We start from the raw sequence: 104386 nt of genomic DNA on the forward strand, positions 1-104386 counted from the left end.
ACGAAATGGAAGAAAAGTACTTTAATCATCTGTAAGTATCTGCTCTTTTCGTGTCTACTTTATTGACATCTATCCAATTGAAATCTCTAGATTGAATTGTGAGTGTACATAGATTTTTATTTTCTGCACAGCTTTAAATGATTCCGGATACAACTGACAAACTTGTTTATATAACTCTATAGTTTCTGATCCATCATTGAAAATTTCACCATCGATAATTCGTTGAACAAAATACTGTAAATGCGTCGTAAAACGCATATAATTCGTTGATTCTTCATCTAAAATTATATTAAAATGCCGCTCAACGATTGATACTAGATCTGCTAATGTTTGCATTTCTAAAATATGACTTTTACGGCTCTCGCGTCCTTCTTCCATATTGACAAAATGTAAACATATCGAAACAGCTTCATCTTCCGGAAGCTGGAGACCCTTTTGCTCTTCAATCATTTTTAATGCCTTAAGTCCTACTTTGAAATAATCAGGATAAAATCGCTTAGTATCCCAGATCAATGGACTCTTAATAAATTGTTGCTTTTCTACTCGTTTCAATAAAAACTCCAAGTGATCAAGAAGAGCCAAACTTAAATAATCACTTGCTTTGATACCTAACTGTTCCTCTCCATAGGAAATAATATTGTTAATTAAAAAAATATCGTTAGGATCTGAATGAGATAATAGATAGCTAAAATGGTCCAGCATATCGAAAGAATCAAGAATGTACATTTTTTCAATTTCCTTTTCCTCAATTTGCTGCCCTTTTTTCTTTTTAAAACCAATTCCTTTTGAAACGATAAAGACCTCGTTTCCCCCTCGCTTTACCAATGCAACATTATTATTTAAGATTTGGCTGATCTTCATTTTTTCCTCCTTTCCAGAAAAAAAACCCAAGAAAATATACAGTGAGACATAGGTCCCCTGATATACTTTCTTGAGTTCTGCCTGATTATTTTCAGTAACATACTCACAACTATGACTCCAACGTCACAATCGGTCTTTTCTCTTATTTATTTTATAGATTCATTCTAAGACATGAAAATATAAATGTCAACGTTTACTAAAAATGTTACTACTTCTATTTTAGTGTTAGTATTGGTTCTACTTTTATTTTTAGATAAAAAGCTAGAAACCTCATGCATCAAGGTTTCTAGCTCTAAAATAGGTATTACCCCACAGACCCTTCTAATGACTCTTTTGGAATTCAGGATAAAAGAATAGGCTTTATAGGAGTATTTGTCTAGAAAACTATTAATAAGTGATGGCGTTACTGTTAACTCAGACGTAGCCAATATCGTACCCAAAAACAGCAGGTAGAGAAGTTATTTGAGGAACCAAATTGATATTCTTCAGACACCAAGTCAAGTTCCTATACACTAATTGAGAATAGTTGATAGTTCAATATTATTTGGAAGTAAATTTCAAAGGTATACAATATTTTGTGTAAGTTACAAGATATTGTGCACCCACTTCACTGATCTTATAAGTGGCCTTTCCATTTCCATCATCGTCTACTTTTTCCGAGCCATCTTCAAAGAAAATGATTTTTCCTCCATCTGCTTTAGTGATGAACTGCCTGTATGCTAATACAGTGAACATATTTTTTGCTATACTTCTAAATTAACTAGAACAATTTTTGAAAAGACTGTTCTCATGGTAGACAAACATAAATTTGATGAAGAATTAAAAAAATCAATCGTTAAACTTTACGAACGTGACAAATCTCAAAACGCTCTTGTTAGTGAATAGTGATAAGCTTTTGTCATCATTCAACATAGAAAAACTCCTTTCGATGCAATGAGCGGTTGGTGTCCACTAATTAGCCTATCGAAAAGAGTTTTTATCATTAAAGCCATTTCATCCATGTTTTACGAACGAAACTGATCAAATTCATTAATTAAAAATTGTTTCTCCTAAAATGACTAAGTAGTTTTTTATCTGCCTTTAACCAATGGTTCTGCTTGTTGGTTTTTCTTTCGTTGGATATAAACGAGATCCAACAATAGTCCCACAACAGCTAGTACAATTGCTGTGTAGAAAGCTTGGGTAAAGTCACCATTATGATTTGCTGCCATACCAGTGGCAACTTTTGGTCCAAAAAATGCTGCTGTTGAATACCCGATAAAAACGATACCATAGTTGACACCTTGATTGACGGGACCGTAGTTTTCCATAACCATCGATGGAAAAACACCCATTACGCCACCAAAACATAGACCCAAGCCAATAATACCTATAGCAAAAGCAGCTGTTCCTGAAAGCAAAGCTAGTACTAATAATGAACAAGCCACCACGGTATAGATAATCAGCAACGTTTTAGTCCGTCCAAGACGATCAGAAACGGTTCCCCAAAGAACCCGACCTAAGCAATTGCTTAGAGAATAAAGACTTACGTAAAACGCAGCAGCTGCTGCAGTTAAACCAAACATTTCTTGTCCAATGACTGCAGCGTTTGATGCAATCATCAATCCAGAGAATGCACCGACGCCCAGCATAAAAATAATTAAATAAAATTCTGGTGTCTGCAACATTTTTTTCCAATTTTTATTAATTGGACCATTGCCACTTTTTACAATCGGAGCTGTCCATCCCGCTGGTTTGAAGTCATTCGGTGCATTTTTAATAAAGAAATTGGCAACGACAACAACCAGTATATAAGCGATTCCTAACATCCGAAAAGCGTATAACGCATCCTGTGATTCGATCAGGCTATTGGCAATTGGTGCAGCAATAATCGCAGCCCCACCCATTCCTGCTGTGATCAATCCGGATGCTAAGCCCCGTTTGTCTGGAAACAAGCGTAAGGTATTGCTTAGGCAAGCAGAATAGGCAAATCCTTGTCCCAATCCGGCTAAAATACCATAAGTAAGGTAAAGCATACCTGGTGAATTTACTAGTCCAGTCAAGAAAAATCCTACGCCGAAAAGAAGCCCACCAAAGAAAATCGTCCATTTGGCTAATCCTCTATCTGTTAGAAATCCACCAAGAATCATAGTGATTGGGCCAACAGCGGCATTAATAGTAAACGCCAACATAATTTCTGACATGCTCCAACCCTTTAATTGACTTAATGGACCTGCAAAAACGCTAAACGCATACACTGCGCCAGTACACAATAATACTGCCGTTGAAGCAATTAAAACTGGCCAGCGATTCAATGATTTATTTTCCATTTTCTTCCTCCATTACTATTATTGTTACAAAATTCACATGAATTTTTAAAACCGACAAATGAACAATTTATTAATTTACCAAATCAATGAGCAGTTTTCCTACTCACTGATTTAGCAAATTTTTCTTGTACTATGAATGAATCACTTATTCAAAGAAATCTTCAATCGCTGTTTTCCCAGCAATCCGTCCAAAGGTAAAGATATCTGTTAAAGAATTTCCTCCTAAACGATTTCCTGCGTGAATTCCACCGGCAACTTCCCCAGCAGCGTATAATCCAGAAATTTGTTTTCCATTTTTGTCTAAAACATGTGTCTGGGTATCAATCTTCAATCCACCCATAGTGTGGTGAACGGCTGGTTTTCTTGGCGTCGCATAGAATGGTGCTTTCGTAACTTTTAGATCGAAAACATCTTTGCCAAACTCAGGATCATTCCCTGCATCTACATAAGAATTATATTTTTCAATCGTGTCTTTTAGAATTGCCGGGTCCATTCCAAGTTGTTCTGCTAACCCTTCAATCGTTTCTGATCGGAATAAGGTTCCTGCAGCGACTTGTTTGTCTAATTTTTCTTGATTTGTATTGTAAGCTGTTTTTTTGATTTCATCATCGGCAATTAAGTAAAACAGGCTGCCGTTATCAATCGCCGCTTGGGTCAAAACATCCCGACTTTCATACTCATTAACGAACCGTTTACCTTTTTGATTGACCATAACAAAGTTTGCTGGCGGTACTTGTAGCCCACTGAATAGTGCTCCGGTGTTTGGATCAGAAACAGGCATCATTTGTGAAAAGCCCATACCTACTAAACCTGCTCCCGCGCTCTCACCTAGTTCGATTCCGTCGCCGGTAATCGCAGGTGAATTTGATGTTTTAATATCGTCATCAATTTGTGTCCAATAAGTATTGTATTGTTTCAACATTTTCGTGTTAGCACCAAACCCACCTGAAGCCAGAACCACTGCTTTTGCATGAATTGTGACTTTTTGATTATTAATGCCCCGACCAACAAGGCCTACTACATTGCCATCTTCAATCAGTAATTCTTTGACTGGTGTATCAGTCAGAATCGTACCATCATTTTTCTCAACAAATTCCTTTAATGCAGAGATAAAAGCAAAGCCTTCACTTTTAAGAGGTTTGTGTCCCCGACGCCATTTTGCACCAACTGGCATATCCACGTGATTTTTATCAAACGCTACGCCAACTTCTTCCAACCATTCAACTGATTCCAATGCATGATCCGTTAAAATTTTTACAAGATCGTATTGGCCATAAATGACATTTCCTTTTAAGTCTGTCCGTTTCCCACCAAGATAGGTTTGGATTCGATGCCAAATTGAGGAATCAAAAAGATATTCTTTCGTGTCTGTAGTTTCTTTCAAATAAGCACTTATTTGTTGTTTCAATGTTTTAAAATCGGCTAAATATTCTGGATCGATCGTACTTTCATCTAAATGTAGCATTTCTTCCAATGTTGTACTTTCACCTGGTAAAGCATCGAAGCCATTTTGCCAAGCGGGATCTGCTGCATTCATTGGTCCTCCAGCTCGAACTGTATTGCCGCCAAGCGCAGGGAATTTTTCAACGAGAATCACTTTTTTCCCGGCCTGCAAAACACTGGCTGCAGCACTTAGACCTGCGCCACCACCGCCGACAACGACAACATCTGTTGTGTATTCTACCGCTTTTGTTTGAGGGCTGAAGCCAGTTTTGGGACGTTTTCTTAAAGCATCAGGATTTGCTCCGGCAAGTTGTACTGCCTTTGCCACTCCATCAACTACCCCATGACTGGTAACTGAAGCCCCAGAAACAGCATCGACATTCAAGGTTTGCCCATCAATGATTTCTTGGGGAATTCTAGTGAAGACAATATCTGCAATTCCTTCTGATTCACCTGATGTATCAATATCGATTGTTTCGATTCGATCATCGCTTAAAGTGACAGTCATTGGTAGATTTCCGTTATGTCCCACCGCAGTCACTTCATATTTTCCTGGTTCAAAGGTGATGTTTTCTGGGACGTTCAACAAATTGGCAATTTCTGTAAAACGGACAAATTTCCGGAAACAGCTTTCTAAAAATTCAATCGTTCTAGCATCCTTCAAGTTTCCTTCTTCATCAAAGGCTTGTTGCGCACGACCTAATAAAAATTCACTTCCTGGCATAACCGAAGCATTTACTCCCGGTGCGTCCAAAATTTGGCGCAAATGCAATTGTGCGCGGGATGATCCTTGAACATCATAAGAAGCTCCAACAATCATGACTGGTTTGCCATCTAAAGGATGGATATTGAAAGACAACCATTCCAAAACGCTCTTTAATGCAGACGGGATGGAGTGATTGTGTTCAGGTGTCGCAATGATGACCCCATCGGCTTCGCTGATTTTTTGGTTGAGGGTTTGAATAACTGTGCTTTCTGTTTGATCATTTGTTTCATTAAACATTGGTACATCTTTAATTTCTAAAATTTCAATTTCAGCAGAATCTACGAAATGTTTTTTCATGAATTGTACAAGTGTTCGATTATACGAATGATTGGCATTCGTTCCAATAAGTGCTACATATTTCATTTTTCTTCCTCCTCACTATACTTCCCATGAAAATGGTTTGGTTTGTTTTTTGCTGCGATCCTTTAATAATTGATTGGTCAACGTCACAAAATGCAGAAACTCATCAAAATCTTCTTCCAGTTCCGCAACCTTCTCTTGATCCTTCAGGTTTCCTTCTTCATCAAAGGCTTGTTCTGAATGGCCTAATAAAAATTCAGCACTTGGCATAAGACGGGCTTTTAATTCTGGCGCATCTAAAATTTGGCGTAAGTGTGCCTGTGCCCGAGAAGATCCTAACGAACCTAATGAAGCCCCTGTTACCATTACTGGTTTATCGATCAATGGTTGCGTCGTATAAGATAGCCATTCCAAAACACTTTTCAAAGCAGCAGGAATTGTGTGATCATATTCTGGTGTACTGATAACCACACCATCTGCTTCGGTAATCTTATCTGATAGTGTTTGGACTGCTACCGGTGGTGTTTTATCTTCCGGTTCATCAAAAGCTGGGATATCTTTGATTTCACAAAGTTCGATGGTTGCTTGATCAGAAAAATGACTTTGGATAAACTGTAATAATTTTCGATTGGTGGAACGATCTGAGTTTGTTCCAACGATTCCAATAAGTTTCATTTAAAAACTTCCTTTCAAAATTAAATGTGATGTATTTAACAATGTTGGAGAAAAAAATTTATGCTACTCAAAAAATGCGTAAATAGCTTTTTTATTCTTCCTTTTTTTGTAGTAAATATCGTTTCCATTTACATAAGGTCAGTCTAATCCTTACGCAACTATTTGTGAAATATTTATTTAATTATCATACTATAAGTATTTTGTTATAATTGAAAAAAATTGGAGGGATACTCATGGCTCTAAAAGACTCACCCACGATGCTGCATTATTTAGATATTCTTCTAAAGCATGGGAATTACACCAAAGCAGCCAAAGATTTATTTATTTCGCAGCCTTATTTAACCCAAGCGATTCAAAAAGTAGAACAAGAATTAGGAGCTGAGATTATTAATCGTCATACCGGTCACCTGCAATTGACAGAAGCTGGCAAGGTTTACTATCAATATTTAGAAACCCTCGAAATAGAGGCCTCTCAACTTCAAAAGAAATTGGAGCTATACACAGATCCCGACCAAACAAAAATTCGAGTGGGCATCTTGTCTAGCTTGGGAATTTTTCTCCTACCGCTTTTTCTACCGGAATACCTGCAAAATAATCCAACAGTGAAATTGTTGTTGGATGAGAAGTTACCCAAAACCAATGAAAGTAAGGTGCTCAACGGTGAAACGGATTTTTACATCGGTCAAAATCCCGAGACCGTTTCCCCAAATCTAAAGGTTTACGAGTGTTCAAAAGAAAATTACTATGGTGTCTTTCCCGACTCTTCTCGTTTTTATCAACCGGGTATTCGATTGTTAGACTTAAAATCGATTGCAATAAAGGACTTGCTGCAAGAAAAATTTGTGCTGACATCCAGTGGATCAGCTATTCGTCGTCAAATGGATCAGCTCTTTCAAAAATATAAAATCGAACCCGCAATTTCTCTAGAAAGCGAGAATATCTATACTGTGGTGGAACTTGCTAAAAACGGTCTTGGGTTGGCCATTGCTCCGGAAAGTGTGATTTATTCTCTTAAATCCGGAAATTATAATTTGTTTCCGGTTACCGAATTATCTCTAAGCTATTTCATTGCTCATCGAATGGATAAGACACTCTCAAAAGCCGAAGAAAATTTTGTCACCGCTTTTTTAAAAGGTGTTCGACAACAAGATTTCTCTACTTTATTTCATGAATAACAACCAACTAAAAAACTCACGAAGGTTGAAGTGAACCTAAAAAGTTATACTTTTATGGAGTGGAGAATTTTGAAATTAGTATAATAAACTAGACAAGAGAATGTGAGAATCTAGATTATATCAAGAAGCTTTATTGTTAAAGCTTTTCAAGAAAATATATTTAGACTTGAGAGGAAAAATCGTCAAAAAACTGCAGAAGACAGGGGCGAATTGGCTCATTGAGAAGCTGATACTGTGGCTGATAAATCTGGAGATGCTTGTCTAGTGACTTAATCACGATTTCTTCAGCAGGAAAAACATCAGAAAATAAGCGGTTTGTGTGAGCGAGAAAATGATAGAACTTTTAGGTCGTATCACTAACGGTGTAGTAAAAACGATCACTACTGATATAGCCGAATCGTTGATTGATGAAATATCAAAATATTCAGAAACTCTTATTGATTTGTTTATAGGAATGGCTGGCTCTATCACATACTCGAAAAATATGAACTGCCGAAGATCACATTACATGGTTTTCGTCATATTCATGCTAGTTTGTTGTTTGAATCCGGTGAAAGTATAAAAGCGGTTCAGGAACGTTTAGGGCACAAAGATGTCAAAACTACTATGAATATTTACCTTCATGTTACTCCTGAAAAGATTAAGAGGAGACTGGCGAGCGATCTGCAAAATATGTTAATTTTTGACGAATGGCATTCACTAATCTATGAATACAAAACAAAAAGCCCCAAAACGTTATCCTATCAACGTTTCGGGAACTCACAAAATTTCTAACCCACACTGCCTTCCATCTCATATTGGATCAGACGGTTTAGTTCTACAGCGTATTCCATTGGTAGTTCTTTGGTGAATGGTTCTACAAAGCCCATTACGATCATTTCGGTCGCTTCTTGTTCAGAAATACCGCGACTCATTAAATAATAGAGTTGTTCTTCGGAAATTTTTGAAACTTTGGCTTCATGTTCTAAGGAGACATTGCCGTTTAAGATCTCATTGTATGGGATCGTATCGGAAGTAGATCGATCATCCATGATGATCGTGTCACACTCGATGTGGCTGAACGATCCAGCACTGTCGCGACCAAAGCGAACGGTTCCGCGGTAATCAACTGCACCGCCGTCTTTAGCGATTGATTTTGAAACGATCGTGCTAGAGGTATTTGGCGCATTGTGGATCATCCGAGCACCATTGTCCAATACGATATTTTTGCCGGCTACAGCGATCGATAACATTGTGCCGCGCGCGCCTTTGCCTTCCATATAGACACTTGGATATTTCATCGTTACTTTTGATCCTAAGTTGCCGTCGATCCATTCCATTGTCGCATTTTCTTGTGCTTGGCCCCGCTTAGTTTCTAAACTATAGACATTGTTAGACCAGTTTTGGATCGTCGTATAACGGCAATAGCCGTCTTTTTTTACAAAGACTTCAACGACTGCGGCATGCAGACTGCTTGAAGAGTAAGTTGGTGCGGTACAACCTTCTACGTAGTTGATACTTGCTCCTTCGTCCACAATGATCATCGTCCGTTCAAATTGTCCGGTGTTTGCCGAATTGATTCGGAAATATGATTGGATTGGAATATCCGTTTTTACACCTTTTGGTACATAGATAAAACTTCCGCCAGACCAAGCGGCTGAGTTTAAGGCAGCTAATTTATTGTCTGAAGGAGGAACTAAAGTCCCAAAGTATTCCTTGAATAGTTCAGGATATTCTTTCAGCGCTGTATCCGTATCAGTGAAGACGATTCCTAATTTCGTGAATTCTTCTTTCATATTGTGATAGACCACTTCTGATTCATACTGAGCGGAAGCACCAGCTAAATAAGCTCGTTCTGCTTCAGGGATCCCGATACGTTCAAAGGTTGTTTTAATTTCTTCTGGTACATCTTCCCAGTCGCGGGCTGGTTTGTCGCTTGAACGAATGAAATAATTAATTTTATCAAAATCCAATTCGGACAAGTCCGGTCCATATTCGGGCATGTCTAATTTTCTGAATGTTTCTAAGGATTTCAAACGGAAATCCAACATCCATTCTGGTTCTTCCTTTGCGCGGGAGATTTCGCGAATGACTTCTTCCGATAGGCCATCGCCAGTCGTAAAGACAGGTTCGACATCATCATGAAAGCCAAATTGATATTCTTCGATTTCAGGTACACTCATGTATTCCCGCTCCTTTTTTTCTCTTGATTTTTTTAATTTTTCTTTTTAAAAATAGAAATTTGATGTTCAGGTCATACGCCTGGTCTGTACTTCGGTATTTTTTTCTTTAAAGATCTCAAGCGTCAAATTTGATACCCTATTCTTTATGGTATTGTCCTTCACGGGCTTTGCCTTGTTCATCCGTCAAGGCTTTACCTAATGCTTTCCAAGCTAGTGTTGAGCATTTGATTCGTGCTGGGAATTTTGCGACACCACTGAGCATCGCCGCATCTCCTAAGGCTTCTTCATCTTTTTCAGGTATCTCGTTGCCTTGGACCATTTGTGCAAAGATTACGGCTAAATGTTCTGCTTCCGAGACTGGTTTGCCGATCACAGCTTCTGTCATCATCGATGCACTCGCTGTTGAAATCGAACAGCCGCTGCCAGAAAACGCGATGTCCTCGATCACACCGCCTTTGATGATCAGTTCTAGTTCGATCACATCGCCGCATGTCGGATTGTTCAGCTCGATTGTTTGTGTGGAATCATTTAGTTTTCCATGATGATGCGGATGAGCAGAATGATCCAAGATCACTTGCCGATACAAATTATCTAATTTAGATAGCGCCATCTTTGAAAAACTCCTTCGTTGCCTGAATTGCTTCAACCAAACGGTCTGCGTCTTCTTTCGTATTATAGAAATAGAAGCTGGCCCGCGCTGTCGCTGGCAGATTCAAATAGTTCATTAACGGCTGTGCACAATGATGACCTGCACGTACCGCAATACCTTCCATGTCCAAAGCAGTCGCTACATCATGGGGATGAAGTCCTGCTAAATTAAAGGCGATCACACCGGTATGATGTTCCGGATCTTGCGGTCCATAAATAGTGAGGCCTTCGATTTCTTGTAATTTAGGTAAAACATAAGCCACTAATTCTTGTTCGTAGCGATGGATGTTTTCCATTCCAAGTTCGTTCAAGTAATCGATCGCTCCACCTAGTGCGATTGCTCCTGCAATGTTTGGTGTGCCGGCTTCAAATTTCCATGGCAATTCTTTCCATGTACTATCGTAAAGATTTACAAAATCGATCATTTCTCCGCCAAATTCCACAGGTTCCATTTGTTCTAACCATTGGCGTTTGCCGTATAATACACCGATCCCGGTTGGTCCGCACATCTTATGTCCGCTAAAGGCAAAGAAGTCGGCATCTAACGCTTGGACATCAACAGTCATATGCGGTGCCGCTTGTGCGCCGTCAACGATCATGACCGCTTGCTGAGCATGGGCAAGTTTTGCTAATTCTTCGATTGGATTAATCACACCTAAGACATTGGAAACGTAAGCTAATGAAACGATCGCAGTTTTTTCGTTGATAATTTCTTGTGCTGCGGTCATATCGATAAAACCTTCATCCGTTAATGGCAAGTAACGCAGTGTTGCGCCTTTGCGTTGTGCTAGTTGCTGCCATGGAATAATATTGGAATGATGTTCCATATAAGAAATGACGATCTCATCGCCTTCTTTGATAAACGCATCGCCATAGCTGCGTGCTAACCAGTTTAGTCCTGTAGTTGTTCCCCGCGTGAACAAAACTTCAGCAGTTTCTTTTGCATTGATAAAAGCGCGAACTTTTTCGCGGCTGTTTTCGTAATCTTTGGTCGCCCGTTCAGCTAGCGTATGTACGCCGCGGTGAACATTGGCATTATCTGTTTCATAGTAATGACGCAACACATCTAAGACTTGCGTCGGTTTTTGTGTAGTCGCCGCATTGTCTAAGTAAACTAGCGGTTCATCATTTACTTCTTGAAAAAGAATTGGAAAATCTTTTCTAATAGTAGAAAAATCCCTCATTATTTACTCAACTTCCCTTCAATCGTATCGATCAATTGCTCTTGAGTAGCTTTAGTTGGAATAGCTGTAATAACAGGTCCTAAGAATCCGCGAATAACTAAGCGTTCAGCTGCTGATTTTTCCAAGCCGCGACTCATCAAGTAGAATAATTCATCCGGATCCACTCGACCAACACTAGCCGCATGTCCAGCAGTCACTTCGTTTTCATCGATCAAAAGAATTGGATTAGCGTCTCCGCGAGATTTTTCAGACAACATCAATATCCGACTTTCTTGTTGTGCGTCGGCACCTTTTGCGCCTTTTAAAATATGACCGATTCCATTAAACGTCAACGTTGATTTCTCTAAAATGACCCCATGTTGTAAAATATGGCCGATCGTATGAGGCGCTTTGTTCGTTACGCGAGTATCGATTCCTTGGATTTGTTTGCCGGTGCTGATCGCGACGATTTTCACTTCTGAATGGGCTCCTTCGCCAACTAGATCAGAATCAAAGTCTGCGATCACATTGCCATCATTCATAATCCCGATCGCCCAATCAATCATCGAATCGCGCATCAAGTAACCGCGGCGATTCATATATGTCGCGATATTTACGCCTAATGAATCAACAGCAGAGAATTTCACATGCGCTCCTGGTTTCGCGATCACTTCGACCACGACATTGCCTGATAATTTCTTCGCCGCATCGCCATGTGATTCGAACCGTTCCAAGTAAGAAAATTCACTGTTGGTTTCGGCTACGATCAGCACGTGTTTGAAGAAATGAGCCTCGTCATCTCCGTTATGCAAAAATAAACTTTCGATTGGTTCTTCGATCACGACGTTTTTTGGTACGTATAAAAAGACCCCATTGTTCATAAACGCCGCGTGCAAAGCCGTCATTGAATTTTCTTCAACTGGAACTGCTTTTTGCATGTAATATTCTTTGACCAATTCAGGATGTTCTTGCAGTGCCGTGACTAAATCTGTAAAAATTACACCTTGATCTGCAAGTTTAGCCGGGATTTGTTCAAAAACAGTTGTTTCGCCTGTTTGTACGATCAGCGGATTGTCTTTCATTTCATCAAAGCTTGGAATCGTTCCAACTGCTTGTTGGTGTTCCGGTTTTACGTTATAAAGATTCCAACGCGCAAATTTCACTTTCTCGATTACGGGCAGTGGCAGTTCATCGATTTTATTTAGTGCGTCGACCCGTAAATCCGTCATCCATTGAGGTTCGGCCCATTCAGCTGAGTAAGCTTTGACGGCCTCAAGATATTCTGTCCATTTTTTCATCTATCTTGTCCTCCTAAACTTCTTCTTTGTAATCGATACCTAATTCAGCAGAGATCCCTGCGTAACCTTCAGCTTCTAAACGTTTCGCTAATTCTGCGTCACCAGTCATGACTACTTTGCCGTCCATCATGATATGCACCACATCAGGCACGATATAGTTCAATAATCGTTGGTAATGGGTAATGATCAACGCACCAAATTCTTTGCCGCGCATTTCGTTGATCCCTTTAGAAACAACTTTTAATGCATCGATATCTAAACCTGAGTCGATTTCATCTAAGATCGCAAATGTTGGTTCGATCATCAATAATTGTAAAATTTCATTTCGTTTCTTTTCTCCGCCTGAAAAACCTTCATTTAAATAGCGTTCTGCCATTTCTTCCGGCATATTCAACAAGTCCATTTTTTTGTCTAATTTTTTCAAGAATTGCATCACAGAGATTTTTTCATTTTCTCCACGGCGCGCATTAATCGCTGCCCGCATGAATTCAGCATTGCTGATTCCTGGGATCTCACTTGGATATTGCATCGCTAGGAATAAACCTAAACGTGCTCGTTCATCGACTTCCAAGTCTAAAATGTTTTTGCCATCGAAAAGGATCTCGCCTTTAGTGACTTTATAATTCGGGTTGCCCATGACCGCTGCTGATAAAGTGGATTTACCAGTCCCATTTGGTCCCATGATGGCGTGGATCTCTCCCGTTTTCATCACAAGGTTTACACCTTTTAAAATTTCTTTATCATCAATGGCAACGTGCAAGTCTTTGATTTCTAAAACTGACATGAAAGTACCTCCAAAATTTTTTTCTCGTTCTCACATATTTTAGACTAAATGAGAATGGAATACAAACTGATTCACTCATTTTATTCTAATAAATCGTTTTTTTATTTAGAATTATTATAAAATTGCTTTTCTTGATTTTATTCTGAACCAGTATTTTTTGATTAAATAGACTGATTGCCTCTCTTTTTTTAAATTTTTAGACGCTGTTCGTTAGTAAACTAAAAAATAGCGCTGAAAGAGTCATCTCTTTCAGCGCTAAGTCGACTTTATTCAGTGACAGGTTTTACAGAACCGTCCCATTTTTCTAAAATCCAGTCTTGAACGTCTTTTTCATGTAAGACTTCTACTAATTTTTTAACGCTGGCATCATCTTTGTCTTCAGTCCGAACTGCTAAGATATTTGCGTATGGTGATTTGTCTTTTTCAAGTAATAATGCATCTTTGACTGGGTTTAAACCAGCTCCATAAGCAAAGTTGGCATTGATCGCTACTAGATCGCCTTCGTCATTTTCGTAAGTTGTTGCAAGTAATGCAGGATCGATTGAATGTTCAAATTTCAATTTTTTTGGATTTTCAGCAATATCATCAAATGTTGCTGTTTCTAAATCGACTCCGTCTTTGACTGTTACTAAGTCAGCATCTTGTAAAATCGTGATGATCCGACCCCAGTCAGATTCAGAGTTTGAAGTAATGATCGTTGCGCCATCTTTCAAATCTTTGATGTCGCTGATCTTTTTAGAATAAAAACCCATTGGCTCGATGTGAACAGAGCCAACATCAGAGAATTTATAGTCATTTTCTTTTACGGCTTTGTTGAAGAATGGTTTGTGTTGGAAATAGTTGACGTCAATGTCTCCATCTGCTAACGCTTTGTTAGGTAATACATAGTCATCAAATTTTTTGATTTCCAGCTTCACGCCTTCTTTTTCAAGCAATGGTTTTACATGTTCCAAGATTTCTGCGTGAGGTGTTGGTGATGCCCCGACAACTAATGTTTTTTCTTCTTTACTGCTGCTGTCAGCTGAATCTGATCCGCTGTTTCCACAAGCCGCCAATCCTACTGTTAATAATGCTACTGCTGCAAATCCCAAAATTTTCTTTTTCATTACTAATTCCCCCTAAATAATTTTAATAGATTTAAATGTTCTAACTATCAGCGTTTATCTGTTTTCTTCGTCAAGAAATCGCCGATACCTTGAACGATGAAGACGATAATCAAAATGATCACTGTCGCTACTAAAGTAACGGTATAGTTGCCTCGTTGATACCCTTCTTGCCAAGCTAACGCCCCAAGACCTCCTGCACCGATTGCACCAGCCATTGCGGTGAAACCGATCATTGAAACGGCGGTAACGGTCAACCCAGAGATCAAAGCCGGCAAACTTTCTGGGATCAAAACTTTATAGATTGTTTGGAAATAGCTGGCACCCATCGAGTCCGCTGCTTCTAAAACACCAGAGTCGACTTCCCGAAAAGCGATTTCGACTAACCGTGCGTAAAATGGTGCTGCCGATAAAACTAAGGCGGGTATTGCGGCTTTAGCTCCTAACATCGTTCCTACTAATGTTTTAGTAAACGGAATGATCAAGACCATTAAGATCATAAATGGTGTCGAACGGAAAATATTGCTAAAAATCGAAACCAATCCGTATAATACGCTGCGTGTCTTAGAGTGTTTGCGGCCTAACGAATACAGTAGCAAGCCTAGCAACAAGCCTAAAATAAACACAATCAGCATTGAAATGATCGTCATGAACAACGTATCATTGATCGCTTCTTTTAATGTATCCCAAGAAACTTGTTGGAAATTTAAATACGTCTCTGTAAAACTCTTATCCACGATGCAGCACCTCCACTCCGACTTGTTGGCTCTCGATAAAATCAATCGCCAAATCAATTTCTTTCGGCTCTCCGGTCAGCTGAACCGTCAGTATCCCAAAAGAACTGCTGGATGCCCGTTCGATATTCCCATAAACGATACTGATATTGATTGGGAATTTTCGGATCGCTTGCGAGACGACCGGCTCATTGGCATTATTTTCTAAAAAGTGCAATGTCGCTAAAGTCCCAGTCGGATTCTCTTTGATAAATTCTGCCAACAAATCTGAAGGATCTGCTTTTGGTTCGAGATCTTGCTGTACGAAAATCTTGGTCACTTCCTGTTGTGGATGGCGGAAGACTTCGCGGACAGAACCTTCTTCGACGATTTTTCCTAATTCCATCACAGCGACCTTATTACAGATTTTGCGGATCACATTCATCTCATGCGTGATCAGCACGATCGTTAAACCTAATTTCTGATTAATGTCTGCTAATAATTCTAAAACTTCTTCTGTCGTCTGCGGGTCCAGCGCGCTGGTCGCTTCGTCGCAAAGCAGAATGTCTGGATCGTTGGCTAATGCCCGAGCGATCCCGACCCGTTGCTTTTGCCCACCAGATAATTGAGAAGGATACGCATCTCCTCGACCTTGGAGCCCAACTAAATTCAATAACTCTTCTGCTTTTTTCTGTCGCTGACCTTTTTCCACACCTGCTAATTCTAGTGGAAGCTGGATATTTTCGATCACTGTACGCGACCACAATAGATTAAAATGTTGAAAGATCATTCCAACTTTTTTACGGAAAGTTCTTAACGCCGCACCTTGCAGCTTAGCAACATCTTCACCATTGACTAAAACTTGTCCGCTTGTCGGCGTTTCTAATCCGTTTAACAAACGAACCAATGTACTCTTACCCGCTCCTGAATAACCAACGATGCCATAGACATCTTTTTCCTCGATCGCTAGGTTGATTCCATCGACTGCGTGGATCGGTCCTGTTTTACCGGCGAAACTTTTTCCCACTTGATTTAACTCAATCAACGCCATCTTTTTCTTACACCCTTTCTCAATCACTTACAGCTGACTTGCTGTAAAGAAATTATTTTCAAAAACGAAAAATAATCCTGTTGTCATTTCGTCTATCTTTTTTTACCTGTTGAAGCAGGAAAAATAAAAAAAGCTTTCATCCTAAAATGTACAACTGTACACTTAGGACGAAAGCTATGACTTCCGTGTTACCACCTAAAATTCGTTCTGACCTTACGATCACAACCTCTTCCAGTACTTGCAAAATCCGCATACTGAGGTGCTGTAACGGGCACTCCCGTGATAGACTCGGCAATTATTTCCTCATCCATCCTGCTCAAAGACCATTTTCCATCTAACTGCCATAACTCCTTTTCAGCGTACCGGAGCTCTCTTTGTACTTTAATCAGATGTACTTTTCTTTTCATCGCTTTCTCATGTATATGAGAGGATTATATCAGGCGGTTTTCATCCTGTCAAACACCAATTGAAATTTTTTACAAGTTTTCAAATTCGTTTACGTCAACTTCACGTAAAGACAAGATCCACGCATCTAATTCATCTTTTGTATTCAACGCTTTAGGATCAGCAGAAACTTTTTCATTGATCGAAGAAACGACACCCGTCAATGGACTTTTAAATTCTTGAACCGCTTTTTCTGCTTCAAGTTCTAACAACGGTTCGCCAGCTTTCACTGTTTGACCGATTTTTGGTAATGAGGCAAAAGTCACTTCGCCCAGTGTATCTGCCTGCTCTGAAGTCAACCCCATGCAGTAATCTTTATCGTTATGTAAAACCCATAGACCTTCATTTTTTTTCAAGTAACTCATTTGTTTAAACACTCCTTTTTTCATACTAAAAAGATCATTTTTCATAGGAAAATCTATTCCTATTTTTAACCCTTGTCAATCAAAGTGTTTGCTATTTCCATAAAACTTTAAAACTTTGGTTGATATGTTTTAACTTCTCTTATTGCTACGCAAAGTTTGCACGATTTTCTTCGTAAACTGCTTCTTTGAACCCATTTAATAAAAATTGCTCATTTTTGATCACAAGCGGACGCTTTACTAACATCCCGTCGCTGGCTAACAATTCGCTGGCTTCACATACTGATAGGTCTGCTAGTTTATCTTTTAAACCTAGTTCGCGATACTTCATCCCGCTCGTATTAAAAAATTTTCGCACCGGCAACTCGCTAGCTGTCAGCCATTTTTCAAATGTATCAGCCGAAGGTGTCGCCTGGATCAAATCAACTGTCTCATAGTCGATCCCCGCTTGATCTAACCAAGCTTTTGCTTTGCGGCAAGTAGAACATTTAGGATACCAATAAAATTTAACCACGGCGTGTCCTCCTTATAGGCTGTTTATTTGCACTTTGATAACGCATCGATAAAATCAAACCGATTCCGATCATATTTCCTAAGATCGATGAGCCCCCTTGACTGATAAATGGCAATGGAATCCCCGTCAATGGCAGCAAGCCAATGTTTGCTCCAATATTTTCAAAAACATGGAACAGCATCATCATAACGATCCCCGAAGCAATATACGCATAAAATTCATTGTTCATGTCAAAGCATAATCGAATCATTCGATAAATCAACATGAAATAAAGCAAAATCACAAATGCTCCGCCAACAAAACCAAAGTTCTCACCGATCACAGTAAAGATCATATCAGACTCTCGTACCGGAACATAAACATTGCTGACGTTATAACCTGTCCTGAACATCCCGCCAGAACCAATCGCCATCAATGCGTGGGCCAGCTGAAAACTTTTTCCTTGCGGATCGTGGAACGGTTCCAACCATGAATCAATCCGGGCAAATTGATAATTTTTAAAACCGATATGAGTCAGCAATTCCCGACCCGTATCTGTCATAACTAAAAATATCAATGTCCCCCCTAAAACAACGGCTAGAGCCATCGCAGGAACTAGGATCAGCCAAGAGATTCCTGACATCAAAAACATTCCCGCAAAAATAGCGAGAAAGACTAACATCGTCCCAAAATCTTTTTGCGCTAATACTAGACCTAAAACCGGCAGCGTGACTAACAGCATCTTGCCGATCAGCTGTGCATCTGTTTTCAAACTGTGGAGTTTATTCGTCACATTGTGTTTGGTGATGATCAATGCCATCATCAAAATATAGGCGATTTTCATCAACTCAGAAGGCTGGAAAGTCAATGTTCCAAACTTAAACCAGTTTTTTGAACCTGTCGAGGCAGCCAAAGCTGGATCGTAAAATTTTAATAGCGCCAACATGACCGCTAAACCGACCACATACAAAAACGGCGTCAAGCGCCATAAGAGCTTCGCATCTAAATGAATGATAATTACAACTGCTAACGCCCCGACCACATACCAAATAGACTGCATAGCAAGCCCGCGAAAAACATTGGGATTTCTTGGATCTTGGGTCAATGCCACGTATAAGGAAAGCAACCCGATCAAACATAATATAAAAACAGGTAAAATAACGCCGTAATCAATCCGGCTATCGTTATTATTCTTTAGTCTATCCATTATTCATCTCTTTTCCACCAGTATACTCGTATCATTATAGACGCTTCTTTGTCCAAAGAAAAGTCACCGCCGCTGACTTTGCAAAATCTTTATTCTTCTTGGCTGTCTCGCCGTAAAAAATAAATCAATCCCCAGATCCCCAGCTGTAAAATACTGAATAGCAAAACAAATTGAACTTTAGCTACGTTCCAATCAATCACCAATAATTTCAAAACAGTCAATGGATGGATCAACAATTCGATCGAATGGATCCGCTCAAATCGTCCGATATAAATTGCAACACTGGCTAGAAACGCAAGGATCACAAAACTTGCGATTTTGTGTCTGACTGACAACTTACTTGCCGATAACAATTTGAATACTTGCGCCATACCAATAAAAACCATCACTACTATTGGCAGTACTAACGTCAGATATGCCCACCAATCACTAGTGGCATTCAAAAAGTGCCCACCGGATTGATAGATCCCTAGACTTGCCAAATGAAACAAATCGGTCAGTAAATAAGGAATATTAGGAAAAAATAGTAGCCATAATGGTATGAACAAAAAACGCCATTTGTTTTCCACTCTCAAAAAAAGCCGCCCAAAAATAAGCGGCAGCCATGCCAAAAAGACATTCAATCCCATAAAAGAAAACGTTTCTTGCGTAAAATACATAAATAAAATATAAATCAGCACACTTATATGAAATACAGCTACTTTCTTCATTCTTCTCCTTCAAAAAACCACATACTTGTGATGATATAAGAAAAAGCCGTCATCATCAAAGAATAGTCCTTGATTCGACGGCTTTGTCGTAGTGCCAGCTGCAGGATTTGAACCTGTGACCTACGCGTTACGAGTGCGTTGCTCTACCAACTGAGCTAAGCTGGCAATTGGTACAAGAGAAATTATAGAAAACTTTTTAGAAAAAGTAAAGTAAGATTCTTCTTAAAAAGCGATTACATGAAAAAAAATTGAAAATATGTTAAAATAAAGCATGTGATAAAAGGAGGCGTTCGAAATAGATGGCTACATTTGGCAAAATAGAGGCACACGTTGATCCTTCCGAAGCTGGGAAAGAATTCCCCGTAAAGACACACGTTATGTTCACTATTCGGGGCGAGTCCCAAACCGGGTTCGTTACTAAACAATTGAGAAACGCAGCAGTTATTGAAATTGATGAGAAACAAGACAACGGAGACTTGATCAATCAATCCAATGGTGTTGTCGTCATCAACTATAAACAAATGAAAAAAATCTAGTTTTAAAAAAAGGCGAACCGTTCAAACGGCTCGCTTTTTTTATTTTGTTCCGAATAAACGGTCCCCTGCATCGCCCAAACCAGGAACGATGTAGCCATGTTCATTTAATCTATCATCTAATGCGGCTGTGTAAATATCTACATCCGGATGTGCTTCTTGCAGCAATTTTACGCCTTCAGGTGCGGCAACTAAACAAACAAATTTCATGTTTGATGCTCCGCGTTTTTTCAATGAGTCGATCGCCATAATTGCGGAACCGCCAGTAGCTAACATAGGGTCAACGATGAACAATTGACGGCTGTCGATGTCTTCCGGCATTTTGAAGAAATATTCATGCGGTTCAAACGTTTCTTCATCACGGAACATTCCGATGTGTCCAACTTTAGCAGCTGGGATCAATTCTAAAATACCGTCTACCATGCCGATACCAGCACGCAAGATCGGTACGATCGCAACTTTTTTCCCTGATAATGTCTTTTGCTTAGATACTGTGATCGGTGTTTCGATCTCAACTTCTTCTAACGGCATATCACGAGAAACTTCGTACGCCATCAACATTGCGATTTCATTGACTACTTCACGAAAAACTTTCGTTCCGCAGTTTTTATCACGAATAATCGTTAATTTATGTTGGATCAATGGATGATCGATTACTTGAAACTTGCCCATATTAAATTGCTCCTTTATTCTGCATTTCTCCTAATTATAAGACAACTGCCGCCAGAAAACTAGTCTAATGTGAATGAATTGGATGAGATTTTGTTAATCCTAAGACTGCTTTGCGAAGCTCTGCTAATTTTTCTGCATCACCTTTTGAACGCAAGGTTTCAACAATCAATTCAGCTACTTGTTTTGCATCTTCTGCTTTGAATCCGCGACTGGTAATCGCGGCAGTACCGATCCGGACACCGCTAGTTTCTTTGAAGCTTTTTGATTCAAAAGGAATTGAATTTTTATTGACAGTAATTTGGACACTGTCTAATAATTCTTCTGCTTCGCGCCCTGTGATGTCAAAACCAGTTACTTCAAGCAAGAGCAAATGATTGTCGCTGCCGCCAGAAATCACCCGCGTCTCTGGTGTTTGATTGAAAACTTTTACCATTGCTTGGATATTTTCTAAAACTTGTTCACTGTATGTTTTAAATTCCGGTGCTAAAGCTTCTTTAAAAGCAACCGCTTTGGCTGCGATCACGTGTTCTAACGGACCGCCTTGCAAACCGGGGAAAACGGCGCTGTTGATTTTTTTCGCTAAGTCTGCGTCATTCGTCAAGATCAAACCACCGCGAGGTCCGCGTAATGTTTTATGTGTCGTTGAAGTAACAACATCTGCATAAGGCACTGGGTTAGGATGCAAACCAGTTGCGACTAAGCCGGCGATATGAGCCATATCTACCATCAATTTTGCATCAACTTCATCAGCGATCTCACGGAAGCGGGCAAAATCAATCGTCCGACTATACGCACTCGCACCTGCTACGATCAATTTAGGCTGATGTTTCCGCGCCAAAATACGAACAACTTCATAGTCGATCGTTTCGGTATGTGGATCTACGCCATAGCTGACAAAGTTGTACAACTTGCCGCTGACATTCACCGGAGATCCATGCGTTAAGTGACCGCCGGCTGATAGATCCATTCCTAAAACTGTGTCTCCTGGTTGGATCAGTGAAAAATAAGCCGCTTGGTTGGCTTGCGAGCCAGAATGGGCTTGGACATTTGCAAATTTTGCATCAAATAATTCTTTTGCGCGATCGATTGCTAGATTTTCTACGACATCGATGAATTCACAGCCGCCATAATAACGACGTCCGGGATATCCTTCCGCATATTTATTTGTTAAGACACTCCCTTGCGCCATTTGTACAGCTTCTGATACGATATTTTCTGAAGCGATCAATTCAATATTCTGTTCTTGACGCTCCGCCTCATTTTCAATTGCTCCCCATAGTTCGGGATCTAGTGTTTTATAATCCATCCCAACGCCACCTTTCATTTTTGTGATTTAAGTATACGAAAGATTTTACAGATAATCGAATTTTTTGTTTACTTTTCTGCGAAATAGTTTTGTGCCGCAGCTTTCTTCAAACGATTCATATATGCTAACCCTAAGTGATCCTCAGGAAAAATTTCTGCAAAGATCACATCAACTTTATGACCTTCATCCAAAGCCCGCAATCCGCTGAACAACCCGCGAGTTGCCGCTTCGATTGTATTCTCATCAAATACAAACCGATCCGTCGATCCGTATTGTTCTGCGATTTTTGGTGTCGCTAATAAACCAACTTTTTTCTCGTTGTTTTTTGCCCAGGCTAATGCTTTATCCCAGTCAGTTGGCCGAATCATCAAGACCGGCGTGTCTGGCGAATAATGTTTGTATTTCATCCCAGGTGCTTTTGGTGTTTCGCTTTCTTTGACTAAATGTTTATCCAGAGGAATCTCGATTCCTAATACTTCTTCTAATTTTTCTTTTGTGACCGCACCTGGCCGCAAAATCGTCGGCACTTCACCGCTCAAATCTAAGACGGTCGATTCTACGCCGATTTGGGTCGCACCATCATCTAAGATACCCGCAATTTTACCTTTTAGATCATGATAAACATGCGACGCTGTAGTCGGACTAGGTTTTCCCGATGTATTCGCGCTTGGTCCAACCAGCGGAGCTCCCGTTTTTTCAATTAAAGCCAGTGTCATTTCATTATCAGGCATTCGAAATGCGGCTGTGGATAAACCACCGGTAACGAATGGACTCAAGCTGCCTGGTTTGATTGAAAAGATCAACGTTAACGGTCCAGGCCAAAAATTTTTAACGATTTTTTCAGTCAACGGGTGATAGCTTCCCACAAATTTTTTGGTCATCGAAAAGTCGACTACATGAACGATCAAAGGATTGTCGCTCGGACGTCCTTTGACTGCAAAAACTTGCTCGACTGATTTCGGTAAAAGCGCATCAGCTCCTAATCCGTAGACGGTCTCAGTCGGAAAAGCTATCAGTTCTCCTTGTCGTAATAATACTGCTGCTTGATTTATTTGATCCGATTTAAAAATTTTCGTTTCCACAGTTTCTCCACAGCTCCTTTTTTTATTCTTCCTAATTTATAACCATCGGCTAGCGAGTTATCCCCGTGTTGTGGATAATCAACTTGTCAAGTGTGTATAACCATGTTGATAACTTTTTATCTTTTGAAACATTGTTGGATCGTTGTTTTTTTATTATCTCTCCCGTTAAAAATAATTTTCTTAGCAAACAACGATCATTCGATCATTGCCGGACATATCTTGATGGATCGTCACTTTTTTTTCAGGAAAAGCCGTTTGGAAAATCGACTGAACAGCGGCTCCTTGGCGAAACCCGATCTCTAAGAAAATCATCCCTTGCGGATTCAATAATTTTTGTCCCTCGATAGCGATTTTTTGATAGATTGCCAGCCCATTATTTTCAGCAAATAATGCGGTTTTTGGTTCATATGTCCGAACACTTTCGTCCATCAAGTCCCATTCGTCTTTACTGATATAAGGCGGATTACTGATGATGATGTCTTGTTTTTCAGAAATCGCTGACAAGACATCACTTTGCCTAAAATCGATCGTTGCTTGTAAATTTTTCGCATTCTCTTCAGCTACTTGCAAAGCGCCTTCAGAAATATCAACAGCCATCACTTGCCAAGCCGAACGTTCCAGTTTCAGACTGATCGCGATAGCCCCTGTGCCGGTCCCGATATCGACAACTTTCTTAGGTGAAGCCTCATTCATCGCTAAACAAAGAGCAACCAATTCTTCTGTTTCTGGTCGCGGGATCAACGTATCTGCGGTGACTTTGAAACGACGATCAAAAAAATATTCAAAGCCTAATAAATATTGCGGCGGAATATTTTCCATTAAACTGGCTAAATCTTTTTCGATCATTGCCTCATCTGCAGTTGGAATCTCTTCTCGCATGCGCAATAGCCATTGGGTTTTATCCCAATTTTTACGAGCTAAAAAAAGATATTCGATCGCATAACCTTCTTTATTGGCTGCCTCTAAAAAAGAAGAAGCCCCCGACAGGACTTCTACATAAGTTTTAGCCATTTTGCATATCTTCCAATTTCTTGGTTTGATCATACATAATCAAGGCGTCGATAATCTCATCCAGCTTGCCTGCTAGGATCTGATCTAATTTTTGAATCGTTAAACCAATCCGGTGATCGGTCACACGATTTTGCGGGAAGTTATACGTCCGAATTCGTTCAGAACGATCGCCAGTACCAACAGCAGATTTACGGCTGGCATCGTATTCGCTTTGCGCTTCTTGTTGGATCTTGTCATAAACCCGCGCACGTAAGATCTTCATCGCTTTTTCGCGGTTTTTGATTTGAGAACGTTCATCTTGCATCGCTACTACGATCCCTGTTGGAATATGAGTCAAACGAACCGCTGAAGCCGTCTTATTGACGTGCTGTCCGCCGGCACCGGACGCGTGATAAATATCCGTCCGAATATCTTTGTCCGCCATATCAATCTCTACTTCTTCTGCTTCAGGCATCACGACGACTGTCGCAGTAGATGTATGGATCCGTCCTTGCGATTCCGTTGAAGGTACCCTCTGAACACGATGCGCACCGCTTTCGTATTTCAATTTAGAATACACATTATCCCCTGTAATCATCATGATCACTTCTTTGTAACCGCCGATTCCAGTCACATTGGCTTCCATGACTTCCGTTTTCCAGCCTTGATTTTCTGCGTATTTTTGGTACATATTGAATAGATCGCCGGCGAATAGTGCCGCTTCGTCTCCGCCCGCAGCCCCGCGGATTTCCATGATAATATTCTTATCATCATTTGGATCTTTCGGTAATAGTAAAATTTTGATTTCATCTTCTAGAACTTCTTTTTCTTTTTTCAAGTCAGAAAGTTCTTCTTTGGCCATTTCAGCCATTTCAGCATCTAGATTTTCACCTAATAATTCTTCTGCGTCACTGATACCTTCCACTACTTTTTTATAGCGGCGATACGTGTCGACCGTTTCTCTAGTCCCGGCTTCTTCTTTTGAAAGCTGCATAAAGCGCTGCGTATCATTGATAACTTCCGGATCGCTCAGCAATTCGCCAAGCTCTTCATAACGATCTTCGATTGCTTGCAGTTGATCATACATGGATAAAATTCCTCCTAATTCATTTTAATGTAATTATTTTTTTCAAAAATAAAGCTGATCTTCATCACGTATATCATTCCGCTATACACTTGGACCTTTGAATCCTGCCAAAAGCGGAACTGACATCCTAATTCATTTTAATGTAATTATTTTTTTCAAAAATAAAGCTGATTTTCATCACGTATATCATTCCGCTATACACTTGGACCTTTGAATCCTGCCAAAAGCGGAACTGACATCCTAATTCGTTTCATTTAATGTACTTATTTGCGTTTACGCAAAAAGTTCTGCTAAAAAAACTCTAATCAGCTTCGTGAATTGTTTCTGGATGTAAATAGTGTTTGCGGCAAACAGGGTAATAAGCTTCATTGCCGCCGATTTGGACTTGCGTTCCTTCATAAACGGGGTGTCCGTCAATATAATGCAAGTTCATCGTAGCCTTTTTGTGGCAGAACCAGCAAATCGTCTTTAGCTCTTCCAATTTATCCGCATACAGCAGTAAATATTTTGAACCTTCAAACATCTCATTGCGAAAATCATTTTTCAAACCGAAAGCCATCACCGGAATATCTAATTCATCCACGACCTGTGCCAACTGTATGACATGTTCCTTTGTTAAAAATTGTGATTCATCGATCAGTATACAATAAGGTTTATAATCGAGCTTTTTGATAAATTCAAAAATATTGGTCTCAGAAAAAATGGGTACTGCGGGTCGGCTCAAGCCGATCCGGCTAGAGATCGTGCCGATCCCATCACGTGTATCTATTCCGCTAGTCATCAACACTACCGGTTTATGTTGTTCCTCATAATTATGGGCAACTTTTAAAATTTCGATTGTCTTACCGCTGTTCATTGCACCATATTTAAAAAAAAGCTGGGCCATTTCATGTCACCTTTCCCTTTTGTTCCTATCGTATTATAGCGGAAAAGACCGATGATTTACAGTAATAATTTTCAGCAACTGACGGTCTTAATAGAATCATCTACTATTTTCATTGCTGTTGTCGATTATCTTTTAAAAATTTCAATGAACATTTTAGCCAATCTCACAAAAATCAATCATCCGCTTCAAGGGAATTGCACACAAATTGCCTAGGACAACGGGTTTATCCCTTTACATCTCCCTGTTTGGCGGAAGTTTTTTTCAAAAAACCATGCTATACTGAATTTATTGTTAAAAAATTTTGCTGTTCGTGTTTTGAACAGATCATGTAAGGAGTCTTCCATGAATTTTGATCGACGGATTAATTTTTTCAAAAAAAGCTGGCAAAAATTGAACAATCGCTTTTCTTCGATTCAAATCATCGTCTTCTATTATTTAGCTATGACGATTCTTTCGTTAATTTTATTTTATTTACCGGTTTTTCGCGAACCGGGTTCGCACGTCCCATTTCTCGACATGGTCTTTATGGCGATCTCAACGATTTCGGTGACAGGTCTGACGACTTTTGATATCAATTCTGTCTTTAATGATGCCGGCGTCTTAGTACTGGAAGTTTTGTTCCACATCGGCGGTCTGGGGATCATGATGATCACTACTTTCTTTTTTATTGTGTCTAAGCGGCGGATCACTTTAAAACAGCGGCAACTGATCATGACGGATATGAACCAGCCGCGGCTCAGCGGGATCGTAAACTTGATTCGGATCACTTTTACGATCTTATTGGCAATCGAGGTGCTTTTCGGAACAGTCTTTTCGATTTATTTTTATCTCGCTGGTTATTATCATAAAATTTCTGAAGCAATCTTTTTTGGTTTCTATCAATCTATTTCTGCATTGACCAATTCAGGCTTTGATGTGACGGGGGAATCGATTATTCCTTTTTCCCACGATGTCTTTTTTATCGTCACAATCATGATCTTGATTTTTATCGGCGGAATCGGTTTTCCTGTCTTGATGGATTTCCACGGCTGGATCTACCACAAACGTTCCAAATCAAAATTGCCGTTTCGATTCAGTCTCTTTTCAAAAATCGCCTTGCTGGCATTCTTCATCCTTTTTATCGGAGGTGCGGTCGCGATTTGGTTATTGGAAAAAGATCATAGTTTTGCCAACATGAATCTATTCGATCAATGGCTGAATTCATCCTTTTATTCTATGACAGCACGCAATGCCGGTTTGCAGATCCATGATTTGAATATTTTTCAAAATACAACCTTGATCATTTTTTCTTTATTGATGTTCATCGGCTGTTCGCCAAGTTCAGTCGGTGGCGGGATCCGAACCACGACGATTGCGATCATTGGTTTGTATCTATATTCATTTTTGAAAAACGAGAACGACATCAATATTTTTGGACGTAAGATTGCTCAAGAAGACGTTCGAAAATCCGTCGTAGTCTTTATGCTTTCTGCTGGAATGTGTTTATTCAGTATCCTCTTTTTGACAGCGACTGAAGATCATTCCTTGATTGCAATCATTGTTGAAGTCACCTCTGCTTTTGGAACGACTGGACTTTCATTAGGGATTACCGCGGATCTTTCCAATACTGGGAAAATCATGATCGCTATTTTGATGTTTATCGGCCGGGTCGGAATGCTCTATACGTTGATGCTCTTTGTACCAAAAGAAACACAAGACTTGGGCTATGAATTTCCAGAAGAAAAGATTATTATTGGCTAGGGGCAAAATCTTGTCCCCCGGCTTTTTTTATGAGCTCGACTGGACCGCGCAACTAAGCAGGCGACAGTCAGAACCTTAAGAAAAAGGAAAGCTGTTTAAATTTTTTTTTTAAATATGATAAGATAAATTAAATTCGTTACAGTTATGGAGGATGTGTAATGGGGTTACGAAGTCAACTGGCGATCACTGCCGGCAGAACCGCCCAATGGGTATTAAAAACCTTCTTTAAAGGCGGGTCCAGCTACCCAGGTCAACTTGCTTTAAAGATGGATCCAAAAATTTTAGATACTTTAGTGAAAGATTATAAAGTAGTCGTTGTGACCGGAACGAACGGAAAAACATTGACGACAGCTTTAACTGTTAATATTTTGAAACAAGAATTTGATTACGTTTTGACGAATCCGACCGGCGCCAATATGGTGCAAGGGATCGTCTCAACTTTTTTGAATGCTAAAAATCAAAAAGGTGCCAAAAAAATTGCGGTTCTAGAGATCGATGAAGCCAGCTTGAGTAAAGTGACAGAATATATCAAACCAGAATTATTCTTGTTCACAAATATTTTCCGCGACCAAATGGATCGCTATGGCGAGATTTATACGACTTATAAACTGATCGTCGACGGCGCGGCAAAATCACCGAAGGCACCGATCTTATGTAACGGCGACTCGCCGATCTTTAATTCTTTAGAAACAATCAATCCGAGAAAATATTACGGCTTCGATCATTTACCTGATGAAGATCAAGATGCACATTACAACACAGACGGACTGCTTTGTCCGAAATGTCAGCATATCTTGAAATATAAAATGATCACTTATGCCAACCTCGGCAAATATTATTGTCCAAACTGCGGCTTCCATCGGCCAGAATTAGATTATAAGTTAACTGAGATGAAAGCGATGGATAATAAATCTTCGGAATTTGTGATCGACGGTCAAGACTATAAGATCGAAGTTGGCGGGATGTACAATGTCTATAACGCATTGGCAGCAACTGCCGTCGCCGAATACTACGGCGTTTCTAAAGAAAAGATCAAACGTGGTCTAGGTTACGACGAAAAAGTCTTTGGACGACAAGAAGAGTTTGAGATTGATGGAAAAAAATGTACATTAGTCTTAGTCAAAAATCCCGTCGGTTTGAATCAAGTCATCGATATGATTGGTCTAGCACCTTACCCCTTTTCATTGGTCTCCTTGTTGAATGCAAATTACGCAGACGGCATCGATATCAGCTGGATTTGGGATGGCAATCATGAAGCCTTTGCTGAAATGGATATTCCAGCAGTGATTGCAGGCGGTGATTGGCATCAAGATATGGCACTGCGTTTGCAAGTTGCCGGTATTCCTGCTGAAAAACTAACTGAAACCGCAAATTTAACGGATGTCATTGAAAAAATCAAACAATTGCCGACAGAGCACGTGTATATCTTGGCAACTTACACAGCTGTTTTGCAATTACGTAAAGAACTAGCCCAAAAAGGCTACATCAATGGGGGTATGGATCGTGGCTAACTATGAATTGAATTTAGCACATTTGTACGGAAATTTATTAAACACTTACGGCGATAATGGGAACCTCTTAACTTTGAATTATTATGCCAAACAAATGGGAATTGAGATTCACTCAGAAATCATCAGCATTTATCAAGACTTCCAACCTGACAAATATGATTTCGTCTTTATCGGCGGTGGTCAAGATTATGAACAAGTTATCGTCTCAAAAGATATTCAAACAAAAAAAGAAGCATTGACGCAATACATCGAAAACAACGGCGTTTTGCTGTCGATCTGCGGCGGCTACCAATTATTAGGCCATTACTACATTGGCGCAAATGGTGAAAAGATCGAAGGTATCGGTGCGTTGGATCACTATACTTTGAGCCAAGACAATCATCGCTTTATCGGCGACATTGAGATCCATAATGAAGAATTTGGCGAAACGTATTATGGCTTTGAAAATCATAATGGTCGAACTTTTTTAGGCGCAGGCGAACGGCCGCTTGGTACGATCGTCAAAGGCAATGGGAATAACGGCGAGGATCAAGGCGAAGGCGTTATTTACAAAAATGTCTACGGCTCTTACTTCCACGGCCCAATCTTAGCTCGCAATAAATCCTTAGCCGTTCGGCTGCTGCATACCGCTTTAAAAAATAAATACGGCGAAGATGTCAAATTGCCGGAATTACCATAAAACAAAAAAATGACCTTCAGCTTTTGGCTGAGGTCATTTTTTTGCATCTAGAAAAAGTGTTTCGTTTTTTTTGTAACGATCACAAAAGCTAGATTTCTTCGTCTAACTTTTGTGGGTCACTGTATTTCAAAGCTAAACACTTTTTTGGTTTATTTTTTTCCTGGAGTTGAAGCGATGATCTTCATTTCGCCGGCTACTTTCCATTCTGTGATTTGCGCTGGCAAGATACAGCTGGTCCCAGGTTTCATTTCGTAACTTTGACCATCGACCATCAGCTTGCCGTAGCCTTCAACAACTGTCACCAACGTGTAGTCGCCGTCTTTTTTAAGTGAAAGTTCGCCAACGACATCCCATTCATAGACATTGAAGAAATCTGTCTTTAAATAAGTAATCACTGAAGACGAGCCTTTTTTATTTTCTGTGACTTCTAATTCTGGACTGATGGCTGGCACGGTCGTTACGTCGATGGATTGTTGGATATGCAGCTCACGAGTATTGCCTTGATCGTCTTTGCGATCATAATCATACACACGGTATGTCGTATCTGAACTTTGCTGCGTTTCTAAAATCATGATTCCTTTGCCGATCGCATGGATCGTGCCGCTTGGAACATAGAAGAAATCTCCTTTTTTAACTGGAACGCGGCGCAATAGATCATCCCATTGTTCTGCTTCGATCATTGCTGCTAGTTCTTCCCGTGTTTTGGCATTGTGACCATAAACGATCTCTGAACCTGGTTTGGCATTGATGATGTACCAACATTCCGTTTTTCCTAGTTCGCCTTCATGTTTTAAACCATAGCTGTCATCTGGATGCACTTGAACAGATAAATCATCTTCTGCATCTAAAATTTTAGTCAATAATGGAAACACATCGCCTTTGGCATTACCGAATAATTCACGGTGTTCTGCCCAAAGATCACTGACTTTCCAACCTTTGTAAGGCCCATTTTCTACGATACTGACGCCATGAGGATGCCCGCTGATCGCCCAGTCCTCACCGATTTTTTCATTAGGAATATCAAAGCCAAAAACAGTATGCAGCTGATCGCCGCCCCAAATTTTTTCTTGAAAAACTGGTTGTAAGAATAATGGTTCCATGATTTTTGCCCCTTTTTGATTTTAATGTATTTTTTTACTTGTTGCCTGTAAATTTATGCACTTTCTTTTTTGCCGAGTTAGACCAAGCGCTATTTTTGATAAATTTTTGCTCGTTCAGCTAAGTAACAAGCTAAAATTTTATCCCGCTGTGTCACATAATAACTGCGTCGATCTGTTGGATGAACTCGATTCGACAGAAAAATGAACGCTGATTGTTTTACGACATCCAGCATGAGAAAAGTCCCCGTGTAACCTGTATGAAAAAGTAGCGGTGTTTGATCGAATGGACTAAATCTCAAATCCCAGCCAATCGAACGGTTGCCTCTTCCCGATGGTGTCTGATTCTCAAGCAATTTTCGAATCGTCTCTTCCTGTAAATAAATCATATCGTTAACCCAGCCAAGATTCAAACACATTTTCGCAAATTTACTTAGATCTTTCATATTCGTAAATAATCCCGCATTACCGGCGTGTTCTGCTAAGACTCGAGCTTTCGGATCGTGGGTGATTCCCTTTAAAATCGTGCCATCAGCCAGTTTTTGGGTCGGTACGATCTGATTATAGGGCGGTTGCGGTAAAAAAACGCTGTCCGTCATCCCTAAAGGTTGCAGCACTTCTTCTTTGAAAACTTCGATTAGGTCTTTTTGATAATACTTTTCAATAAAAAATCCTAATAAAATCGTGCCCACATCAGTATATTGCACGCGAGCTCCAAGATCCTCGCCTGATTGCAACGTTAAATACGCCGCCCGCAGCTCCTTGGCATTTAACTGGTCACGATTGGGAATATACGTTTGAATATCTGACGTATGGGTCAGCAGATGACGCAGCGTGATTGTTTTATTTTGAAATTCCGGCAACAACTCATGCAAGGTCTGATCCCAAGAAAACTGACCTGCCTCTTTTAATTTCAACATAATTGTCGTTGTACAAACGACTTTGGTCAAAGAAGCCACATCAAACAGAAAGTCTGCCTGCATTGCTATTGGTACCGGTTCAATTTGTGCGTTGCCTAAAACGTGCGTTTCAGTTTTTTGATCTTCAATAAAATGGAAGACGGTACCGGGAAAAACGCCTTCCTCCATTTTTTCTTTTATTAATTGAGCTGTTTTAGGATACATGAGCGCCCTCCTTAGAATATATTTCCTAAAAAGTATAGCACAAATCAGCAAAAGACTTCCTCACAGTTAGAAAAAGGATTCCTCTCTATCGATAAATTTTTCAAGTCGAACAGGCAAAAAAAAGACGCGACATCGATATGCCGCGTCCGTCTTATTCTTTATTTCAATACGAACCACCATTCGATCCCAGCCGCATCATAAAGTGTAATCAAAGAGTTCTTTTTATCACAGAAACAATCCCTTTTTTCTTTCGTTAACAGGTCGCGTAATTCTGACAACTTTTCTTTTGAGACTCTGAATTGTAGAAAATCCAGACCAAGCACTTTATCTGTCGGCAAATCGATCGTGCCGCCAGTCGCAGTCGTTAAGCCTACATTGAATTCACCGCGGTTCAGTACAAGTTCTTCTTCGCTTTCATCATACACTGTCAATCCTAAAATATCTGCGAGAAACGCTTTTTGCTTATTCACGTTGCTGACATTCAAATGAATTTTGTCAAAATAAGCTTCGTGGATTTTTTCACGCTTCGTTGTTTTTTTCAGTAATTCGGTAAAATCTAACTTGACCGGTTCGGCTAACGACCGTTCTTTGCTCGGCGCATAGAAGATCTCGATCTCATTTCCTTCAGGATCTTCAAAAAGTAATCCTTTCTCTTCATCTGCTTGTAAAGCGGATTTGACTGGATACTCTTCTTTTTCTGCCCGATAATAGACGTTTGCCAATTCCTCAATGTTCGGTACAACTAATGAAACTCGCTGCATTTTTTTAATTTCGCCACGGTGCTCATCTGCGCGTGGGCTCTCTTCCAGCCAAAGCAATTCACTCGCTGGGTCTTTGTATCCTAAAATCGCTAACTCATTTTCTTCTCGCAATAAGTGAAGTCCAATGATATCTCGATAGAAATGAATCATTCCATCACGGTCTCGCACACGAATAGCGATCGTTTTTAAATTAAGTTCTCCTAAATGAAAGTTTCCCATTGTTTTCTTCCCTCCGTCATTACTATTTTAACGATGCCTTCTAATTCACGCAAGCGATATCCTTTCCGTGACTCGAAAACGCTATTTATTCCCTCGAAGCAGCAAAAAAATCAGTAACGATTCAAGTTTTGAAAATTTTTTGAATGTTTTCTTTACTTTTCGTCAAATTCATTTAAACTACCTATGATGAAACTTGTAATCACACAATAAATAGATTAGAGTGAGAATCAATCTTAAAAAGAGAAGGCTGTTGAAAAAAATGAATTATTCAGTAACAACAAAAGAATTTATGTTGCTTGCGGCAAAAGAACCCGTAAATATTTTAGATTTAAGAGATCCTGAGTTTATCGATTCCTTTGATTTATTAAACGAATCGAATGTCACTCGTATTTCATTGACCCAGTTGCCGAATCGTTTGCACCAACTTGATAAAGGTAAAACGTATTACCTATTCACTCAATTTGGTGGGCGCTCAAAAACGATGGCGCAATTCTTACGCAACGAAGGATACCAAGTAACCAATGTGATTGGCGGTACGACTGCTTATGAACATTATCTTGCAAGCTAAAAAAACTATTTAAGCAAATAGATTGTCGAAAGTTGCTATTTTGTGTACGATTTACTTAGACTAAATCTTAAGGAGTGTTAATTTTGGCCAACGTTCTAGTAGTGAATGCTCACCCATTAACCGCAAAAGATTCACAAACAGTAACTATTCTAGAGACTTTTATTGAAGCACACCAAGCAAGCCATCCAGAAGATGTTTTTACCATGCTGGATTTGTACCAAATGGATCTGCCTGAGATTGACGGTAATCTGCTCTTAGCTTGGCAGGCACTGCAAAAGGGAACAGATTTTACTGAACTAAGTGAGACACAGCAAGAAAAAGTTCGGGTTTTCAATGAATTTACGGATCAATTTTTAGGTAGTCAAAAAATCGTGATCGCCAATGCTTTATGGAACTTGAATATTCCAACAAGATTAAAAGCTTGGTTCGATACGATCAATGTTGCCGGTAAAACCTTCAAATATACAGCAGAAGGCCCAACTGGCTTGGTCACTGACAAAAAGGCGCTCCATATCCAATCAAGCGGCGGCACGTATCAAGGGCAAGACTTTTCAGCTCAATATGTTAAAGGGATCTTGAATTTTATCGGGATCACCGAGTTTGACTCCATTTACATCGAAGGCGCGGATTATGATCCAGAGAATGCTCCTGAGATCATGGCTGCGGCAAAAGAAAAAGCCAAAGCATTGGCTGCACAATTTTAGCCGACGTTGTCTTTTAAAAAACTATACAAAAAACCTGTCGATTATTCATAGGCAGGTTTTTTTTCTTCCTCTTCGTAAAGGTTTGAGACGCCTTTATACCATTCAAAAATATGGATCACAATAACTTTCATTACCGCATAAAAAGGAATTCCCAAAATGATTCCCGTGATTCCAAAGATCTTTCCGGCAGTCAATAAGACGAACATGATTGTGATCGGATGGATCTTCAATTGATTTCCCAAAACTAACGGTGAAACGATCCTTCCTTCGATCGTTTGTTCAATTGTAAAGACAATGATTACCTTGGCTAGCATGACCGGACCTGTGACGAGTGCAATGAAAATCACCGGTACCATCGCTAAAAATGAACCCAAGTATGGAATCAAATTTAAAAAACCTGCCAAGATCCCTAACGTAATCGCATAATTCATCCCAACTAATGAAAAACCAATAATAAACATCACTGCCACTGAAAATGCTACGGTCAGCTGGCCACGGATATATGAAGCCAATTGCGAATTTATTTCCGACATCACTCGATAGGTTGGTTTCCGCATTTTAGTTGGCAAGAATTTGAGAATATACGTCGCTAAGCGATTGCCATCTTTCAATAAGAAAAATAAAATGATCGGTGCAGTAATCAAAGCAATCATTACCGTCGCTAAGGTGGAGACCACACTGCCCAGCCCTTGTAAAGTCACCCGTGAGATGTTTTGTGCAGTCTCTGTCAGTGACTCTAAAATTTTCTGCAAACTATTATCGAGGTGTTCTTGAAAAGGTTTGAAGGTTGGATCTTTAAAAATCTCATTCGCCTTATCGCCGATCGTATCAAAATAACTTGGCAAACTTTTCATCATGGATCCGATCTGTTCACGAATCTGAGGAATGATGACCACAATGCCCCAAATGAGCAATGCGACAACTATTATGAACAGCAAGATGATCGCAAAAGTTCGATTCATTCCTTTTCTTTCTAGAAAATTGATCACCGGATTCATCAAATAATAAAGGATCCCAGCAATCACCACTGGCAAACCGACAATTGCAAAAAATTGACCGACTGGTTCAAACAGATAGGACACTTTTGTGAAGACCAGCGTAATCAGCAGCAGCAGCAATACAATGATCAATGCCACAACAACTTGGCTGTTTAAAAACCAGCGCCAAAACCAAGAAGTTTTTTGAGCTATTCTTTTTTTGTCCACTCACTCACGCTCCTACCGAAATAAAATTTTCATCCCAACTTCCAATTTTGGAAGTTTTTTTGGGGTAACATAGATCGCATTGGGGATTTCCCCAACTTCTTCTTGAAAGAAGACAGTCGCATGTCCGATCTCATTTAAGTTTTGATTCGCTAACGGTCCTACACCGTGTACTTGATACGCTTGATCGCCAAAAATCAGTTGTCCGCCTTCTTTTAAAGCGATCAATTCATCATTCAGTGTTTTTTGTACAATCGAAACATCCAGCAAATCTGGTGCAATCGTCTGACCAAAAAGAACCAAAATATTTTCGTCATCAATCGCATTTTTTCCAATTTGAGTAATTTCTGTCGCTGTCATCTGTCACACTCTTTTCTCATTTATTTTTCAATTATAGCACAAAGTTAGCGCTATCCAAGCGGGAATAAACTTGCTAAAATGTAGATACAATGAAGGAGGTCTTTTCATGATCTACAAAATACTTTTAGGAACTTACACACGCAGGCTCAGCCAAGGGATTTATCAAATCGAACTGGATACTGCAGCTGAAACATTAAATAATCTTACCTTAGTAACTGAAGAAAACAGCCCTACTTACCTTGCCCAAAGCAAAGAAGATTTTCTTTACTCAGTGACTAGCCGTGATGGTCAAGGCGGCCTCTCCAGTTATGATCCGCAAAATAAATTTTTGAATGCGGTGACTGAAGATGGAGCATCGCCTTGTTATGTAGCAGTCGATGAAGCACGGCAATTAGTTTATGGAGCAAATTATCATAAAGGAGAACTTGCTACTTACAAGATCCAGCCGGACGGTTCGCTTAAAGCCGCTGCAACAGTTTTTCATGATGAACCGACAGGCCCGCATAAAAATCAAGACAAAGCACATACTCATTACACAGATCTTTCACCTGATCAACGCCTAGTTGTTTGCGATCTTGGAACTGATCGTGTATACACCTATGATGTTGCAGAAACCGGTGCTGTTGAAGAAGTCGCCGTCTATTTAGCAGAACCAGGAACGGGGCCTCGCCATCTAGTCTTCCACCCGGCTAAAAAAATCGCTTATCTTTTTGGTGAATTAGACAGCACTGTCAGTGTCTTAGCTTATGATGAAGCAGACGGCAGTTTTACTCAAAAACAAAAAGTTTCAACTTTACCAAAAGACTTCGATGGTGAAAATGGCGGTGCTGCCATTCGAGTATCAAATGATGGTCGTTATCTTTATGCATCGAATCGCGGACATAATTCGATTGCTGTATTTGCAATTTCAGAAGACGGCTCAACGATCGAACTGATTCAATCTATTTCTACAGAAGGAGATTTCCCACGTGATTTCGCCTTAAGTCCAGATAATGCGTATGTTGTTGCTGCCAACCAAAACAGCGACAATCTGACCCTTTATCGCCGCGATAGCCAAAACGGCTTATTGACTATGATCCAAAACGATATCTTTGCCCCAGAAGCCGTTTGCGTTTATTTCTGCTAATGCAGATTGAACTCGCAGCGACAAACGCTAGCAGAAAGGAGTATTCCTGATGGATAAAGAAGCAGTGATCGAACGATTAAAAAAAGAATTGGACTTGCCTAACTTTAAAGGCCGACTAGAAGAAAAAGACTACACTGAAGAAGACTATCAAAAAATCAAAAAAGATTTGGACGACTATTTCGAAAACTATGTGAGAAATGTCGAGAATTAATTCCAGAAAAGGGCTGTGACAAATGTCACAGCCCTTTTTCTCGAATAAACGGTATTTCAATTTAGTCAGCTAAATAAAAAAAGCACCGATCGGCAAATCGGTGCAAAAGGAGTATTGCCTAAATGCAATGAAAATGAAAAAGAAAAGGTTGTTACTGGTTATGAATCAATCATACCTGATTCATTCTTAAACGTACTTAAAATAACGTTATAATATAATTAGAAAACTTTTGTTCTCTTTTATTCAGGATTGTTCATTATTTCAATAACAAATTTGTGATTTTCTGGATTGTTTTGTAAATCGTATCTGTCGCAGCATCTTGTTTTTTTTCAGCAGCGTTGAAAGTTTCTTCATCGACCGTTGGCAATAAACTAGCAGTCATTTCTTGGCAGCCAGCTACATATTGAACATAGGCTTTTTCAAAGCTTCGGTGATTCCCCATCACTTTTGCCGGAGCTTTAAGCAGACCGATTTTTTCTAAATTTAATTGATAAAATTGTGTTCCTTCTTTAAATAATTCATGGATCTCAGATAATTTTTCTTGATCAAATTCTGCGATTTTCTTTTCATCGATTGCTTGGCGGATCTCTTCATAACTTGGATGCAAACGTTCACCCATTTTTTCTGTATTTTGAACGATCTCATTGATCTCTCGTGCGTAAAATCCTGTGTTCGGTCGCATTTATTTATTCCTACTTTCTATCTTTTGATACTTTCATTTTACCGATTTTTGGTCGATATGCAAAGTCACGTAGAAAATATTAACGATTGCTTCATGTTTACCTACATAACTCATAAAAAATTTGTCGGATTTTCAGCTAAGCTGTCAGAAAACAATCGGCTAAATCGTTTAGCTGCTTCAACAAAAAAACTTCGTATGATTCCTAAAAGCAGGATTCATACGAAGTTTGATTTTTAGCTTAGTTTTCTTTTTGAGTACTGCGTTGGAAGAATTTTACGATCTCAACGATTGGGATGATCGCAAATGATGCTCCAATAACGATTCCCCATTGATATAGATCAAGATGAGCTACTCGGAAGACATCATTCAGTCCAGGCACTACGATGATTACCATCATCAAGACAAAGGATAGCAAGATCGCCCAGTTGAAACTCTTATTGCGGAACGCGCCAACTTTGAACAATGATTGATGGACAGACTTCACATTGAAGGCATGGAACAATTGCATCAAGCCTAATGTTGCAAATGCCATTGTCAATGCATCCGAATGAATCTCAACATAAGTTGCGTGGACTGGCCATTGAATCGCAGACCAGTAAACAAATAATACGGTAGCCGCTTCTAAGATCCCTTGGTAAATGATACTTGAGAAGACGCCGCCAGAAAATAGATTTGAGCTGCGGCCGCGAGGTTTGTGCTGCATCAAGTCTTTTTCTGCTGGTTCCATTCCTAAAGCGATTGCTGGGAATGTATCAGTTACTAAGTTGATCCATAACAAATGAATTGGCAATAACGTATCCCAGCCAAGTAATGTTGCGATAAATAGCGTCAATACTTCACCCAAGTTAGCAGCTAACAAATATTGAACTGCTTTTTGGATATTTGAGAAGACTTTACGTCCTTCTTCAACAGCAACAACGATCGTTGCGAAGTTGTCATCAGCAAGCACCATATCAGAAGCCCCTTTAGAAACTTCTGTTCCGGTGATCCCCATTCCGATACCGATATCGGCTTGTTTCAAAGCAGGTGCATCATTAACGCCGTCACCAGTCATGGCAACCACTTTGCCTTCTTTTTGCCATGCTTTCACGATGCGAACTTTATGTTCTGGCGAAACGCGGGCATAAACGGAATAATGTTCCACTTTTTGGGCAAATTCTTCATCAGACATTTCATTTAATTGTGCCCCGGTCATAACAGCAGCATCATTGCCTTTTTCGATGATACCTAAACGAACGGCAATCGCTTCAGCAGTATCTTTATGGTCACCAGTAATCATGATTGGACGAACGCCCGCTTCTTTAGCTACGCGAACTGCTTCGGCAGCTTCCGCCCGTTCAGGGTCGATCATACCGACTAAACCGGCAAAGATCAAATCATTTTCGACTACTTCAGATTCTAATTCTGCTGGAATTTGGTCAACATATTTATAAGCCATGCCTAAAACACGCAATGCTTGTTGAGCCATGTCTTTGTTATTAGCTAAAATAGCTTGTTTTTCTTTATCAGTCATTGGTACGACTTGACCATTTAGTAAAATTTGTGATGCACGATTTAGTAAGACGTCTGGTGCCCCTTTAACAGCAACTAAAATCTTGCCGTCTTTTTCTTTGTGCAACGTACTCATCAACTTACGATCTGAGTCGAATGGCAATTCGCCTACACGAGGTTCTTCAGCTACTTTTTCTTGTACATCAAAATTATTATTCAAACCAAATTGAACTAACGCTGTTTCCGTTGGATCACCAATCAAACTGCCATCTTGAGCAAATTTTGTATCATTGGCGTAGTTCATTACTTTCATCGCCATGCTGTCGACCGGTACTTCGCCATTCGCATCATATTGATGATCGTCTACATATAATTTTTCAACTGTCATTTGGTTCAATGTCAATGTCCCAGTTTTATCTGAGGCGATGATATCTGTCGAACCTAATGTTTCAACTGCTGGTAATTTACGAATAACAGAATTTCGTTTTGCCATCACTTGTGTACCTAAAGCAAGGATGATCGTAACGATCGCAGGCAATCCTTCTGGAATCGCGGCAACAGCCAATGAAATCGAAGTCAATAACATATCGATCCAAGAAGTATCGTTGAAGAAAATACCAACGAAAAACATAACGATCGCGATAATAATGATCGCAAAGGTCAAGAATTTACTCAATTGATTCAAGTTCGATTTCAACGGTGTTTCCGTTTCATCCGCTTGAGCTAGCATGTTCGCAATTTTTCCGACTTCGGTATTCATTCCAGTATTAACAACGACACCTTTACCGCGGCCGTAAGTTACATTACTGTTTGAGTAAGCCATATTGACACGGTCGCCGATACCGACTTCCCCTTCGTCGATCACGATCAATTCTTTTTCAACGGGAACTGATTCACCAGTCAAGGCTGCTTCTTCAATCTTTAATGAAGCAACTTCGATCAGACGTAGATCCGCTGGTACCACATCGCCTGCTTCTAACATAACGATATCGCCAGGAACAAGCTCCGTTGATTTTACAGAACTTATGTGACCATCACGTAAAACATTGGCATTTGGCGTGGACATTTCACGTAATGCTTCGATTGCTTGTTCGGCCTTAGATTCTTGTACAACCCCCATCACCGCATTGATGATAACAACGGCTAGAATGATGATCGAATCTACCACTTCGTGAGAAACTACTGCCGAGATCACTGCCGCAAATAACAAAACAATGATCATCAAGTCTTTGAATTGCTCTAAGAAGCGGACGAGCATACTTTTCTTTTCGCCCTCGTCTAATTCATTTTGACCATACTCGCTTAAGCGTTTTTCCGCCTCAGCAGAGGTCAATCCCTCTTCGGTCGTTTGAACTTCCGCTAAAACCTGCTCTTTTTCCTCTGAGTAAAAAGGCTTTAGTAGTTGTTGCTTTTTCTCCTCTGACATTATTTTCCTCCTTAAATTGGTGTTCCTTTTGGAAGTAAAAAAATAGACTTGTGTATGCGAAAAGACACATACATAAGTCTCACTATTTAAGACAACACCAGAAAAATTTCTTTTCTTGCTGGTGGCGTTGTCACAGCTTGCGCTGCTAGTTACTCCCTCATGAATACAAAACGAATTATAGCATGAGCAAAGGCTGGAATACAATCACTACTTTCAGATAAATGAGTTGTAAGAGTTTCCACTAGAGACTTTTGTCCAAAAATCTTCAGTTGTACCTCGTTCTATCCCCATTATAAACTTTTCCCGGATATCTGGATAGTTTTTAGCAACGCTAGTCACCAAGTTTTTGATTTCTTCTCGCTTTGTCTTTTTATCTACCGGACAAGGATTAAAAACGACTGGGAGTTCTTCTCGTTTCACCAGCTGGATGATTTGCTGTTCTTCCAAGTAGATCATTGGACGAATCAAAGTCACGTTAGTCTTTGATAAATAGCTCTTCGGTTCAAAACTACTCAACCGTCCGTGAAATAAAAAATTCATAAAATAGGTCTCGATCGCATCATCTACATGATGACCCAAAGCAACTTTTTGACAACCAAGTTCACTCGCACGATTGTATAAAATTCCCCGCCTTAATTTAGCACACAACGAGCACGGCGACTTTTCTGCGCGAATATCAAAAACGACCTTCGCAATCGTCGTTGGAACGATTTCAAGTTGGTAGCCCAAACTTGCTACAAACTGCTGCATCGGTGTGCTGTCGCAATCGTCAAATCCCATATCAAGAAAAATCGGAACAAGTTCAAAATCAAAGCCCAAACGTCGCTGCCGTCGAATTCGATTCAATAAATACAACAAGGTAGTACTATCTTTCCCACCGCTCATACCGATTGCTACTTTGTCGCCAGGCTCGATCATTTGATACGTTAAAATCGCACGGCGCAGCGGATTATAGTAATTCTGATTGTCTTTCTTTTTAAATCCCATCTCGCTCGTTCCTTTCATTTAGCTATTCAAAAAAATTTTCTTGCAAACTATATTGCTCTCCCGCTGTAACATCATATTGGATCAGTTGATATGCTTGATAAATTTTTTCTTGTGCTTTGTTCAAGCGGGCTTCTTTGCCCCATTGTCCACTTTGATAATACATTCCTTTTTCAAAAGCGGGCAGCTCTTTTTGCAGAGCGACTAATAAATTTTGGAAGCCGGTCATCTGCAGCTGTCCTTGTTGAAATAGATCCGCCGCAAAATAAAACGGACTGGTCGTCACTTGTTGAGCAGTCAATTCATGGCGATTGTCATACATCAAAAATTCTGTTTCATGTAATCGATAGCCTTGATTGGCTGATTGGATCGTATCAGAATAAATTCCCGGCAAATGATCACCCCAAAAAACGACTAGCGTTCGTTCAGGCAATTTATCTAATTTTTCCAAGAAATTTTTTAGTGCTTCACTGCTGTAGGCAATATCTTGCAAATAACTGCGGTCTGCAGAGCTGTTATCTCCTTTAGCGATATAAGGCAGGTCTGCATATTTATCTTCGTAAGGCATATGTGTCTGCATCGTCACAAGATGCAAAAATTGCGGCGTCTTGTCTTTCAATTGAGCCAAGATTTCTTTATATGCCGACTCATCAGAAATGTAGGGATTGTTTTCGAGCTTAGCTGTGTACTTCATTGTCTTTTCATCTAAAAATTGATCAAAACCAAATGTTTGATAGACATCTTTCCTTTTATACATCGAAGTATTGTACGGATGGATCGCCGTTGTCTCATAGCCGCGTTTTTTTAACGTCCCTACCAACGACGGAAAGGAATCGAACTCTGGGACTAACATTGTATACGGCGTGGTCATCTGGGCATTAAAAAGCGCCATCGAAAAACCAGTCAATGCTTCAAATTCAATATTTGCTGTCCCGCCACCATAATTTTGCGACAACATTTGCCCGCTGTATGTTTGTTCAGCTACTGAACGGTAGTCCTGCAACGGATCCCCGCCTAAAATTTCCAATCCCTTCAGACGTTGCGGATCAGAAAAACTTTCGCTCATGACATAAACAATGTTTGGTTTTTCAGCGGCAGACTCCTTTTCTGCTTGATACTCATCAACTACTTCTTTTACCTTGGCTTTAGAATAATTTTTCGGTTTTTCCATCGCGTCTACCGGCAAGTTGTACAAGAAGCCGCCGATAAAACCGGTATTGTAATAGTTCATCTTCTGACTATAAGGAATCCACAAAGCAGTCTTGTTATACGCTTTACGCAATAAATTAGCTTGCTGATTGAAACTTCCGACATAGAGCAATAAACTGCTGGTCAAAACAAAACCGACGATGCGGATCCATTGCTGTTTCTTGCCTAATTTTAGACTTTTCTTCCAACTAAAAAAGACGACACACGCGCCGGCTGCTATAAGCAATAAAAACAAAAGAAAAAGCGGGAGCCCGACTATATCGCGGATCATGCCAAATTCGATAATCATTTTTAAGTCATCTGGATAAATTGGTTCCATTCGATAATTCATTTTTAAAGAATTGGCACTGCCGATTCCGATCGTTGCTAAAAGATATACGATACTCCCCAGCTTCAGCGAGCCTAAAAAACTGCTGAGCCAGCCATAAAGAATAAGCAGCACTAAACAGCCTAAAAAGAATTTTTCCGTATGCCAAGAAAAAGCAAATTTAAATGCCAGATCAAATGAAAATTCGTTTTGCGTCAGTTGAAAAAAAAGATTTGAAACAATGATTAAACTTAGCACGCCACCAATTTTCAGCAGCTGCTGCCAAGGAAGATTTCGAAATTTTTGCATAGTTCTCTCCTATCCATGAGTTCTTAATTAGTTTAGCGAGAAAACTAGCTAAAGTAAAGAACACGGAAAGCTTGATCAACTTCTTTTCTAACTATTGGCTATAAAAAAAAGTTCAGCGAAGACAACTCTTCGCTAAACCGTTTATTTCCAAAAATCATCAAAAATCGTAATTGGCAGATGCCGTTTATGCTGCGTTTTAGTCCACCAAGCTTCAAGCGTTTTCTGAGCCTCGGTATCAATCGCTTTACCTTCTAAATAATCATCGATATCATCATATGTTACACCTAAAGCAACTTCATCGGCGACTAATGGCTTGCCGTCTTCCAGATCAGCCGTTGGAACTTTCAAGTACAAGGCTTCTTCTGCACCTAATTCTTTCAGCAGCAATTTTCCTTGCCGTTTATTCAAACGGAATAATGGCACAATATCCGCGCCGCCGTCACCGAATTTGGTAAAGAAGCCGGTGATATTTTCAGCGGCATGATCGGTGCCGATGACTGCGCCCTGATTGTCGCCGGCGATACCGTATTGTGTGATCATTCGCTGACGCGCTTTGATATTTCCTTTGTTGAAATCACTGATGGCGACACCCGCTTCTGCTAAAGCCGCAACTTGCGCATCCACTGCAGGTTTGATATTCACACTTAAACTAATATCGGGTTTGATAAATTCGAGTGCTTTCTTAGCATCAGCTTCATCAGCTTGCGTACCATAAGGCAAGCGAACAGCGATAAATTTATAGTCCGCATCGCCCGTTTCTTGCCGCATTTCTTCCATTGCAAGTTGTGCTAAACGACCGGCTAATGAAGAATCTTGTCCCCCGCTGATCCCTAAAACAAACGTTTTTAAAAACGGATACTTCTTAAGATACGACTTTAAAAAGGTTATACTTTTACGAATCTCTTCTTGTGGGTCAATGGTTGGTTTGGTCCCTAATTGTTTGATGATCTCTGCTTGCAACGTCATGAAAAATCTACTCCTTTAATTGCCTTGTTCTGTTTTCATCACAGATTTACGTACTTGTTCCATAATATTATTCTTATGGTTCCAGCATTCTGTAGAAAGATCGACTGGATATTTTTGCGGATTAAGACCGCGTTTGTATTCTTCCCATAATGAATCCAGTCTGTCTTTAGCAAACTGCTTGACTGTTTCTAAGTTCGGCAGTTCATAAATTCGTTTTCCGTCCACAAAAATATCTTGCAAGATTGGCCGTGCTTCAAAATCTTTCACGGTTTTATTGATGTATGGATAGACTGGGTGGAACATGTAAATTTCATCTTGTTTACGCGGATCCTCATTCCACAACGTCACGTAATCTCCTTCTGACTTGCCATCAGAATTGCGGGTGATTCGCCAAACTTGTTTTTTGCCGGGAGTCGTGACTTTTTCTGCATTGCTGGAAAGTTTGATCGTATCCACCATTTCACCTTGCTCATTTTCAATCGATACTAATTTAAAGACTGCCCCGAGCGCTGGCTGATCATAAGCGGTAATCAATTTCGTACCCACGCCCCAAACATCAATTTTGGCATGCTGCATTTTTAAGTTTTGGATCGTGCTTTCGTCTAAATCATTTGAAGCATAGATTTTTGCATCCGGGAAACCGGCTTCATCTAATTGTTGACGCACCCGTTTAGAAATATAAGCCATGTCGCCGCTGTCGATCCGTACACCTAAGAAATTGATCTTATCGCCCATTTCTTTCGCTACTTTGATCGCATTTGGCACACCCGATTTGATCGTGTCATACGTATCAACTAAAAAGACACAGTCGCGATGTGTTTGAGCGTACGCTTTGAATCCGTCGTAGTCATTGCCATACGATTGGATCAGTGAATGCGCGTGAGTTCCGCTGTCTGGGATTCCAAAAATTTTTCCTGCGCGGACATTGCTTGTCGCATCCGCTCCGCCAATATAGGCTGCGCGAGTTCCCCATAAAGCAGCATCCATTTCTTGTGCCCGACGTGTTCCAAATTCTAACAATGGATCATTGCCAATCACTGATTTGATCCGCGCTGCTTTAGTCGCGATCAGTGTTTGGAAATTTACGATATTTAAAAGTGCCGTTTCGACTAGTTGGCATTGCAGCAGTGGGCCTTCCACTTGAATGATTGGTTCATTGTTAAAAACCAACTCGCCTTCTACCGCTGAACGGACTGTACAAGTGAATTTGAAGTCGCGTAAATAATCGATAAAATCTGATGGATATTTTTCGACCTCGGCTAAATATGCCAAATCACTTTCACTAAAAGTCAATTCTTCCAAATAATTTACAAGTCGTTCAAGACCGGCAAAGATGACATAGCCATTATCGAATGGCATATTGCGGAAGTAACACTCAAATACGGCCTGAAGATCCGCTCGACCTGTCTCCCAATAAGTTTTCATCATATTGATTTGATAAAGGTCCGTATGAAGTGTCAAACTGTCATCTTTGTACAACTTTTTCATAGTCATGCTCCTCATTCGTTTTAGTAATTTAAACTATTTTGTTCATTATATCATAAGAGGTCTGAGTGAGTCGTTCTAGCTGACCAACTGCGGCAAGAAATTTTGAACATAAAATGTTTAAAAGAAAACACAAAAAAGCCGCGACAGTTGATTGCCGCAGCTTCTGCTAAAGAACAGCCTCGCTGTTTAGCAAATCGCTGGATCTTTTTTCATCTCCGTATGCTCAACTTGTGTTTAACACAGGCTATTTCACTATTACTTTAGTCAGCATTATTTTGAAATTTTGTATTCTACCGCGATGATATCTTTGTAGGATTCTTTCGGGCGCAATCCTGCTTCTAGGATCTGTTTTTTATAGCCAACGTTTACGATAACATCTTTTCGTTCGACTTTTAATACACGACGGATGATCGTATCCACTTCTTGATGGCTGATTTTCCGTTGACGATTTAATAACAACAAGTCGATCGTATCAAAACGATCCACATAAATAATTTTTGTGCGATCATATGCATATAATTTGAGCAGCTTTACCGCTTGCCGATTATCAAAGAAATACTTGGTTAAATTAGGATATAACGTCTCCAAATTAACATTGCTGTTTAACGGTGTCTCAATCAATTTCATTAACATTCTCCTATCTTCATCTATTTTAGTTTACATGAGTTATTTTTCATTTCGCTGATTATTTTACCATACCGATCAACTGTTTTTTTATGAATGGAATATTTTTATAAAAAAAGAAAAAAATCCTGAGACAAATGTCTCAGGATCACTTTTATTGTGCTACATATTCAACTTTAATTGTTTTTTGAACATTTTCTGCCGCCAGCTTGCCGGAAGTCAATGCCCAAGCATTATTCGCCCCAGATGGCGAATCACTGCCCATTACACCTCCGACTACTTCACCGGCTGCATACAATCCGTCAATCGCTTGATCGTTGCGGTTCATAATCTGCAAATCACGATTTGCGACTAATCCACCCATCGTTGTTGCAAATCGAGGTTTCTGTTCAATCAAGTAATAAGGACCTTCCCCGATTTTTTCTTGCAAGAACTCTAATTGACGTTCAAAGTCTTCATCTTTTTGTTTTTCTACCCAGCCATTATAGCGTGCCACTGTCTCGACTAAACTTTCGTAAGCCATTCCAGCTTTTTCTGCTAATTCTTCCAATGTAGCCGCTTTGAAAAATTGCGGCGCCTCGTTTTCGTTGCTCATCCAGCGCGCTAAGTCCTCGCGTGTGATGCCGCCTTCTTCCACAGCGTCAGCAAAGAGTTCAAAATGTTTGGCATCCAACAATAAAAATAACATTTGCGGATCTTGTTCCAGCAGTACTTCTAAGATTTCTTTATTACTTGCCCGTTCATTGATTACTCGTTTTCCTGCAGGATTTACCAGCAGTCCATTGCGTTTTAATACTGCAAGATTTCCGCCAATCGTTGATTTCGCATAACCTTGCGAAACTTCTACCCCATTTGGATAGATTTTCCCATATTCCATCAAACGAGTAGCCGCATTCAATTCTGGCGTCGTAGTCATCAAGATTCCGTCGCCCGTCGAAGATTTTGTTCCATAGAATAAAATATTATTCAATTTATCACTTAACAGATTAGGATTGTTGCCATAGCCGCCAGTTGTCAAAATCACTGCTGACGCATGGATGTTATGGCGTTTGCCAGTATCTTCCACAGCTGTTAAACCGGTGACTTTGCCCTTGCCATCAGTCAGCAAACTTTCTGCTTTTGTTTGCAAATAGATATTTACGTTGCTTCTTTCCAATGCTTTTCTAGCACTTGCAGCAAAACCATGCCCGCCATCTTCATAGGCTAGCTCACGATTTTTTCGATACTCAGCTAACGTATGCAGTCCTGTCTTCATATCGTATTCAACGCCCAAATATTCATGGACCCAATCAGTTGCTTCACCAACATTTTCTGCTAATGTCTGCAACAATTCAGGAACATTTAAACCACTGCCGTTAGCTAAAAAGTCTTCTACCATATATTCCACTGTGTCGTCAGTAACTCCGGCTGCCGCTTGTAATTTCGAGCCCATGACCACTTGATTTCCACCACTGATGGAGATCGCACCGCCAACAAAACTCATTTTTTCTAGTAAAATCGTTTTTAAGCCCAGCTGATCAGCTCGTAATGCCGCTGCTATTCCCGCAGCACCTGAACCGACAATGACAACATCAGCCGTTTCTTCAACGACTTCTTTTGACCAGTGAATAGTTGGTTTCGGCCGAGCTTTTAATACTTCCACGCTGGCGCCTGCCATTTCTACCGCTTCTGCTACTCCGTCAATCAAACCTTGACTAGAAGCCGAAGCTCCGGAGATTACATCGACATTCAAGGTTTGGCCTTCGATGATTTGTTGTGGCAAACGAATAAATACTTGATCCGATAAGCCTTCAGACTCATTACTTTGATCCGCCTCGATTTTTTCGATCCGTTCTTCTGAGAAAGTCACATTCATTGCAAGTTCGCTATTGTGACCTTTTGCTTCCACTGTATAGGTACCAGGTTTGAAAGTCAGTTTTACTTTTTGCAATTCTTTTAGTCGTTCATGTTTGCGCTTCTCTTCTTCTGGATCAATGACCATATATGCCATGAAATTCCATAATGGGGTTGGGATCAACAGTTTACGCTGCGCATCGACATGCGCATAGTCGATTACTTCTTTATTTTCTTTGATCATATTTACCCAGTTTGGTTCGATCAAGAAACCTTTACCAACTGCTAATAAATCATAACCTAATTTCAGTGCATCTTCAGCATCTGTTCGTTGCAAGATCGACCCCACACCCATGATTGGGATTTGAGCCAATACCGGTGAACGTTGTGCCAAGTATTTTGTGATCAACGGTTCTGGATCCTCTGATTCCACAATCGAAGGACGCGTATAAGCACCCATTGAAAAATGGAAATAGTCTGGACGCAATTCCGCAAGCGTATTCAATAAATACATCGTGTCTTCAAAATGGATCCCTGGTTCTTCCAACTCTTCAGGTGAAAAACGATACCCAATAATAAAGTTCTCGGCCTCTTGCTCAGCAACCACTCGTTGAACCTCACGCATTACTTCTAATGGAAATTTTGCGCGTTTTTCACGACTGCCGCCCCACGCATCTTCCCGTCGATTAGAGTGCGGAGAGAAAAATTGCTGCAAAATAAATGTGTTGGCGCCATGGATCTCTACTCCGTCAAAACCAGCTTTGATCGCACGACGCGTCGCATCACCAAACAAAGTGATCATTTCTAAAATTTGTTCTTCCGTCATCTCACGCGGAACAGGCGCATTAGGCCGTAACGCCGCTACAGGACTTGCAGAAATTGGCGTCGCTCCGCCATTGATTTCAGGCCAAGCCATCCGACCAGCATGATAGATCTGCATGATAGCTTTTGATCCTTTTGCTTTGATCGCCGTTGCTAATTCAGCTAAACCTGCGATTTTTTTATCCGTATCGACACCTAAAGCTCCCGGAAATCCGCGGCCTTTGTCCTCGACAAAACAGCTTTCAACAATGATTGCCGCCGCATCGCCTGAACGAAATGCATAATAGTCGATAATTTGTTGTGTGATCTCACCATCATAAAAGGCAGATTGAGTAGTCATTGGCGACATAAACAGACGATTTTTAAAACTTGCTCCTGATGACAACTGGGTCTCATCGAATAAATTTCTTAACATATGGTTCTCCTTTCAGTATGAACACGTAATTTTTAATATGTAACTAATTTCACATGAATAAACAGACACGCGACAAAATAAAAGTTCTTAGCAGCTGCCTGCTCATCAATAATCTTTCAGCTGTCACAAACCCTCTGCTTGATAATTTATGAACAAGAGTCCGCGCTTCTTCTTACGCTCATTGTAAGAAATTTAATTAATAAATTCCAATAGTTTATTTTCATATAATCAATAGATAAAATTTATATATAGTGACTAGCTCTCATACTGCTCAATGATCAAGAAATATTTTCAGGATAAAAAAAGACTAGGATATTGTTCATATCCTAGTCCGTTGTATTACATGCTGTTTTGACCGGTTGTCCAAAAATAATTCGAGCTAAATATCTTTCTTGACTTTTAATTAGCTAAACCAAACTATTTTTACTAACCTTTTTTACATTTAAAGCTTGATTACATCATGCCGCCCATCATTGATGGATCCATTGCTGGTGCCGCTGCTCCGCCTTCAACAGGTTTGTCAGCAACAACTGCTTCAGTTGTTAATAATAGAGCTGATACAGAGGCTGCATTTTGTAAAGCTGAACGAGTAACTTTCGTTGGGTCAACGATACCCGCATCGATCATATTGATATATTCACCAGTTGCTGCGTTAAAACCAGTGCCATGATCCGCATTTTTCAATTTGTCGATCACGACTGAACCTTCGAAACCAGCATTTTCAGCGATTTGACGAACAGGTTCTTCTAAAGCACGCACGACAATCTTGATACCAGTAGCTACATCGCCTTCAGCATCTAAGTCAGAAACTTTTCTGATTACGTTGACTAATGCAGTTCCGCCGCCAGAAACGATTCCTTCTTCAACAGCAGCGCGTGTTGAGTTCAACGCATCTTCAATCCGTAGTTTCAATTCTTTTAGTTCTGTTTCAGTTGCCGCACCGACTTTAACTACTGCAACACCGCCAGCAAGTTTTGCTAAACGTTCTTGTAGTTTTTCACGATCAAAATCAGAAGTTGTTTCACCGATTTGACGTTTAATCATTTCAACTCGATCTGTCAAAGCAGCTTTATCGCCAGCACCTTCAACGATTGTTGTATTGTCTTTATCAACAACTACTTTACCAGCAGTTCCTAAGTTTTCGATCGTTGCTTCTTTAAGATCTAAACCAAGATCTTCTGTGATCACTGTTGCACCTGTTAAGACTGCGATATCTTCAAGCATTGCTTTACGACGATCACCAAAACCAGGAGCTTTTACTGCTACTACATTAAACGTACCGCGGATTTTGTTTAAGACTAAAGTTGGTAAAGCTTCGCCATCAACGTCATCAGCGATGATCAATAGTGAACGAGATTGTTGCAAGACTTGTTCTAACAAAGGCAAAATGTCTTGGATGTTCGAGATTTTTTTGTCTGTGATCAAGATATATGGATTTTCTAAAGCTGCTTCCATTTTATCGTTGTCAGTTACCATGTATTGTGATAAGTAACCACGGTCAAATTGCATTCCTTCAACGACATCTAATTCTGTATCGATTCCTTTTGATTCTTCAATTGTGATAACGCCATCGTTACCGACTTTTTCCATTGCTTCAGCGATTAGTTTGCCGACTTCTTCACTACCAGAAGAAACAGCCGCAACTTGAGCGATCGCATCTTTTGAATCGACAACTTTAGAAATGCTGTGTAGTTCTTCCACCGCTGTTTTTGTTGCTAATTCGATTCCGCGGCGGATTCCCATTGGGTTTGCGCCAGCAGTCACGTTTTTCAACCCTTCGCGAACGATTGCTTGAGTCAAGACAGTCGCTGTTGTTGTACCGTCACCTGCGATGTCATTAGTTTTTGAAGCTACTTCAGAAACAAGCTTTGCGCCCATGTTTTCAAAATGATCTTCTAATTCGATGTCTTTTGCGATCGTTACACCGTCATTAGTGATCAATGGAGAGCCGTAAGATTTTTCCAGAACAACATTACGTCCTTTTGGCCCTAATGTTACTTTTACTGTATCTGCTAATTTGTCTACACCGCGAAGCATTGCTGCACGTGCATCTTCAGAAAATTTAATATCTTTTGCCATGATTCTTTCACCTCATTAATTTTTTATTCTACAATTGCCATAATATCTTTTGCAGCGATGATCAAGTATTCACTGCCGTCATATTTAACTTCTGTACCTGCATATTTTTCAAACATTACCATATCACCAATAGCTACTGGCATTGGACTTTTTTGACCATTTTCCAGTACATTCCCTTCACCAACTGCCACAACTTTCGCTGTTTGTGGTTTTTCTTTGGCCGCAGAAGCTAAGACTAGGCCTCCAATTGTTTTTTCTTCTTCTTCAGTGACTTCAAGAACGACACGATCACCTAATGGTTTTAACACGATAAATCCCTCCAACTAGTAATGATTTTTAATAATTAGCACTCAATAACCAAGAGTGCTAACTCACATTTCTTATAATACCATTTCTAGTTCTTTTTGCAAGTCCTTCGATTGCTTTTTTAAATTTTCTCCTACTAAGCGATCAAAGAAATTATGCTATACTTTAACACAACAAGTATCCAGAAAGGAAAACGTATGAATAAAAAAATATATAGCTTCGTTACGATCTTTACTTACGGATTGGTTTTGTTTTCGCCTATTATATTTCAAGGGTTCTTTCAGGCAAGTTCGGCACAGATTATCCAGCTGACAACCTTCGCTTATTTTATCGGCGCACTGCTGATGATTTTTTATCGCTTCAAATCGCAGCTATTCAGTCTGGAGAGCCAGAAAAAAAATGTCCCAATCACAATTTTAATTGGAATCATCGGTGTCCCGGTTTCTTTATTACTGCAGATGGTCATCTTGCAGATCGAACAGCGGTTTTTAGGACAATCTGTTTCTTCTCAAAATACGCAAACGATCGTCCAATTAATCCAAGATAATATGATTTTTATTTTAGCAACAACGATCGCTGGACCGATTATGGAAGAATTTGTCTTTCGGCGCGCGATTTTTGGTTCATTGGAAAAAAGATTCGGCTTCTTCATTCCGGCACTGCTGAGTTCGGTACTTTTCGCATTAGCACATAATGACGGTCATTATCTTTTATATGCTGGATTAGGTTTCTTATTCTGCGGAATGTATCACTATAGCGGACGAATCTGGACTTCGATGATCACTCATGTGGGGATGAACCTATTAGTTGTGTTGACACAACTAGCCCTGCAATCTTAATCTGTTTCGCAATACAAATCTTTTGCCTTTTTAGGAAAATCTTCTTAAACTGAGTGTACTTAGTCTAAGAAGATTTTTTCTTAGGAGCTAAATTATTTTAACAATCTAAAATAATCAGTAATAAGGAGGTCATTTTATGAAATTAGCAATTATCGGCGCGACTGGACACGCCGGATCTTTGATTTTACAAGAAGCGCTAGCTCGTGATCTAGCAGTTACAGCCGTCGTCCGTCATCCAGCAAAATTAACGGTGGATGTTCCCGTTTTAGTTAAAGATTTATTTGATCTTACAAAAGCAGATTTGGCTTCATTTGATGTAGTGATCGACGCCTTTCGTCCCCCAGTTGGTCAAGAAGAACTGCATCAAACATCGCTAAAACAGCTCAGCACTATTTTACAAGGAACAGATACTCGTTTGATCGTTGTCGGCGGCGCTTCTTCTTTATTTATCGATGAGACCCACCGGATGATCGATTTTTCTGATCCTAAGGCTGATTATTATCCAACGGCTTACAATATGTACCAAGCATTTTTAAAGTTAAAAACCGCAGATGGCGTAAATTGGACCTATCTAAGTCCGGCCGCAAATTTTGTTCCAAATGGCGAACGCACTGGAAAGTATCAACTTAGTGACGATCACTTACAAAAAAATGCAGCAGGTTATAGTGAAATCAGTATGGCCGATTATGCTATCGCCATTATCGATGAGGTCATTGAGCCGCATCATCTAAATCAGCACTTCAGTGTCTACAATTAAAAAGCAAAAAGGACTGCGACCTGATTAGGCCGCAGTCTTTTTTTATGAATAAATGTTTTCGCGCAGGTCGCTTGTTGATAGACCCACCTTTTGCTATACATTTTTCAGTAAGAGTCTAAATTGCAAATAATTCAGTCGCACTGTCGGGGTCGGTATCAAAGATTTGAAACTGATGGTTTACTCCAAGATCATACCGCGTCAAAGTTTCTTCCATCGTCATATGCGCCAATTCTTTCATATTATTTTCCCTGCTTAGATGTCCCAAGTAAATACGTTTTGTCCGATCACCTAGAATATCAGTCATGACTAAGGCTCCGTCATCATTGGACAAATGTCCTCGGTCTCCCAAAATCCGTTGTTTCAAACTCCAAGGATACGCACCCATACGTAGCATTTCTAAATCATGATTGCTTTCAACTAAATACGCATCGGCATCACGAATCGTTCCTCTGACTTGTTCGCTGGCATAACCTGTATCAGTCAATGTCACAAACGAGTGGCCATCTTTATAAAAACGATAGAACTGCGGTGCTGCCGCATCGTGGGAAACACCGAAACTTTCAATATCGAAATCGCCAAAAGTCAGAACTTTTCCCATTTCAAAGATATATTTTTGTGCTACATCGATTTTTCCAATCAAAGGAGCCATCGCTTCCCATGTTTTTTCATTGGCATAAACAGGTAATTTATATTTTCTTGCAAGCACTCCAACGCCATGGATATGATCCCGGTGTTCGTGGGTGACTAAAATTGCATCTAGATCCTCAGGTTTCCGATCGACTTCTGCTAATAATGAAGTGATCTTTTTCCCGCTCAAGCCAGCATCGACTAAAATACTTTTTTGCGGACTCTCTAAGTACAAAGAATTACCCGTACTTCCGCTAGCTAAAATGCTGACATTGAAGGCATTATTTAATTCTAACATGAGCACTTAGTCCTCTCTTTTAAAAACTGTTCTCAGTATACAACCCTTTTTAGGGATTTTCCACCTTCGGAACTAAATTATTCGTAATCACTTGGTTGTTCAAGGCGTTGACTTTTTCAATTTGTGTCGTCTTGTCTGACGTCTTTATCTTGACGAACCAAACAGGAACATAAACATTTTTTTCTCGTACTTCAAGGGTTTTGAAGTAGCCAAGATAAATATTGGTGATCGTTGATTTATTAGGAATATTATTATTGATGTACAACGTGTTTAAAATCTCTTTTTGTGAGTACAGCGCCATTTTCTCCCGTAGCGGTTCGATCTCTTTCACTCGCGTCTGGGTGTATTTTACTACTTGTTCTTGGTCATTGCTGTCGTCTATATCCAATGTTACCCGCGAAGTTTCATCGATAAACGGGATGCCTTCATAACTTTGAGCGCCCACGATTTTCCCTAGATCGTCATCTTTTTTAGAAATATCCGGCAAGTACGTATATTCTTCACCGTGCATAATAAATTCTTTATCCTTCATTAAATGATTGAAACTATTCGTCGCCTTCTTTAAATCAAAGGTCGCTTCACTCGTTGGATAATTGGTCAAAACCCGATCGGAAACATTCGAATTTTGGGCGATCATTTGATTCGCCGCGTCACTTACTAAAGAATCAAAATTATCTTGTTCCGCGCTTAAATAATACCCTTCTTGATGCGCTTCAGAAATTTCATCCTTGATCGTAATGTCATCATTTTCCAAACGGCGCATAATGTCTTCTCGCTGATTTGAATTCGTGACCAAACTCTGCTCATGCTGGTTGCTCCAATAAATGCTGAAAAGAAAGATATTCAGCCCCATAAAAACGAAAAGAAAGATCCACTCGATTTTTCTAAAATCCAATTAGTTCGCCCCCGTTTCTAGGTTTCCTTGCATCAGCTGATTAGCAGGATACCACGTGTTGTCATATTTGACGAACCATTCTGGAGTCAAAGCTACTAATTTATTTACGCCATCGATGTCCTGCCAACTATATCCAATGATATAATTTTGAACCTTCGTAAGATCAATCCCGACTGCGGCCAGATTATTTTCAACTTCCAAGGTGCTTGGCAGCTCGACTTCTTCATCAGAAGGAATCGGTACTTGGACGGTATCCATACTAGTTTCGATCGTGACCTGAGGCGTTGAAGCATCCGGATCTTGTTCGACCTTGACGCTCATCTTGCCTTTTGATGAGTTACTGAAGACTGGGTAGCCTTCAACAAATATCCGATAATTGATCTGTCCTTCGTGATGATCGAAATAGCGTAAGTTGCCGACTGCTGTTCCCAAGCGGCTGACGTAGTTGAAACTTTGGCTGTAGACACTTTCATTGGTCAAATCCGTTGGCAACTCGCCTTTAAAGGTGACTAACCGTTTTTGTTCGTCCATCATCAGTTCTTCATGACCGCTGACAAAAGAACGTGTACCGCTGGCTTCTTCCTCACCTTTTGCTTGATCCGGATTGCGGAAAAAGGCATTGCGGAACAGTGAATACGATTGTGTCGTCAAAATGTAACTGTATTTTTTCAAACGAACTCGATCTTTGGTCCGCAACAAGCGCGGCACTACAGGATCTTCATCAGACATCGCTAAATAACGTGTCTGATTTTTTTGAAAGATCGTTGTCAGCCCGGTAAAATCTGCTGAGATCGTCGCTTCGTACACAGTCCCTTTATTGTAATTCAAAAATCGAATCTTTTTCTTAGCGAAGTCGACTTGAATTTGCGAAAAAGTAATTTTTGTGCCTTCTTTTAGCGAGTCCAAGCTGACCGGCATATCAAAAACCTTTACATACTCGGACAATAAAAAGCCGCCCTCGTAATTTAACTCGATTCCATCATCTAAATTGTAATATTCTTTGATTTCTTCTGTATTTTGTGCAACTTCATGAAGCTGACCGTACGTTCCTTCAGTTAACCGAGCTTGCGTCGTTGCCAATAAATTCTCACTGCTAGTTTGAAATTTTCCTTCGGCTACATTCCAAATTCCTCGGATTGGTAAAAAAGCATCGGTCGCTTTTGCGTAGTTCTGATCATTTTTTACTGCTTGCTTGCTAGTATTCACATTAGCTGTTTTAGAAGTTGGGCTCAGCCAAATAGCATAGGTCAAGACAAGGCTCAGCAGGATCAAAACGCCTAGCGCGGCGCGAAGGATTTTTTCTGATAATTTCATTCCCAAATATCCTCCTCATAAGGTTCATAAGGTAAAGAAATATAGAATGTTGACCCTTTACCTTCGACACTTTCAACCCAGATTTGACCTTGATGGGCTTTCATGACTTCTTTAGAAATCGCCAAACCTAGCCCTGTCCCGCCTTGTTGACGAGCCCGTGCTTTATCCACTCGATAAAAACGTTCAAACACTTTTTCCAAATCTTTTTTAGGGATTCCCAAACCTTCATCAGAAATGCTTAAAACTACATTATTATGAGTTTCCATTAAGTGAACTGAAATTTTTCCGCCGTCTGGTGAATACTTGATCGCATTGTTCATAATATTGTCGATAACTTGCATGATTTTATCAGTATCGATTTCAACCCACAAATCACGTTCTGTAAATTCGCGGACGATCCGATAATTTTTCTCTTGGCTAGTCACCATCATATCAAAGCGATCCAACGCATAATCGACCAATTCGTTAAAATTCACCAATTCCAGATCCAACTGCTGAGCGCCTGAATCCATCCGAGATAGATTCAGCAGATCATTGATCATCCGAATCATCCGGTCGGTCTCGCCGAGCGTTACATGAATAAATTGTGGAGCGACGATCTCATCTTTCCACACACCTTCTTCCAACGCTTCTAAATAACTGCGAACACTCGTTAGCGGCGTCCGTAATTCATGGGAAACATTTGAAACAAATTGGCGGCGCTCTTCCGCTGTTTTTTCTTGTTCAGTAACATCATGTAATACGACAACCAGTCCGCTGATAAAGCCAGATTCGCGGCGAATCATCGCAAAATCTGAACGCAGTGTCATCCGATCTTCATCCAAATCGGATTTCGAGCGCTCAATCAAAATTTCTTCCGGTGCTTCTAATAATTTCCGCAACGTATATTCTTCTTCTAGATCAAGCAACGTCAAAATTGATTGACCGATTGCTTGCTCACTTGTCGTGTGTAATAACGACAACGCCATCTCATTGATCGTGATGACTTTCCCACGGCGATCCGTAGCAATGACGCCATCTGTCATGTGCGTCAAAACACTATCTAATCGATTTCGCTCCGCTTCCATCGTATCTTGCGCGTCTTCGATTCGGTCGGATAATTTATTGAAGGTTTCTGCCAGTTGGCTCAATTCATCATGGCCTTGTACATCAACTTTCTCAGAATAGTCGCCTTGAGCGATTCGAACCGCTTGTTTTTGCATCTCTTTGATCGGTTTAGTAATCGATCGTGCTACTAATAACGACACGATGATCGAAATCAAACCGGCGATCAAAGATGCGGTAAAGAAAATCAAGGCAGTATTGCTGATCTCCGTATATTTTTGTTCAATGTCGCTTTTAACATAAAGAGCCCCGATCACAGCCGAATCGCCGGTCGGGGACTGAATAGGTTGGACATTGATACACACGCGTTTATTATTGTCATCCAGTGTCACATACTGTTTTATTGAAAAGTCATCAATATCGCTGTATTCATTTTTCTTGCCAATGATCGAATCTTTTTGGCCCACATCGTTGGTAGCTATCACGATCCCTTTATCGTCTACTACCCACATTTCAGTGATGTCAGCGGCGGTATTATTCTCAAGGATGCGTTGCAGCTGTGTTCCCTCATTCGCGCTGTCTTCTGCCATCGCAGTCCCGAGGGTCGTACTCAGCAGTGAAACACGCTGATTCATATCTTTTGTAAAGTTGTTGATCGTTGATGTCTCAAGTCCTCGGATAAAATAAGCACCGATGATCTCAATCGAAATCAGTAAAATCAAGATAAATGAAAAAGCGATCTTAAAATTGACTGATCGGTAAAAACGGACTCTCTTTTCCATACTTACTCCTGTTCAGGGTTGCGTAGATAATAACCTACGCCTCTTCTTGTTACTAAATAGGTCGGATGACTCGGATTGTCTTCGATTTTTTCCCGTAAACGGCGAACAGTCACGTCCACAGTCCGAACATCACCAAAATAATCGTAGCCCCAAACTGTCTGTAATAGATGTTCACGAGTCATCACTTGACCGATATGTTTGGCTAAGTAATGCAGCAACTCAAATTCACGGTGAGTCAGTTCAATCGTATCTCCGTGTTTGGTGACCATATACGCATCTGGATGGATCGTCAATTCGCCAATCGTCAAATCACTTTGTGTCGTTTGTTCTTCTTCTTTAGGTGCTTGTCCGCCTCGGCGCAAATTGGCTTTGACCCGTGCGATCAATTCACGGTTGGAAAATGGTTTCGTTACATAATCGTCTGCCCCTAGTTCTAAACCTAGAACTTTATCGATCTCAGAATCTTTCGCCGTAACCATAATGATCGGCATTTCATGGGTCTTGCGTACTTCACGAGCCACTTCTAAACCGTCTTTTTTAGGCAACATCAAATCTAATAAAATCAGATCTGGATTGACTTCTTCGACTTTTTTCAAGGCTTCTTCACCGTCAAACGCAGTAAAGACTTCATAGCCTTCTTTGGTTAAATTGAATTTTACGATGTCCGAAATCGGTTTTTCATCGTCAACTACTAGAATTTTTTTCACTAAGAGTCACCTCATACCTTTTTAAAGTTGTATGTACGCTTCACCATTATACAATAATTTCACTACTGTTTCATCTTTTCAAATAGATGACGATTTTTTTACAACCATTACTTAAGGAAAACTGAAAGAAGAGGTTGCGACATGTCGCAACCTCTTTACAAACGAGCAAACCAAAAATTGCATAAACTACAAACACTTTCGTTAGCTTGCCCGTTCTTTATTTGCTTTTTACAAACGTTCAACACTTTAGTCCAACACTTGGCAGACGACGCCTAACGAACCAGGCCCGGTATGAACTGAAAGTGCCGGTGAAACTTTCCCAAAGTAAATATTTTCCGCCGTTGGAAATAATTCAAGCAGACGTTGATAAACTTTTTCTGCCGTTTCCATCGCATCTGCCTGCGTTACCGCTAAATTGAAGCGTTTGTGATTGCCGACATGGGCTTTCACTAATTCGATTGTTTTATCGATACTCTTATTTAATCCTCGTACCTTGGCGACAGTGTAATAAATGCCGTCTGGATTACATGAAATGATTGGTTTTAATTTTAGCGCACTGCCCAGTAAAGAAGCCACTAACCCGATGCGTCCGCCTTTTTGTAAATATTCCAGCGTATCGACGTTGAAAAAAATTTTCGTTTTTGCGATTTTGCTTTCTGCTTCACTGATAACTTCTGTGAACGATTTTCCTTGTTTGACTAACTCACCTGCGTAGATAGCTAATATCCCAGCTCCAATCCCCACATTTTTCGTATCGATCGAATGGAAAATCAAGTCTTCATAATGTTCGCTGAGTACTCGCAGTGCATTATACGTCCCGCTCAATCCGCTGGAAATCGTCACAATGATTACGTGCGTGTAGCCTTGAGCTTTGATTTCGTCAAAGATCTGATGGATCAATTCGCCGTCTGGTAAAGATGTTTTGGGCAACTCCTTTTTGATTAGCGGAAAAATATTATCTGAACTGATATCGATCCCATCACGATATTCTCGGTCACTAAAAATGATCCGCAGCGGCACCATAAAAAATGGTCCATTATCAATAACTTCTTTTGGAACATCTGTCCCAGAATCAACTAGGATCGCAATTTTTTCACTCATCATTTTCGCCTTCTTTCTCTTTATCCAATTGAATGATTTTTTCAGCTAACATTTTTTGTGTAAACGAAGCGACAGCACTTTCCATCGCCAAATAATGTAACTCCTTACTGTTACGTGTCAAACTGACTTCTTCTCCTAAAATAATTTTAGCGACTTGTATCAGCGCATCCTCTTGGACCGTACAAAAACTGTTGTAAGCATCTTTGGGTTCATTGTTTGCTAACTGTATCCGGATCAGCTCATTGATATCTGGAATCGCAAAAACTTGCTTCAATAAAGTGATTGCGATCAAATAGGCTAAATGATTCCGGTTATACCTTTTTTTGACTGGCGGCGGTACTAATTTATGTTTCACATAGTTATTGACCATCGCACTAGATAAAAGTTGATGCTTCTCATCTTCAATCAATGGTGCTAAATAACGGTCAACTAGAGTAATAACTTGATCCATATATAATTCTAATTCAGGTAGTTCTTCCCAGCGAGGCAAGCGTAATTCTTTCAATCCTGCTGCCCACGATCTAAGATTTGTATCTTCCATCATTTGAACCCCTTTCATCGGTAGTTTATCAAAATTATGATAATTATACAATATAGTTTTCTAAACTAGATAAATAAAGCGGTTTTAGTACGGATTTTTTTAGTTTATTCTTGCTTTTTTATTTTCTCAGTGCTAACATATGAAAGTACTTTATTTGGGCCGTTAGCTCAGTTGGTAGAGCAGCTGACTCTTAATCAGCGGGTCGCGGGTTCGAGCCCCTCACGGCCCATTGGGTGCCAAACCCACGTCACCAGTGCATTCTTGGCTACTTCGGTAGTTTCGAAAAGAATGTGCGTGGTGACTTTTTTTGTGTTTGGGTATGGTTTTAACTTTATTGATAATGCTGCATCTAACGCATGTACTCGCTAGTACACGTAATATTTTCAACAATTTACTCACTTTGTTAAAACATCAGTTCTTCTTTAAGAGGGTTACTATCAATGACCTGCCGCAATTAGACAGCGTTAGCCACTTTAAAATGTCTTCGCAATTATGCGGACTCCCTTCGTTCACTCTTTCGATTTCCAAACAAACTCCAATCAATTATAATTCTATGAATAAACACGCTGTTAAAATCATTCGTTTTTAATTTTTCGATTGACTCATTCTAATGTTACAAATATTTTTTATAAAAAAATTCTGATTAAGTCCTAAATCTAATGTATTATTAAGAATATAATTGAAGGTAAAAGATCAATAAATCCATCACACCCTTGATTTAACGCGTTAAATCAAGGGTGATCATCTATCTGTTTTTATTGAGCTAGAATTCTATACCTAGATACTTCTATTTTGCTGTTAGATGAGTTTAACGAAAAAATTCTCATCTTTTTTTCATAATCCGCTTGACAAGTCTTTATTTTTTTTATACGATTACTACAATAATTTTTTAAAAATTCTGACAATAAACGGGTGGTTGCTATGATGAAATCAACGATACTTTTTAACGCAACTTTATTATTATAGCAGGGACTTTCTGAAATTTATTTCATGAAGTCCCTATTCGCATTGCATCGGAGAAGAAATGGTTCTTTCCCGATGGAGTGCTTTTTTTATACCCGGTTTTGACTAAAAGGAGGAACAACAGTGAGGAAAATTCAATTTTTTGATACCACGCTAAGAGATGGTGAACAAACACCAGGCGTGAATTTTAATACCAAAGAAAAAGTTCAAATCGCGCTGCAATTAGAAAAATGGGGAATCGATGTCATTGAGGCGGGCTTTCCTATCGCCTCTCCTGGTGATTTTGAAGCGGTCCAATCGATTGCGCAGCAAGTTAAAAAAATGACGGTGACTGGTCTAGCCCGCTGTCAGAAAAAAGATATTGATCGTGCGTATGAGGCGTTAAAAGATGCGGTCGATCCACAGATCCACGTTTTTTTAGCAACTAGCGATGTCCATATGCAATATAAATTAAAAATGACGCGGGAGGAAGTTCTTAATTCAATCAAGGAACACGTCAGCTATGCCCGCAGTTTATTTGGAAAAGTTCAGTTTTCACCAGAAGATGCTTCACGAACCGAAAAAAATTTCTTATTAGAAGCTGTCCAAACAGCGATCGATGCTGGTGCTACGATCATCAATGTTCCTGATACTGTCGGTTATTCAAATCCGACTGAATACGGAAAAATTTTCAAATCACTGATTGAAAACATCCGCAGCGACCAAGCGATTACATTCTCTTCTCATTGCCACGATGATTTAGGGATGGCGACCGCAAATGCTCTAGCCGCGATCGAAAATGGAGCGAATCGAGTAGAAGGCGCCATCAATGGGATTGGCGAACGCGCTGGCAATACCGCTTTGGAAGAAGTCGCACTAGCGTTGGCAATTCGCAAAGATTTTTATCAATGCGAAACGAATATCGTCTTAAATGAAACAAAACGAACCAGCGAGCTGATCTCCCGCCTTTCTGGGATTCCGGTTCCTAAAAATAAAGCGGTCGTCGGTGATAATGCTTATGCTCACGAATCTGGTATTCACCAAGACGGTGTTTTGAAAAATCCGGAAACGTACGAAATCATCACTCCTACTATGGTGGGCGTGACTCAAAATTCTCTACCACTTGGAAAATTGTCCGGTCGCCACGCCTTCAATGCTAAATTAGAAGAGCTCGGCTACCATTTGACCGATGTCGACAGTAAAGAAGCGTTCAAACGATTCAAACGATTAGCCGATAAAAAGAAACAAATCACCGACAAAGACTTAGTCGCCTTGCTTGCCGATCAAACGCGCGAAGAAACGGAAACTTTCAAACTAGCCGAAGTCCAAGTCCAATACAGCTCGAACGGGTATCAAGGAGCGATCGTTTCTATTATTAATGAAGAAAACGAAACAAAAGTCGCCTCGAAAATCGGCTCAGGCAGTATCCAAGCAATCTACAACACGATCGATGAATTGTTCCAACAAGATCCGGAACTAACTGAATATGAGATCCAGGCATTGACTGGCGGCGAAGATGCGCAAGCCGAAGTTCGCGTAACTCTGCGAGATGAACAAACGAAAAAAGAATTCCGCGGAATCGGGGTAGACTTTGATGTTTTACACGCCTCAGCAAAAGCCTATGTAAAAGCCAGCAATCGGATCAAGTCAAACAGCTGATCTTACGATGGGTACAAAATCTAGTTAGAGCAAACAAAAAAGTGCTTAACTAAAAGATAGGAGCAAAATAATGAAAAATAAAATTGTGGTTTTAGCCGGTGACGGTATCGGACCAGAAATTATGGCCAGCGGATTGCAAGTATTAGCCGCTGTTGAAAAGAGTTGTACCCATGACTTCGAACTTGAGGAATTTCCCTTTGGCGGTGCTGGACTAGATGAAACAGGCGCCTCTTTACCAGAAAAAACTTTAAAGGCTTGTCAATCCGCTGATGCGATTTTATTAGGCGCGATTGGCGGGCCTAAGTGGGAAAAAATAGCGGATGCACCAGAAAAAGGGTTGCTGGCTCTTCGAAAAGCGTTGAATTTATTTGCGAACATTCGTCCAGTATCCGTCTCTTCTGCCTTGATGCATCTTTCCCCTCTAAAACCTGCGATTGTCGAAGGAACGGACTTGATTATCGTTCGAGAATTAAGCAGTGGGATTTATTTCGGGGAGCCACGCGAATTAACAGAACAAATGGCGTTTGATACTGCCCGCTATCAAAAAGCTGAGATCGAACGAATCCTCCACTCTGCTTTTAAGATCGCTCAAGGCCGCAGTAAAAAAGTAACTTCGGTCGACAAAGCGAACGTCCTTGCCTCCAGCAAATTATGGCGAGCTACGGCAGAAGAAGTTGCTAAAGAATATCCTGATTGTCAGTTAGAACATCAATACGTGGATTCGGCGGCGATGAAACTGATCCAAAATCCAAAAGCTTTTGATGTGATCGTCACTGAAAATCTTTTCGGCGATATTTTAAGCGATGAAGCCTCGGTCTTGCCAGGATCATTAGGCGTCTTGCCAAGTGCTAGTCACAGCGCGGATGGTCCTTCTCTTTATGAACCGATCCACGGTTCTGCACCAGATATTGCCGGTCTTGGGATCGCAAATCCGATCTCGATGATTTTGTCTGTAGCGATGATGCTGAGACAATCATTCCAAGAAGAAGTGGCAGCCAAAGCAATCGAAAATGCCTGCGACAAAGTATTGACACAAGGATTATTTACCCGTGATCTAGGTGGTCAAGCATCCACAGCACAATTTACCGACGCTGTGATTCAAGAACTGGAAGGAGCATAAAAGATGGGAAAAACACTATTTGATAAACTATGGAATCGACATGTCGTCTACGGCAATGAAGGGGCTCCGCAACTGCTTTATGTTGATTTACACTTGATCCACGAGGTGACTTCACCTCAGGCATTTGCTGGAATTCGCGAAGCTGGCAGAACATTGCGCCATCCAGAACGAACATTTGCTACGATGGACCATAATGTACCAACGATCGATATTTTAAATTTCACCGACCTAGTCGCAAAAAAACAAATCGATACTCTACGAGAAAACTGTCACGAATTCGGCGTACAGCTTTGTGACAACGGCAGCGACCGCCAAGGAATCGTCCATATGGTAGGACCAGAAACCGGATTGACTCAGCCGGGCAAAACGATCGTCTGCGGAGATTCCCATACAGCGACACACGGTGCTTTTGGCGCTCTAGCTTTTGGAATCGGCACGAGCGAAGTAGAACATGTTTTTGCAACTCAGACTCTTTGGCAAAGCAAACCGCAAAACATGGGAATCAAGATCTCCGGCAAGTTACCAAAAGGTGTTTATGCAAAAGATATTATTTTGGCGCTGATTGCTAAATACGGCACAGACTTCGGTGTGGGCTATGGCGCTGAGTTTTACGGTGAAACGATTGAAAATCTATCAATGGAAGAACGCATGACGATCTGCAACATGGCAATCGAAGGCGGTGCAAAAATCGGTCTGATCGCGCCCGATGAGACGACCTTTAATTACGTCGCAAGTCGCGAATATGCACCAAAAAATATGACTGCTGCAATCAATGATTGGAAAAAATTGTACACAGATGCCGACGCGGTCTATGACAAAGAACTAACGCTGGATGCCAGTGAGCTGGTGCCGTTTGTTACTTGGGGCACGAATCCTGAAATGGGCGTTCCTTTTACCGGTACATTTCCAGCGATCACTTCACCTGATTTGCAAAAAGCTTACGATTATATGGACTTGAAGCCAGGACAGACTCCGGCAGATATTCCAGTTGGTTATGTATTCATCGGTTCATGTACCAACGGCCGCTTGTCTGATTTGCAAGAAGCCGCAAAGATCATCAAAGGAAAAAAAGTCCACGACAATGTGACAGCTATCGTTGTTCCCGGCTCACGGCCTGTTCGGAAAGCGGCAGAAAAAATCGGCTTGGATAAAGTTTTCATGGATGCGGGATTTGAATGGCGCGAACCTGGTTGCTCGATGTGTCTGGGGATGAATCCTGACCGTGTACCTGCCGGTGTCCATTGTGCGTCAACTTCTAATCGGAATTTCCAAGGACGCCAAGGTAAAGATGCCCGCACTCATCTTTGCAGTCCGGTAATGGCTGCATTAGCCGCAATCCACGGAAATTTTGTCGATAGTCGCAAGGAGGTCATCTAATGGAAAAATTTACAAGTTACACAGGCAAAGCAGTCCCTTTGATGAATGATAATATCGATACCGACCAAATCATTCCGAAAGGTTTCTTGAAGCAAGTCGACAAAGCCGGTTTCGGCAAACATCTTTTTGATGAATGGCGCTTTTTAGCAGACGGTTCACCGAACCCTGACTTTATTTTAAATACACCGGAACGAAAAGAGGCAACCATCTTGATTTCGGGTGAAAATTTTGGCTCAGGCTCTTCACGTGAACACGCGGCGTGGGCCATCCAAGATTATGGCTTCAGAGCAGTGATTGCTGGCAGCTACAGTGATATCTTTTATATGAACGCGTTAAAAAACGGGCTTTTGCCGATTCGTTTGGAACAAGACATCCGAGACCGCTTAAGTCAGCTGCCTGCGGATCAGGCCATCACGATCGATCTGTTAGAACAAGAAGTTCGAACTGGTAAAACTTGCTATGCTTTTCAGATCGACCCGACTTGGAAAGCAAAGTTGGTCAATGGTTCAGATGATATCAGTATCACTTTGCAATACGAAGAGGCGATCACAGCCTACGAAGAAAAAATGCCAAGCTATGACTAATCGAGAAAAGGGGTGTGACAAAATTTTGTCACACCCCTTTCTTTTTAATTTACGACTTGTTCTTGCACATATTGTGCATAAAGCGGATGATTCTCAATCAATTCGCTATGTGTCCCGTGACCGGTCACTTCCCCTTTTTCAATAAAATAAATATGATCGGCATCTACGATCGTAGACAAACGATGTGCAATCACTAAGGTCGTCCGACCTGTCATTAATTGATCTAGTGCGCGTTGGACTTTTTCTTCTGATTGTGAATCTAAACTTGCTGTTGCTTCATCCAGCATCAAAATTTTAGGATCACGTAAGAAGGCCCGTGCAATCGCGATTCGTTGTTTTTGTCCGCCGGATAATTTCACTCCGCGTTCCCCTAGTTCGGTCTCCAGTTGATCAGGAAATTCTCGCACAAATTGATCAGCGTAAGCCAACTCTAAACCATGCCACAATTCCTCTTCAGTCAATGTTCGTTCCAATCCATATTGCAGATTTTCACGAATGCTTCCAGCAAAAACAGCACTATCTTGCGAAACGTAACCGATTTGCGAACGCCAGCTTGCAAGACTGAGTTCTTCTGCATTGTCATCGCCTATTTTGATCGTGCCGGCAGATGGTTGATAAAAACGTTCGATTAAAGCAAAAATTGTCGATTTTCCCCCACCGCTCGGTCCTGCAAAAGCAATCACTGTGTTTGGTTTTGCTTCAAATGAAACATTTTTTAAAATTGGACGATTAGCAACATAATGGAAGGAAAGATTTTCTGCTTTGATCATTTTACCTGCGACATCAGCGCTTTTTCCTGTCTCGATCGGTTCCAAATCAGTTTTCAAGATTTGTTCGATCCGTTCAGTCGCTCCCATGGCTTTTTGGACTTGGGAGAAAAACATCGCAAAGCTGGCTGCCGGCATCATGATATTAAATAGATACAATAAGAAGGCCACCAATTGTCCGCTAGTCAATGTTCCGGCTTGGACACGAACGGCTCCGTAGCCTAAAATACCGACAAACATTCCTAACATGACCGTTGTAATGATTGGCTGCAAGATCGCTTCGACCTTCGCATCTTTGATTCCTAAACTAAAAATATTGTTGATAAATGAACGGCCGCTGTTTTTTTCAAATTTTTCTCCATTGCTGGCTTTGATCAAGCGGATCTCTGATAATTTTTCACTAGCTTCTGCGTTGAAGTCAGCAGTCGCGGCTTGTAATTGTCGACCTAATCGAGACATTACTCGTCCGATTGGCATCATAATCAATGCCATGATTGGAACTGCTAAAAACATCATCGCCGCCATTTTCCAATCCATCACAAATAAAATGATCATGGAGCCTACTAATTGAATCGCGCCGGTAATAAAATTAGGAAATTGGGTCGCTACTAAATCTTTGATGACCGTTGTATCATTTACTAGCCGCGAACTGCTTTCACCTGATTTATGGTCGTCGTAATAGCTGACCGGCATTTGCAGTAGATGGCTCCATAATTTTTCCCGCAGCGTTTTGACGGCACTTTCTCCAACAAAGCGCAGTAAAAAACTGCCGATCGCGCCAAAGGCCAATTGAGCAACAAATGCCAAAACTAGAACGATCAGCATTTTTTTATCAATTTGCGCTAATTTGCTCGTGTCGATCAATCCTTTAGTTAATTGTGGGACGATCAAACTTGCTCCGCTTGTCAGCAAGCTTAAAAACAGGCCGACGATGAATAAAGCTTTTCTAGGATTGACACTCAAAATCAACCGTAAAAAGTCTTTCAACCGATAGTTGGTTTTCTTGTCTTTCATTGATTTTTCAGGTGTGATGCTCATATTTCGTTCCATTTTGGTTCCTTCTTTCGCTAAAAATCTTCCCATTCTGTATCTTCTGATTTTTTCGGTTGATCAAATTCCGTGGAACAATCTTGATTGCTCCAAAAATTCTGCCTAAAATCATGATTAAAATTACGCGAAAAGTCTCTTGAGGCATTGTGCATTTCGCGCTTCATTTGCTTCCGCACCCGGTGTTGTTCTTCTCGCGAAAGATTCTGCCAATCTTCTTGCCAGTTTCCAGAAAATTGTTCACGCATCGCTTGGATCTGACGTAAACGGTCAATGGGATCAACGAAACGTCCCGTTTGTTGTTGAAAGTCTTCTTGCCAACCAGCTGAGATTTTTTGCAAATATTCGCTGAAGATCTGTTGTTCCTCAGTCGTCAAACCGGCAAAGAAACTCTCACTCCTATCTTCACCGACTCGGCTGAAAATTTGGGCTTTTTGTTTTCCTTTATCAGTTAGAAAAACCCGTTTAATCCGTTTATCTTGTTCTTCTGCTTTTCGTACCACATCGCCACTTTTTTCCATCTTCTTCATCAACTCGGCCAACGAGCTTGGACGAATATCTAAAATTTCAGCTAATTGACTTTGGATCAAGCCGTCTTCTTTAGCTAAGATCGCTAAAACCCGTTGTTGTCCATTTAATCGTTGGCGTTTACTCATAAATGCATTGCTGGCAGAACTTATAAAACGTAATTGACGCATCAAGTCTTTCGTAAACTCGCTCATTATAAAAATCTCCTTTGCTACCAATAATAGTTCGGCACCTAACTATTGTCAACTCCTCTGCTGATTTTTTTGCCTTAGTCCAAAAACCTCCTTATTTCTCTGCCTGTTCTAAGTTGATTCCCAGACGATTTATTCTTTTTCTTCACTAAAAATTTAGCCAAAAAAAAGATTCGGCGAATGCCGAATCTTTTTTAATACTTATGTTGCTCTTCTTTTACCGGACAGCTGCTGTTGCAGTCCTCACAAGAACCGCCGTTTTTGACTCGCCGATAAACAATCACTCCTGCGCTGCCAAAGATTAACACACTCAATATTATAGTTGCCATTCTTTCACCTCTTTAATCTCTTCAATCGTAATTGTCGTCGTTTGTTTGACAGGCTTTCTCACAACAAAGTAAATCATAGTAAGCAAGACTGCCGCCGCCAAAATCAAGCCGATCCCGATTTCGCCATTTTCAAAAATCACATGACCGAATTGATATACAACAAAACTTACCGCATAAGCAAGACCACATTGATACCCAATCGCGCGCCAAGTCCATTTAGCATCGCCCATTTCACGATGGATTGCTCCGATCGCAGCAAAACAAGGTGCACACAATAAGTTAAAGACTAAAAATGAATACCCAGCGATTGGCGTGTAAGCCAGCTGTAACGATTTCCAGATTTCGACGCCATCTTCTGCCACCGCCGCATGACGATATAAAATCCCAAAGGTCCCAATCACATTTTCTTTAGCGATCAAGCCCGTGATTGCAGCAACTGTTCCGCGCCAATCACCCCAGCCTAACGGTGCAAACAACGGAGCAATCAAACCGCCTAACGCTGCTAAAATACTATCATTTTCATTTACTGCTTGCAGTGTGAAGTTGTAGTTAGAAATAAACCAGATCACAATACTAGAAATAAAAATGATCGTTCCAGTGCGCTTAACAAATGCTTTGCTATGATCATACGTATAACGCAGCGTATTGCTGATCCTTGGCAGATGATACAATGGCAGTTCCATAATAAACGGCGTCGGATCGCCCGCAAAGAGCCGCGTTTTCTTTAGCGCGATCCCTGATAAAACGATTGCTCCCATTCCGACAAAGTAAGCAGAAGGTGCTACCCAACTGCTGTTAGGAAAGAAGGCGCCGGCAATCAGAGCGATGATCGGCAGTTTTGCCGAACAAGGCATGAACGTCGTCAACATCACCGTCATCCGGCGATCTTTTTCATTTTCGATCGTTCGGCTGGCCATTACTCCCGGCACTCCGCAACCTGTAGCAATCAACATTGGGATAAATGATTTTCCTGACAAACCAAATTTACGGAAAATCCGATCCATGACAAATGCGATCCGCGACATATAACCGCAATCTTCTAAAAGTGCCAAGCATAGGAAAAGTACGATCAATTGCGGCAAAAAACCTAAAACAGCGCCGACACCCGCAAGAATCCCATCTAAAATCAAGTTTTGCATCCAACCAGCCACAGCCCACGATTGCAACGTCGAACGGACAAAATTCGGTACGATCTCGCCGAATAAATTATCATTGATCCAGTCTGTCCCCATCGTGCCGATAGTTTGAATCGCGATATAATAGATCAGCCACATGACTAGCGCAAAAATCGGCAATGCCAAGAAACGATTAGTCACGATGTGATCGATCTTATCTGAGATCGATAATTTGAATTGATCTTCATCAACGACACATAAAGTCTTTAAATCTGTAATGAAATTATACCGTTCATTGATCACTAAACTTTCGGCATCTTCACCAAAGATTTTTTCCGTGATCTTAATGATTTCTTGCAAATCTTTTTGTTGGATCGTGCTCAAATTCAAATCTTGTTGCGCTCGTTCATCCCGTTCAAATAGTTTCAGGCTGTACCAGCGGCCATATTTAGCAAGTACTGTACTGCCTAGAACTGTTTCGATTTCACTAAGAGCCGCTTCTAAACGCCGATCATAATGCGGAAAATTGATTTCTTCTACACCTTTTTTGACTAAATGCAGCGCTTCGCTGATCGCTTTATCCAATCCCCAATTTTTCAACGCACTGATTCCAACAACCGGTGCACCTAAGGCATAAGCTAATTTATCTAAATTGATTTGTTTTCCGCTTTTTTTGATGACATCCATCATATTTACCGCAACGACTACCGGAATCCCAGTCTCAATCAATTGCGTCGTCAAGTAAAGATTGCGTTCAAGATTCGTGCCATCGATAACATTTACAATTACATCTGGCGTGCCTGAGAGCAAATAATCTCGAGCTACCACTTCTTCTGGCGAATAAGGTGACAACGAGTAGATCCCCGGCAAATCATCGATGATCACTTCAGAGTCCTTCTTATAAATTCCTTCTTTGCGTTCAACTGTAACTCCCGGCCAGTTGCCGACAAATTGATTGGTGCCTGTTAAGACATTAAAGGTACTTGTTTTTCCGCTATTCGGATTTCCTGCTAAAGCAACATGAAGCTTCGCCATCTACTCAACCTCCTTTGATACGATCACCATCTCTGATTCGCTCTTGCGCAAACTCAATTCATAGCCGCGAACTCGAAGCTCGATTGGATCACCTAAAGGCGCCAACTTGACGATTTTAATTGGTGTTCCTTTAGTCAATCCCATATCCATTAAACGCCGCTTGATTGAACCGCTTCCATGCACATTTACGATGACGCCTTGTTCGCCAACGCTTAGTTGATCCAACGAGACCCACGTCTGCTGGTCTTCCGTGAGTTCCTTCACAAATATCTTTTTTAATAAAGATTGAGACAATGCCAGTCGTGTATTGTGTAATAAAATAATTCCGTTATCGCCAGAATGATTCACCACAGCAATTTTTGATCCAACAACCATTCCCAAATCTTGCAATCGATGCTTCAACTCATTTTCTAAAGTCATTTCATCGATTTGAACGACATGATTCAATGAAACATCTGCTAAAGTTGTCATATCTATCTCCATCCTACTAATTTCAGCTAATTAATAATGAGAATCTTTCTCACTAAGAATAACTTCAATTTATAGCAAAGTCAATCAATGGTCGATAAATTTCACTTTCTTCTAAGCAAGTTGTTTGACAATCTTTACTTTTTTTGTTTTCTTCCCATAATTTAGTTATTAAAAAAACTTATCTCGTGAATAAAAAACATCCTTCAGCAGTTTTTCTTCTTTTGAAAAGGGATTTTTCTTTGAGACCGTCCGTTTTCACTTTTTTTGCAAAAACACAAAGAGTAGTGTACCTATATTTCTCCAACACAATATATAGTATTAAACGATTGACATTTTCCCTACATCTTTTATACTGGTAATTGTAGAAATCAAGGGAGGTAGTCTTATGGTAAAAGTCTATTCTAAAAATAATTGTATGCAATGTAAAATGACCAAACGTTATTTAGCTGAAAATCAAATTTCCTTCGAAGAGGTCAATATCGACCACGAGCCCGAAGCGCTAACCTTTTTAAAAGATCAAGGCTTCCAAAGCGTCCCAGTTATTTTCGGCGGACAACAAACCATCATTGGTTTTCGTCCCGATCAATTGAAAGCATTAGCCTAATTTGAAACTTTGCGGTCCCACGATTGCAAAGTTTTCTTCTTTTATAGCTAGAAAAAATGGAAAGATGTGATGAGATGAGTTTAAAAAATCTAGGTGACGTAACCTACTTCAAGTTGAACAACGAAATTAATCGTCCAGTGAATGGACAGATCCCATTAAATAAAGACAAAGATGCCTTGGCCGCTTTTTTCAAAGAAAATGTTGAGCCGAACACTCGGACCTTTTCTTCTGTCCAAGAAAAAATCAACTATTTAATAGAAGAAGACTTTTTGGAAACAGAATTTATTGCGAAATATACCCCAGCTTTTATTGAAAAACTTTTTGCTTATTTGGCTGAACAGCATTTCACGTTTAAATCATTTATGGCAGCTTATAAATTTTATTCACAGTACGCGTTGAAAAATAATGCGGGAACCGAATATTTAGAAAGCTATGAAGACCGCGTGGCCTTTAACGCTTTGTATTTTGCTGACGGGGATGAAAAATTAGCGCTGGCTCTTGCTGATGAAATGATCCATCAGCGTTACCAACCAGCTACCCCTTCTTTCTTGAACGCAGGACGCAAACGTCGTGGCGAATTGGTCTCTTGTTTCTTGATCCAAGTAACTGATGATATGAATAGTATTGGCCGTTCTATCAATTCAGCGTTGCAATTGTCCCGGATCGGCGGCGGCGTTGGGATCAACCTGTCGAATCTGCGTGAAGCGGGTTCACCGATCAAAGGGTTTGATGGTGCGGCAAGCGGTGTCGTTCCTGTCATGAAATTATTCGAAGACAGTTTTTCTTATTCTAATCAATTAGGTCAGCGTCAAGGTGCCGGTGTCGTTTATTTAGACGTCTTCCATCCTGATATCGAGATGTTCTTATCCGCGAAAAAGGAAAATGCGGATGAAAAGATCCGTGTGAAAACTCTTTCCCTTGGTGTGACTGTTCCCGATAAGTTTTACGAATTGGCTCGCAAAAATGAAGACATGTATTTATTCAGTCCTTATGGCATCGAGCGTGAATATGGCGTACCGTATTCTTATGTAGATATCACAAAAGAATATGACAATTTAGTTGCCAATCCAAATATTCGCAAGAAAAAAATTCGTGCCCGTGATTTAGAAAATGAACTTTCTAAACTGCAGCAAGAATCTGGTTACCCGTATATCATCAATATCGATACGGCGAATCGGACGAGTCCGATCGACGGCAAGATCGTTATGAGCAATTTGTGTTCTGAAATCTTACAAGTTCAGACGCCTTCTGTTATCAATGGCCGCCAAGAATATGATGTGTTGGGCACCGATATTTCCTGCAACCTTGGTTCAACCAATATCGTTAACTTGATGGAAAGTCCTGATTTTGGTCAATCCGTTCGGACAATGGTTCGTGCGTTGACTTTTGTGACGGATGAATCAGATATCGAAGTCGTTCCTTCGATTCAAAACGGCAATAAATTAAATCATACGATCGGCTTAGGCGCCATGGGCTTGCACAGCTTCTTCGCAAAATACTTAATGGCCTATGGCTCTGAAGAATCGATCGATTTCACTAATATTTATTTCACTTTGCTGAACTATTGGACTTTGCTAGAAAGCAATGAACTAGCCAAAGAACGTAAGACGGTCTTCCATAACTTTGAGAAATCAACGTATGCTGATGGTTCTTATTTTGATAAATACACAACTGGCGAGTTCTTCCCAAAAACAGACAAAGTCAAAGAAATCTTCAAAGATATCTTTGTACCGACGGCTGCAGATTGGCAAGCACTTAAAGCAGCAATCCAAAAAGACGGTTTGTATCATCAAAATCGTTTAGCGGTTGCTCCAAACGGTTCAATCTCTTATATCAATGATACAAGTGCCAGCTTGCACCCAATCACTCGTTTAATCGAAGAGCGGCAAGAAAAGAAAATTGGCAAGATCTATTATCCAGCGCCTTATTTAAATAATGAGACTCTGCCTTATTATACTTCCGCTTATGACATGGATATGCGCAAAGTAATCGACGTTTATGCCACTGCGCAACAACATATCGATCAAGGAATGAGCTTGACTTTGTTCATGCGTTCTGAGATTCCTGCCGGCTTATACGAATGGAAAACTGAAAGTAAACAAACGACACGTGATTTGAATATTTTACGCAACTATGCCTTTTATAAAGGCTGCAAATCGATTTATTACGTCCGGACCTTTACCGATGACGCTGAAGAGATTGGTTCAAATCAATGTGAAAGCTGCGTGATTTAATCACAACTTCCCTCTTGAGCATACGCTTGTGGAGGGAAATCTTGCAGGTAATTAAACGAGTTATAGGAGGAATACACATGGCAGAAACTTATTATGAAGCCATTAACTGGAATGAGATCGAAGACATCATCGATAAATCAACGTGGGAAAAATTAACCGAACAATTTTGGCTGGATACACGAATCCCGCTATCAAATGATTTAGATGATTGGCGGACTCTTTCCGAGCTTGAAAAAACGACCGTCGGCTACGTCTTTGGCGGTTTGACTTTACTGGATACTGTCCAATCTGAAAGCGGGATGGATCAGCTGCGCAAAGATGTTCGGACTCCTCATGAAGAAGCGGTTTTAAACAATATCCAATTCATGGAATCAGTTCATGCCAAAAGTTATTCATCGATTTTCAGTACGTTGAATACAAAAGCCGAGATCGATGATATTTTTGAATGGACCAATACGAATCAATACTTGCAGAAAAAAGCGGAACGAATCAATGAGATCTATAAAAACGGTACGCCGCTAGAAAAGAAAATTGCTAGTGTCTTCTTAGAAACCTTCTTGTTTTATTCTGGTTTTTACACGCCGCTGTATTATTTAGGCAACAATAAACTTGCCAATGTCGCTGAGATCATCAAATTGATCATCCGTGACGAATCTGTTCACGGAACATATATTGGTTACAAATTCCAGCTTGGCTACAATGAGTTGCCGGAAGCAGAACAAGAACGCTTGAAAGAATGGATGTACGATTTATTATATGAATTGTACGAAAATGAAGAACACTACACTGAAGAATTGTATGATGGCATCGGCTGGAGCGACGAAGTGAAAACTTTCTTGCGCTACAATGCCAATAAAGCGTTGATGAATCTTGGGATGGACCCATTGTTCCCAGACACCGCAGACGATGTCAATCCAATCGTTATGAACGGCATTTCTACCGGTACCAGCAACCATGACTTCTTCTCGCAAGTCGGCAACGGCTATTTGCTTGGACACGTTGAAGCAATGACAGATGATGACTATTTGATTGGTTTAGACTAAAAAGGTTGTGACAGAAGTGGACAGCTTCAAAAAGTAAGCAGGATTTTCCAGAAATTGCTGCTCAAAATTTTATGAAATTTTGGCTTATTTCTGAAGAAGTTGGAACACCGTTTATTTCGAACAAGAAGGTTGTGACATTTTGTCACAACCTTCTTGTTAAATATTGATCATTCGCAATTTAGTAATATTTTTATACATCGACAAGTCTTCGATCACATCCGTGTAGTTCATTCCCCGCGGCATATCAATTGTATAGACGTTTGTATAAATTCGGTAATCATCCATAAAATCGACATCGAAGTCGACATCTTCCACTTCGATTTTTTTACTTTCGAAGTAGTTCATAATAAATTCTTTGGTTGCTTCGCGATGAATATAGCGAATCTCAAGTTTTTTGCTGGCATTGATCCGGACGATTCGTTTTACTACTGTCAGCGCCAAAATGATCCCGACAAAACTGCAGACAGCGATCGTATAATAGCCCATCCCAATTGCAATCCCCAATCCAGCACCTGCCCAAATCGAAGCGGCAGTCGTCAACCCTTTGACGGATCGATTGCTGACCATGATCGTTCCTGCACCAAGAAAACCGATTCCGCTGACGACTTGTGCGATCAAACGTGCTTCATCTGCACGGACGACGCCGATATATTTCGGGTTGGCTGCTGCATATTGCAACGCCTGATCAGCAATCTCAACTTGGATCAAAGCAATAATCGCCGCACCCATACACACTAAAATATGCGTGCGAATCCCTGCCGGACGGTTTTTATATTCTCGTTCCATGCCGATCGCGCCGCCCATGACCATGGCTAAAAACAGCCGCAACATGATTTCATAAACTGATAATTTCAGATCCATTCGAGCATCGCCTCCTAGTTTGTATTTGTTGTCTTGCGATCCAATTTGTAAAAATAACTGAATGCACCACATACTCTTCTTCCAGTATAGCACGCTCTAGCAAAAAAGGATTCGCTCAGCCTTTTAACAATTCTAATTCTGCATCAGTCAACGGTCGATAAGCTCCTTTAGCTAAACTTTCAGGCAAAACTAGTTCACCCATCCGGATCCGTTTTAAATAACTCACTTCTTTGCCGCAGGCTTTGACCATCCGTTTCACTTGATGAAATTTTCCTTCATGTAAAACAATTCGGACTTTCGATGCTTCTTCGGTCGTTTCATCGATCAATAATTCCGCTGGCAAGGTCAATCCACCGTCTAATGTGATGCCTTCAGTAAAACGCTGCTGATCGGCTTTTGTCATCACGCCCTTGATCTCAGCATAGTATTCTTTTTCCACATGTTTTTTCGGCGACAATAATCCATGAGCCAGCTTGCCGTCGTTCGTAATCAGCAATAAGCCTTCTGTGTCTTTATCCAATCGCCCTACCGGAAAAAGATCGCTGCGATAATCAGTCGTCGAAAATAAATCGATGACCGTTTTGTCCCGCGGATCTTCAGTTGCACTGACTACGCCCGCCGGTTTATGTAACAAATAATAGTAAAACTCCTGATAATGCAAGACTTCACCTTGAAAAGCGATCATGTCTTTTAGTGGATCGACTTGCCGTTTATCCGATTTTTCATTTTGTTGATTGACAGTTATTCTTCCTTGCTTAATCAGCTGTTTGACTTCTTTCCGACTTCCTAAACCTGCTTCTGCTAAAAATTTATCTAAACGCATACTTATCCTCCGCAAAACTTTTCTAATTTTCACTATAGCTAAAGAAAGTCCAAGAAGCAAGTTAGCTCAGCATAAACTATTGCCGCGTTTTCAATCAAAAAAAGTACCAAGGAAATAATCCTCGGTACTCAATTTATTATAATTTGCTTGCTGCGTCTTCGTCGATGATAACTGTTACGTCTGCATGATTTTGCAGAACGCTTGCTGGTACATCTGTCGTTACGGAGCCGTTGATCATGTCTTTGATCGCATCTGCTTTATCTGCACCAAAAGCCATCAACAGAATGCTTTTGCTTTGCATGATTGAGCCGATTCCCATTGACAAAGCATGGGTTGGAACATCTTCAACTTTTTCGAAGTTGCGTTTGTTGGCTTCGATCGTTGATTCTGTCAATTCAACTACATGAGTAGTTACATCAAAAGCTGTTCCCGGTTCGTTGAAACCGATGTGCGCGTTGCGGCCGATTCCTAATACTTGTAAGTCGATTGGATGCTCAGCAATCACGCCATCATACCGTTTGCATTCAGCAGCTAGATCTTCTGCTTTCCCATTGGGTACGAATGTTTCTTTAAATGGTTTTTTATTGAATAGTTGATCATTCATGAAGTAACGGTAGCTTTGAACATCATCGCCGGATAAACCAACGTATTCATCTAAGTTTACAGAGGTCATTCCAGAAAAATCTAAATCACTAGTTGTCATTTCTTGATATAAAGTTTCAGGAGTGCTGCCTGTTGCTAGTCCTAATACTTTTACGCCGTTTTCCATTCCATTTTTGATGATTTCAAATGCTTTTTTTCCGCCTTCGTTGGCATCTTTCACGCGAATTACTTTCATGGGTAAACGCTCCTTTATCGATTTGGTATACACCAATCCTACCATCATTCCGTCAAATTTTCAATAAAAAAGTCTAGACCAAAAAATTAATTTTTTATCATTCTTCAATCTCGCTTTTACAGCTGGTCAAAAATTGCTCTTTTGCGGCTCCGTCTACCAATCTAAAAAAACTCCAGCTTAGAATTTCTTCTGCTGGAGTTAAAAAATTAGGCTTGATAGTTTGCAGCGATTTCTGCGATCAATTGTTCATCATTTAAGGTGGTTACTTGTTGGATAACTTCTGCAACGGCTTTTTCTTTTAACAAGCCTTGCAATTCCACACTTTGTTCATCGTTTGGATCATCATATTTCAAGATCATCGCTACGACGTCGATCAGATTGTCATAGGCCAAATCACGCTCTTTCAATTCACGGATTGGACGGATAAAGCGTTCGTCAAAACCTAGTTTGCGAATCGGTGTCCGTGCAACTCGGCTGATGCTGTCTGAAATGTATTTATTTTCAAAACGGCTGACGATTTTATCAATGTAAGCAAAATGTTTTTCTTTGTCAAAATCCCATTTATTGATCAACAAGCTACCGGTTTCGCCAAGGACTGCTCGCAATTTGGCTAAGACTGCTTCATCGGCAATCGCTTCATCAATCGTTTCATAGCCTTTATACGCTCCGGTGTAAGCAACGGTCGCATGACCAGTGTTGACTGAAAACAGTTTCCGTTCGATATAAGGTTCTAGATTTTCTACATACTCAACATCCGTTAAGCGCAAGTCTTTGTTTTTGCTTTGAGTGGCATCGATGACCCATTCGCTGAAAGGTTCAACTGAAACAAACAATGGATCTTCATGATGTTGAATCGGCACGATCCGATCAACTGCCGCATTAGGAAATCCGATATATTGTTCCACATATGCTAGATCTTCAGCGGATAAAAAGCCTTGGACCTTTTCAAATAAAAATTGACTGCCGCCGATCATGTTCTCACAAGCCACGACATCTAAAGCAGCTGTGTTGCCTTCGCTGCGGCGTTTTTGGATTCCTTTAGCGATCAATTCTGCGATAAACGGCAAAATATTTGGACCAATCGCTGTCGTTACGATATCTGCTTTGCTGACTGAATCGATTACTGCCTCAGGATTCGTTTGATTATTCAGACCATCAACGTTTGAGACATGGATCTCTTTTTGGCTTTCATCTGCTAGCTGGATCGTGTATTCGTTGCGTTCATTCAACGCATTGATAATCGTTTCGTTGATATCGACAAAGTCGATTGAAAAACCGTTCTTCGCTAAGATTTCTCCAATAAATCCGCGGCCAATATTTCCTGCACCAAAATGTGTTGCTTGCATCTTATTCTACCTCCTGAAGATAGTTGATAACTTCTTCTTTTGTTTTTGCATCTGCTAATTTTACTACATTTTCAACATCGGAACAAAAGATCGCGATCTTTTGCAAAATATCCAAATGCTCATTTCCAATCCCGGCGATCCCAAATAAGACCATCGCTACATCTTCTGTATCGTCTTTGCCAAATTGAACACCTGCTGGAACTTGGATGACTGAAATGCCACTTTTTTTCACGTATTGTTTGGCTTCATCGGTTCCATGAGGGATCGCGATAAAGTTTCCCATATAAACAGAAACCAGTTTGTTTCTATCCACCATCGCATCGACATAAGCTTCTTCGACACAACCTGCTTCGACTAACAGCTGTCCGCACGCACGAATCGCGTCTTCTTTATTCGTGTATTCCTGATCTAATAAAATCATTTCTGGATTTAATTCCATTTTATTTTCCTCCCGGTCTCTTTGCTAAACTTGCTTTAATTTTCTCGAATCTCTTTGACGAACAGTGAACTCAATAATTGATAAATGATTTCTTTGTTGCCAAATTTATAAATTTCTGTGTTCAGATCACTTTCAATCACTGAACTGCTAATTTTTCCTAATAAGTTTTGCTGACTCTCCGGCATCGGATCAGGCGCTAATAATAATAATACCCGCGTCAACTCAATACTTTTTTTGTCCATCCCTTGGATCAAAAACTGCTGGTCCAAGTCATAGATCGTAAATAACGGTTCTTTGACATGGGCATCCGCACAGTGGAACAACGCAAAATTGGTTTTTGGAATCCCAATCGGCGCAACCAAATATCGTTTGATCACTCGATCTGTCACCAGCTGCGCATTTGAGACGATCGTTCCTTGCAACGGCTCAATAATCGCTGCCAGTGTCTGCTCGATCGTTTCTTGTGCCTTCACTTGTTTTACATCAAAATTTTGCAGTAAATTATTCGCGATCCGCATCGTCTCATAAATCTCGTCAAAGGCTTCGCTTGGTTCTTTTTCTGGTTCGATTGGATCGTCATTGACTCGATCCGGATGCAATGTCTGGATATATTCTTTGATTTCTTTGATCTCATCTTCTAACAACAGCGGTGAGATCACTTTGTACGGCAAGTGGAATCCTGGCAAAAAAACCGTAGCTAAAATCAAATCATAACTTTTATAATCCAGCTGATTTAGCTCAGAGATCTTAGCGACTTGGATCTTTTGGATCTCATCCAAATACTTATGGAGCCGGCTTTCTAAGATCCGTGCTGTTCCGATGCCGCTGGAACAGACTACTAAAGCAGACAAGACGCGACCGCTAGGATGTCGTTCCAATGAAGTCGCAAAATGGATCACGACATATCCTAATTCATCAAATGTAAATGAATGATTGGGAAAAACAACCGCTAAATCTTGGATGATCGCTGTCGTCAACGTTTGATATTTATCGCGGATTTTTTGCAGCAGCGGATTATCAATTCCTTGATTGACCGTCAAATTTCGTTTCAGCGCCGCTGCCATATGGGCGGATAAATCATTGAAGAGCTGTTCATCTTTGCGAAAATCCGTGCCTGTCGTCTCCGAAACTAAGCGAATCAGTTCTTTGATTTTGTAGGACAGTTCAACATCAAAGCTATCAATAAAGATATTTTGCGGTTTCTTGTAATTCACACCTTCCAATTGAAAGGCAAAGAAACGAACTTCTTGCGGTGGAATCGACTTTTCAATCGTCGTCGCCACCTTGATCATCACTTGACCGGCAATCTGCATGCTGTCAGGCTTTGCTTGCGTTTCTTGTTCAATTTCGATAAAACGATCTTGTTTCATCCGATCAATCGATAACGCAAGTAAAATCAACACACGCTGCAATTGATTGTCTGTCACTTGCTCAAAAACTTGCTGAGCAATTTTTTCAAAGATCGTTCGTGCCAACAGCAAGCTCGCTGGACTCAACAATTTTAAAAAGAAGTTATCGGTCGTTGCTGCTTCAGGCAATGAATCGATGAATTGGAAAAAATCAAATTCACTGACACCGTTATAGATCAAACTGCTCAATAACTGGCGTCGCTGTTTTTCATGACCGGCGATCCGAATCCCGCGGCCTTTCAACCGCTGCAATTCTAATCGATAGTCGATCAAACTTTTTTCAATAGCCGCTAAATCAGAGGTGATCGTCGCTTGACTGACTTTAAAGTCAATCGCCAATCCTTCGATCGTCTCTTCTTCATCCATCAATAATAAGGAACAAACAATCGCGCTTTGTCGCTGAACGTTGTCGGTAAATAATTCGGCTTGTTTTTCGCCAAGCTGTTGCTGCAAGCGTTCCAGATTCACTGTTTCACCTATGATGCGATAGCCTTCGCCCCGTGGCTTGATGATCTGAATGTCTTGTGACTTGATCGTCTTTTCAATACTTGAGATCTCACGATAAACAGTCCGCTTGCTGACTTGTAAAATATCTTGCAATTCCTCCGATGTAATACCGTTAGGATAATCTAATAAAAGGGAAAGGATCTTTTTTTCACGAATCGAAAAATACACAATGTCTCCTCCAATAATGTCAAAAGGATAAAAGCAGTGAGAATCCTCACTGCTTTAAGAGTAATACGATTCTGTAAAAAAGACTACTTATTTCTTTAATTTTTGAATGACTTTGTCATATTTTTCCGAAGCAACTAAATCGGTCAATAGTACATGTGTCGCGCTTGGTGCTTGTTGTTCTGCTTTGACTGTTTCATCTTTTGTCGTAATGATCAAGGCAGTTGTTTCATCTTGCAATGCATTGATTGGAACAACGGTCACCGGATAGTTCAACCCGTTTTCTTTCAATAATTTCTTCAAGGTCACGGCACCCATATTAGCAGAGCCTTTCACTTGGTCATAGCCGAAAATAATATGATCGACTTTTGAGTAATCGGCTAATCCTTCGACGACATCATCTGTTAATGGTTTTTGTTTCGGATCATTAACAACGGGTTCTGCAGTTAAGGTTTCCACGATTTCATCATAGCGCGGTGAATTCATGAAGTTTTCAACTTGAACGAATGTTGCGTTTGGTGCTTTCTGTGCAGCACGTTCATGCAATTCTTCTTGGGTGACGATCAAAGCATTTGGATCATCCGTTAAGTTGTTGATTGCTGAATTAGAAACTGGTAATGATAAGCCAGCTTTTTTCACTTTGTCCCGTAAAACTGATGCACCCATCGCGCTTGAACCCATCCCAGCATCACAAGCGAAGATGATTTTGTTTACCTTACCGAATGCTTCTTGATTGGCTGCTTTCATTGCGCTTTGACCTTTGCTTTGTGCTTTCGCATCAGCGACTGCTGCTTGCGTTGCTGCCAAATCGTCGTCTTCGCTGCTGTCAGATTTAATAATGATCATTGCAACTAAGAATGAGACCGCACATCCAACGATGATCCCCGCTAAGTTGGCAACGATACTTTCTGGCGGTGTCATCGCCATGATTGCGATGATCGAACCTGGTGAAGCCGCAGCTCGTAAACCAGCACCTAGTAATTGGAAAGTAAATGTTCCTGCTACCCCGCCTGCCATAACAGCTAGGAATAAAAGAGGTTTCATCATTACGTATGGGAAGTAGATCTCATGGATCCCACCTAAGAATTGGATAATGATCGCGCCTGGTGCAGTAGATTTTGCTGCTCCTTTACCAAACAACGTAAAGGCAAGCAAGATTCCTAAACCTGGTCCAGGGTTAGCTTCTAATAAGAACAGGATCGATTTTCCAGTTTCTGCCGCTTGTTCAATTCCAAGTGGCGTCAAGATCCCGTGGTTGATTGCGTTATTTAAAAATAAAATCTTAGCTGGTTCAATGAAGATATTTGCTAATGGCAATAGATGCATATTGATGATCGATTCAACACCAGATGCCATTAAATTCGTTAGTGATTCAACAACTGGTCCGATCGCATAAAATCCGACGACCGCTAATGCAAAACCAATCAATCCAGAAGAAAAGTTATTGACCAGCATTTCAAAACCGGCTTTGATTTTTTCTTGGAAAGCGTCATCAAATTTCTTGATACACCAGCCGCCTAGAGGACCCATGATCATCGCTCCGATAAACATCGGAACTTCCGAACCAACAATCACCCCTGTTGCAGCGATAGCCCCAACTACTGCTCCTCGTTGGCCATGCACCATGTTCCCGCCTGTATAAGCGATCAATAATGGCAATAAGTAAGAAAGCATTGGGCCGACCAATGTGGCAAGTTTTTCATTTGGGAAATAACCCGCTTCAATAAAAAGTGCGGTGATTACGCCCCAAGCGATGAATGCTCCAATGTTGGGCATCACCATTCCCGACAAGTGACTACCTAGTCGTTGGACTTTGGCTTTTAATCCACTTTTCTGTCCAGCATTTTCCATGTTTATTTCCTCCTTGATATAAAATGATTTCGTTTACATTTTTATCATACCTTGTTACTAATCCGCTTTCAATTAATTGTAACTAGAGCTTTGGCACAGAAGTTTGTGCCAAAATTAAAAAGCCGTTCATCTTGAAGATAAACGACTTTTTGCTACTTATTCAGCTTGTTGCGAACCCCACGTTTGATGATATCGAAAAAGCCGAGTGATTGCACCATATGATTTGGATCGACATATTCCCGAATCGCCCGCAAAACTTTTTTAGGTTCTTTTGACGCAAATGAATACGTGCCATTTTTTTTCGTTTGGATCGCATAGCGCGGAATCCACTTTCCTTTGAAAACAACAGAAGCGATCACATAATCGACTTCTTCCCACGGGATTTGAACGAATTTACGTGCATCACGATTGTTGAAAAACTCGAATCCATTATCACCAATCATGATTTTTCCGTAATCAGCGATCCCTAAATACGAGGTAGCATCGATCGTCAAATCGATCGTTGTATTGATTGACTGAACCATTAGACCTACTCCATTTCCATATATGTATCTGTTTTTCATTATACTTATTTTTCAATTATTTAGCAAAAAAATGCCCGGGCAAGCCCGAGCATTTTTAATGGTTGTCTTTCTTACATTACGCCTAATACGTGCAAGCCAACACCGACTACGAACAAGCCAAGAATGATAACGATTGGAGAAACTTTTTTCTTCAATAACCACATGCAAAGCAATGTCAATAGTAATGCAGCAAGACCAGGAATCAATTGATTCAAGTTGTCTTGTAATGTAGTAACTTTACTGCTGTCTAATGCAAGACCTGAAGATTGTTGTGCTAATGCTTCTTTGATACCTTGAGCACCGTCAGGTAATTTATCCCATTCGATATAAGCACCTTCGTCTAGTTTAACAGTAGAAACGACTGGCGTGAATTTCACGTTTACCCAACGTTGGACTAGAGCTCCTAGCACGAACATCCCTAGAATAGATGCACCTTTAGTAACTTTTTGTAACAAACCACCTGAAAGGTCATCAGTGATTTTAGAACCAGCACGGTAGCCGAATTCTTGCGTATACCACATAAATGCCCAACGGATAATATTCCAAGCAAGGAAGAAGATGATTGGGCCAATGATGTTTCCAGCTAAAGCTAGAGAAGCACCTAGAGCACCTAACATCGGACGAACGGTAAACCAGAAGACTGGGTCACCAACACCGGCTAAAGGTCCCATCATACCGACCTTAACCCCTTGAATTGCTACGTCATCAACTGGTGCGCCATTGGCACGTTCTTCTTCAAGTGCTAATGTAACCCCAAGAATTGGTGAAGCGATATATGGGTGAGTATTAAAGAATTCCAAGTGACGTTGCATTGCTAACGTACGGTCTTCTTTAGTTTTGTATAATTTTTTGATTGCTGGCATCATTGCGTAACACCAACCACCATTTTGCATACGTTCATAGTTCCAAGAACCTTGAATGAAGGTAGAACGCCATGCAACGGCTAAACGATCTTTTTTCGTTAATTCGATTTTTTCTGCCATTTTATTTCTCCTCCTTCAAGATTAATAATCATTCAAAATGTCGCCTAGCGGATCACCAGTATTGCCTCCGCCGCCATTAGATGAACCGCCAGAACTTTCTTGCAGGTTCAAGTAAATCAACGCGAATGCAACTGCGATAACACCAAGTGCGATCAAAGTTAATTCAGAAATAGCTGCGATAGCAAAACCGATTGCGAAGAATGGCCATACTTCTTTTGTAGCCATCATGTTGATAACCATTGCATAACCAACGGCAACAACCATACCACCACCGATTGCCATACCATCTGTTAACCATGCAGGCATTGATTCTAAGAATCCGCGCACAGTGTCAGCTGGGATAACTAATAGTGCAGCAGCAGGGATCGCGATACGAACACCTTGCATACATACAGCAACGATATGCCACATTTCAACTTTACCCATTTCACCTTTTTCAGCAGCAGCATCCATAAAGTGAACGATTGGTACAGCTAAAGTACGAACGATCATAGTTAAGAACAAGCCGGCAACAGCTAGAGGAACAGCGATTGCGATAGCTGAAGAAACACCTTTAACTCCTTGACCACCTAAAACTAAAATAATTGCAGATGCAACAGATGCCAATGCAGCATCCGGTGCCACAGCAGCCCCGATGTTTGCCCAACCTAAGGCGATCATTTGAAGTGAGCCGCCAAGAACGATCCCAGCTTCTAAATTACCGGTTACTAAACCAATTAATGTACATGCTACTAGCGGTTGGTGGAATTGGAATTCATCCAAGATCCCTTCCATACCTGCTAGAAAGGCAACGATTACTACTAATACCATTGAAATACCAGACATTATAAGCCCTCCTATTTAAGTTAATTGTGTTGCTTAAGCGTTTTTCAATTCATTTTTTGCTTTGTTAAGGATTTCATCCATGTTGTCTTTAGAATCATTTGGTACTTTACGTACATCAAATTTGATTCCTTTTGCTTTTAATTTCTCAAAAGTAGCAACATCATCTGGACCCATTGACAATACCTTGCTTACTACGACTTTTCCGACTGAGTGAGCCATTGAACCAACATTGACTTCTTGAATATCAACGCCGCCTTCGAGTGCACGCAATACGTCTTGAGGATTTTCAAACAACAACAACGCTTTCGTATTTCCGAAACGAGGGTCTTTTGAAATTTCGATCATTTTATCAACTGGGATAACGTTTGCTTTAACACCTGGAGGAGCCGCTTGTTCGATCAATCTCTTACGAAGATCGTCTTTAGCTACTGCATCTGAAACAACGATGATCCGGTTTGTACCTGTTGTTTTTGTCCAAGTAGTAGCAACTTGTCCATGAAGTAAACGAGAATCCACACGAGTCAATACAAGTTTGATATGACCGTCACCAAGAACTGTTCCTTCTGGAATTGCGCCAGTTGGTTGGTTCCCTTGTGCAGCTACAGGAGCCGCTTCAACTGGTTCTAGTTCCTCAGGGCGAATTCTTACGCCTTCTTTTGCTGTACCTAAAATATGTGCAGCGATTTCATGCGCAGTTTCCATTGAGAAACGTGAAGCATACGCTTCGATCAACATTGGTAAGTTCATACCAGCAACGATTGCCCACTTGTCTTTGTGTTCTTCAAACAAGCTGTTTGCTTGGTTGAAAGGAGTTCCACCCCAAAGATCGACTAAGAACAATACTTCGTCTTGGTTTTCGAAAGAGGCGATTGCTTCTTTCATTTTTGCTTTAACGTCATCCGGGCCTTCACTCGGCATCAAAGTAACAGCTTTGACATTTTCTTGTTCTCCAAAGATCATTGCTCCGGATTGCAAGATACCATTAGCGAATTCACCATGACTAGCAATGATAATTCCTACCATCTTTATACCTCCTACTTATTATTGTTACAGCTCAAAAATATAAATAAGTTCTTAAAAAACCTGTAACCAAAATTCATTTACTGCAGCATCTTCTCTTTTTTGATTAATTGCATCAAATCGGTCTTTCTATCTGTCGGAACTTGGCGGATCTCTAATTCGATCCCCGCTTCTGCCAATGTACGGAAAGACTTGATATCCTCACCGTCAACAGAAATGAAATTCGTGATCATTTTCTTGCCTTCACTAAATCGCATACCGCCGATATTGACCGTTTGCAGATCTACACCTGCTTTAACGACATCCACTACATCTTGCGGCGAAGCGAACAATAACATGATCTTCATTCCGTCAAATAATTGATCTTGATACACTTCAATCAGTTTTCTCTTTGTGACGACATTGGACTTGATTCCCGGTGGTGCGGCTTGTTTTAACAGAAACTTACGCAACTCATCATTTGCGACCTCATCGCTGACTACTAAGATTCGCTCGATCCCGGTTGCTTTGGACCACACTGTCGCAACCTGACCATGAATCAGACGATCATCAATACGAGTAAGTCGAATATCCATTACCATCCCACCACCTCCTGTTACAACAAGGCCCAGATGCCAAAAGACTTGTGCTACATTTTTGAGTACGATGACACACAGCACTCACTTATAATAAAGCAAGTATCGTGCCAAAATACACTAACAAAGAATTCTTTGCTTTACGCCTTTTATAACGATACACAAAAAGGATACAGTATACTGTATCCTTTTTGTGTATCGTTTAAGTATTGATTTCTTCATTATTTTTAAGTAATTGATAAATATAGTATCGTTCTGATGTTGGGATTGTTATTCGCAACTGACTTTCTAATTCATTCAGCCCTCGATTCATCACGACATTATCTGTGACACGCTGATACCCCGACTTAGATTGTTCATCAATTTTCAGCGGCTGATGCAAGATTCCGCGTTCGATCGTTCCTGCCAAATGCATCACAAAATTTACCATCAGCGCATAATCAGCGGAATTGCCTGTACTTTTGATGACAGTCTCCGCCAATCGCCAAAGCGGGTCAATCAATTTATTCGGATTGATAAAAGTAAAACTTTCTTCCATAAATTTGATACACAAGTCACGAGCTTTATTTGCATCTAAAACGACTTCTTCTTGCTCAGACAAATCATTTTCTAGCAATAGTTCGTCCAAGACGTGATCGGCTTTTTGATTGATGAATTTCTCCATTGGAATATAAGGCGCGCCAATCTTAGGATCCACGATTCCGGTCGTCGCTAAGATCTTAAATTCCTCTTTAAAGACAGGAACTTTTGTTTTGATATCAGCCACGGCTAATGTCAATACTTCAATATGTTTCAGCTTGCGCTGTTTTAACGGCCGCTCAATGATTTCTTTCAAGCGCTGCGCCGTTCCTTCACCAGAAGCACAAATCGCTAAAATCGCCTGTTTTTCTTGTGGCTCCTCTTTTTCTTGGGTAACATGTCCGTAGCCTCTAAAGCCTTTTAAGGATTCATATAATTCATTCACCCCTGAGCCTAAGACACTTGATTTACGGGCTGCCTCAATCAATAACGGCGTCGTGACCATATCTAATGTACAAACTTCGATTCCTGTCTCTTTTTCGATTTCTTCATTAAAGGTAGCTAGTGAACCCATGTCCACCATGATCAATACACCGCTGCCTTCATCGATCTGAGTAACCGCCTCACGAATTTTTTCGTAGGCTACTCGCGGATGCATATCTAACGGCATATCAACTGCGATGATATTCGCTACATCCAGCAATTCACGAACGACTTGAGCCATCGAGGTCGCGGTACTATTGCCATGGGCTGCAACAACTACACCGATTTTCCCGGAGGATTGATCCTCTCGTAAAGAAACGAGCAAGACGGTCAAATAATAATCTTCGCTTTCAGGGATCTCGACTTGAAATTCTTTTTCGACCAACCGACGAATTTCATGCGCTACGGCAAATTCTGTTGGATAATCTTTGGCCATTTCGCGGATATTGTCATTCGTTTCCCGCGTCTCGCCAACATGGATTTTTTTCAAGAAAGAGGAGATATGCAAACTCATCGCATAAACAAAGTTTTGTTGGAAATGCGTTCTTAATCGTTCGCTGACTAAGCCGGCGATTTTATTGCTAATCTCGATCACATGTTTATCGACAAACTCAGTCAAACGGTTCTCTGTATCAAAAGAAAAACCATGATCTTTATAAAATGATTTCAAATGCACATTGATATCCGTTGAAATAAAATGATTGATTGTCTCTTGATCGAGTCCTTCCGTTTTCAACAGAGCCGCTTTATCCCCGATAATATCATAGAGGTTGTAAGGCAATTCATACGTGTCTGTTTTGATCAGCTCATCAATCTCATTTGGCGTAACGACCATCTCCGGCTCAAGATAAGGCGAAATATCCGTTGTTTTGATCCGATCCGCCGAAAGCTGGACCAAACCGGCCTTGATTCCTTCGGTCAAATCATTCAATGTGATATGAATCTCCTCATGCATCATATGATTCATGAATCCCCGCGCGCAAATCAGCTGGACATTGGATTTCAATTGTCCGATATTGCCATAAGAGACGCTCCCCAGCAATGCTTTTACGACATCTTCTGTCAACGTGATTTTCCGTTGAATCCGATTGGCTTCCATCGCCACCATCACACGAACCAAATCAAGTTGCTCCGCTGCTGGCCGGCTGCTGAAAGCCGGCATTTGGATATTGATCGGAATTCGCCGAACAAACGTATCTAATAATGCTGAATGAGGATCTTCTGTTGTAGCACCGACGATGCGGACATTTGCAAACCGATTTTTGCCGGCTTCACCTAAACGGCTGTAGGTCCCATGATCCATAAAATAGAAAATCATTTCTTGACCTTCCGGCGGCAAACGATGGATCTCATCTAAAAATAGCATGCCGCCGTCAGCTTGTTGAATTAACCCGTCTTTTTCCGTATCCGCACCAGTGAACGCACCTTTCTCATAACCAAATAGATGGCTCATCAATAATTCAGGATTGTTTGCATAGTCCGCACAGTTGAAGACAACTAGCTCGCGATCCGGTTCCACGACACCTTCTGATTGAGCGAATTGAAACATTGCATGCGCAAAAAAAGTTTTCCCAGAACCAGTTGGCCCGGTGATCAAACAATTCAACCCTCTCGGCGGATACAAGATCGCAGCCTTGGCTTGTTCCACAGCATTTCGCATACTTCCGGCAGAACCGATGATTTGAGTGAAAACATTGCTGGAATTTTGATTTAAAATCTTTTTTTCGGGTGGTTCCGCAGCAGTCGCTACTTGAGCTTCTGGATCAAACGACGTTTTTACTGACTGGTTCGAAACAAAATAGCGAACAGGCCGTCCTTCACTTTTATTTAATTGGCCTTCTTTGACTAGGAGATTCAAATCTTTGCTTGCATTTGTCCGTTGAATATCCAATGAATCCGCTACATCTTTGGTTGTTACATTTGCATTTTCCAAAACAAAGCGATAAATGCGGTCAATCCGTCGTTCCATTTAGCCACCTTCTTTTTTAGTGTATTCTTCTTATCAATCATCTATAGTTTTCATTAAAATGTCAACTATTTCGCTGTAAAGTGATACACTGTACCTTTTACCTGTAGTTAAAACTTTTAATGAGCTGCTCTAGATTCAATTGATCGTGTTTCTACTATTATATAATCTGGAAAATACTTTATCTTTTTATCGGTCAGACAATTACCAGACCGCTTGCCGACAAAACGAACTGAACAGTTTCGTCAACGGACAAATTATACTAAAAAATCTTATCCAAAAATAGGATAAGATTCTTAACTTTTCCAAAATGGTTTGGAGAAGAGCAATAAAATCGGAAACATCTCTAGTCGCCCTGCCAGCATCGCAAAAGAGAGCGTCCACTTAGAAAGATTGGATAAAAAACCGAAGTTTTCGGTTGGCCCTACACCTTTGAAACCTGGTCCAACATTATTGATGCATGTAGCAACAGCAGAAAAGATTGTTTGAAATTGAATATTTTCCAATGAAAGAATCAGCAATGAGACAACAAAGACCAGTAAATAAAGGACTAAATAGGCATGGATATTTTCCATCGTCTTCGTTGAGATCGTTTCGCCTTCATATTTCAAGGAAGCAACACTGCGGGAGTGAATGATTTTTTTCAATTCTTGGATCGCATGTTTGATCAAGATCTGGATTCTTGAAACTTTGATCCCGCCGCCAGTCGACCCGGCACAGGCGCCTACAAACATTAGTAAAAGCAAAATCATTTGCGAGAACATCGGCCAAAGATCATAATTTGCTGTGGCAAATCCTGTTGTCGTAATGATCGAAGCTACTTGGAATACCGCATAGCGAAAAGCTTTCAAATACGAAGGATACTGCGACGAGATGTTGATCGTAATCAAAATCGTTGAGACCGCGATAATCGCTAAATAGCCGCGCAATTCCTCACTTTTCAGTACTGGAACAATTTTTCCCAGTATAAAGAAATAGATCAAATTAAAATTGATCCCAAATAAAATCATAAAGACACTTAGTACTCCATCGATATACGCACTGTTATAGCCGGCTATTCCAGCGTCACTCATAGCAAAGCCGCCGGTCCCTGCCGTTGCAAAGGAATTTAAGATACTGTCAAACAGCGGCATATCACCTAATACAAGCAAAATAATCTGGATCACTGTCAGCACCGTGTAGATCACATATAAAATCCGAGCGGTCACGCTGACTTTCGAGACTAGCTTACCGATGATTGGTCCAGGCATTTCCGCTTTTAAAATGTGCATCGTCCGGCCTGAAGCGATCGGGATAAATGCCACCGTAAAGACTAAGATTCCCATACCGCCGACCCAATGGGTAAAACTGCGCCAAAATAAACTGGCATGACTGATCGTGCTCAATGTGGTTAAAATCGAAGACCCAGTCGTCGTAAAACCCGAGACTGTTTCAAAAAAAGCATCCGTCAATGACGGGATCTCTCCTGAGAGCATGAAAGGAAAGGCACCAAACAATGACAATAACGTCCAACTGACTCCAACGATAAAGAAACCTTCTTTGGCAAAAATATTGCGGTTTTTAGGCTTCTTCCAACTCAGCAACGTTCCAACTAAAAGCGTGAAGACCGCGACAACCGCATAAGCCGTCGCTTCTTGTTCACGATAAATCAACCCGACGATAAACGGAAGCAGCAGTAAGAGCGCTTCTACCTTTAGTAATTTACCGATCGTAAATACAACCATTTTTCTATTCATAGTGATTCACTGTTATCTCCTTACCAGATCGTTCAGACTGCTGATTCTTCGATCCGTTGTAATAACCACGATATGATCTTTTAAACGAATTTCCGTATCACCTTTAGGAATAACAAATCCCCGTTCTCTGGAAATCGCCGCAATCAATATATTATTTTTCAGTTTAACGTCAGAGACTTTTTGATTCAAAAAGCTGGTTTGTGGTGTGACCACAAATTCCATCGCATCGACATCGTCATTGAACAAATGATGGAGCGTTTTAACACTACTGTCGTCATCTTTATTATTTTTCGCGCGAACATAGCGCAAAATGTGCGTAGCAATAATATTCTTAGGCGAAACAACACTGTCGATTTCCAACTGATCCAAGACACTCATGAAATTCATTCGCGTCACTTTTGCGACCGTCTTTTTCGCTTTCATTTGTTTTGCGTATAACGAAATCACGATGTTTTCTTCATCCAGTCCCGTCAGTGCCACGAACGCATCGACAGACTCGATCCCCTCTTCGACCAAAACTTCTTCGTCACTGCCGTCTGATTCAATGATCGTCGCTTCTGGTAGCATGACCGAAAGTTCTACACAACGTTTCGGATTGTTTTCAATAATTTTGACTTGGATCCCGTGTTCGATTAATTGACGGGCTAAATAATACGCGATCCGTCCACCACCGACGATAATGATCCGTTTGGTTTTTTTCTCCAACAGATTGATATCTTGGCAAAACCGCACCAAATCTCGATGTTGGCCCATCACATGGATGCGATCGCCTTGTTCGAGTACAAAATTTCCATCTGGAATAATCAGTTCTCCTTTTCGCCGAACTGCACAGATCAAAACATTTGCTTTAGATACTTTATCTAGCCGATTCAGCGAAGCACCAATCAAACGAGCATTTTCTTTCAAACGAAATTCTGCCAGTTCAATTTTCCCGCTAACGAACGTATCTACTTTAAAAGCCGATGGGAAGAGCAAAATACGCCGAATCTCGTTAGCCGCTTCCAATTCCGGATTAATGATCATTGATAGTCCCAGCTGATCACGCATAAAGGAGCGTTGTTTCAGATATTCTGGATTCCGCACACGAGCGATCGAATTTTGCGCACCCATTTTTTTCGCCATCAAACACGCCAAAATATTCAATTCATCCGACTGCGTCACCGCAATAATGATATCCGTGTTATTCACACCTGCTTCTAGCAAAATATCATACGTCGAGCCGTCACCAACTACACCTAGTACGTCAAATTGATTAACGATCGCCTTAACTTTTTCCGCATGTAAATCAACGACTACTACGTCGTAATCATAATCTTCATTCGACAGATACTGAGTCAACGCTTTTCCGACTTTACCAGCACCTAAAACAATAATTTTCATTTTATTCTCCTATATATGAGTGATATTCTTATTTCCTCATTCTAGCCTGTTCCAACCGAAAAAACAACGAACTTCAAAGAAAGTCTTTTTCCATGTTCATTCAAAATAAACAGATATTTTGAGCTGTTTTAGTCAAAAACAAACAAAGTAAGATTCATTCAGATTTTAGACCATTAAAATGCCGAAAAAATTGACGGAAGTTTATTCTTTAACAGCTAAACTAGCGCACACTTTCTGCTACTACAATTAGACGGCTATCGCAAACGTTAACTATTAAAAAAACTCAACCAAAAAAGTAGTTGAGTTCGAAAGTATTTCACTGAGAATCGTTAGTTTTTTTGACAATCATAATATTGAGCACGATCTCATCAGTCGTTGGTTTGTCGCCTTTTTTAACAAATTGACTTGGTTTTGGCTCCAAATCGACGGATGGATAAGCAGCATTCAAAAAATAATCTGAAAAATCAGTTTCTGTAATATTTTGATGGTACCAATCATTGTTCTCACCACCGTACAGATCGGCATATTCTGCGTTTTTTAGTGTTTTCTCGTTATAAAAAATCGTCGGCAACGCTACGACATACTCTTCTCCTTCTGAATTGACCCAATAATAAAGACCCGCCGAATCTTTGATCCCGCCAGTCCCATTAAAATCAACGGAAAAGTAGACAGATCTGTCACTAGCAGTCAGTTTTTTCGTTGTGATCGCAGGATTTTTTAACCCTAATGATTGAGCTCGTAAAAGGATGTACTTGCGCCAAGTTTCATCCGAAAAATCAGCGTGATATGAATTTTTGTCACTCAACGACTGCTGTTTTTCTAAATCATTTTCTGCCGCGGCACGACTTTCTTGAGCTTCTTCGCTGCTACTTTCACTTGCTTGTTGATATTTTTGATAACTTTTGATTTTTGTCTTCTGTGCATCAGTTGCAAATTGTTCCCAGACAGGATACGAATACCCGTTATTTAACAGCCAATTGAAGATTTTCTCGTAGTCTTTCGTCGTCGCTTTGATATCAGCCGCCGCTGCTTTTTCTTCAGCTTTTTTATCATAGTTCAGGTGTTGCGACTCAGACACTGCTTTTAAACTAGATTTAGTCCCTTCCCTTTTTTGGATCGTATATGTTTTAGCAAAATCAAATCCACGATCATCATCACTATCAAACTGATAGTCATAAATAAATTGCACTTGCTGATTTTTAAAATCCAAAATAAAATCATAAACGAGCAGATTGTCGCTATCATTGCTTTGAAGTGTAAGCTTTTGATTTTGTTTATCGCAATCGTACCAAGCAACCAATGACATCGGATAATCAGTTGCAGTCACACTCTTAGGTACAACAATCTCTCCAGCAAAATTGATCGACTCCTCCTCAAAAGAATCATCAAATTCCGGTAATTCCAGTTCTTTTTTTAATTTTGTTAGATCCAGCTTTTGTTGTACCGTTAAATCTGTCGTATCTTTGTTCTTTGCTGCATGCTTTTCTACTACGAAAAAGCCGATCAGCAAAACAAAAATGCTTATCAATACAGTTAGTCCGATTTTAATTGGTCGCTGTCTTTGCCCCATAAATAATACTTCCCTTTGATTAGATTTGATTATTTATCGCTATTATCCTTCAATTCTGACAAAATGCAATCATCAATTTTTCAAAAAAGACTCCGGCTTTCGCTAGTTTGAACTTACTATTGATTCAACCGGAAGTGGATTCTTTCAAGAAATCTCGGCTGATTTTCGAAACCACTAGAATATCATTTATTCAAAAAAAAAGGATATGACAAGACTTTTGTCACACCTCTTTTCCAAAACTATTTGCAGCTCAATCATTTTTCAAGCAAACAGATTTATAGTATTATTTTTTTTCTGTAAATCGTGCATAAAGCAAGCCAATCAAAAAGCCGATGAGAGCCGGTAAGATCCAGCCCATCCCGATGTTGAAAAACGGCAAATATCGTCCGGCAAAACTTAATAACGATTCGACAAACGGAAGTTCTGCAATTCCTGCGGGACTCGCTGCGAGGGCGTCAAAAATAGCGGAGATCATCGTAAAAGCCGTCGTTGTTTGATAGACGATTCTGCGATGCTTGAATAATGGGCTGATAATAGATAATAGAATCAAAGTCATCGCCAATGGATAGATAAACATCAAGACTGGCAACGATATTTCAATTATTTTTGTCAATCCAACATTCGCAAAAAGACAAGGTAAAGCACTTGCTACGATAATAAAGAATTGGTAACTGCGGCGAGGAAACAATTCAACAAACGTTTCTGAAAATGCCGTAACCAATCCAATCGATGTTTTCAAACAGGCGGAGATCACGATCAATGCCAGTAAAATACTGCCGGCGGTACCGAGATAATAATTGGCGATTTGTGCCAACGCGACTCCACCGTTTTCACTAATAGAAAATTTTCCTAAACTCATCGCGCCTAAGTAAGCCAATGAAGTGTAGATGATCCCCATCAAGACAATGCTGATTGCTCCTGATTTGATCGTATCTCTAGCGATTTGATTGGGATTTTTTACTCCCATTGATCGAATCGTCGTTACGATAATGATCCCAAAGGCTAATGAAGCAAGTGCATCCAACGTATTATAGCCTTCAGTGAAACCTGTAAAAAAGGCCGTCGTTTGATAAGTCGGCTGCACTGCGGCATCAGATACCGAACCTAATGGATGTGAAAAACCAAAAATAAGCAATACACCAAGCAAGATCAAAAAGATCGGATTCAAAAATTTCCCTACATAATCTAAGATTTTCGTAGGTTTGCGGGAGAAAAACCAAGTTAATGCAAAGAAGATGATACTAAAAACAGTCAACATGATTTTTTGTTGTCCGCTAGACACAAATGGCGCGACCCCAATTTCAAACGAAGTGGTCGCAAGCCGTGGTAAGGCAAAGAAAGGACCGATCACCATGTAAATCAAAAAGGTAAACACAAAAGCATATTTTCGACCGATCTTAGAGGCTAAATCAAGCACCCCTTCACTTTGAGAGATTCCGATCGCGATTACGCCTAAAAACGGCAAGCCGATTCCAGTAACTAAAAATCCAAGATTCGCTGAAAATACATTGCTTCCGGCAAGTTGTCCCATATTTACTGGAAAAATCAAATTTCCTGCGCCAAAAAAAAGACCAAAAAGCATCGAACCGATATATATGTATTGTTTTAATGAAAGTTTTCTTTCCATAATGCCTCCAGACTAAACGTTTGATTAAATTTTCATTAGTTAATTGTACACAAATGTTGCAACCCTGACAAAATATTTCGACCAAAAAACAATAAATCTCTTCAATTTTTCAGAATAATCAATCTTTTGAACTGTTGGTCACTGAAATTCTGTTAACTCTGTCAGTGAACTATTCTTTCGTTTGAAGTTTTTCAAACCATCAGTAAAAAGGCAATGACAAAAATGGACGATTCCAAAAAACAAGCAGGAATCTTTGAATATGGTCACTCAAATTTTTATGAAATTTCGGCTTATCCCCGAAGAACTAGAACATCATTTATTCAAAAAAAGGATATGACAAAACTTTTGTCATATCCTCTTATCGGTTATTTTAAAAAATGCTCGACCCCTCTAATTTAATGCTGCGGCTTGTTGGATCAGTGTTTTTATTGCTTCAGGCTGGATCTCTTCCACTTTTTTGATGCGGATATGCCGCATTGTTTTTGCTTCGCCTTGCAATAAATGGTCCGGATCGAAAGCGGCTAATTCATTCCCGCGATGAAAGCCAAGACTGGTGTGTTGCTTGGCCACTTGGATAAAGCAAACCAGACCTTGATACGAATAATTAGGCATGGACCACTTAAATTCTTCGACCAAATCCGGCGACGCGGCAAAAATCAATTCTCGCAATGCTTTTGCGATCGTTTTATTCGGCTCTGACAGTTTTGCTATAAATTGATTGACTTCCAAAATCTTCCGTTCACTTTCCATAACAAGCTCCCCCTTTTTAAACATCCTACAAAAAAATTATTAATCTTCCGTAGTCCGTTTTGTTCTTCTTTCTTTTTTCGCTGCTTTTTGCTGCAATTGCAAAATAGCCTGTTCAATTTCTGTCAATACTTCTGAATCGACTTCTTTATTTTTTAATTCTTCTAAATGACCAAGCCATTTTTCCGGCTCGCGATTGCCTAGGCGACCAATCGCCCACGCGGCAGTCCCGCGAATGACCGTCCGCACATCTTCTTGTGCACAAGTTAAGATTTCCGGCAACGCACCGCGTTCGCCAACATTCGCCAATGCGATTAAGGCATTTCGCTGCAACGGTTCTTTTCCGCGCCACGAGCCCGCCAAATGACCAAACTGTGTTTTGAATTCTTTATTGGAAAGATCTAACATCGGTTTTAATTTAGGATACACTTCATCGACTTTCGGTTCCATTTCTTCATGAAAATGGAAGTCTTTTCCTTGATTGTACGGACAGACCAACTGGCAAATATCACAACCATAGATGACATTCCGAATTTTTTTGCGATATTCTTCCGGCATCATTCCCTTTGTTTGAGTCTGATAAGAAAGACACCGCTTAGCATTCATTCGACCATCGCCGAGCAAAGCATTTGTCGGACAAGCCGTCACACATCTCGTACAATCACCGCAGCCAAACGGTACCGGTTCATCTACCGCAAATTGAATATTCGTAACGATTTCTCCTAAGTAGACAAACGAGCCGTACTCTTCTGTAATCAATAGACCATTTCTGCCAATGAAACCTAGTCCTGCCCGTTGCGCAACTGCTACATCGACGAGTTCTCCTGTATCTACTTGTGGGGCAAAACGCCAATCCTCTTGCTCTTGCAAGTCGGATGCCTGCTCTTTAATAAAGGCAATCAACTTTTCTAAGCGATCACGCAAGATATCATGATAATCGATTCCCCATGAAGCCCGCGCAAACATTCCACGCTTCTCATCATTCGGGATTTCTTCACGGATCTTTGTCGGATAAGCTAGTGCAATCGCGATGATCGTTTGCGGATTCTCAAATGTTTTTTCAGGATAGATCCGCTCTTCCACGATTTTGTGTTCAAACCCGGAATTATAGCCTCTTTCTCGTTGTTCATGCAAGGAAGCTTCTAATTCATAAAAAGGTTCAGCCGAAGCAAATCCAATTTTATCGATCCCGATCCGTTTACTTTCGGCGATAATCTTTTCCTTTAAAGACAACATGCTCATTCCCTCTTTTCTATTCTTTGATAGCGCTGAAAAACTTTTATCAGCGGTTTTTTCAATAACACATAAAAGACAACCGTTCCGATACCATGCATCACATCAAATGAGAGCCCCGCTAAATAATAAGGCCAGAACTGCTTGATTCCAAAAAACGGTGCCAACATGGCAGAAACAAGCAAGCCATACAACAAACTCAGCACAAAACCTAGTACAACTTCTAATAATAAAGATTTCCACGGCAGCTTATTCAACAGTCCCGTCAATAAAATAATAATAGCAAAAGCCAAAATTTGGGCGATCGTCCAGATCCCCATTCCTAAATAAAAATTTGTGATTATTAGCGATAAAGAACCAATGATCAATGCCGGTACGACCCCGATATTCAGCGTAACGATCAGTAAAATAGCCGTGATTGGCTGAACATTAGGAATCAACGAAGTCATCAACCGTCCGATCACACAAACCGCTGTCAACAACGCCAAGATCGTTAGTTCACGAGTAGAAAAAAATTGTTTTTTGATGACTCATTCCTCCTGCTGACTTTAAGGCTATTTTAGCATAAAACAACGAAACAATAGCTGATTTATATCAAGTTTCAGCGGGGGCTTTTTCTCATTTTGATCGTACGATTTGCAAAGTATTTTTCATCCTCTATAGACAGTCTCATTCTTTTTTTCTCATCACCATCAACGGGCAAAAAAAGCTGTTGACCTTTGACATTATCCTCAACTGATGACCAAAACAAAAAAGCTCTACCTCTTGCTAATGCAAGAGATAGAGCCGATTGTAATTAAGCTTCTTGAGCGACTGGATATACAGACACTTGTTTTTTGTCGCGACCTTTACGTTCGAAACGTACTACGCCGTCAACTTTAGCAAACAATGTGTCATCGCCACCGATACCTACGTTAACACCAGGGAAAATTTTAGTACCACGTTGGCGATAAAGAATTGATCCACCAGTAACAGTTTGACCATCAGCACGTTTAGCACCTAAACGTTTTGATTCTGAGTCACGTCCGTTAGAAGTTGAACCGCCACCTTTTTTATGGGCGAATAATTGTAAGTTCATATTCAATAACATGAGCTGCACCTCCTATGATTTAGATTTTGTTTGAATTTCAATGAAATCCAAATATTCAATTTCGATTGATTGCAAGCCTAATAATAAATGCTCTAGCAAAATTTGCGAGATATTCATCTGCTCTTGGGTCATCGAATCATTTATTTCCATTGAAACATGAAGACAACCACCTTCATCATCATTGGTTTCGATGTTCGGAATGACACCTGCTAAGGCATCTAAGCTATTTACCGTACTGATGGCTAGTGCGGAAACTGCGGAACAGACGATATCGCTACCGTAAGGACCAGCTTCAGCATGACCAGTCAGCGTAAATTCACTAATTTGACCTGCTTGATTTCGAGCGAATGTACCTTTGATCAACTTAGGCACCTTCTTTTTTTATGCTTTGATTGAGTCAATGACAACTTTAGTGTAAGGTTGACGATGACCTTGTTTGCGGTGTGAATGTTTTTTAGGTTTGTATTTGAAAGTAACGACTTTTTTTTGTTTGCCGTGTTTTTCAACAGTTCCTTCAACAGTTGCACCTTCAACGATAGGAGCTCCTACTTTGGTAGTTTCGCCGCCTACTAAAACAACTTGGTCGAAGACAACTTTTTCGCCAGCTTCAACGTCTAATTTTTCAATGTAGACTGCTTGACCTTCTTCAACTTTGATTTGTTTACCGCCAGTTTTGATGATTGCGTACATGCTTGTGGCACCTCCTTATAATAGATACTTAGACTCGCCATCCCAAGTGACCGAAGTTCTTAATAACTTGTTCTGCGCGGTTGTAGCTGTGGGTTCCACAATTACAACATTCATAGTCTACTAAAAAAAACGAGCGAAGTCAACGATTATTATTGACGTGCGCCCAGCTTTTTTCTACTATTAGTGAGATGATGGATTGGTCGCTTTGATTTAATAAACGGATACGCGATTCTTTCCGAAAAAATTAGTTTATAAAATGAGGTGACCCGGATGGACTATCCAAAAAAATTAGTCGACTTAGTATCCGAACGTTCAAAAGATTTTCAACTTGAGGGATTTATCGCAGGCCAAGGACCCCTTCAGCCAAAACTGATGTTAGTCGGTGAAGCACCGGGTCGCAACGAGGTCGTCAATCATATCCCTTTTTCTGGCGCAGCTGGAAAAGAATTAATCCAAGCGATGGAATCAATCGGTCTTACTCGAGAAAACACCTATATCACTAGTGCTGTCAGAAGCCGACCTTATAAAATCGTTGAACGTATCAATAAACGTACGCAAAAAAACGAGCTTGTCTATCCCAATCGGACACCAAATAAAAAAGAAGTGCTGGCGCACGCGCCGATCTTAGATTATGAACTAGCCGCTGTCCAGCCAAAAATCATCGCAACTTTAGGCAATATCGGCCTACACCGCCTGCTTGGGCCAAAATGGCAGATCAGTGAACGCCACGGCGAAATTTATCACGGCCCGATCTTAGAACTAACTGCAGAACAAGACAATTATCAACTGTCAGAAAAAAAATACACCGTCGTTCCGCTATTTCATCCGGCATCGATTTTTTATAATCGGTCATTAAGCGAAAAAATCAAACATGACTGGGTAACTTTAGGAAAATTACTAGAAAAAGAGGAAAAATAATGCGCAATGAAATGATGCACCGCCCAATAATCAATGAAGATATTTTACATTATTTACGAACAGAACAAAAATCGTTAACCGGGGCTTTAGGCGAATTGGAAGAACTTGCCCATGAAAACGGCGTCCCAGTGATTCCCCATGAAACAGTCGTCTTCTTGCAATTTTTATTGAAACAAAAACGTCCTAAAACTATTTTAGAGATCGGTACGGCAATCGGTTTTTCCGCTAGCTTGATGGCAAATTCGCTTGCGAAAGAGGCTAAAATCACTACGATTGATCGCTTCCCTGTCATGATTGAAAAAGCAAAAACTACCTTCAAAAAAATGGGGCTAGAAGATCAAGTGACTTTATTAGAAGGCGACGCGGCTGACTTATTGAGTACGTTAGAAGGACCTTACGACTTTATTTTTATGGACAGTGCCAAAGCAAAATATATTACTTTTCTACCCGAATGTTTGCGCCTATTATCGGCTGACGGCATCTTGATGGTGGATGATATTTTTCAAGCGGGAACCATTTTTCAGCCCATCGAAGAAATCCCACGCAAAAACCGCGCGATCCATCGCAAGCTGAATGAATTTTTAGACGAGATCACCAAATCTCCTGAGCTAACTTCGACTTTATTGCCTTTAGGCGATGGTGTCGCATTGATTTCAAAAAATAATTAATGCCTGACCAAAATTATTGGACCTACTGAAAGAATATCTCCTTGAATCGGTAAAACAACGAATTAGGATTGACAAGCACAAGTAGTTTTTCTATAATAGCAGTTGTTGCAAAACTACTGTCACAGTAGCTCAGCCGGATAGAGCATCCGCCTTCTAAGCGGACGGTCGGGGGTTCGAATCCCTCCTGTGATATATTTAAACCGTTAGGAATGTTGATTCCTAACGGTTTTTTTATTATCTGCCAATTCTGTGCCGATTTTTTTCTAATTATTATTTCTAACAAAATACTTTATTTTAAATAATATCTGCTCAATTGCTAACGAAAAAATAATTGCTAGAATCGTTAAAGCTGTTGAGACAAGAAATGATTCCACCGTGTCCATACTCTTTCTATCGATACGATTGTAGACAATAAAATATATTATTGGATGACAAATAAAAATATACAAAGTATGTTGCCCTATATAGCTTAAAAAACTTTTTCTTTTCGAAACTAGTCCTAACAATAGAGCTATTGCAATAGTCCCGATAATATACTGGATTAATTCTTTCAAAAAGAAAATATACTTCCCATCATCAAATTGATAATAATTTACATATCCAAAAAACACCCTCATCCATTCATTGGCATTATTTCCAAAAGATAGAAAGTTGATACATACAGATATAATCATTACGAAAAACAAAACAGGCTTAAATTTTCTTAATTTAGCTCTTACTTTGATCAGTTTATCAAACGTAAAAAAATAACCCGCAATAAAATATGGGGCAAACACAATCGTTCTCTCATATGCGAAATAATTCCCATCAGCATGAAAATTTATATATCTGATAAACAAAGCAAAAATAATAGTTGTTACTAGTACAGTCAGAGGATGGAGTCTAAACTTTTTTAAGAAAACTGAAATTAGATACCAATATGTCAAACTGAGTAAATACCACACATGAAAAATAGGCGTTACAACAATATGAATTTCAGGAATCCACGGATAAGAAGTCAAATTTACTATAAACATGTATAGTAATTGCACAAATAGATATAATATCCCATAGTGCAAAACTGGATTTGAGTCAATATCTTGGACATATTTTAGTAGAGACTGCTAAGACATTTTCTCTGTTTCTAAATCTTCAAAC

The 104386-nt window shown here is 40.4% G+C and carries 93 protein-coding genes, 3 tRNA genes, 1 pseudogene and 2 other annotated features; of the genes and pseudogenes, 23 read left to right on the top strand and 74 right to left on the bottom strand.

Annotated features, from left to right (window positions below; translation table 11 throughout):
- Positions 1–69: 69 nt before the first annotated feature.
- From FFM63_RS06655 to FFM63_RS06670, 4 genes are all read right to left on the bottom strand, one after another.
- Positions 70–861, bottom strand: a complete 792-nt coding sequence (locus FFM63_RS06655; protein WP_137609540.1) for a PRD domain-containing protein — start codon at positions 859–861, stop codon at positions 70–72.
- A gap of 1070 nt (positions 862–1931) precedes the next feature.
- Positions 1932–3170 (bottom strand): L-lactate MFS transporter, encoded by a 1239-nt coding sequence (locus FFM63_RS06660; protein ID WP_137609541.1) that lies wholly within the window; start codon positions 3168–3170, stop codon positions 1932–1934.
- A gap of 145 nt (positions 3171–3315) precedes the next feature.
- Positions 3316–5742 carry a flavocytochrome c gene (locus FFM63_RS06665; RefSeq protein ID WP_137609542.1) on the bottom strand — a complete coding sequence of 809 codons (2427 nt, stop codon included), beginning with the start codon at positions 5740–5742 and terminating at the stop codon, positions 3316–3318.
- 15 nt (positions 5743–5757) lie between these two features.
- A complete protein-coding gene (locus FFM63_RS06670; RefSeq protein ID WP_137609543.1) occupies positions 5758–6354 on the bottom strand; it encodes an NADPH-dependent FMN reductase in 597 nt (198 codons plus the stop codon).
- A 233-nt stretch (positions 6355–6587) separates the two neighbouring features.
- Here FFM63_RS06670 and FFM63_RS06675 point away from each other — a divergent pair, with 233 nt between their 5' ends.
- Complete coding sequence (locus FFM63_RS06675; protein ID WP_137609544.1) at positions 6588–7529, top strand: LysR family transcriptional regulator; 942 nt, start codon at positions 6588–6590, stop codon at positions 7527–7529.
- A 453-nt stretch (positions 7530–7982) separates the two neighbouring features.
- Positions 7983–8215, top strand: a pseudogene (locus tag FFM63_RS06680) (tyrosine-type recombinase/integrase); the annotation flags it as partial.
- A gap of 84 nt (positions 8216–8299) precedes the next feature.
- Here FFM63_RS06680 and sufB read toward each other — a convergent pair.
- From sufB to FFM63_RS06745, 13 genes are all read right to left on the bottom strand, one after another.
- Positions 8300–9691: a Fe-S cluster assembly protein SufB gene (gene sufB, locus FFM63_RS06685; protein ID WP_137609545.1), complete on the bottom strand. Its 1392-nt coding sequence runs from the start codon at positions 9689–9691 to the stop codon at positions 8300–8302.
- Positions 9692–9827: 136 nt separating this feature from the next.
- Positions 9828–10301 carry a Fe-S cluster assembly sulfur transfer protein SufU gene (gene sufU, locus FFM63_RS06690; protein ID WP_137609546.1) on the bottom strand — a complete coding sequence of 158 codons (474 nt, stop codon included), beginning with the start codon at positions 10299–10301 and terminating at the stop codon, positions 9828–9830.
- Positions 10288–11523 (bottom strand): cysteine desulfurase, encoded by a 1236-nt coding sequence (locus FFM63_RS06695; RefSeq protein WP_137609547.1) that lies wholly within the window; start codon positions 11521–11523, stop codon positions 10288–10290. Before FFM63_RS06695 ends, sufU begins: the two co-directional genes overlap by 14 nt.
- Positions 11523–12800 carry a Fe-S cluster assembly protein SufD gene (gene sufD, locus FFM63_RS06700; protein ID WP_137609548.1) on the bottom strand — a complete coding sequence of 426 codons (1278 nt, stop codon included), beginning with the start codon at positions 12798–12800 and terminating at the stop codon, positions 11523–11525. Before sufD ends, FFM63_RS06695 begins: the two co-directional genes overlap by 1 nt.
- Positions 12801–12813: 13 nt before the next feature.
- On the bottom strand, positions 12814–13584 hold the full coding sequence (gene sufC, locus FFM63_RS06705) for a Fe-S cluster assembly ATPase SufC (protein WP_137609549.1): 771 nt from the start codon (positions 13582–13584) through the stop codon (positions 12814–12816).
- Positions 13585–13850: 266 nt separating this feature from the next.
- The gene (locus FFM63_RS06710; protein ID WP_137609550.1) at positions 13851–14690 is read right to left on the bottom strand and encodes a MetQ/NlpA family ABC transporter substrate-binding protein; all 840 of its coding nucleotides are present in this window, start codon (positions 14688–14690) and stop codon (positions 13851–13853) included.
- 47 nt (positions 14691–14737) lie between these two features.
- Positions 14738–15424, bottom strand: coding sequence for a methionine ABC transporter permease (locus FFM63_RS06715; protein WP_137609551.1), 687 nt, complete (start codon positions 15422–15424; stop codon positions 14738–14740).
- Complete coding sequence (locus FFM63_RS06720; protein ID WP_137609552.1) at positions 15417–16451, bottom strand: methionine ABC transporter ATP-binding protein; 1035 nt, start codon at positions 16449–16451, stop codon at positions 15417–15419. The genes FFM63_RS06715 and FFM63_RS06720 overlap by 8 nt, the downstream gene beginning before the upstream one ends.
- A 160-nt stretch (positions 16452–16611) precedes the next feature.
- Positions 16612–16867, bottom strand: a binding site (T-box leader).
- A 60-nt stretch (positions 16868–16927) separates the two neighbouring features.
- Complete coding sequence (locus tag FFM63_RS06725; RefSeq protein WP_137609553.1) at positions 16928–17260, bottom strand: glycine cleavage system H family protein; 333 nt, start codon at positions 17258–17260, stop codon at positions 16928–16930.
- A gap of 145 nt (positions 17261–17405) precedes the next feature.
- Positions 17406–17771, bottom strand: coding sequence for an arsenate reductase family protein (locus FFM63_RS06730; RefSeq protein ID WP_137609554.1), 366 nt, complete (start codon positions 17769–17771; stop codon positions 17406–17408).
- The gene (locus tag FFM63_RS06735) at positions 17764–18960 is read right to left on the bottom strand and encodes an FtsW/RodA/SpoVE family cell cycle protein (protein ID WP_171000206.1); all 1197 of its coding nucleotides are present in this window, start codon (positions 18958–18960) and stop codon (positions 17764–17766) included. Before FFM63_RS06735 ends, FFM63_RS06730 begins: the two co-directional genes overlap by 8 nt.
- A gap of 86 nt (positions 18961–19046) precedes the next feature.
- The gene (locus tag FFM63_RS06740) at positions 19047–19667 is read right to left on the bottom strand and encodes a DUF1361 domain-containing protein (RefSeq protein WP_137609556.1); all 621 of its coding nucleotides are present in this window, start codon (positions 19665–19667) and stop codon (positions 19047–19049) included.
- Positions 19668–19759: 92 nt separating this feature from the next.
- A tRNA-Thr gene (locus FFM63_RS06745) sits at positions 19760–19832 on the bottom strand.
- A 134-nt stretch (positions 19833–19966) separates the two neighbouring features.
- Here FFM63_RS06745 and FFM63_RS06750 point away from each other — a divergent pair.
- Positions 19967–20203, top strand: coding sequence for a hypothetical protein (locus tag FFM63_RS06750; protein ID WP_137609557.1), 237 nt, complete (start codon positions 19967–19969; stop codon positions 20201–20203).
- Between the two features lie 39 nt (positions 20204–20242).
- On the opposite strand, the gene upp is transcribed toward FFM63_RS06750, so the two are convergent.
- From upp to FFM63_RS06780, 6 genes are all read right to left on the bottom strand, one after another.
- Positions 20243–20872: a uracil phosphoribosyltransferase gene (gene upp, locus FFM63_RS06755; RefSeq protein WP_137609558.1), complete on the bottom strand. Its 630-nt coding sequence runs from the start codon at positions 20870–20872 to the stop codon at positions 20243–20245.
- 64 nt (positions 20873–20936) lie between these two features.
- Positions 20937–22178 carry a serine hydroxymethyltransferase gene (glyA, locus tag FFM63_RS06760; RefSeq protein WP_137609559.1) on the bottom strand — a complete coding sequence of 414 codons (1242 nt, stop codon included), beginning with the start codon at positions 22176–22178 and terminating at the stop codon, positions 20937–20939.
- Positions 22179–22246: 68 nt separating this feature from the next.
- A complete protein-coding gene (locus FFM63_RS06765) occupies positions 22247–23260 on the bottom strand; it encodes an L-threonylcarbamoyladenylate synthase (RefSeq protein ID WP_137609560.1) in 1014 nt (337 codons plus the stop codon).
- 180 nt (positions 23261–23440) lie between these two features.
- On the bottom strand, positions 23441–24271 hold the full coding sequence (gene prmC / locus FFM63_RS06770; RefSeq protein WP_137609561.1) for a peptide chain release factor N(5)-glutamine methyltransferase: 831 nt from the start codon (positions 24269–24271) through the stop codon (positions 23441–23443).
- A complete protein-coding gene (gene prfA / locus FFM63_RS06775) occupies positions 24264–25337 on the bottom strand; it encodes a peptide chain release factor 1 (protein WP_137609562.1) in 1074 nt (357 codons plus the stop codon). The genes prmC and prfA overlap by 8 nt, the downstream gene beginning before the upstream one ends.
- Positions 25338–25638: 301 nt before the next feature.
- Positions 25639–26223, bottom strand: coding sequence for a thymidine kinase (locus tag FFM63_RS06780; RefSeq protein ID WP_137609563.1), 585 nt, complete (start codon positions 26221–26223; stop codon positions 25639–25641).
- Positions 26224–26565: 342 nt separating this feature from the next.
- Here FFM63_RS06780 and FFM63_RS06785 point away from each other — a divergent pair, with 342 nt between their 5' ends.
- From FFM63_RS06785 to FFM63_RS06795, 3 genes are all read left to right on the top strand, one after another.
- The gene (locus FFM63_RS06785) at positions 26566–27963 is read left to right on the top strand and encodes a TrkH family potassium uptake protein (RefSeq protein ID WP_137609564.1); all 1398 of its coding nucleotides are present in this window, start codon (positions 26566–26568) and stop codon (positions 27961–27963) included.
- Positions 27964–28121: 158 nt separating this feature from the next.
- Positions 28122–29474 (top strand): Mur ligase family protein, encoded by a 1353-nt coding sequence (locus FFM63_RS06790; protein ID WP_137609565.1) that lies wholly within the window; start codon positions 28122–28124, stop codon positions 29472–29474.
- Positions 29467–30153: a type 1 glutamine amidotransferase gene (locus tag FFM63_RS06795; protein ID WP_137609566.1), complete on the top strand. Its 687-nt coding sequence runs from the start codon at positions 29467–29469 to the stop codon at positions 30151–30153. The genes FFM63_RS06790 and FFM63_RS06795 overlap by 8 nt, the downstream gene beginning before the upstream one ends.
- A gap of 149 nt (positions 30154–30302) precedes the next feature.
- Here FFM63_RS06795 and manA read toward each other — a convergent pair whose 3' ends face one another.
- The 3 genes from manA to FFM63_RS06810 form a co-directional block, all read right to left on the bottom strand.
- On the bottom strand, positions 30303–31253 hold the full coding sequence (gene manA, locus FFM63_RS06800; RefSeq protein WP_137609567.1) for a mannose-6-phosphate isomerase, class I: 951 nt from the start codon (positions 31251–31253) through the stop codon (positions 30303–30305).
- An 89-nt stretch (positions 31254–31342) separates the two neighbouring features.
- Entirely contained in the window at positions 31343–32374 is a 1032-nt protein-coding gene (locus FFM63_RS06805; protein WP_137609568.1) for a serine hydrolase domain-containing protein, read from the bottom strand.
- A gap of 158 nt (positions 32375–32532) precedes the next feature.
- Positions 32533–33354, bottom strand: coding sequence for a VOC family protein (locus FFM63_RS06810; protein WP_137609569.1), 822 nt, complete (start codon positions 33352–33354; stop codon positions 32533–32535).
- A 259-nt stretch (positions 33355–33613) separates the two neighbouring features.
- Here FFM63_RS06810 and FFM63_RS06815 point away from each other — a divergent pair, with 259 nt between their 5' ends.
- Together FFM63_RS06815 and FFM63_RS06820 are read left to right on the top strand one after the other, a co-directional pair.
- A complete protein-coding gene (locus FFM63_RS06815) occupies positions 33614–33922 on the top strand; it encodes a rhodanese-like domain-containing protein (RefSeq protein ID WP_137609570.1) in 309 nt (102 codons plus the stop codon).
- 83 nt (positions 33923–34005) lie between these two features.
- Positions 34006–34626, top strand: coding sequence for an FMN-dependent NADH-azoreductase (locus tag FFM63_RS06820; protein WP_137609571.1), 621 nt, complete (start codon positions 34006–34008; stop codon positions 34624–34626).
- 41 nt (positions 34627–34667) lie between these two features.
- Here the strand turns inward: FFM63_RS06820 and FFM63_RS06825 are convergent, their stop codons facing one another.
- Both FFM63_RS06825 and FFM63_RS06830 read right to left on the bottom strand, forming a co-directional pair.
- Positions 34668–35831 carry an AI-2E family transporter gene (locus tag FFM63_RS06825; protein ID WP_137609572.1) on the bottom strand — a complete coding sequence of 388 codons (1164 nt, stop codon included), beginning with the start codon at positions 35829–35831 and terminating at the stop codon, positions 34668–34670.
- A 12-nt stretch (positions 35832–35843) separates the two neighbouring features.
- Complete coding sequence (locus FFM63_RS06830) at positions 35844–36188, bottom strand: PTS glucitol/sorbitol transporter subunit IIA (protein ID WP_137609573.1); 345 nt, start codon at positions 36186–36188, stop codon at positions 35844–35846.
- Between the two features lie 106 nt (positions 36189–36294).
- On the opposite strand from FFM63_RS06830, the gene FFM63_RS06835 reads away from it, so the two are divergent.
- Entirely contained in the window at positions 36295–37314 is a 1020-nt protein-coding gene (locus tag FFM63_RS06835) for a lactonase family protein (protein WP_137609574.1), read from the top strand.
- 49 nt (positions 37315–37363) lie between these two features.
- Entirely contained in the window at positions 37364–37525 is a 162-nt protein-coding gene (locus tag FFM63_RS09790; RefSeq protein ID WP_171000205.1) for a hypothetical protein, read from the top strand.
- Positions 37526–37781: 256 nt separating this feature from the next.
- Here FFM63_RS09790 and FFM63_RS06840 read toward each other — a convergent pair whose 3' ends face one another.
- From FFM63_RS06840 to groES, 10 genes are all read right to left on the bottom strand, one after another.
- A complete protein-coding gene (locus FFM63_RS06840) occupies positions 37782–38207 on the bottom strand; it encodes a hypothetical protein (protein WP_137609575.1) in 426 nt (141 codons plus the stop codon).
- 238 nt (positions 38208–38445) lie between these two features.
- Positions 38446–41124 carry a cation-translocating P-type ATPase gene (locus FFM63_RS06845; RefSeq protein ID WP_137609576.1) on the bottom strand — a complete coding sequence of 893 codons (2679 nt, stop codon included), beginning with the start codon at positions 41122–41124 and terminating at the stop codon, positions 38446–38448.
- 213 nt (positions 41125–41337) lie between these two features.
- Complete coding sequence (locus FFM63_RS06850) at positions 41338–42111, bottom strand: tRNA 2-thiocytidine biosynthesis TtcA family protein (protein WP_137609577.1); 774 nt, start codon at positions 42109–42111, stop codon at positions 41338–41340.
- A 22-nt stretch (positions 42112–42133) separates the two neighbouring features.
- Positions 42134–43933, bottom strand: coding sequence for a sulfatase-like hydrolase/transferase (locus tag FFM63_RS06855; RefSeq protein ID WP_137609578.1), 1800 nt, complete (start codon positions 43931–43933; stop codon positions 42134–42136).
- A 141-nt stretch (positions 43934–44074) separates the two neighbouring features.
- On the bottom strand, positions 44075–44899 hold the full coding sequence (gene nadE / locus FFM63_RS06860; RefSeq protein WP_137609579.1) for an NAD(+) synthase: 825 nt from the start codon (positions 44897–44899) through the stop codon (positions 44075–44077).
- A 15-nt stretch (positions 44900–44914) separates the two neighbouring features.
- Positions 44915–46387 (bottom strand): nicotinate phosphoribosyltransferase, encoded by a 1473-nt coding sequence (locus tag FFM63_RS06865; RefSeq protein ID WP_137609580.1) that lies wholly within the window; start codon positions 46385–46387, stop codon positions 44915–44917.
- A gap of 270 nt (positions 46388–46657) precedes the next feature.
- On the bottom strand, positions 46658–47014 hold the full coding sequence (locus tag FFM63_RS06870; protein WP_137609581.1) for a DUF1827 family protein: 357 nt from the start codon (positions 47012–47014) through the stop codon (positions 46658–46660).
- Between the two features lie 151 nt (positions 47015–47165).
- Positions 47166–50081: an NADH-dependent flavin oxidoreductase gene (locus FFM63_RS06875; RefSeq protein WP_137609582.1), complete on the bottom strand. Its 2916-nt coding sequence runs from the start codon at positions 50079–50081 to the stop codon at positions 47166–47168.
- A 453-nt stretch (positions 50082–50534) separates the two neighbouring features.
- Positions 50535–52160 (bottom strand): chaperonin GroEL, encoded by a 1626-nt coding sequence (gene groL, locus FFM63_RS06880; RefSeq protein WP_137609583.1) that lies wholly within the window; start codon positions 52158–52160, stop codon positions 50535–50537.
- A 23-nt stretch (positions 52161–52183) separates the two neighbouring features.
- Complete coding sequence (gene groES / locus FFM63_RS06885) at positions 52184–52468, bottom strand: co-chaperone GroES (RefSeq protein WP_137609584.1); 285 nt, start codon at positions 52466–52468, stop codon at positions 52184–52186.
- 195 nt (positions 52469–52663) lie between these two features.
- Here groES and FFM63_RS06890 point away from each other — a divergent pair, with 195 nt between their 5' ends.
- Positions 52664–53305 carry a CPBP family intramembrane glutamic endopeptidase gene (locus FFM63_RS06890; RefSeq protein ID WP_137609585.1) on the top strand — a complete coding sequence of 214 codons (642 nt, stop codon included), beginning with the start codon at positions 52664–52666 and terminating at the stop codon, positions 53303–53305.
- A 136-nt stretch (positions 53306–53441) separates the two neighbouring features.
- Positions 53442–54062 carry an NAD(P)-dependent oxidoreductase gene (locus FFM63_RS06895; protein ID WP_137609586.1) on the top strand — a complete coding sequence of 207 codons (621 nt, stop codon included), beginning with the start codon at positions 53442–53444 and terminating at the stop codon, positions 54060–54062.
- Between the two features lie 115 nt (positions 54063–54177).
- On the opposite strand, the gene FFM63_RS06900 is transcribed toward FFM63_RS06895, so the two are convergent.
- From FFM63_RS06900 to FFM63_RS06930, 7 genes are all read right to left on the bottom strand, one after another.
- A complete protein-coding gene (locus FFM63_RS06900) occupies positions 54178–54987 on the bottom strand; it encodes an MBL fold metallo-hydrolase (protein ID WP_137609587.1) in 810 nt (269 codons plus the stop codon).
- 49 nt (positions 54988–55036) lie between these two features.
- Positions 55037–55882, bottom strand: a complete 846-nt coding sequence (locus tag FFM63_RS06905; RefSeq protein WP_137609588.1) for a two-component system regulatory protein YycI — start codon at positions 55880–55882, stop codon at positions 55037–55039.
- A complete protein-coding gene (locus FFM63_RS06910; protein ID WP_137609589.1) occupies positions 55883–57196 on the bottom strand; it encodes a YycH family regulatory protein in 1314 nt (437 codons plus the stop codon).
- Complete coding sequence (walK, locus tag FFM63_RS06915) at positions 57193–59022, bottom strand: cell wall metabolism sensor histidine kinase WalK (RefSeq protein ID WP_137609590.1); 1830 nt, start codon at positions 59020–59022, stop codon at positions 57193–57195. The genes FFM63_RS06910 and walK overlap by 4 nt, the downstream gene beginning before the upstream one ends.
- A gap of 2 nt (positions 59023–59024) precedes the next feature.
- A complete protein-coding gene (gene yycF, locus FFM63_RS06920) occupies positions 59025–59729 on the bottom strand; it encodes a response regulator YycF (RefSeq protein ID WP_137609591.1) in 705 nt (234 codons plus the stop codon).
- Between the two features lie 246 nt (positions 59730–59975).
- Positions 59976–60833, bottom strand: coding sequence for a DegV family protein (locus tag FFM63_RS06925; RefSeq protein ID WP_137609592.1), 858 nt, complete (start codon positions 60831–60833; stop codon positions 59976–59978).
- Positions 60823–61371: a DUF1836 domain-containing protein gene (locus FFM63_RS06930; RefSeq protein WP_137609593.1), complete on the bottom strand. Its 549-nt coding sequence runs from the start codon at positions 61369–61371 to the stop codon at positions 60823–60825. Before FFM63_RS06930 ends, FFM63_RS06925 begins: the two co-directional genes overlap by 11 nt.
- A 156-nt stretch (positions 61372–61527) precedes the next feature.
- On the opposite strand from FFM63_RS06930, the gene FFM63_RS06935 reads away from it, so the two are divergent.
- From FFM63_RS06935 to leuD, 5 genes are all read left to right on the top strand, one after another.
- A tRNA-Lys gene (locus FFM63_RS06935) sits at positions 61528–61600 on the top strand.
- A gap of 857 nt (positions 61601–62457) precedes the next feature.
- Positions 62458–63972: a 2-isopropylmalate synthase gene (locus tag FFM63_RS06940; protein ID WP_137609594.1), complete on the top strand. Its 1515-nt coding sequence runs from the start codon at positions 62458–62460 to the stop codon at positions 63970–63972.
- 70 nt (positions 63973–64042) lie between these two features.
- Positions 64043–65092, top strand: coding sequence for a 3-isopropylmalate dehydrogenase (gene leuB / locus FFM63_RS06945; RefSeq protein ID WP_137609595.1), 1050 nt, complete (start codon positions 64043–64045; stop codon positions 65090–65092).
- Between the two features lie 3 nt (positions 65093–65095).
- Positions 65096–66469 (top strand): 3-isopropylmalate dehydratase large subunit, encoded by a 1374-nt coding sequence (gene leuC, locus FFM63_RS06950; RefSeq protein WP_137609596.1) that lies wholly within the window; start codon positions 65096–65098, stop codon positions 66467–66469.
- Positions 66469–67053 carry a 3-isopropylmalate dehydratase small subunit gene (leuD, locus tag FFM63_RS06955; RefSeq protein WP_137609597.1) on the top strand — a complete coding sequence of 195 codons (585 nt, stop codon included), beginning with the start codon at positions 66469–66471 and terminating at the stop codon, positions 67051–67053. The genes leuC and leuD overlap by 1 nt, the downstream gene beginning before the upstream one ends.
- A 44-nt stretch (positions 67054–67097) precedes the next feature.
- Here the strand turns inward: leuD and FFM63_RS06960 are convergent, their stop codons facing one another.
- The 5 genes from FFM63_RS06960 to FFM63_RS06980 all read right to left on the bottom strand — a co-directional run bounded on the left by FFM63_RS06960 (position 67098) and on the right by FFM63_RS06980 (position 72536).
- Positions 67098–68870: an ABC transporter ATP-binding protein gene (locus FFM63_RS06960; RefSeq protein ID WP_137609629.1), complete on the bottom strand. Its 1773-nt coding sequence runs from the start codon at positions 68868–68870 to the stop codon at positions 67098–67100.
- A gap of 17 nt (positions 68871–68887) precedes the next feature.
- Positions 68888–69589, bottom strand: a complete 702-nt coding sequence (locus FFM63_RS06965) for a MarR family winged helix-turn-helix transcriptional regulator (protein WP_137609598.1) — start codon at positions 69587–69589, stop codon at positions 68888–68890.
- Between the two features lie 191 nt (positions 69590–69780).
- A complete protein-coding gene (locus FFM63_RS06970) occupies positions 69781–69915 on the bottom strand; it encodes a FeoB-associated Cys-rich membrane protein (RefSeq protein WP_137609599.1) in 135 nt (44 codons plus the stop codon).
- Positions 69903–72065 (bottom strand): ferrous iron transport protein B, encoded by a 2163-nt coding sequence (feoB, locus tag FFM63_RS06975; RefSeq protein ID WP_137609600.1) that lies wholly within the window; start codon positions 72063–72065, stop codon positions 69903–69905. Before feoB ends, FFM63_RS06970 begins: the two co-directional genes overlap by 13 nt.
- Positions 72066–72536, bottom strand: coding sequence for a FeoA family protein (locus FFM63_RS06980; RefSeq protein ID WP_137609601.1), 471 nt, complete (start codon positions 72534–72536; stop codon positions 72066–72068).
- Positions 72537–72921: 385 nt separating this feature from the next.
- Here FFM63_RS06980 and nrdH point away from each other — a divergent pair, with 385 nt between their 5' ends.
- From nrdH to nrdF, 3 genes are all read left to right on the top strand, one after another.
- Entirely contained in the window at positions 72922–73140 is a 219-nt protein-coding gene (nrdH, locus tag FFM63_RS06985; protein ID WP_137609602.1) for a glutaredoxin-like protein NrdH, read from the top strand.
- A gap of 74 nt (positions 73141–73214) precedes the next feature.
- Positions 73215–75374, top strand: coding sequence for a class 1b ribonucleoside-diphosphate reductase subunit alpha (gene nrdE / locus FFM63_RS06990; RefSeq protein WP_137609603.1), 2160 nt, complete (start codon positions 73215–73217; stop codon positions 75372–75374).
- A 77-nt stretch (positions 75375–75451) separates the two neighbouring features.
- On the top strand, positions 75452–76417 hold the full coding sequence (gene nrdF, locus FFM63_RS06995) for a class 1b ribonucleoside-diphosphate reductase subunit beta (RefSeq protein WP_137609604.1): 966 nt from the start codon (positions 75452–75454) through the stop codon (positions 76415–76417).
- A 156-nt stretch (positions 76418–76573) separates the two neighbouring features.
- Here nrdF and FFM63_RS07000 read toward each other — a convergent pair whose 3' ends face one another.
- The 23 genes from FFM63_RS07000 to rplU all read right to left on the bottom strand — a co-directional run bounded on the left by FFM63_RS07000 (position 76574) and on the right by rplU (position 101663).
- Complete coding sequence (locus FFM63_RS07000; RefSeq protein ID WP_137609605.1) at positions 76574–77278, bottom strand: MgtC/SapB family protein; 705 nt, start codon at positions 77276–77278, stop codon at positions 76574–76576.
- Between the two features lie 115 nt (positions 77279–77393).
- Positions 77394–78101, bottom strand: coding sequence for a pseudouridine synthase (locus FFM63_RS07005; protein WP_137609606.1), 708 nt, complete (start codon positions 78099–78101; stop codon positions 77394–77396).
- A gap of 136 nt (positions 78102–78237) precedes the next feature.
- Complete coding sequence (nagB, locus tag FFM63_RS07010) at positions 78238–78939, bottom strand: glucosamine-6-phosphate deaminase (protein WP_137609607.1); 702 nt, start codon at positions 78937–78939, stop codon at positions 78238–78240.
- A gap of 206 nt (positions 78940–79145) precedes the next feature.
- Positions 79146–80285 carry a mannitol-1-phosphate 5-dehydrogenase gene (locus FFM63_RS07015; protein WP_137609608.1) on the bottom strand — a complete coding sequence of 380 codons (1140 nt, stop codon included), beginning with the start codon at positions 80283–80285 and terminating at the stop codon, positions 79146–79148.
- Position 80286: 1 nt separating this feature from the next.
- Positions 80287–80724: a PTS mannitol transporter subunit IIA gene (locus FFM63_RS07020; protein WP_137609609.1), complete on the bottom strand. Its 438-nt coding sequence runs from the start codon at positions 80722–80724 to the stop codon at positions 80287–80289.
- A gap of 35 nt (positions 80725–80759) precedes the next feature.
- Positions 80760–82808, bottom strand: coding sequence for a BglG family transcription antiterminator (locus tag FFM63_RS07025; RefSeq protein ID WP_137609610.1), 2049 nt, complete (start codon positions 82806–82808; stop codon positions 80760–80762).
- 87 nt (positions 82809–82895) lie between these two features.
- Positions 82896–84656, bottom strand: a complete 1761-nt coding sequence (locus FFM63_RS07030; RefSeq protein ID WP_137609611.1) for a PTS mannitol transporter subunit IIBC — start codon at positions 84654–84656, stop codon at positions 82896–82898.
- A 152-nt stretch (positions 84657–84808) separates the two neighbouring features.
- The gene (locus tag FFM63_RS07035) at positions 84809–85180 is read right to left on the bottom strand and encodes a DUF956 family protein (protein ID WP_137609612.1); all 372 of its coding nucleotides are present in this window, start codon (positions 85178–85180) and stop codon (positions 84809–84811) included.
- A 110-nt stretch (positions 85181–85290) separates the two neighbouring features.
- Complete coding sequence (locus FFM63_RS07040; RefSeq protein ID WP_137609613.1) at positions 85291–86202, bottom strand: PTS system mannose/fructose/sorbose family transporter subunit IID; 912 nt, start codon at positions 86200–86202, stop codon at positions 85291–85293.
- A 21-nt stretch (positions 86203–86223) separates the two neighbouring features.
- Positions 86224–87027: a PTS mannose/fructose/sorbose transporter subunit IIC gene (locus FFM63_RS07045; protein ID WP_137609614.1), complete on the bottom strand. Its 804-nt coding sequence runs from the start codon at positions 87025–87027 to the stop codon at positions 86224–86226.
- 33 nt (positions 87028–87060) lie between these two features.
- On the bottom strand, positions 87061–88050 hold the full coding sequence (locus FFM63_RS07050) for a mannose/fructose/sorbose PTS transporter subunit IIA (RefSeq protein ID WP_137609615.1): 990 nt from the start codon (positions 88048–88050) through the stop codon (positions 87061–87063).
- 77 nt (positions 88051–88127) lie between these two features.
- On the bottom strand, positions 88128–88628 hold the full coding sequence (locus FFM63_RS07055; protein WP_137609616.1) for a PTS sugar transporter subunit IIB: 501 nt from the start codon (positions 88626–88628) through the stop codon (positions 88128–88130).
- A 196-nt stretch (positions 88629–88824) separates the two neighbouring features.
- Complete coding sequence (locus tag FFM63_RS07060) at positions 88825–91593, bottom strand: sigma-54-dependent transcriptional regulator (protein WP_137609617.1); 2769 nt, start codon at positions 91591–91593, stop codon at positions 88825–88827.
- Between the two features lie 293 nt (positions 91594–91886).
- Positions 91887–93326, bottom strand: a complete 1440-nt coding sequence (locus FFM63_RS07065; RefSeq protein ID WP_137609618.1) for a TrkH family potassium uptake protein — start codon at positions 93324–93326, stop codon at positions 91887–91889.
- A 12-nt stretch (positions 93327–93338) separates the two neighbouring features.
- Complete coding sequence (gene trkA / locus FFM63_RS07070) at positions 93339–94706, bottom strand: Trk system potassium transporter TrkA (RefSeq protein ID WP_137609619.1); 1368 nt, start codon at positions 94704–94706, stop codon at positions 93339–93341.
- A 316-nt stretch (positions 94707–95022) separates the two neighbouring features.
- Positions 95023–96276, bottom strand: coding sequence for a hypothetical protein (locus FFM63_RS07075; protein ID WP_137609620.1), 1254 nt, complete (start codon positions 96274–96276; stop codon positions 95023–95025).
- Positions 96277–96559: 283 nt separating this feature from the next.
- Positions 96560–97903 (bottom strand): branched-chain amino acid transport system II carrier protein, encoded by a 1344-nt coding sequence (gene brnQ, locus FFM63_RS07080; RefSeq protein ID WP_137609621.1) that lies wholly within the window; start codon positions 97901–97903, stop codon positions 96560–96562.
- A gap of 390 nt (positions 97904–98293) precedes the next feature.
- Complete coding sequence (locus tag FFM63_RS07085) at positions 98294–98653, bottom strand: DUF1801 domain-containing protein (RefSeq protein WP_137609622.1); 360 nt, start codon at positions 98651–98653, stop codon at positions 98294–98296.
- A 39-nt stretch (positions 98654–98692) separates the two neighbouring features.
- On the bottom strand, positions 98693–99886 hold the full coding sequence (queG, locus tag FFM63_RS07090) for a tRNA epoxyqueuosine(34) reductase QueG (RefSeq protein ID WP_137609623.1): 1194 nt from the start codon (positions 99884–99886) through the stop codon (positions 98693–98695).
- A gap of 2 nt (positions 99887–99888) precedes the next feature.
- Positions 99889–100371, bottom strand: a complete 483-nt coding sequence (locus FFM63_RS07095; RefSeq protein WP_246033301.1) for a hypothetical protein — start codon at positions 100369–100371, stop codon at positions 99889–99891.
- A gap of 308 nt (positions 100372–100679) precedes the next feature.
- Complete coding sequence (rpmA, locus tag FFM63_RS07100) at positions 100680–100973, bottom strand: 50S ribosomal protein L27 (RefSeq protein WP_010745708.1); 294 nt, start codon at positions 100971–100973, stop codon at positions 100680–100682.
- Positions 100974–100985: 12 nt separating this feature from the next.
- Entirely contained in the window at positions 100986–101336 is a 351-nt protein-coding gene (locus FFM63_RS07105) for a ribosomal-processing cysteine protease Prp (protein WP_137609625.1), read from the bottom strand.
- 18 nt (positions 101337–101354) lie between these two features.
- Positions 101355–101663: a 50S ribosomal protein L21 gene (gene rplU / locus FFM63_RS07110; RefSeq protein WP_137602969.1), complete on the bottom strand. Its 309-nt coding sequence runs from the start codon at positions 101661–101663 to the stop codon at positions 101355–101357.
- A 20-nt stretch (positions 101664–101683) separates the two neighbouring features.
- Positions 101684–101755: a sequence feature (ribosomal protein L21 leader region), on the bottom strand.
- A gap of 178 nt (positions 101756–101933) precedes the next feature.
- Here rplU and FFM63_RS07115 point away from each other — a divergent pair.
- The 3 genes from FFM63_RS07115 (at position 101934) to FFM63_RS07125 (ending at position 103441) form a co-directional block, all read left to right on the top strand.
- Positions 101934–102581 carry a uracil-DNA glycosylase gene (locus tag FFM63_RS07115; protein ID WP_137609626.1) on the top strand — a complete coding sequence of 216 codons (648 nt, stop codon included), beginning with the start codon at positions 101934–101936 and terminating at the stop codon, positions 102579–102581.
- Positions 102581–103249, top strand: a complete 669-nt coding sequence (locus FFM63_RS07120) for an O-methyltransferase (protein WP_137609627.1) — start codon at positions 102581–102583, stop codon at positions 103247–103249. Before FFM63_RS07115 ends, FFM63_RS07120 begins: the two co-directional genes overlap by 1 nt.
- A 118-nt stretch (positions 103250–103367) precedes the next feature.
- Positions 103368–103441, top strand: a tRNA-Arg gene (locus FFM63_RS07125).
- Between the two features lie 71 nt (positions 103442–103512).
- Here FFM63_RS07125 and FFM63_RS07130 read toward each other — a convergent pair.
- Positions 103513–104265 carry an acyltransferase family protein gene (locus tag FFM63_RS07130; RefSeq protein ID WP_246033302.1) on the bottom strand — a complete coding sequence of 251 codons (753 nt, stop codon included), beginning with the start codon at positions 104263–104265 and terminating at the stop codon, positions 103513–103515.
- Positions 104266–104386: the final 121 nt, after the last annotated feature.

Origin of the sequence: Enterococcus pingfangensis (assembly GCF_005405205.1) — a bacterium.
Lineage (GTDB): Bacteria > Bacillota > Bacilli > Lactobacillales > Enterococcaceae > Enterococcus_A > Enterococcus_A pingfangensis.

Bases quoted from the DNA above. Each gene is read 5' to 3' on its own strand.
- brnQ (WP_137609621.1), bottom strand. From the start codon at position 97,903: ATGGAAAGAAAACTTTCATTAAAACAATACATATATATCGGTTCGATG.
- nrdE (WP_137609603.1), top strand. From the start codon at position 73,215: ATGAGTTTAAAAAATCTAGGTGACGTAACCTACTTCAAGTTGAACAAC.
- prmC (WP_137609561.1), bottom strand. From the start codon at position 24,271: ATGGCTAAAACTTATGTAGAAGTCCTGTCGGGGGCTTCTTCTTTTTTA.
- FFM63_RS06790 (WP_137609565.1), top strand. From the start codon at position 28,122: ATGGGGTTACGAAGTCAACTGGCGATCACTGCCGGCAGAACCGCCCAA.
- FFM63_RS06655 (WP_137609540.1), bottom strand. From the start codon at position 861: ATGAAGATCAGCCAAATCTTAAATAATAATGTTGCATTGGTAAAGCGA.
- FFM63_RS06740 (WP_137609556.1), bottom strand. From the start codon at position 19,667: ATGAAGAAAGTAGCTGTATTTCATATAAGTGTGCTGATTTATATTTTA.
- sufB (WP_137609545.1), bottom strand. From the start codon at position 9,691: ATGAGTGTACCTGAAATCGAAGAATATCAATTTGGCTTTCATGATGAT.
- FFM63_RS06780 (WP_137609563.1), bottom strand. From the start codon at position 26,223: ATGGCCCAGCTTTTTTTTAAATATGGTGCAATGAACAGCGGTAAGACA.
- FFM63_RS06900 (WP_137609587.1), bottom strand. From the start codon at position 54,987: ATGTTAGAATTAAATAATGCCTTCAATGTCAGCATTTTAGCTAGCGGA.
- FFM63_RS06810 (WP_137609569.1), bottom strand. From the start codon at position 33,354: ATGGGAAACTTTCATTTAGGAGAACTTAATTTAAAAACGATCGCTATT.
- FFM63_RS06785 (WP_137609564.1), top strand. From the start codon at position 26,566: ATGAATTTTGATCGACGGATTAATTTTTTCAAAAAAAGCTGGCAAAAA.
- FFM63_RS07050 (WP_137609615.1), bottom strand. From the start codon at position 88,050: ATGGTAGGAATTATCATTGCTAGTCATGGTGAATTCGCTAATGGTATC.
- sufD (WP_137609548.1), bottom strand. From the start codon at position 12,800: ATGAAAAAATGGACAGAATATCTTGAGGCCGTCAAAGCTTACTCAGCT.
- FFM63_RS06865 (WP_137609580.1), bottom strand. From the start codon at position 46,387: ATGAAAAAGTTGTACAAAGATGACAGTTTGACACTTCATACGGACCTT.
- FFM63_RS06970 (WP_137609599.1), bottom strand. From the start codon at position 69,915: ATGGCAACTATAATATTGAGTGTGTTAATCTTTGGCAGCGCAGGAGTG.
- groL (WP_137609583.1), bottom strand. From the start codon at position 52,160: ATGGCAAAAGATATTAAATTTTCTGAAGATGCACGTGCAGCAATGCTT.
- FFM63_RS06805 (WP_137609568.1), bottom strand. From the start codon at position 32,374: ATGTATCCTAAAACAGCTCAATTAATAAAAGAAAAAATGGAGGAAGGC.
- FFM63_RS06670 (WP_137609543.1), bottom strand. From the start codon at position 6,354: ATGAAACTTATTGGAATCGTTGGAACAAACTCAGATCGTTCCACCAAT.
- FFM63_RS06695 (WP_137609547.1), bottom strand. From the start codon at position 11,523: ATGAGGGATTTTTCTACTATTAGAAAAGATTTTCCAATTCTTTTTCAA.
- FFM63_RS07020 (WP_137609609.1), bottom strand. From the start codon at position 80,724: ATGGAATTAAATCCAGAAATGATTTTATTAGATCAGGAATACACGAAT.
- rplU (WP_137602969.1), bottom strand. From the start codon at position 101,663: ATGTACGCAATCATCAAAACTGGCGGTAAACAAATCAAAGTTGAAGAA.
- FFM63_RS06875 (WP_137609582.1), bottom strand. From the start codon at position 50,081: ATGTTAAGAAATTTATTCGATGAGACCCAGTTGTCATCAGGAGCAAGT.
- FFM63_RS06830 (WP_137609573.1), bottom strand. From the start codon at position 36,188: ATGACAGCGACAGAAATTACTCAAATTGGAAAAAATGCGATTGATGAC.
- FFM63_RS07005 (WP_137609606.1), bottom strand. From the start codon at position 78,101: ATGCGTTTAGATAAATTTTTAGCAGAAGCAGGTTTAGGAAGTCGGAAA.
- FFM63_RS06815 (WP_137609570.1), top strand. From the start codon at position 33,614: ATGAATTATTCAGTAACAACAAAAGAATTTATGTTGCTTGCGGCAAAA.
- manA (WP_137609567.1), bottom strand. From the start codon at position 31,253: ATGGAACCATTATTCTTACAACCAGTTTTTCAAGAAAAAATTTGGGGC.
- FFM63_RS07030 (WP_137609611.1), bottom strand. From the start codon at position 84,656: ATGGAAAATGCTGGACAGAAAAGTGGATTAAAAGCCAAAGTCCAACGA.
- FFM63_RS07045 (WP_137609614.1), bottom strand. From the start codon at position 87,027: ATGTCTGGTATTTCAATGGTATTAGTAGTAATCGTTGCCTTTCTAGCA.
- leuC (WP_137609596.1), top strand. From the start codon at position 65,096: ATGGGAAAAACACTATTTGATAAACTATGGAATCGACATGTCGTCTAC.
- feoB (WP_137609600.1), bottom strand. From the start codon at position 72,065: ATGGCGAAGCTTCATGTTGCTTTAGCAGGAAATCCGAATAGCGGAAAA.
- FFM63_RS06910 (WP_137609589.1), bottom strand. From the start codon at position 57,196: ATGAAATTATCAGAAAAAATCCTTCGCGCCGCGCTAGGCGTTTTGATC.
- FFM63_RS06840 (WP_137609575.1), bottom strand. From the start codon at position 38,207: ATGCGACCGAACACAGGATTTTACGCACGAGAGATCAATGAGATCGTT.
- FFM63_RS06850 (WP_137609577.1), bottom strand. From the start codon at position 42,111: ATGGGATTTAAAAAGAAAGACAATCAGAATTACTATAATCCGCTGCGC.
- rpmA (WP_010745708.1), bottom strand. From the start codon at position 100,973: ATGTTATTGAATATGAACTTACAATTATTCGCCCATAAAAAAGGTGGC.
- FFM63_RS06835 (WP_137609574.1), top strand. From the start codon at position 36,295: ATGATCTACAAAATACTTTTAGGAACTTACACACGCAGGCTCAGCCAA.
- prfA (WP_137609562.1), bottom strand. From the start codon at position 25,337: ATGTATGATCAACTGCAAGCAATCGAAGATCGTTATGAAGAGCTTGGC.
- FFM63_RS06930 (WP_137609593.1), bottom strand. From the start codon at position 61,371: ATGGAAGATACAAATCTTAGATCGTGGGCAGCAGGATTGAAAGAATTA.
- FFM63_RS07000 (WP_137609605.1), bottom strand. From the start codon at position 77,278: ATGGATCTGAAATTATCAGTTTATGAAATCATGTTGCGGCTGTTTTTA.
- FFM63_RS06925 (WP_137609592.1), bottom strand. From the start codon at position 60,833: ATGATGAGTGAAAAAATTGCGATCCTAGTTGATTCTGGGACAGATGTT.
- FFM63_RS07130 (WP_246033302.1), bottom strand. From the start codon at position 104,265: ATGTTTATAGTAAATTTGACTTCTTATCCGTGGATTCCTGAAATTCAT.
- FFM63_RS06870 (WP_137609581.1), bottom strand. From the start codon at position 47,014: ATGAAATTGATTGAGACACCGTTAAACAGCAATGTTAATTTGGAGACG.
- FFM63_RS06710 (WP_137609550.1), bottom strand. From the start codon at position 14,690: ATGAAAAAGAAAATTTTGGGATTTGCAGCAGTAGCATTATTAACAGTA.
- FFM63_RS07015 (WP_137609608.1), bottom strand. From the start codon at position 80,285: ATGCAAGCAACACATTTTGGTGCAGGAAATATTGGCCGCGGATTTATT.
- FFM63_RS07055 (WP_137609616.1), bottom strand. From the start codon at position 88,628: ATGGTAATGGATATTCGACTTACTCGTATTGATGATCGTCTGATTCAT.
- FFM63_RS06965 (WP_137609598.1), bottom strand. From the start codon at position 69,589: ATGAGCGAGTTTACGAAAGACTTGATGCGTCAATTACGTTTTATAAGT.
- FFM63_RS06895 (WP_137609586.1), top strand. From the start codon at position 53,442: ATGAAATTAGCAATTATCGGCGCGACTGGACACGCCGGATCTTTGATT.
- FFM63_RS07065 (WP_137609618.1), bottom strand. From the start codon at position 93,326: ATGAATAGAAAAATGGTTGTATTTACGATCGGTAAATTACTAAAGGTA.
- sufC (WP_137609549.1), bottom strand. From the start codon at position 13,584: ATGTCAGTTTTAGAAATCAAAGACTTGCACGTTGCCATTGATGATAAA.
- queG (WP_137609623.1), bottom strand. From the start codon at position 99,886: ATGTTGTCTTTAAAGGAAAAGATTATCGCCGAAAGTAAACGGATCGGG.
- nagB (WP_137609607.1), bottom strand. From the start codon at position 78,939: ATGAAAGTAATTCGCGTGAAAGATGCCAACGAAGGCGGAAAAAAAGCA.
- FFM63_RS07115 (WP_137609626.1), top strand. From the start codon at position 101,934: ATGGACTATCCAAAAAAATTAGTCGACTTAGTATCCGAACGTTCAAAA.
- walK (WP_137609590.1), bottom strand. From the start codon at position 59,022: ATGGAAAAGAGAGTCCGTTTTTACCGATCAGTCAATTTTAAGATCGCT.
- FFM63_RS09790 (WP_171000205.1), top strand. From the start codon at position 37,364: ATGGATAAAGAAGCAGTGATCGAACGATTAAAAAAAGAATTGGACTTG.
- nadE (WP_137609579.1), bottom strand. From the start codon at position 44,899: ATGACGTTGCAAGCAGAGATCATCAAACAATTAGGGACCAAACCAACC.
- FFM63_RS07075 (WP_137609620.1), bottom strand. From the start codon at position 96,276: ATGGGGCAAAGACAGCGACCAATTAAAATCGGACTAACTGTATTGATA.
- leuB (WP_137609595.1), top strand. From the start codon at position 64,043: ATGAAAAATAAAATTGTGGTTTTAGCCGGTGACGGTATCGGACCAGAA.
- FFM63_RS07060 (WP_137609617.1), bottom strand. From the start codon at position 91,593: ATGGAACGACGGATTGACCGCATTTATCGCTTTGTTTTGGAAAATGCA.
- sufU (WP_137609546.1), bottom strand. From the start codon at position 10,301: ATGGCGCTATCTAAATTAGATAATTTGTATCGGCAAGTGATCTTGGAT.
- leuD (WP_137609597.1), top strand. From the start codon at position 66,469: ATGGAAAAATTTACAAGTTACACAGGCAAAGCAGTCCCTTTGATGAAT.
- FFM63_RS06855 (WP_137609578.1), bottom strand. From the start codon at position 43,933: ATGCAAAAATTTCGAAATCTTCCTTGGCAGCAGCTGCTGAAAATTGGT.
- FFM63_RS06845 (WP_137609576.1), bottom strand. From the start codon at position 41,124: ATGTCAGAGGAGAAAAAGCAACAACTACTAAAGCCTTTTTACTCAGAG.
- FFM63_RS07085 (WP_137609622.1), bottom strand. From the start codon at position 98,653: ATGGAAAGTGAACGGAAGATTTTGGAAGTCAATCAATTTATAGCAAAA.
- glyA (WP_137609559.1), bottom strand. From the start codon at position 22,178: ATGGATTATAAAACACTAGATCCCGAACTATGGGGAGCAATTGAAAAT.
- FFM63_RS06720 (WP_137609552.1), bottom strand. From the start codon at position 16,451: ATGGCGTTGATTGAGTTAAATCAAGTGGGAAAAAGTTTCGCCGGTAAA.
- upp (WP_137609558.1), bottom strand. From the start codon at position 20,872: ATGGGCAAGTTTCAAGTAATCGATCATCCATTGATCCAACATAAATTA.
- FFM63_RS06960 (WP_137609629.1), bottom strand. From the start codon at position 68,870: ATGGAACGAAATATGAGCATCACACCTGAAAAATCAATGAAAGACAAG.
- trkA (WP_137609619.1), bottom strand. From the start codon at position 94,706: ATGAAAATTATTGTTTTAGGTGCTGGTAAAGTCGGAAAAGCGTTGACT.
- FFM63_RS06890 (WP_137609585.1), top strand. From the start codon at position 52,664: ATGAATAAAAAAATATATAGCTTCGTTACGATCTTTACTTACGGATTG.
- FFM63_RS06660 (WP_137609541.1), bottom strand. From the start codon at position 3,170: ATGGAAAATAAATCATTGAATCGCTGGCCAGTTTTAATTGCTTCAACG.
- FFM63_RS07040 (WP_137609613.1), bottom strand. From the start codon at position 86,202: ATGGCAGAAAAAATCGAATTAACGAAAAAAGATCGTTTAGCCGTTGCA.
- FFM63_RS06980 (WP_137609601.1), bottom strand. From the start codon at position 72,536: ATGACAACTTTAGCAGATGTTTCATTGAATCATGTCGTTCAAATCGAT.
- FFM63_RS06675 (WP_137609544.1), top strand. From the start codon at position 6,588: ATGGCTCTAAAAGACTCACCCACGATGCTGCATTATTTAGATATTCTT.
- FFM63_RS07035 (WP_137609612.1), bottom strand. From the start codon at position 85,180: ATGGTTCAGTCAATCAATACAACGATCGATTTGACGATCGATGCTACC.
- nrdF (WP_137609604.1), top strand. From the start codon at position 75,452: ATGGCAGAAACTTATTATGAAGCCATTAACTGGAATGAGATCGAAGAC.
- FFM63_RS06665 (WP_137609542.1), bottom strand. From the start codon at position 5,742: ATGAAATATGTAGCACTTATTGGAACGAATGCCAATCATTCGTATAAT.
- FFM63_RS07120 (WP_137609627.1), top strand. From the start codon at position 102,581: ATGCGCAATGAAATGATGCACCGCCCAATAATCAATGAAGATATTTTA.
- FFM63_RS06725 (WP_137609553.1), bottom strand. From the start codon at position 17,260: ATGAGTTACTTGAAAAAAAATGAAGGTCTATGGGTTTTACATAACGAT.
- nrdH (WP_137609602.1), top strand. From the start codon at position 72,922: ATGGTAAAAGTCTATTCTAAAAATAATTGTATGCAATGTAAAATGACC.
- FFM63_RS06750 (WP_137609557.1), top strand. From the start codon at position 19,967: ATGGCTACATTTGGCAAAATAGAGGCACACGTTGATCCTTCCGAAGCT.